The 114413-nt window shown below is 59.5% G+C and carries 101 protein-coding genes and 1 pseudogene (2 of these 102 running past the window's edge); 48 read left to right on the top strand and 54 right to left on the bottom strand.

The genetic code is table 11. The features are described 5' to 3' along the window. A protein-coding gene (locus BK665_RS10965; protein ID WP_123405352.1) for a hypothetical protein crosses the window boundary here: on the bottom strand, window positions 1-583 show its 5' portion. It extends 23 nt beyond the left edge of the window; the window shows 583 of its 606 coding nt (coding positions 1-583); it begins with the start codon at window positions 581-583; the stop codon falls past the left edge of the window. Between the two features lie 54 nt (window positions 584-637). After that, a complete protein-coding gene (locus BK665_RS10970) occupies window positions 638-1114 on the bottom strand; it encodes a PAS domain-containing protein (RefSeq protein WP_123405354.1) in 477 nt (158 codons plus the stop codon). 150 nt (window positions 1115-1264) lie between these two features. Between BK665_RS10970 and BK665_RS10975 the strand changes: the two genes are divergently transcribed. Then, window positions 1265-1720 (top strand): flavodoxin, encoded by a 456-nt coding sequence (locus BK665_RS10975; RefSeq protein ID WP_123405356.1) that lies wholly within the window; start codon window positions 1265-1267, stop codon window positions 1718-1720. On the opposite strand, the gene BK665_RS10980 is transcribed toward BK665_RS10975, so the two are convergent. Further along, on the bottom strand, window positions 1701-2597 hold the full coding sequence (locus BK665_RS10980) for a LysR family transcriptional regulator (RefSeq protein ID WP_123405358.1): 897 nt from the start codon (window positions 2595-2597) through the stop codon (window positions 1701-1703). The two genes, BK665_RS10975 and BK665_RS10980, sit on opposite strands and share 20 nt — an antisense overlap. 96 nt (window positions 2598-2693) lie before the next feature. On the opposite strand from BK665_RS10980, the gene BK665_RS10985 reads away from it, so the two are divergent. From BK665_RS10985 to BK665_RS11005, 5 genes are all read left to right on the top strand, one after another. Next, window positions 2694-3080, top strand: a complete 387-nt coding sequence (locus tag BK665_RS10985) for a CidA/LrgA family protein (RefSeq protein ID WP_123405360.1) — start codon at window positions 2694-2696, stop codon at window positions 3078-3080. Beyond that, the gene (locus BK665_RS10990; protein WP_123405362.1) at window positions 3070-3756 is read left to right on the top strand and encodes an LrgB family protein; all 687 of its coding nucleotides are present in this window, start codon (window positions 3070-3072) and stop codon (window positions 3754-3756) included. The genes BK665_RS10985 and BK665_RS10990 overlap by 11 nt, the downstream gene beginning before the upstream one ends. Before the next feature lie 98 nt (window positions 3757-3854). Then, window positions 3855-4673, top strand: a complete 819-nt coding sequence (locus BK665_RS10995) for a class II aldolase/adducin family protein (protein WP_185076494.1) — start codon at window positions 3855-3857, stop codon at window positions 4671-4673. Next, complete coding sequence (locus BK665_RS11000) at window positions 4673-5575, top strand: alpha/beta fold hydrolase (protein ID WP_123405366.1); 903 nt, start codon at window positions 4673-4675, stop codon at window positions 5573-5575. The genes BK665_RS10995 and BK665_RS11000 overlap by 1 nt, the downstream gene beginning before the upstream one ends. Window positions 5576-5809: 234 nt before the next feature. Then, the gene (locus tag BK665_RS11005; RefSeq protein WP_123405368.1) at window positions 5810-6721 is read left to right on the top strand and encodes an SDR family oxidoreductase; all 912 of its coding nucleotides are present in this window, start codon (window positions 5810-5812) and stop codon (window positions 6719-6721) included. Between the two features lie 49 nt (window positions 6722-6770). Here BK665_RS11005 and BK665_RS11010 read toward each other — a convergent pair whose 3' ends face one another. Further along, window positions 6771-7028 (bottom strand): immunity protein, encoded by a 258-nt coding sequence (locus tag BK665_RS11010; protein ID WP_123405370.1) that lies wholly within the window; start codon window positions 7026-7028, stop codon window positions 6771-6773. Further along, complete coding sequence (locus BK665_RS11015) at window positions 7025-9238, bottom strand: S-type pyocin domain-containing protein (RefSeq protein ID WP_259699595.1); 2214 nt, start codon at window positions 9236-9238, stop codon at window positions 7025-7027. The genes BK665_RS11010 and BK665_RS11015 overlap by 4 nt, the downstream gene beginning before the upstream one ends. Before the next feature lie 855 nt (window positions 9239-10093). Here BK665_RS11015 and BK665_RS11025 point away from each other — a divergent pair. From BK665_RS11025 to BK665_RS11045, 4 genes are all read left to right on the top strand, one after another. Next, a complete protein-coding gene (locus BK665_RS11025) occupies window positions 10094-11887 on the top strand; it encodes a DUF1302 domain-containing protein (protein WP_123405376.1) in 1794 nt (597 codons plus the stop codon). Window positions 11888-11910: 23 nt separating this feature from the next. After that, entirely contained in the window at window positions 11911-13278 is a 1368-nt protein-coding gene (locus BK665_RS11030; protein ID WP_123405378.1) for a DUF1329 domain-containing protein, read from the top strand. Window positions 13279-13614: 336 nt separating this feature from the next. Next, on the top strand, window positions 13615-16167 hold the full coding sequence (locus BK665_RS11040) for a helix-turn-helix transcriptional regulator (protein WP_123405380.1): 2553 nt from the start codon (window positions 13615-13617) through the stop codon (window positions 16165-16167). Window positions 16168-16331: 164 nt separating this feature from the next. Then, window positions 16332-19787, top strand: coding sequence for a dermonecrotic toxin domain-containing protein (locus BK665_RS11045; RefSeq protein ID WP_123405382.1), 3456 nt, complete (start codon window positions 16332-16334; stop codon window positions 19785-19787). 64 nt (window positions 19788-19851) lie between these two features. Here the strand turns inward: BK665_RS11045 and BK665_RS11050 are convergent, their stop codons facing one another. Next, a complete protein-coding gene (locus tag BK665_RS11050) occupies window positions 19852-20640 on the bottom strand; it encodes an IclR family transcriptional regulator (RefSeq protein WP_123405384.1) in 789 nt (262 codons plus the stop codon). Between the two features lie 166 nt (window positions 20641-20806). On the opposite strand from BK665_RS11050, the gene hmgA reads away from it, so the two are divergent. From hmgA to BK665_RS11070, 4 genes are all read left to right on the top strand, one after another. Further along, entirely contained in the window at window positions 20807-22111 is a 1305-nt protein-coding gene (hmgA, locus tag BK665_RS11055) for a homogentisate 1,2-dioxygenase (protein WP_123405387.1), read from the top strand. Between the two features lie 3 nt (window positions 22112-22114). Continuing rightward, the gene (gene fahA / locus BK665_RS11060) at window positions 22115-23419 is read left to right on the top strand and encodes a fumarylacetoacetase (RefSeq protein ID WP_123405389.1); all 1305 of its coding nucleotides are present in this window, start codon (window positions 22115-22117) and stop codon (window positions 23417-23419) included. A gap of 12 nt (window positions 23420-23431) precedes the next feature. Beyond that, window positions 23432-24067, top strand: coding sequence for a maleylacetoacetate isomerase (gene maiA / locus BK665_RS11065; RefSeq protein ID WP_123405391.1), 636 nt, complete (start codon window positions 23432-23434; stop codon window positions 24065-24067). A 157-nt stretch (window positions 24068-24224) separates the two neighbouring features. After that, the gene (locus tag BK665_RS11070; RefSeq protein ID WP_259699596.1) at window positions 24225-25610 is read left to right on the top strand and encodes an MFS transporter; all 1386 of its coding nucleotides are present in this window, start codon (window positions 24225-24227) and stop codon (window positions 25608-25610) included. A 40-nt stretch (window positions 25611-25650) separates the two neighbouring features. Here BK665_RS11070 and BK665_RS11080 read toward each other — a convergent pair whose 3' ends face one another. Further along, on the bottom strand, window positions 25651-26454 hold the full coding sequence (locus BK665_RS11080) for a SirB1 family protein (protein WP_123405393.1): 804 nt from the start codon (window positions 26452-26454) through the stop codon (window positions 25651-25653). Between the two features lie 183 nt (window positions 26455-26637). Here BK665_RS11080 and BK665_RS11085 point away from each other — a divergent pair, with 183 nt between their 5' ends. Next, window positions 26638-27657, top strand: coding sequence for a Glu/Leu/Phe/Val dehydrogenase family protein (locus BK665_RS11085; RefSeq protein ID WP_123405395.1), 1020 nt, complete (start codon window positions 26638-26640; stop codon window positions 27655-27657). A 176-nt stretch (window positions 27658-27833) separates the two neighbouring features. On the opposite strand, the pseudogene BK665_RS11090 reads toward BK665_RS11085, so the two are convergent. Next, window positions 27834-28088 (bottom strand): annotated as a pseudogene (locus BK665_RS11090) (YebG family protein); the annotation flags it as partial. A 358-nt stretch (window positions 28089-28446) separates the two neighbouring features. Here BK665_RS11090 and BK665_RS11095 point away from each other — a divergent pair. After that, window positions 28447-28947: a phosphate-starvation-inducible protein PsiE gene (locus BK665_RS11095; protein WP_123405399.1), complete on the top strand. Its 501-nt coding sequence runs from the start codon at window positions 28447-28449 to the stop codon at window positions 28945-28947. On the opposite strand, the gene BK665_RS11100 is transcribed toward BK665_RS11095, so the two are convergent. The 3 genes from BK665_RS11100 to BK665_RS11110 form a co-directional block, all read right to left on the bottom strand. Then, window positions 28944-29261 (bottom strand): DUF3509 domain-containing protein, encoded by a 318-nt coding sequence (locus BK665_RS11100; RefSeq protein WP_123405400.1) that lies wholly within the window; start codon window positions 29259-29261, stop codon window positions 28944-28946. The two genes, BK665_RS11095 and BK665_RS11100, sit on opposite strands and share 4 nt — an antisense overlap. A gap of 275 nt (window positions 29262-29536) precedes the next feature. Then, entirely contained in the window at window positions 29537-30157 is a 621-nt protein-coding gene (locus BK665_RS34255; protein ID WP_148053213.1) for a hypothetical protein, read from the bottom strand. A gap of 121 nt (window positions 30158-30278) precedes the next feature. After that, window positions 30279-31655: an L-serine ammonia-lyase gene (locus BK665_RS11110; protein ID WP_123405404.1), complete on the bottom strand. Its 1377-nt coding sequence runs from the start codon at window positions 31653-31655 to the stop codon at window positions 30279-30281. A gap of 135 nt (window positions 31656-31790) precedes the next feature. Here BK665_RS11110 and BK665_RS11115 point away from each other — a divergent pair, with 135 nt between their 5' ends. From BK665_RS11115 to BK665_RS11125, 3 genes are all read left to right on the top strand, one after another. Further along, the gene (locus BK665_RS11115; protein ID WP_123405406.1) at window positions 31791-32738 is read left to right on the top strand and encodes a LysR substrate-binding domain-containing protein; all 948 of its coding nucleotides are present in this window, start codon (window positions 31791-31793) and stop codon (window positions 32736-32738) included. 213 nt (window positions 32739-32951) lie between these two features. Then, window positions 32952-33359: an HPF/RaiA family ribosome-associated protein gene (locus BK665_RS11120; RefSeq protein WP_054049780.1), complete on the top strand. Its 408-nt coding sequence runs from the start codon at window positions 32952-32954 to the stop codon at window positions 33357-33359. A gap of 178 nt (window positions 33360-33537) precedes the next feature. Next, window positions 33538-35184, top strand: coding sequence for an amidase (locus BK665_RS11125; RefSeq protein WP_123405408.1), 1647 nt, complete (start codon window positions 33538-33540; stop codon window positions 35182-35184). Between the two features lie 152 nt (window positions 35185-35336). On the opposite strand, the gene fecA is transcribed toward BK665_RS11125, so the two are convergent. The 3 genes from fecA to BK665_RS11140 all read right to left on the bottom strand — a co-directional run bounded on the left by fecA (window position 35337) and on the right by BK665_RS11140 (window position 39255). Continuing rightward, window positions 35337-37664 carry a TonB-dependent Fe(3+) dicitrate receptor FecA gene (gene fecA / locus BK665_RS11130; RefSeq protein ID WP_123405410.1) on the bottom strand — a complete coding sequence of 776 codons (2328 nt, stop codon included), beginning with the start codon at window positions 37662-37664 and terminating at the stop codon, window positions 35337-35339. A 176-nt stretch (window positions 37665-37840) separates the two neighbouring features. After that, window positions 37841-38770: a FecR domain-containing protein gene (locus BK665_RS11135; protein WP_123405412.1), complete on the bottom strand. Its 930-nt coding sequence runs from the start codon at window positions 38768-38770 to the stop codon at window positions 37841-37843. Continuing rightward, window positions 38767-39255 carry a sigma-70 family RNA polymerase sigma factor gene (locus BK665_RS11140; protein WP_123405414.1) on the bottom strand — a complete coding sequence of 163 codons (489 nt, stop codon included), beginning with the start codon at window positions 39253-39255 and terminating at the stop codon, window positions 38767-38769. The genes BK665_RS11135 and BK665_RS11140 overlap by 4 nt, the downstream gene beginning before the upstream one ends. 178 nt (window positions 39256-39433) lie before the next feature. On the opposite strand from BK665_RS11140, the gene BK665_RS11145 reads away from it, so the two are divergent. The 6 genes from BK665_RS11145 (at window position 39434) to BK665_RS11170 (ending at window position 45855) form a co-directional block, all read left to right on the top strand. Next, a complete protein-coding gene (locus BK665_RS11145; RefSeq protein ID WP_123405416.1) occupies window positions 39434-39739 on the top strand; it encodes a DUF3649 domain-containing protein in 306 nt (101 codons plus the stop codon). Beyond that, the gene (locus BK665_RS11150; RefSeq protein WP_123405418.1) at window positions 39736-41307 is read left to right on the top strand and encodes a PepSY-associated TM helix domain-containing protein; all 1572 of its coding nucleotides are present in this window, start codon (window positions 39736-39738) and stop codon (window positions 41305-41307) included. The genes BK665_RS11145 and BK665_RS11150 overlap by 4 nt, the downstream gene beginning before the upstream one ends. Then, window positions 41308-41631, top strand: a complete 324-nt coding sequence (locus tag BK665_RS11155) for a DUF3325 domain-containing protein (RefSeq protein WP_123405420.1) — start codon at window positions 41308-41310, stop codon at window positions 41629-41631. Then, complete coding sequence (locus BK665_RS11160; protein ID WP_375538932.1) at window positions 41628-42194, top strand: RNA polymerase sigma factor; 567 nt, start codon at window positions 41628-41630, stop codon at window positions 42192-42194. Before BK665_RS11155 ends, BK665_RS11160 begins: the two co-directional genes overlap by 4 nt. Beyond that, entirely contained in the window at window positions 42191-43180 is a 990-nt protein-coding gene (locus BK665_RS11165) for a FecR family protein (RefSeq protein ID WP_123405424.1), read from the top strand. The genes BK665_RS11160 and BK665_RS11165 overlap by 4 nt, the downstream gene beginning before the upstream one ends. Window positions 43181-43425: 245 nt before the next feature. Continuing rightward, window positions 43426-45855, top strand: coding sequence for a TonB-dependent siderophore receptor (locus BK665_RS11170; protein WP_123405426.1), 2430 nt, complete (start codon window positions 43426-43428; stop codon window positions 45853-45855). Window positions 45856-45990: 135 nt separating this feature from the next. Here BK665_RS11170 and BK665_RS11180 read toward each other — a convergent pair whose 3' ends face one another. After that, a complete protein-coding gene (locus BK665_RS11180; RefSeq protein ID WP_123406320.1) occupies window positions 45991-46866 on the bottom strand; it encodes a helix-turn-helix transcriptional regulator in 876 nt (291 codons plus the stop codon). 139 nt (window positions 46867-47005) lie between these two features. On the opposite strand from BK665_RS11180, the gene BK665_RS11185 reads away from it, so the two are divergent. Next, window positions 47006-47923 (top strand): DMT family transporter, encoded by a 918-nt coding sequence (locus tag BK665_RS11185; protein ID WP_123405430.1) that lies wholly within the window; start codon window positions 47006-47008, stop codon window positions 47921-47923. Here the strand turns inward: BK665_RS11185 and BK665_RS11190 are convergent. The 5 genes from BK665_RS11190 to BK665_RS11215 all read right to left on the bottom strand — a co-directional run bounded on the left by BK665_RS11190 (window position 47877) and on the right by BK665_RS11215 (window position 51940). Continuing rightward, a complete protein-coding gene (locus tag BK665_RS11190) occupies window positions 47877-48386 on the bottom strand; it encodes a DUF2165 domain-containing protein (RefSeq protein ID WP_123405432.1) in 510 nt (169 codons plus the stop codon). The genes BK665_RS11185 and BK665_RS11190 overlap by 47 nt on opposite strands. A 153-nt stretch (window positions 48387-48539) precedes the next feature. After that, a complete protein-coding gene (locus tag BK665_RS11195; protein ID WP_123405434.1) occupies window positions 48540-49514 on the bottom strand; it encodes a 2-hydroxyacid dehydrogenase in 975 nt (324 codons plus the stop codon). Between the two features lie 187 nt (window positions 49515-49701). Beyond that, window positions 49702-50133: a hypothetical protein gene (locus BK665_RS11205; protein WP_123405438.1), complete on the bottom strand. Its 432-nt coding sequence runs from the start codon at window positions 50131-50133 to the stop codon at window positions 49702-49704. A 240-nt stretch (window positions 50134-50373) separates the two neighbouring features. Beyond that, window positions 50374-50637 (bottom strand): DUF6124 family protein, encoded by a 264-nt coding sequence (locus BK665_RS11210; protein WP_123405440.1) that lies wholly within the window; start codon window positions 50635-50637, stop codon window positions 50374-50376. A gap of 334 nt (window positions 50638-50971) precedes the next feature. Then, window positions 50972-51940, bottom strand: a complete 969-nt coding sequence (locus BK665_RS11215) for a LysR family transcriptional regulator (RefSeq protein WP_123405442.1) — start codon at window positions 51938-51940, stop codon at window positions 50972-50974. A gap of 327 nt (window positions 51941-52267) precedes the next feature. Between BK665_RS11215 and BK665_RS11220 the strand changes: the two genes are divergently transcribed. From BK665_RS11220 to BK665_RS11235, 4 genes are all read left to right on the top strand, one after another. Next, window positions 52268-53767: an efflux transporter outer membrane subunit gene (locus tag BK665_RS11220; protein WP_123405444.1), complete on the top strand. Its 1500-nt coding sequence runs from the start codon at window positions 52268-52270 to the stop codon at window positions 53765-53767. 121 nt (window positions 53768-53888) lie between these two features. Further along, a complete protein-coding gene (locus tag BK665_RS11225) occupies window positions 53889-56081 on the top strand; it encodes an FUSC family protein (protein WP_123405446.1) in 2193 nt (730 codons plus the stop codon). Next, window positions 56071-56271, top strand: coding sequence for a DUF1656 domain-containing protein (locus BK665_RS11230; RefSeq protein WP_007896379.1), 201 nt, complete (start codon window positions 56071-56073; stop codon window positions 56269-56271). The genes BK665_RS11225 and BK665_RS11230 overlap by 11 nt, the downstream gene beginning before the upstream one ends. Window positions 56272-56281: 10 nt before the next feature. Further along, complete coding sequence (locus BK665_RS11235; protein WP_123405448.1) at window positions 56282-57139, top strand: efflux RND transporter periplasmic adaptor subunit; 858 nt, start codon at window positions 56282-56284, stop codon at window positions 57137-57139. 74 nt (window positions 57140-57213) lie between these two features. Here the strand turns inward: BK665_RS11235 and BK665_RS11240 are convergent, their stop codons facing one another. The 4 genes from BK665_RS11240 to BK665_RS11250 form a co-directional block, all read right to left on the bottom strand. Next, complete coding sequence (locus tag BK665_RS11240; RefSeq protein ID WP_259699597.1) at window positions 57214-58176, bottom strand: NHL repeat-containing protein; 963 nt, start codon at window positions 58174-58176, stop codon at window positions 57214-57216. A gap of 36 nt (window positions 58177-58212) precedes the next feature. Beyond that, the gene (locus BK665_RS34780; protein WP_259699598.1) at window positions 58213-58530 is read right to left on the bottom strand and encodes a hypothetical protein; all 318 of its coding nucleotides are present in this window, start codon (window positions 58528-58530) and stop codon (window positions 58213-58215) included. Window positions 58531-58682: 152 nt separating this feature from the next. Further along, window positions 58683-59084 carry a DUF4440 domain-containing protein gene (locus BK665_RS11245; protein WP_123405450.1) on the bottom strand — a complete coding sequence of 134 codons (402 nt, stop codon included), beginning with the start codon at window positions 59082-59084 and terminating at the stop codon, window positions 58683-58685. Then, on the bottom strand, window positions 59081-60451 hold the full coding sequence (locus tag BK665_RS11250; protein ID WP_123405452.1) for an MFS transporter: 1371 nt from the start codon (window positions 60449-60451) through the stop codon (window positions 59081-59083). The genes BK665_RS11245 and BK665_RS11250 overlap by 4 nt, the downstream gene beginning before the upstream one ends. Window positions 60452-60560: 109 nt before the next feature. Between BK665_RS11250 and BK665_RS11255 the strand changes: the two genes are divergently transcribed. Then, a complete protein-coding gene (locus BK665_RS11255; RefSeq protein WP_123405454.1) occupies window positions 60561-61442 on the top strand; it encodes a LysR family transcriptional regulator in 882 nt (293 codons plus the stop codon). 111 nt (window positions 61443-61553) lie between these two features. On the opposite strand, the gene BK665_RS11260 is transcribed toward BK665_RS11255, so the two are convergent. The 3 genes from BK665_RS11260 to BK665_RS11270 all read right to left on the bottom strand — a co-directional run bounded on the left by BK665_RS11260 (window position 61554) and on the right by BK665_RS11270 (window position 64154). Next, window positions 61554-62552 (bottom strand): SEL1-like repeat protein, encoded by a 999-nt coding sequence (locus tag BK665_RS11260; protein ID WP_185076496.1) that lies wholly within the window; start codon window positions 62550-62552, stop codon window positions 61554-61556. A 280-nt stretch (window positions 62553-62832) separates the two neighbouring features. Beyond that, window positions 62833-63657 carry an SDR family oxidoreductase gene (locus tag BK665_RS11265; protein ID WP_123405458.1) on the bottom strand — a complete coding sequence of 275 codons (825 nt, stop codon included), beginning with the start codon at window positions 63655-63657 and terminating at the stop codon, window positions 62833-62835. Between the two features lie 32 nt (window positions 63658-63689). Further along, complete coding sequence (locus BK665_RS11270; RefSeq protein WP_123405460.1) at window positions 63690-64154, bottom strand: multidrug transporter; 465 nt, start codon at window positions 64152-64154, stop codon at window positions 63690-63692. 167 nt (window positions 64155-64321) lie between these two features. Between BK665_RS11270 and BK665_RS11275 the strand changes: the two genes are divergently transcribed. Continuing rightward, window positions 64322-67096 carry an RHS repeat-associated core domain-containing protein gene (locus BK665_RS11275; RefSeq protein WP_123405462.1) on the top strand — a complete coding sequence of 925 codons (2775 nt, stop codon included), beginning with the start codon at window positions 64322-64324 and terminating at the stop codon, window positions 67094-67096. A gap of 84 nt (window positions 67097-67180) precedes the next feature. Here BK665_RS11275 and BK665_RS11280 read toward each other — a convergent pair whose 3' ends face one another. From BK665_RS11280 to yaaA, 13 genes are all read right to left on the bottom strand, one after another. Next, window positions 67181-68632: a mannose-1-phosphate guanylyltransferase/mannose-6-phosphate isomerase gene (locus BK665_RS11280; RefSeq protein ID WP_123405464.1), complete on the bottom strand. Its 1452-nt coding sequence runs from the start codon at window positions 68630-68632 to the stop codon at window positions 67181-67183. Window positions 68633-68845: 213 nt separating this feature from the next. Then, window positions 68846-69499 (bottom strand): alginate O-acetyltransferase AlgF, encoded by a 654-nt coding sequence (locus BK665_RS11285; protein WP_123405466.1) that lies wholly within the window; start codon window positions 69497-69499, stop codon window positions 68846-68848. Between the two features lie 17 nt (window positions 69500-69516). Beyond that, window positions 69517-70692 carry an alginate O-acetyltransferase gene (locus tag BK665_RS11290; RefSeq protein WP_123405468.1) on the bottom strand — a complete coding sequence of 392 codons (1176 nt, stop codon included), beginning with the start codon at window positions 70690-70692 and terminating at the stop codon, window positions 69517-69519. Window positions 70693-70703: 11 nt separating this feature from the next. After that, entirely contained in the window at window positions 70704-72269 is a 1566-nt protein-coding gene (locus BK665_RS11295) for an MBOAT family O-acyltransferase (RefSeq protein ID WP_123405470.1), read from the bottom strand. A 212-nt stretch (window positions 72270-72481) separates the two neighbouring features. Further along, entirely contained in the window at window positions 72482-73606 is a 1125-nt protein-coding gene (locus tag BK665_RS11305; RefSeq protein WP_123405472.1) for a mannuronate-specific alginate lyase, read from the bottom strand. 7 nt (window positions 73607-73613) lie between these two features. Continuing rightward, window positions 73614-75071 carry an alginate O-acetyltransferase gene (locus BK665_RS11310; RefSeq protein WP_123405474.1) on the bottom strand — a complete coding sequence of 486 codons (1458 nt, stop codon included), beginning with the start codon at window positions 75069-75071 and terminating at the stop codon, window positions 73614-73616. 10 nt (window positions 75072-75081) lie between these two features. Next, on the bottom strand, window positions 75082-76668 hold the full coding sequence (gene algG / locus BK665_RS11315) for a mannuronan 5-epimerase AlgG (protein WP_123405476.1): 1587 nt from the start codon (window positions 76666-76668) through the stop codon (window positions 75082-75084). A 26-nt stretch (window positions 76669-76694) separates the two neighbouring features. Continuing rightward, window positions 76695-78179, bottom strand: coding sequence for an alginate export family protein (locus BK665_RS11320; RefSeq protein ID WP_123405478.1), 1485 nt, complete (start codon window positions 78177-78179; stop codon window positions 76695-76697). Then, complete coding sequence (gene algK / locus BK665_RS11325) at window positions 78176-79555, bottom strand: alginate biosynthesis TPR repeat lipoprotein AlgK (protein ID WP_123406322.1); 1380 nt, start codon at window positions 79553-79555, stop codon at window positions 78176-78178. The genes BK665_RS11320 and algK overlap by 4 nt, the downstream gene beginning before the upstream one ends. 141 nt (window positions 79556-79696) lie before the next feature. Further along, window positions 79697-80866, bottom strand: a complete 1170-nt coding sequence (locus tag BK665_RS11335; protein WP_123405480.1) for an alginate biosynthesis protein Alg44 — start codon at window positions 80864-80866, stop codon at window positions 79697-79699. A 36-nt stretch (window positions 80867-80902) separates the two neighbouring features. Further along, a complete protein-coding gene (gene alg8 / locus BK665_RS11345; RefSeq protein ID WP_375538928.1) occupies window positions 80903-82384 on the bottom strand; it encodes a mannuronan synthase in 1482 nt (493 codons plus the stop codon). A 196-nt stretch (window positions 82385-82580) separates the two neighbouring features. Next, entirely contained in the window at window positions 82581-83897 is a 1317-nt protein-coding gene (locus BK665_RS11350) for a nucleotide sugar dehydrogenase (RefSeq protein ID WP_123405484.1), read from the bottom strand. 805 nt (window positions 83898-84702) lie between these two features. Beyond that, complete coding sequence (gene yaaA / locus BK665_RS11355) at window positions 84703-85482, bottom strand: peroxide stress protein YaaA (protein ID WP_123405486.1); 780 nt, start codon at window positions 85480-85482, stop codon at window positions 84703-84705. A 255-nt stretch (window positions 85483-85737) separates the two neighbouring features. Between yaaA and BK665_RS11365 the strand changes: the two genes are divergently transcribed. The 6 genes from BK665_RS11365 (at window position 85738) to aotJ (ending at window position 91079) form a co-directional block, all read left to right on the top strand. Further along, entirely contained in the window at window positions 85738-86862 is a 1125-nt protein-coding gene (locus BK665_RS11365; RefSeq protein ID WP_123405488.1) for a polysaccharide deacetylase family protein, read from the top strand. A 348-nt stretch (window positions 86863-87210) separates the two neighbouring features. Next, on the top strand, window positions 87211-88605 hold the full coding sequence (locus BK665_RS11370; RefSeq protein ID WP_123405490.1) for a PhoH family protein: 1395 nt from the start codon (window positions 87211-87213) through the stop codon (window positions 88603-88605). Between the two features lie 240 nt (window positions 88606-88845). Next, on the top strand, window positions 88846-89319 hold the full coding sequence (gene moaC, locus BK665_RS11375; protein WP_123405492.1) for a cyclic pyranopterin monophosphate synthase MoaC: 474 nt from the start codon (window positions 88846-88848) through the stop codon (window positions 89317-89319). Further along, complete coding sequence (locus BK665_RS11380; protein ID WP_123405494.1) at window positions 89316-89558, top strand: MoaD/ThiS family protein; 243 nt, start codon at window positions 89316-89318, stop codon at window positions 89556-89558. Before moaC ends, BK665_RS11380 begins: the two co-directional genes overlap by 4 nt. A gap of 2 nt (window positions 89559-89560) precedes the next feature. Continuing rightward, window positions 89561-90013, top strand: a complete 453-nt coding sequence (moaE, locus tag BK665_RS11385) for a molybdopterin synthase catalytic subunit MoaE (RefSeq protein ID WP_123405496.1) — start codon at window positions 89561-89563, stop codon at window positions 90011-90013. A 289-nt stretch (window positions 90014-90302) separates the two neighbouring features. Then, window positions 90303-91079 carry an L-arginine-binding protein AotJ gene (gene aotJ / locus BK665_RS11390; RefSeq protein ID WP_123405498.1) on the top strand — a complete coding sequence of 259 codons (777 nt, stop codon included), beginning with the start codon at window positions 90303-90305 and terminating at the stop codon, window positions 91077-91079. Between the two features lie 106 nt (window positions 91080-91185). Here aotJ and BK665_RS11395 read toward each other — a convergent pair whose 3' ends face one another. The 5 genes from BK665_RS11395 to BK665_RS11415 form a co-directional block, all read right to left on the bottom strand. After that, on the bottom strand, window positions 91186-91812 hold the full coding sequence (locus BK665_RS11395; protein WP_123405500.1) for a helix-turn-helix transcriptional regulator: 627 nt from the start codon (window positions 91810-91812) through the stop codon (window positions 91186-91188). An 89-nt stretch (window positions 91813-91901) separates the two neighbouring features. Continuing rightward, window positions 91902-93029 (bottom strand): NAD(P)/FAD-dependent oxidoreductase, encoded by a 1128-nt coding sequence (locus tag BK665_RS11400; protein ID WP_123405502.1) that lies wholly within the window; start codon window positions 93027-93029, stop codon window positions 91902-91904. Window positions 93030-93177: 148 nt separating this feature from the next. Then, the gene (locus tag BK665_RS11405; RefSeq protein WP_185076500.1) at window positions 93178-94125 is read right to left on the bottom strand and encodes an ornithine cyclodeaminase family protein; all 948 of its coding nucleotides are present in this window, start codon (window positions 94123-94125) and stop codon (window positions 93178-93180) included. 137 nt (window positions 94126-94262) lie between these two features. After that, window positions 94263-95750 (bottom strand): ATP-dependent RNA helicase RhlB, encoded by a 1488-nt coding sequence (gene rhlB, locus BK665_RS11410; protein ID WP_123405506.1) that lies wholly within the window; start codon window positions 95748-95750, stop codon window positions 94263-94265. An 84-nt stretch (window positions 95751-95834) separates the two neighbouring features. Beyond that, window positions 95835-96491: an alpha/beta hydrolase gene (locus BK665_RS11415; protein WP_123405507.1), complete on the bottom strand. Its 657-nt coding sequence runs from the start codon at window positions 96489-96491 to the stop codon at window positions 95835-95837. 468 nt (window positions 96492-96959) lie between these two features. Between BK665_RS11415 and BK665_RS11420 the strand changes: the two genes are divergently transcribed. The 4 genes from BK665_RS11420 (at window position 96960) to BK665_RS11435 (ending at window position 101121) form a co-directional block, all read left to right on the top strand. After that, window positions 96960-97991, top strand: coding sequence for an amino acid ABC transporter substrate-binding protein (locus BK665_RS11420; RefSeq protein WP_123405509.1), 1032 nt, complete (start codon window positions 96960-96962; stop codon window positions 97989-97991). Window positions 97992-98056: 65 nt separating this feature from the next. Continuing rightward, window positions 98057-99238: an amino acid ABC transporter permease gene (locus BK665_RS11425; protein WP_123405511.1), complete on the top strand. Its 1182-nt coding sequence runs from the start codon at window positions 98057-98059 to the stop codon at window positions 99236-99238. 10 nt (window positions 99239-99248) lie between these two features. Further along, window positions 99249-100346, top strand: a complete 1098-nt coding sequence (locus tag BK665_RS11430; RefSeq protein WP_123405513.1) for an amino acid ABC transporter permease — start codon at window positions 99249-99251, stop codon at window positions 100344-100346. A 10-nt stretch (window positions 100347-100356) separates the two neighbouring features. Further along, the gene (locus BK665_RS11435) at window positions 100357-101121 is read left to right on the top strand and encodes an amino acid ABC transporter ATP-binding protein (RefSeq protein ID WP_003171943.1); all 765 of its coding nucleotides are present in this window, start codon (window positions 100357-100359) and stop codon (window positions 101119-101121) included. A 60-nt stretch (window positions 101122-101181) separates the two neighbouring features. On the opposite strand, the gene BK665_RS11440 is transcribed toward BK665_RS11435, so the two are convergent. Together BK665_RS11440 and BK665_RS11445 are read right to left on the bottom strand one after the other, a co-directional pair. Next, entirely contained in the window at window positions 101182-101664 is a 483-nt protein-coding gene (locus tag BK665_RS11440) for a type II toxin-antitoxin system MqsA family antitoxin (RefSeq protein WP_123405515.1), read from the bottom strand. After that, complete coding sequence (locus BK665_RS11445; protein ID WP_123405517.1) at window positions 101661-101972, bottom strand: type II toxin-antitoxin system MqsR family toxin; 312 nt, start codon at window positions 101970-101972, stop codon at window positions 101661-101663. The genes BK665_RS11440 and BK665_RS11445 overlap by 4 nt, the downstream gene beginning before the upstream one ends. 167 nt (window positions 101973-102139) lie before the next feature. On the opposite strand from BK665_RS11445, the gene BK665_RS11450 reads away from it, so the two are divergent. The 5 genes from BK665_RS11450 to BK665_RS11470 all read left to right on the top strand — a co-directional run bounded on the left by BK665_RS11450 (window position 102140) and on the right by BK665_RS11470 (window position 106035). Continuing rightward, window positions 102140-102799: a FadR/GntR family transcriptional regulator gene (locus BK665_RS11450; protein ID WP_123405519.1), complete on the top strand. Its 660-nt coding sequence runs from the start codon at window positions 102140-102142 to the stop codon at window positions 102797-102799. Next, window positions 102789-104096, top strand: a complete 1308-nt coding sequence (locus tag BK665_RS11455) for a CynX/NimT family MFS transporter (protein ID WP_123405521.1) — start codon at window positions 102789-102791, stop codon at window positions 104094-104096. Before BK665_RS11450 ends, BK665_RS11455 begins: the two co-directional genes overlap by 11 nt. A 99-nt stretch (window positions 104097-104195) precedes the next feature. Beyond that, window positions 104196-104666 carry a nuclear transport factor 2 family protein gene (locus BK665_RS11460; RefSeq protein ID WP_123405522.1) on the top strand — a complete coding sequence of 157 codons (471 nt, stop codon included), beginning with the start codon at window positions 104196-104198 and terminating at the stop codon, window positions 104664-104666. Between the two features lie 40 nt (window positions 104667-104706). Beyond that, window positions 104707-105015, top strand: a complete 309-nt coding sequence (locus BK665_RS11465) for a GIY-YIG nuclease family protein (protein WP_123405524.1) — start codon at window positions 104707-104709, stop codon at window positions 105013-105015. 84 nt (window positions 105016-105099) lie between these two features. Beyond that, the gene (locus tag BK665_RS11470; protein WP_123405526.1) at window positions 105100-106035 is read left to right on the top strand and encodes a glutathione S-transferase family protein; all 936 of its coding nucleotides are present in this window, start codon (window positions 105100-105102) and stop codon (window positions 106033-106035) included. 129 nt (window positions 106036-106164) lie between these two features. Here BK665_RS11470 and BK665_RS11480 read toward each other — a convergent pair whose 3' ends face one another. Together BK665_RS11480 and yejK are read right to left on the bottom strand one after the other, a co-directional pair. After that, window positions 106165-106515, bottom strand: coding sequence for a glutaredoxin family protein (locus BK665_RS11480; RefSeq protein WP_123405528.1), 351 nt, complete (start codon window positions 106513-106515; stop codon window positions 106165-106167). Next, window positions 106515-107519 (bottom strand): nucleoid-associated protein YejK, encoded by a 1005-nt coding sequence (yejK, locus tag BK665_RS11485; RefSeq protein ID WP_054049670.1) that lies wholly within the window; start codon window positions 107517-107519, stop codon window positions 106515-106517. Before yejK ends, BK665_RS11480 begins: the two co-directional genes overlap by 1 nt. 488 nt (window positions 107520-108007) lie before the next feature. Here yejK and BK665_RS11490 point away from each other — a divergent pair, with 488 nt between their 5' ends. Continuing rightward, on the top strand, window positions 108008-108289 hold the full coding sequence (locus BK665_RS11490) for an HU family DNA-binding protein (RefSeq protein WP_007905514.1): 282 nt from the start codon (window positions 108008-108010) through the stop codon (window positions 108287-108289). Window positions 108290-108490: 201 nt separating this feature from the next. On the opposite strand, the gene rlmF is transcribed toward BK665_RS11490, so the two are convergent. The 5 genes from rlmF to BK665_RS11520 all read right to left on the bottom strand — a co-directional run. After that, a complete protein-coding gene (gene rlmF, locus BK665_RS11495; protein ID WP_123405530.1) occupies window positions 108491-109516 on the bottom strand; it encodes a 23S rRNA (adenine(1618)-N(6))-methyltransferase RlmF in 1026 nt (341 codons plus the stop codon). Window positions 109517-109763: 247 nt separating this feature from the next. Further along, complete coding sequence (locus BK665_RS11500; protein WP_123405532.1) at window positions 109764-112610, bottom strand: valine--tRNA ligase; 2847 nt, start codon at window positions 112608-112610, stop codon at window positions 109764-109766. A 203-nt stretch (window positions 112611-112813) separates the two neighbouring features. After that, window positions 112814-113191, bottom strand: coding sequence for a DNA polymerase III subunit chi (locus BK665_RS11510; RefSeq protein WP_123405536.1), 378 nt, complete (start codon window positions 113189-113191; stop codon window positions 112814-112816). An 8-nt stretch (window positions 113192-113199) separates the two neighbouring features. Continuing rightward, on the bottom strand, window positions 113200-113628 hold the full coding sequence (locus BK665_RS11515) for a DNA polymerase III subunit chi (protein WP_123405538.1): 429 nt from the start codon (window positions 113626-113628) through the stop codon (window positions 113200-113202). Between the two features lie 59 nt (window positions 113629-113687). Then, window positions 113688-114413, bottom strand: partial view of a leucyl aminopeptidase gene (locus tag BK665_RS11520; RefSeq protein WP_123405540.1) — the final stretch only. The gene runs 765 nt beyond the window's last position; the window shows 726 of its 1491 coding nt (coding positions 766-1491); the start codon falls outside the window, past its right edge — the gene reads right to left on this strand; it ends in the stop codon at window positions 113688-113690.

Below are 114413 nucleotides of genomic sequence, written 5' to 3' on the forward strand. Positions count from 1 at the left end.
TCAGGCGATGTTGCTGCAGGATGAACTGACGCAGGCGTTCGGTTTCGTCCTTGTCGCTTTGGCTCAGTTGGTAGGCGAAGAAACCATGCTCGGTTTCCCGCTCGAACGTGCCGCGCAACGCGATACGTTCATAACCTGACGGGCTGAACCACAACGCGAAATGTTTCGGTGGCTTGGTCTTGTTGCGAACTTCCAGCAACACGCCTTTAAACGACACTTCGTGGACCCACATCGTGCCGGGCTGGCCCTTGGCATTCTCCAGCGCGACTGGCTCTTCGAGTGTCAGACGCCAGGGCCGGACCATTGGCCCATCTTCAAAAATGCTCGGCACGCCCAGGCGCAGATGCAGCGCGTGGAACTCGTCTTCCACCAAATGCAGGGGGAAGGTCATTTGCTGGTTTTCGAAGTTGGCCTGAATGGTGACCTGCTCATGGGCGGCGAGGCGCGTGAGAAGGTCCCTGATCTGCGAACCACCATTGACGAGCAGGCTCGACGTCGCATCCCGCACATTAAGCTGCGGGTTGTGCTGCATGGTCTGGATAAAATCCAGCTCATCCTGGGTCAGGAGTGCGTCGCGTTGCATGGCTTGCTCGAAAAAAATAGTTACAAAGTCATTGGTGATTGTAGTTAATGACAATTAGTTCGCTGATTTGTTTGCGCCGTTCGTCGCTTTGAGCGTGGCCAGTTCTGCCTGCAATTGCGCCACCTGCGCTTCTAACTGCTCGACCCGCTGCATTGCCTTGACCTGGACGGTCACATCTTTTTGTACACCGACTATGTAGGTTTGTCCGTCGCTTTCGTTTTTAACCGTCGAAAGGGACAGCTCGTTCCAGAACGGAGTGCCGTCCTTGCGATAGTTACGCAGCACTTCCCGACATGAGTCACCGCTGTCCAGTGCCTGGCGAATCAGCCCCAGCGCCTCTTGATCGCGATCGCCGGATTGCAGGAAGCGGCAGTCCTGGTAGAGGATTTCTTCGCTGGTGTAACCGGTCATGCGTTCGAAGGCCGGGTTGACGTAAATCAGGATGTTGTCTTGCTCGCCTTCCTTCTCGGCAATCACGATGCCGTCATTGGAAGCGTTGATCACCATCTGCAGCAGTTGAGCGTTGATCATCAGAGAATCCTTTCCAAGTTGATTGAGGGCTGCATTTTAGAAGAACAATAAACGCTGTCTACTGGCCGTCAGCCCTTATTGAGAGTCAATCGCAGGTTTTTTGCCGGTGCTGTTAATATCGCCGTCTTTTATAGCTTCAGGATCAGATTGATGAAAGTCGCCATCCTTTCCGGCTCGGTGTACGGCACGGCTGAAGAAGTCGCCCGGCACGCCGCGAATATTTTGAAAGCCGCCGGTTTCGAGACCTGGCATAACCCCCGCGCCAGCCTGGCTGACGTGCAATCGTTCGGCCCCGAAGCCTTCCTGGCCGTGACCTCGACCACGGGCATGGGCGAATTGCCGGACAACCTGCAACCGTTGTACTCGATGATCCGTGACCAATTGCCTGCCGCCTGGCGTGGCTTGCCCGGCGCGGTGATCGGCCTGGGCGACGCGAGTTATGGCGATACCTTCTGCGGCGGTGGCGAGCAGATGCGCGAATTGTTCGCCGAGCTGGGGCTGCGTGAAGTGCTGCCGATGCTGCGCCTGGATGCCAGTGAAAGCGTCACGCCGGAAACCGACGCCGAGCCTTGGCTGGCGGAGCTGGTCACGAAGCTGCAGGGCTGACCGGACGCTCGCGCAGCAGGGCAAGCCAGGCCTGGGCGGCTTTCGACAGGTACGCGCCCTGACGCCAGATAAAGGCAATGTCCCAGCGCAAATAGGCCGGCGCGTTCAAGGTCAGGCGCACCACGCCTGGGCGCACCAGCCCCCGCGCTACAACGCTGGGCAACAGCACGACGCCTTGCCCGGCGGCCACCAGCGCTGCGAGAAAATCCGCCTGGCCGCTGCGCCCACCTTCCCTGGGCGTAAATCCCATCTGCTGGCAGGCTTGAAGCAAACGGTCATTGAGCACAAAGCTGCGCTGGTACAGCAGGAACGGCGTATCGGCCAACTCCTCCAGGCCAATCACCGTTTTTTTCGCCAACGGATGATCAGCCGGCAACAGCGCATCCAGCGGTTCGTCGCAGAACGGCTGAAAGGCGAATTGCGGATCCTTCGGCAGCAGGCTGCCACCCAGTTCCAGTTCCCCGCTCAACACCGCTTGCTCGATATTCAGGCTGCCGCCTTCGAGCAATTGAATGCTGATGTTCGGGTAGCGCCGCCGGTATTCGGCGAACAGGCTGGCGAACAACGCGTCACTGCCCAGTAAGGGCAAACCGAGGCGCAACTCCCCTCGGGCCAATTGGCTCAAGTCGTCCAATTCAACGAGCAGTTCATTGCGCAGACGCAGCATGGTTTCGGCCCGTTGCAGCACCACGCTGCCGGCGGCGGTCAGGCGCAACTGCGAGCCCAGGCGTTCGAGCAGCGGGGTGCCGAGGCTTTGCTCAAGCTGTGCGACTTGCTTGCTGACCGCCGATTGACTGATGTGCAAGGTCTTGGCCGCTTGGGTAAAACCGCCCTGGCGCATCACTTCGATGAAGCTGCGTAGCTGTTTGAATTCCATGTGCAGGATTCCAATCTGGAATGGCGTTGAGTCTAACAATTCGCTTCGGGGATAACAGTGCGCTCCGTAAAATGAGCGCCTGTGAGGACCGAAACCATGAAATCAACCACCTTTAGATACCTGTCGCGACTGATCGCCGAGCTGGCCGTGTTGCTGGCCATCTACCTGCTCGGCTGCCAAGTGGCCGTGTGGCTTTCCTGGCCGATTCCGGGAGGGGTGATTGGCATGGCGTTGTTGTTGCTGGCGTTCGCCTTCGGTTGGGTTAAACCCGCTGCGTTGCAGATGGGCGCCGGGTTGTTGATGGCCGAGATGCTGTTGTTCTTTATCCCGGCATTGATGAGCCTGCTCGATTACGGCGGTCTGCTGCGCGACGACGGCTGGCGGATTCTGCTGGTGATCGGCGTCAGCACGTTGATGGTGATGCTGGTCACGGCGTTTACCGTGGAGCTGGTGGTGCGGTTGCGCAGACCCCATGAAGCTTGAACTGATGCCCATGTTCTGGCTGGCTTTCACGCTGCTGGCCTATCTGTTCAGCCGCTGGATCTACCGGCGCACGGGCCGCTATTTATTGTCGCCGCTGATTCTGGTCCCGGCCTTGCTGCTGGCCCTTGCCGTGCCGCTGCACACCGCGTACGCCGAATATTCGAGCAACACCCATTGGCTGATGCTGGTGCTGGGGCCGGTGACTGTCGCCTTCGCGGTGCCGATCTGGCAGCAGCGGCAGATGTTGGCGCGGCACTGGTCGGCGTTGCTGCTCGGGATGCTGGCGGGCAGTGCGGCGTCCATCGGCAGTTCGTTCGGGCTGGCCAAGGCGCTGGCGCTGGACAGCTCGGTGACGATGTCATTGGTGCCGCGTTCGATTACCACACCATTCGCCATGCCACTGGCCCACGACCTCGGCGGCGTGCCGGAATTGACCGCAGTGTTTGTGATGTTCACCGGGGTGTTCGGTGCGATGCTCGGCGGCATCCTGCTCAAGTGGTTGCCCTTGCGCAGCGCGCTGGCACGGGGGGCGTTGTTTGGCGTTGGAGCCCATGGCGCCGGGGTCAGCCGAGCCCATGAAGTAGGCGGTGAAGAAGGTTCGGTGGCGGGGTTGGTCATGGTGCTGACGGGGTTGCTGAACCTGTTTGCAGCACCCTTGTTGGCGTCGATCCTTTGACATGGATCCAAGCTTCGTGCCGCGCTGACTCGCTCGGCCATCAAGCTGGCTGCCAATGCAACTACACGATCTTCGAGGGGTGACTAGACTGCTGACACATGAGCAAAAATAATAAAAACCAGGAGGTTCCTGCCGTGAGTGTCACCCCCGTCCAATCCCCCGCCAGTGTCAAAGACCAGGTCAGTGCCGCCGAATGGCAGACCCGCGTCGATCTCGCCGCCTGTTATCGCCTGGTCGCACTGCATGGTTGGGATGACCTGATCTTTACCCATATCTCGGCCAAGGTGCCGGGCACCGAAGACTTCCTGATCAACCCGTTCGGGCTGATGTTCCACGAGATTACGGCGTCGAGCCTGGTCAAGGTCGATCAGGCCGGTAACAAGCTGATGGACAGCCCCTACGAGATCAATCCGGCGGGCTACACCATCCACAGCGCCGTGCACGAAGTGCGTCACGACGTGGTCTGCGTGCTGCATACCCACACCGCTGCCGGTGTTGCAGTGTCGGCACAGAAACAGGGCATCCTGCCGATCAGCCAGCAGTCCTTGTTCGTGCTGTCGAGCCTGGCTTATCACGCCTACGAAGGCGTGGCGCTCAACCACGAAGAGAAGGCGCGACTGCAAGCCGACCTCGGCGAAAACAATTTCCTGATGCTGCACAACCACGGCCTGCTGACCTGCGGCGGCACCATCGCCGACACCTTCTTGATGATGTTCACCTTCCAGCGTGCCTGCGATATCCAGGTGCTCGCACAAAACGGTGGCGCCGAGCTGATCGCCATCGAACCGCAGATTCTGGCGGGCGCCAAGGCGATGATCGCCGGCGTCACCAAAAGTGCTCAAGGGATGGGCGGCATGCTGGCTTGGCCGGCGTTGCTGCGCAAACTCGATAAACAAGACCCGGGTTATAAACTCTAATGCCACTCGCCGAGATCCCCCTGTGTGTCTGGCGCAAACGCGGCCAGACCTTCGTATTCCGTGGCCAGGCCATCCGTTACTGGACGGCCGGGCAGGGTGAGCCGCTGTTGCTGATCCACGGCTTTCCGACCGCCAGTTGGGACTGGCATTACCTGTGGCAGCCGCTCGCGCAGCGCTATCGGGTGATTGCCTGCGACATGCTCGGCTTCGGCGATTCGGCCAAACCGGTGAACCACGAATACAGCCTGCTGGAACAAGCCGATTTGCAGCAGGCGTTGCTGGCGCATCTGAACGTCGAGCAGCCGGTGCATCTGCTGGCCCACGATTACGGCGACAGCGTCGCCCAGGAATTGCTGGCCCGGCATCACGAAGCGCAGGTGAATATCGCCAGTTGCGTGTTCCTCAACGGTGGCCTGTTCCCTGAAACCCATCGGCCGCTGCTGACGCAAAAACTCCTGCTCAGCCCCTTGGGCTGGATGATTGGCCGTGCCTTTACCCGAGACGCGCTGGTGAAAAACTTCCGGCAGATTTTTGGTCCGCAGTCCCGGCCTACCGAAAGTGAAATGGATGATTTCTGGAGCCTGATCGATAGCAACCACGGGCCCCGGGTCATGCATAAATTGATCGGCTATATTCCGGAGCGACGTGTGCAGCGTGATCGTTGGATCAGCGCGATGCAGAGCACTGAGGTGCCGTTGCGGGTGATCGATGGCGAGGTCGATCCGATTTCCGGCGCGCACATGGTCGAGCGTTATCGGGAGCTGATTCCTAATCCCGACACGGTGTTGCTGCCCGGCATTGGTCACTACCCGCAAACCGAAGCGCCGGTGCAGGTGCTCAAGCACTACCTTGAGTTTCGTGATCGGCTGGTGTCGGCGCCGCTCAAGCGGGCGTGTTCCTGACCCCAATCCCTGTAGGAGCGAAGCTTGCTCGCGAAGACGGCGGCACATCCAACGATGATGTTGGCTGACACGACGCTTTCGCGAGCAAGCTTTGCTCCTACAGGTTCCACAGCATTCACCTCATCATCCCCCAACCTTATCGCACACCATTCAGCCCCCTCGTCTTGATTGTGACCCGCCGCCCCGTGCCTGACACTCGAGGTCATCGTCCCTTAGGCCTGCTGGAGTCCCCCCATGAATGAGTCTGTGCGCTTCGAAGATAAAGTCGTGATCATCACCGGCGCTGGCGGTGGCCTCGGGCGGGCCCATGCGTTGCTGTTCGCCAAACAGGGCGCAAAAGTGCTGGTCAACGACCTTGGCGGCACAGCTCAGGGTGAAGGTGCCAATGCGTCGGCGGCAGATCGTGTGGTCGCCGAGATCCGAGAGGCCGGCGGCACCGCCGAGGCCAACCACGACTCCGTTACCGACGGCGACAAACTCGTACAAAACGCCCTCGACGTGTTTGGCCGTGTCGATGTGGTGGTCAACAATGCGGGCATCCTGCGGGATAAGACCTTCCACAAAATGGACGACGCCGACTGGGACCTGGTTTACCGCGTCCACGTCGAAGGCGCCTACAAAGTCACCCGCGCGGCATGGCCGCATATGCGTGAACAAAACTACGGCCGCGTGATCTTCACCGCCTCGACCTCGGGCATCTACGGCAACTTCGGCCAGTCCAACTACGGCATGGCCAAACTCGGCCTCTACGGCCTGACCCGCACCCTGGCCATCGAAGGTCGCAAGAACAACATCCTGGTCAACGCCATCGCCCCCACCGGCGGCACCCGCATGACCGAAGGCCTGATCCCGCCGCAAGTGTTCGAACAACTCAAGCCGGAACTGGTCAGCCCGTTGGTGGTGTACCTGGCCAGCGAGAACTGCCAGGAAACTTCAGGGCTGTTTGAAGTCGGTGGCGGCTGGATGGGCAAGGTGCGTTGGGAGCGTAGTCTGGGCGCCGGGTTTGATCCGCGTGTGGGGTTCTCGCCGGAAGATGTGGCAGCGCATTGGCAGCAAATTTGTGATTTCGAAGGGGCGGCGCATCCGAAGGACAATATTGAAGCGTTGAAGGAAATGATGGGGAATTTGCAGAAGTATTCCCTATAAGGAATTGTCCGCATCAAGCCGCTGGGGCGCAGCGGCCTGGCGCCTGAACTCAGGTGTATCTTTTTTCAGTTACAAATTTTGGTTCTTTCCAGTTTGGACCTTTGATGGCTACAGGGCCTTCACCGTTAGCCAAAATGCCTTCGTCGAAAAGCTGTGCATAGGTTTTCAACAGCTCTCCATTTGCGATGACCTCAAAGCGATAACGACCGATCATCCTATCGAGCGAAGGATAGGCGAGGCCGATGCCGAACGCGGTCAGAATGTCTGTAATGGCTTCGTTTTTTACGATTTGCTCAATGGTCGTCATTGGAATTCTCCTTTGAGAAGATCTTTGTATATGCGGTCGATCTGATTGTTCGCAGCATCGAGCGCCTCTTCGGAGTACAGCAGTGCATCGCTACTACCTAGTCTATAGTCTTCCAGTGTTGCCGTATGAGCGTTGTTCCATTGCGGCGAACCTCCTTCGGGCTTGAAGTCATCAGCAAGTTCCATTGCCCGGAACCTCTCCAATTCCCTTAATTCATGGGTGTAGTAACGCTGGTCCGTCTCTGTAATCTCCAAGTAGCCTCCAAGGATTTTTTCAAGACGGTCAATCATGATGTCGTTGGCGTCAGATTGGTCGAGTCGAGCAATGTGCAATTTGACTGCATCAATACCTCCCCGAGTGATCACTGCTGTTCTCCAATTCAAATCAATTATCGGTCCGCCTGCCCGATCTGGATTAAAAGCGCGTCCGCTGTATTTCCCCGTAGTAGTGGCGCCTTCATAAGGACTGCTAAACACCACATACAGCGGCGGAATACCCGACTCCACTGGAAAAACAGTGACAAAACCACCAAAGCTATATCGATCGAACTCCGGGAATGCATCTGTCCTTCCTTCAAGAGCCGTTAAGGTCGTACCGTCGTAAACAGCAATGTTTGGCTCCATTACCGGTAAGGTTGTGGACGCGTTGTCAGGCCTGACTATGGGCGTCCAGGTCATGCCGATAGAGGGGGCGTCCGGGTTGTAGGACCTATAGACATTCTGGATTGGATCGAACGTGGCGAGTCGGACGGGTACTCCGTCGGGCACAGTGGTGCTGTTCGTAGCTGCGACAAAGAGCTCGGTTGTATTCCCCGCCGTTCTGGAACCGATAGCAACCGGCAGCCTGACGCGCCCATTGGCCGCGGCAACGGAACGCAGGTCATCAAGATGCTCGGGTGTGAAATACGAGAGCGGGATGCTAAGGGCCTGGAGACTGCTGGGCTCGTAGTCCGAGAGTGACAGGCTCCAGGCATGGAGATTGTCGGGCACTAGATCCGAGAGTGGGACATTCAATTCACGACTTTCGCCGTTACCCAGCGGCGAGGGAAATAACAGCGCCGCAAATCCGACAATGATCGCGGAGCTCGCCGTAGTCACGGCGGCTACCCCGGTTTGCAGAGCTGTCCTGACTGCTTGGGTCGTAGCAGCACTCGTTGCGAGACGACCTGTTGCCAAGGTAAACACCGGACCCGCTGCCGCCGACGAACCGGATACGGGAAATGGCCGACTGGTTTCCCATGCCTTGAACATCGCAACCATCGCCATGATTCTTGCGAGCTCTTGCGCTTCCTTCGCTTCGCGGGCCTTTTCAGCTTCCCGTTCAATCTCGGCTTGCGCTTCAAGACGCACCTGTTCGTCGGCGACTTGCTGCGCGGCCGCTTCGGCTGCAATTCGTGCCTGTTCCGCCGCCACTCGTTGCGCTTCGGCCAATGCGACCAAGCGTGCCTGTTCGGCAGCGACTTGCTGCGCGGCAGCTTCAGCTGCAATTCGTGCCTGTTCCGCCGCCACTCGTTGCGCTTCGGCCAGTGCGACCAAGCGTGCCTGTTCGGCAGCGACTTGCTGTGCGGCAGCTTCAGCTGCAACCCGTGCTTGTTCGACCGCCACTCGTTGCGCCTCGGCCAGCGCAGCCAGGCGTGTCTGCTCTCGGGCACGGGCTGCGGCTTGCTCGTTGATGCGCGCCAATTCGGCAGCAGCCCGCTGGGCTTCCTGTTCCGCCGCCAATCGCGCCTGATCATCGGCCTGCACAGCGGCCAGCCACTTGTTAATTTCGACTTGTTGCTGGTTGAGTATTTGGATTGATTGCGACAGCAACTTTGCATCATGGGCGGCTCTGTACGCGCTTTCCCATTTCTGGCTGGCTATTCCATCCGGCGTCGTGACTCTGCCAAAAGATTTCGACTTGCCCAGGAAGTCACGGGTACTTTTATTGATTGGGTCCGAGCCATAGAACGCATGGGCCAAGGCGACTTGAACGTTAAGTGCAGCCGTTTTACGCAAGAGCAAAGTGTTGCGTACCTGCAACTCCCTTTGGATAGCTGCCGCAGGAGGAAGTGTATGATTTGTTCCTTCCACTCGCACCGCAGCCAATTCATTTTCGATGGTGTGAGGCAAGTTCTGTAGTTTTACGGTGTATTCGTTTTGTACGGCCTGGGTCGTAATGTTCAATTTTTCGACCGTCAGGTTCCAGAGATGGTCGTAAATTGGCTGCATGGTGGCGGGGCCTGCCGGTGAAAAACCCCTACCGGATCTGTCGCTGAAGCCTCCACCGATAGAGTCTATTCCTGGTTTGGGTCGGCCCCCAACATAAGTAGCCGGGAGATTTATACGTCCGTGTTGGTCATCCATGAGTAACGTTCTCTGTATTAACTCGCTTTAATATGTTTGGAGTGATCACGATTCCAATTGATACAGTCAGTGTCAACTTTGGTTGATCTGTTTGGATTCTACTGCTGTGTTTGAAAACTTGGGTCCGAGAGTGTCGTAGGCTGTTTCTTTGTTGGCATTAGGAAGAGTGACGCGAGTGAGATATTGATCAAAAACTTGTCAGAAAAACTACTTCAATGTGTATGTCATTTCTGATTTGCTTTCAGCGCACTTAAATCCCAGGCATAAAAAAGGCCGCTGCAAACGCAGCGGCCGAAGTAAGACGTGGATCAAGGAGCAATAAATCAACGTCAGTGTACTCAGGGCGATGACTCGAAATACGTTTCGACTCATCTGAAATCTTGCGTGAAAGACCTGGGGTTCAACACAGGCCATCGCGTCGTGCTTTGCGGCGGTTTCCCGTGAAAGCCCGGCAAGAATAAGGGTTTGAGCCCAAAGGAAAAATAGCGAATCCAGACATGCACTGTTACAGGGCGTGTAACAGTGCGCCTGCACCTCGCCAATGCGTCTATCCATTCCCCTGATAACCCTTCATCCAGCCCGTCCATGCCTGGCGCAAAACCCCGCCCCATGCGGGCATTCATCCTTTGGAGGTACAACGCGAATACCTCCTTGGTGCGCTTATCGCTCCCGGTGCGCGGCAGTAGGGTGGGGCCTTCTGTCACTCACCGGGGAAGACGCATGACAAAAACAACAATGCGCGCCATCTTCACGCCGCAGGCGCTTGCCGCTGCGGTGGCTTTGGGTTGCTGCGCACAGGCCCAGGCCGTTGCATTCAATATCGGGGAAATCGAGGGCACGTTCGATTCTTCGCTGTCCGTCGGCGCGAGCTGGGGCATGCGCGATGCGGACAAATCCTTGGTGGGCACCGTGAATGGCGGCACCGGCCAGTCGTCCACCGGTGACGACGGGCGACTGAACTTCAAGAAGGGCGAAACCTTCTCCAAAATCGTCAAAGGCATCCACGACCTCGAGCTGAAATACGGCGACACCGGTGTGTTCGTGCGCGGCAAGTATTGGTACGACTTCGAACTCAAGGACGAGGACCGCGAGTTCAAACAGATCAGCGACAGCGGTCGCAAGGAGGGCGCGAAGTCCTCCGGTGCACAGATTCTCGACGCCTTCATCTACCACAACTACTCGATCGCCGATTTGCCGGGCACCGTGCGTGCCGGCAAGCAGGTGGTCAGTTGGGGTGAAAGTACCTTCATCGGCAACTCGATCAACAGCATCAACCCGATCGACGTGTCCGCGTTTCGTCGTCCCGGCGCGGAGATCAAGGAAGGCTTGATCCCGGTGAACATGTTGTTTGGCTCCCAGGGCCTGACCGACCAACTCACCGTGGAAGGCTTCTATCAACTGGAATGGGACCAGACCGTTCTCGACAACTGCGGCACCTACTTCGGTGTCGACGTGGCGGCGGACGGTTGCAACAACAATTACAGCGTCGGCAGCCCGGCGATTGCCCCATTGGCACCGCTGGCGGCAGCGTTCGGCCAGCCGATCCAGGTCACCCGTGAAGGCGTGATCGTGCCCCGTGGCGGCGACCGCGATGCGCGGGATTCGGGGCAATGGGGCACGGCGTTGCGCTGGCTCGGCGACGATACCGAGTACGGTCTGTACTTCATGAACTACCACAGCCGTACCCCGACGGTAGGCACCGTCACGGCCGGCGCGTCGACCCTGGCCAGTCTGCCGGGCATGGTCGGCATCGCCAACCAACTGGCACCTGGCAGCGGTTCGGGCCTGGCGCAAAGCGTGATGCTCGGTCGCGGCCAGTATTACCTCGAATACCCGGAAGACATCCGCCTGTACGGTGCGAGTTTTTCCACCACCTTGCCCACCGGCACCGCGTGGACCGGCGAGATCAGCTACCGGCCCAACGCCCCGGTGCAGGTCAACACCAATGACCTGACCCTGGCCTTGCTCAACCCGATCGCCGGCGGCACCGCATCGCCGATCGCCAGCGCGCCGGGCGCCGACAACAAAGGCTATCGCCGTAAGGAAGTGACCCAGATCCAGAGCACCCTGACCCACTTCTTCGATCAGGTGCTGGGCGCCGAGCGCTTGACCCTGGTCGGTGAAGCGGCGGTGGTGCGGGTCGGTGGCCTGGAGTCGCGGACCAAGCTGCGTTATGGCCGCGACTCGGTCTACGGCCAATACGGTTTCGGCGGCGACACCGACGGCTTCGTCACCTCGACCTCATGGGGCTATCGCGCCCGGGCGATCCTCGATTACGCCAACGTGATCGGCGGCATCAACCTCAAGCCCAACTTGTCCTGGTCCCATGACGTCAGCGGTTACGGCCCCAACGGGCTATTCAACGAAGGCGCCAAGGCGATCAGCGTCGGGGTCGATGCCGACTACCGCAACACCTACACCGCGAGCCTGAGTTACACCGACTTTTTCGGCGGGGACTACAACACCCTGACTGACCGCGACTTCCTGGCGCTGAGCTTCGGCGTGAACTTCTGATCTGGCTGAGAAGGATGATTTAGATGCGCAAAATGATTCTGCAATGTGGCGTCCTGGCCCTGAGCCTGTTGGCCGCCAACGTGATGGCAGCGGTGTCGCCGCAAGAAGCCGAAAAACTCGGCACCACCCTCACGCCACTGGGCGCGGAGAAGGCCGGCAACGCCGACGGCTCGATCCCGGCCTGGACCGGCGGCATCCCGAAAAACGCCGGGGCGGTGGACAGCAAAGGCTTCCTGGCTGACCCGTTCGCCAACGAAAAACCGCTGTTTGTGATCACCCCGGCCACCGTCGACAAGTACAAGGACAAACTCTCCGAAGGCCAGGTGGCGATGTTCAAGCGCTACCCGGAAACCTACAAAATTCCGGTCTACCCGACTCACCGCACTGTCGCGGTGCCGCCGGAAATCTACGAGTCGGCCAAGCGCAGCGCGTTGAACGTGACCAGCATCAACGACGGTAACGGCCTTTCCAACTTCACCGGCAATCGTTACTACGCGTTCCCGATTCCAAAGAATGGCGTGGAGGTGCTGTGGAATCACATCACCCGTTATCACGGCGGCAACCTCAAGCGCATCATCACCCAGGTGACCCCGCAAACGAATGGCAGCTACACGCCGATCCGCTTTGAAGAAGAGATCGCCGTGCCGCAACTGATGAAGGACCTGGACCCGGAAAAAGCCGCCAACGTGCTGACCTTCTTTAAGCAATCGGTAACAGCTCCTGCACGCCTGGCGGGTAACGTGCTGCTGGTTCACGAAACGCTGGATCAGGTGAAGGAGCCGCGCCTGGCGTGGATCTACAACGCCGGCCAGCGTCGCGTACGGCGTGCGCCGCAAGTGGCCTATGACGGCCCGGGCACCGCCGCTGACGGCCTGCGCACCTCCGACAACTTCGACATGTTCTCCGGTGCACCGGATCGCTACGACTGGAAACTGATCGGCAAGAAGGAAATGTACATTCCGTACAACAGCTACAAACTCGACTCGCCGAGCCTCAAGTACGACGACATCATCAAGGCCGGGCACATCAACCAGGACCTGACTCGCTATGAACTGCACCGGGTCTGGGAAGTGGTCGGCACGGTCAAGCCGAGCGAGCGGCACATCTACGCCAAGCGCCACATGTACATCGACGAAGACAGTTGGCAAGTGGCGCTGGTGGACCACTACGACGGTCGCGGTCAACTGTGGCGCGTGGCCGAAGGTCACGCCCAGTACTACTACGATCACCAGGCCCAGGCCTACACCCTTGAAGCGCTCTACGACATCATCGCCGGCCGCTACATCGCCCTGGGGATGAAGAACGAAGAGAAGCACAGCTTTGAATTCGGCTTCGAAGCCAAGGCTGCGGACTACACACCATCAGCGTTGCGCGCCGAGGGCGTTCGCTAACGAATCACCACCATCCCCCTGTGGGAGCGGGCTTGCTCGCGAAGGCGGCGTATCAGTCGACTTTATTGTTGCCTGACACACCGCTTTCGCGAGCAAGCTTCGCTCCTACGGGGGACGGCGGCATGTGGGAGCGGGCTTGCTCGCGAAAGCGGCCGTCCATTCAACAAAGATGTTGGCTGGCACGACGCCTTCGCGAGCAAGCCCGCTCCCACAGGGGATTGTGCATGACTGGTGAGTCGCGTTTTTTATGAAGGGCAATCAGCGTTCTGAATGTTTCTCAACAAGCACGTGGGAGAAGGCTAGGGTTGCGGCACAACTATAAAAAGGCATGCCGCAATGACCGCCATGACCCCGTGTCTGGATCGTCCTGGATTCCTTCCTCGCCTGTCATCCCATCACCTGCCCCGGGCGCGGTTGAGCGAGCCGTTACTGGCGTCGCCGGCGCGGGTGAAGTTGCTGTGTGCGCCGGCCGGCAGTGGCAAGAGCGCATTGCTGGCCGAATGTCTGCTGCAGGCTCCGGCCCAATGTCGGGTGGTGTGGCTGGCGTTGACCGGCGTGGTCATGAGCCGAAGTGATTTCTGTCAGCGATTGGCTGAAGTCCTTGAATTGCCCTCGGCCCACGAGTCCGCCGTGCTGGCGTACTTCACTCGGGTACAGACGCCCATCTGGTTGTTTCTCGACGATTATTGCCGTGTGCCCGCGCCGGAACTCGATGGCCTGCTCGATCAACTGCTGGCTGTCAGCAACCCGCTGATCACCTGGTGGCTGAGCGGTCGGCGGCGACCCCACTGCAACTGGCCGCGCCTGTTGCTGGATGACGAGTTGCATGAGTCAGAAGGGCGGACGCTGGCATTCACCCTGGCCGAGATCGAGCACTTGTTGCGTCATGTCGAGGCGACCTTGGCGGCCAAAGCCGCACGGCGAATTTTCCAGCGCAGCGGTGGCTGGTGTGCCGCCGTGCGTATTGCCTTGCTCGACAGTTGCCAATGGGCGCGGGAACATCACTCTTCCGGTCGTTCGACCTTGCTTGATTATTTGCAACACGAACTGTTCGCCAGCCTGCCCGCCGAACTGGCTGAAGCCTGGCAAGTGTTGGCTCATCTGCCCCGGTTCAATGCCAGCCTGTGCGAACACCTGTTCGGTGTCGGGGAGGGCGCGTGCTGGATGCACGAGTTGCAAATGCGCGGGTGTTTTATCGAAGACTGGCAAGCATCGCCGGACTGGTTGCAGGTGTTCGCGCCGCTGCGCCAGTTGATGCGCGATGAGCCGTGGCCGGCCGGTCGCTCCTGGCACCGTCGCGCCTGTCAGTGGTTTTGCGCCGAAGAGGATTGGCAAGCGGCGTTCGAACAGGCGTTATTGGCCGAAGAGTTCGAAGTCGCGATCAGCCTGTTGCAGCATTTCAGTCTCGAACATGTGTTCCTCGGTCAAAACGTAGTGTTGCTGCTGCGCCTGCATGAGCAGCAGGGCGATGAGTTGATGCTCGGCTCGCCGCACTTGGTCGGGCTGGTCACGGCGGCGTTGCTGTTCGCCGGACGCTTCGATCAGGCGGCGAGCTGCATCGCCCAATTGGAGCGATTTGCGCCGCAACCGACCGCGACGCAGCAGCGTCAATTGTTGGCGCGCTGGCAGGCCCAGATGGGTTGGTTGTTGCATCTGCAAGGGCGGATGACGCCTGCGCGGGAGCATTTTCTCCAGGCTCTGGAAGCGCTCGCTGCCGATGCCTGGCCCGCGCGCCTGTTGTGCCTGTCCGGGTTGACCCAACAAGCCCTGCTCAACGCTGAACTTGAAACCGCCCAGGCCCTTAATCGCGAAGCGTTGTGCCTGGCGCGGGCGCAGAACTCCCTGCTGTTTGAAGGCTTGCTCGAACTCGATCACGCGCAGTTGCTGGAACAGCGCGGCGCCGCCGGACGCGCTGAAAGTCTGTTGGCCAATATTCACGAACTGCTCAGTCAACAGCCCGATCCGGCGACGCCGCTGTTGGGTCGAATCGCCCTGCGCCGGGGGCGCCTGGCCTTGAATCAGGGCCAGGATGAACGGGCCGCCGGGTTCTTTGATTCGGGCCTGTACGAATGCTTGCGCAGCCAGGACAAGCGCGTGTTGTACGGCTTCCTCGGCCAGGCGCAACTGGCGGCCAATCAGGGTGACTACGCCCAGGCCTTTATCCGCCTGCGCGATGCCGAACGCCTGATGCAGCAACGGCAAATCCCCGACACGGTGTATCGCGGGGTGTTGTTGCAGGTCAGCAGTCAATTCTGGTTGCAACAGGGCCGACCGGAGTTGGCCCATGAAGCGCTCAGCCGCGTGTTGCGCCATTACCGTGGGCCGAATGCGCGACAGGCGCCGCCCGCGACGTTGGAGTTGATTCCGCGAATTGAATATTTGCTGGTGTTGGCGGAGGTTTATTTGCGGTTGGCGAGCGATCCACTGTCGACTCTTGAAACCATGCGATTGTCGGCCAACAACAATGGAATGTTTGCTCTCGAAGTGGAGTTGCAATTAGTTGCAATGGAAATAGGCTGGATAGAGGGCCGTCGTGAATTCACTCAGAATGCCTTGCAGGAAAGTCTGCAAAAAATTGAAATTTTTCACTGCCGGCAAGCATGGCGCGAGGTGCAACTCCGGCAACCTGGATTGTTGGCGGGGCTGGGTGTTACGCAAGAAAAAAATAAACAGGATATTGCCTGCCTGGATGATGCTCCGATCAGTCAGCGTGAACTGGAAGTATTAAGGTTGATTGCCAGCGGCAAATCCAATCAGCAAATAGCCGAAATACTCTTCATTTCATTGCATACTGTAAAAACCCATGCAAGGCGTATTAATGGAAAGTTGGGGGTTGAGCGCCGCACTCACGCAGTTGCCAGAGCCAAGGAGCTGGGTATGTTGCTGTGAATGGAGGGAGGTTTATCGGTGTATTGTCGGGGTGAGCCGAGTTAAGCGGAGTCCGTGAAAAATATAAAGTAAAGGTTTGTCAGTTATATTTTTTCTGAAGTTTCTATAGTTTTTCTCCAGGGTTCAGAAGATGACATGAGGTCATCACTTCCAGGAGACAGACAATGAGCAAAGAAGTAATTTCGCCGCTGCAAAAAAAATTACAAGAGTTGAAACAGTCTATTGTAGAGCTTGAAAGCGTTGTAGAGGGAATTCCGTCCTTTATTTCCGTGGTTAAACGCTTGCTGTGGAAGAACATTTCCGATGTTGTTCCAGGCTTGACTGTAGATGAGATCTATATTAATCGCCAAGGTCTCGAACCTGGTGGTAGTGAACAGTTCTTCGGGTCTGTTGTTGATGTGTTTCTACACGGTATGTCTCAGGGGTATAAACCAAACTACGAGGAACGTACCGACGGGGTTTATGATCGCCCCGGTGTCTATGCTGATGAGTTTAAAGTAAAGGGGCTTAGTCTTTCTGCTCTCCAGCGTATTTTGTCTGAAAGTATAATTAACGCGAACATCGAAATTCGACAGTATCTGGAAAACTATTGGAAACAATCTGCGGGCCTGGACGCCCAAGGCAGATCGCGCCCGTCGCGATTCTCGGTGCTGCGCTCATGCATGGAAGTCAATTTTTGGAATGAAGTGTCGTTAGCGCGACTGACTAATGAGATTAGCCAGGAAAATGAAGCCAGGTTATATGGGGTTATCAATAATTCTGGTGTTCCTGTGCCCGTTTATGGTGTGTTTCTGGATACTGTTCAAAACGGCACTCAACAACTGATGCAGGCGTTTGTTGTTAATTTGAGTGGCGTCACTGAGGCGGAAATAAAACTGGGGAAAGACTATTACCACTACGCGTTGTATACGGCGGGGTATGGCCTGGAGCGATTTGTTTCTTCCGAGGATATGCATCGGGAGTTGATGCGTAGAGTTGGAAGTATTGAGGATAATGCAAAGCTGGTGAAAGGCTTGCCGATCAGTTTGGCAACTGAGTTGCGCGACCCACCGCAAATTCGATTTCATCGTATTGATGGAAACGTGATCCATAACGGTCTCACGGTTCTTCTGGAAAAACAAAAAAATGAATTGACGTCGTTGTTAAAGCTGCCAAATGACTCAGGACTTCTGGCGTCGCTGGAGTGGACGCAGCAATTGGGCGAATTGCTGGCTACAACCCGCAACCGTTACCTTTTGCTGCAAGAGCGGGTGAGGAAACTTGAGCGACCGGAATGGTTTGTTCGAGCTTCTACTCAGCAACAGCAACAGTATTCGGATCTGGAGCGAGTTATCGAGAAGGATGAAATTGCCTTGCGGGGAATGCTGGGTGAAGTCTCCTCTCTACGGGATTTTTCCAATGGGAAAATTAAAAGCTGGGCTAAGAGCGCCTTCGGTGCTCTCATCGATCCGTCACAAATCGCTGCCAATACCCACCATGAATTCAAACTTGGGCGGCGTACGGTTATCCAAAAAGACAGTTATGTGCTGACTGACTTTGTGCTTTATGGGCTGCATGATCAGGGGCATCGTTCCAAGATCGTATTAAAGGGCAGTCAATTACCCTCGGGATTAAATCAGGCCAGCCTTGAAAGATGGCTGGGTAATCAAGATGTACGTTCGGCCTATCATCAGGAACTGCGCACGCGATACAGTGACCCGCAAGTAAGGTCTGTATTGGTCGACATAGCTGGACGTCGTACAGCGCTGACCTTGTTAGGTGCGGTGCTTCAACATCACATTTCGGATCATGCAAAAGAGTTCGTCGAGCGCGCCCATCAAGGGGATCAAAATATAGCGCTGTCGCGGTGGGGTATGACAGGTGCAAGACACCCGCTGAAAGACATCGTTATGTATAGTCAGCGCGGGGATCTACAAGGTAATTGTGTCATTTATGCTCCTAACTCTCCTGGGGGGCGAACTTGGTATGAATGCTCGAACCGGAAAGTGTTTGAGGATGAACTGGCGAGCTGGACCAGTTCAGAAAAAGGTCGCGATTATATTATGCGAAAGAGCCGCCCGGAAGATCGTGCGTTCATGACGGAATACCTTGGGCGTATCGTAAAGAAGCCAACTGAATGGCGTGGCATCAGTGTGCTCGAGTTGAAGGGTGGCATCGGGTTGGCTCTTGAAAATATTGTGGCCAGTAATATTGAGTTCGTTTATGCAGAAGAGGAAGTGACCACGACTGCAGGATATCGGAACAGTGAGGCTTCTCAAAAACAATATTTTTCCAGATTGACGACTGAACTCAAGGCTCTTCATGCCATCGGCTGCAACGAGGCAAAACTGATTTCGTATGAGAAATTTGCCTACGACCTCATCAAGTCACGCGTTGAAGGTGTTCTGGCGCAGACCGGTAATTACGCCAGTGTAGATCCTGATAGGATCATGATTGAATTGGAGAGCGGGGGGGATATTACCCTGAGTCAACTGATTATTCAGGAAAAGGCTATTGACTTTGGAGGAAGGAATTTTGTTTATCCGCGGTTCAGTTTAAAGTCTGCCCCGGCTGTGCAAGGGTTGGATATTCGCCAGGTTATTTCGTGGTCGAAGACATTGCGACCAGGCGAAAAGTATATTGATATGTTGAAAGAGACTTACTTGAATGAGTCAAACAGCAGCTATGCATTGAGGGTTGAGCATCATCGCGGAATTCAATTGCATGAAATGCATAAGGCCGCACTTTCTGAGCTGTTTCAGGGCCGACTGTCCAAGGCCAGCTATTTAAAGATGGTGAGTGCCATTGAAAAGTTGAAAGTTGATGAGAACAGCACTAACCGTCCGGCCTTTGACTACCCTGATTCGCCGCCAAGGGAGGGGGTATACCACTTCCATCTCGAAGACTGCCTGGTGGAAGGAGTCTATGTTTTTCGTTCGCTGGAGAGTGGTCGGGTCACTGATTTGCTCTATACCCCCAACTCGCCGGATGGGAAGTGGCTGAGGCCGTTGGAGGAGTTTGTCGCATCGGTGAAGCATCAAGGGTTAGGCCAGTATTTCTACGATCGAGTCATGTACAAGGATCAGCGAGTAATCGGCACGTATATCAATAATCTTGAAGTGTCGAACTCAACGCAGGCAACGCCCAAGCTGCGTCTCAATAGTCGAGTAACTGATTTCTCTAAAAGCTATGCGGCGAAGATCAAGCGCGTCATCAGTGATGTCGATGAAAAAACCAAAAGCTTAGGTGAAATTATTTCTGGCCTGGTTTATGAGTCCGTAATCCTCGCGGCATCAGTCATCAGCATCGTTCTTCCACCAGTAGGGATGGCGGTGACGGCGGTACAAGTGGCAAAAGGTGTTCTAGACGGTACGGACGCTTACAACGATGGTGACCGAGCGGCGGCATTCACATTTTTCAGAGATGCATTGATTGAGTTGGCAACTGCCGGAGTGGGGGCGTTACCCGGCTCTGCGGGAACGAAAGCGACGATGTTCTCTTTAATTGGTGACGTAAACACATTGTCCGGTCTATTCACCTCTGCGACAGGACAAAAGCTGGGACCGGCACGAATGCTTGAATTAATGAGCGAGATGCGTCAGCTGGCGCCGGTAGGAGGTAGCTCGACGGTTCTTAAATAACCTCCAAGCAATATGCAAATTTGATTGCTCAAGAACATGTCGAAATTCGTGATTCGGCAATAGTTTAAGCATCTAAGGGCTCATACCCCATCCGCCAACTCACGGCCCGGGTCGCCGCCAGCAAGCGCTGCGCCGCCGGGCCGTCTTCATCGGCGTGGAACAACGACGTCGGGCCGACAATGGTCAGCACCGCAGCGACATTACCCACCGCATTGAATACCGGCGCGGACAAGGCATCCACGCCCGGCATCAGCAAGCCGTGAACATGGTGCAAGCCGCGTTCGCGGATCTGTTCGCGCAAGGTCCCGTAGACCTGATCATCGGCCAGGGCATGGGCTTCGCTGGCCTGGATCTCCAGCTCACGCAACTCCACGGTTTCCCGATCAGGCAGAAAGGCACTGAACACCAGTCCCGTCGAAGAACTGAGCAACGGCAACACCGAACCCAATTGCGTCACCACCGTCACCGCGCGCACCGCCGGTTCGATGTGCACCACGGTTGCGCCCTGATTGCCCCACACCGCCAGAAAGCAGGTTTCGTTCAAGTCATCGCGCAGCTCGGCCAGGGGCAGGGCGGCGACTTTCAGCACGTCCATACTGTTGAGGGCGGCGAGGCCCACGCGCAGGGCTTCACGGCCCAGGCCATAGTGGTTGGTGGCGGTGTTCTGCTCGGCGAAACCGCTGGCGATCAGCGCCTGTAAATAGCGATGAACCTTGCTCGCCGGCATCTGCACGTGTTCGGCCAGGCGCGATAACGAGGTCGAGGGCGACAGTTCGGCCAGGGCCTTGAGGATGTCGGTGCCGACCTCGGCCGAACGGACTTTCTGTTTATCGTTGTTGCGCGGCTTTTCCATGGAGGCGGTCTGAATCCCGGGACGAATGGGCGTCTTTATAGCTTGACGGTCAATACCAATCAAATTACGTTGTGCGTAATTCGATTACGATAAAAACAACCCAGGCGTGCCGAGACCTCTAAAACAGAGCGACAGGCCATTGCCAACTCCCTGTTCAGGAGGCTCCATGAACCCCGATTCAACCGCGCCAGCACTGGCTTATCAGTCAGGCTTCGGCAACGAATTCAGCAGCGAAGCGTTGCCCGGCGCCTTGCCCGTCGGCCAGAACTCCCCGCAAAAAGTCCCGTACGGCCTCTACACCGAACTGTTCTCCGGCACCGCGTTCACCATGGCCCGCAGCGAAGCGCGGCGCACCTGGATGTACCGCATCCAGCCATCGGCCAATCACCCGGCCTTCGTCAAACTTGAACGGCAGTTGGCCGGCGGTCCTTTGGGTGAAGTGACCCCGAATCGCCTGCGCTGGAACCCGCTGGACATCCCGAGCGAGCCCACCGATTTCATCGACGGCCTGGTGAGCATGGCCGCCAACTCCGGCGCGGAAAAACCGGCCGGTATCAGCATCTACAGCTACCGCGCCAACCGTTCCATGGAGCGCGTGTTCTTCAATGCCGACGGCGAACTGCTGCTGGTGCCGGAACAGGGTCGCCTACACATCGCCACTGAACTCGGCGTGCTGGAACTCGAACCCCTGGAAATCGCCGTGTTGCCTCGCGGTCTGAAATTCCGCGTCGAATTGCTCGACCCACAAGCCCGGGGCTACATCGCCGAAAACCACGGCGCGCCACTGCGCCTGCCGGACCTGGGGCCAATCGGCAGCAACGGCCTGGCCAATCCACGGGACTTCCTGACCCCGGTGGCGCATTACGAAGACCTCAAACAACCGACCACCCTGGTGCAGAAATTCCTTGGTCAGTTGTGGGGTTGCGAGCTCAATCATTCGCCGCTGAACGTGGTGGCCTGGCACGGTAACAACGTGCCGTACAAATATGACCTGCGCCGTTTCAACACCATCGGCACCGTGAGTTTCGATCACCCGGACCCATCGATCTTCACCGTCCTGACTTCGCCGACCAGCGTGCATGGCTTGGCGAATCTGGACTTCGTGATCTTCCCGCCGCGCTGGATGGTGGCCGAGAACACCTTCCGTCCACCGTGGTTCCACCGCAACCTGATGAACGAATTCATGGGCCTGATCAAGGGCGAATACGACGCCAAGGCCGAGGGTTTTGTACCGGGCGGCGCGTCCTTGCACAGTTGCATGAGCGCCCATGGCCCGGACGGCGAGAGCTGCACCAAGGCGATCAACGCCGAACTGGCGCCGGCCAAAATCGACAACACCATGGCCTTCATGTTCGAGACCAGCCAGGCGCTGCGCCCGAGCCAGTTCGCCCTCGAATGCCCGCAACTGCAAACCAACTACGACGCCTGCTGGGCCACGCTGCCCGTCACTTTCGACCCGACCCGGAGATAACCCATGACTCAGACTTCCATCACTCGTAGCTGGGTTGCCTCCGCCAACGGCCACGCGGATTTCCCGCTGCAAAACCTGCCGTTGGGTGTGTTCAGCGTAAACGGTTCGGCACCGCGCAGCGGCGTGGCCATCGGCGAACATATTTTCGATCTGGAAGAGGCGCTGGACGCCGGTTTGTTTGACGGCGTTGCGCGTGTTGCAGTTGAAGCAACTCGTGGCGGTCAACTGAATGCGTTTTTTGAACTGGGTCGCGAAGCCCGGGTGGCCCTGCGCGAACGCCTGCTGGAACTGTTCGCCGAAGGCAGCACCCTGCACGGCAAGATCGAAGCCCAAGGCAAAAAACTTTTGCCACTGGCCTCCGATTGCGTGATGCACCTGCCAGCGAAAATCAACGACTACACCGACTTCTACGTCGGCATCGAGCACGCGCAAAACGTCGGCAAGCTGTTCCGCCCGGACAACCCGTTGCTGCCGAACTACAAGTACGTGCCGATCGGCTACCACGGCCGCGCCTCGACCATTCGCCCGTCCGGCACTGACGTGCGTCGTCCGAAGGGCCAGACCCTGCCGGCCGGCCAGACCGAACCGACCTTCGGCCCCTGCGCACGCCTGGACTACGAGCTGGAACTGGGCATCTGGATCGGCCAGGGCAACGACATGGGCGACTCGATAGCGATTGGCGATGCGGCGAATCACATCGCCGGTTTCTGCCTGCTAAACGATTGGTCGGCGCGGGATATCCAGGCCTGGGAATACCAGCCGTTGGGGCCGTTCCTGTCCAAGAGCTTCATCACCAGCATCTCGCCGTGGGTCGTCACCGCTGAAGCTCTGGAGCCGTTCCGCCGAGCGCAACCGGCCCGCCCGGAAGGTGATCCGCTGCCACTGCCGTACCTCACCGACAAGCGCGATCAGGATAGCGGCGCCTTCGACATCGAGCTCGAAGTGCTGCTGCTCACCGAAACCATGCGCGAGCAAAACCTGCCGGCCCATCGCCTGACCCTGAGCAACACCAAGCACATGTACTGGACCGTGGCGCAAATGGTCGCGCACCACAGCGTCAACGGCTGCCAGTTGCAGGCCGGTGATCTGTTCGGCTCGGGCACCTTGTCGGGGCCGGAGGCCGGTCAGTTCGGCAGCCTGCTGGAAATCACCGAGGGCGGTAAAAAACCAATCGAACTGGCGTCGGGCGAAGTGCGCAAGTTCCTGGAGGACGGCGACGAAATCATCCTGCGCGCCCGTTGCAACCGCGACGGTTTCGCCTCCATCGGCTTCGGCGAATGCCGTGGCAAAGTAGTGCCAGCGCGCTAAGGGGATCGGGTCATGGAACTCTATACCTACTACCGCTCGACCTCGTCGTACCGCGTGCGCATTGCGCTGGCGCTGAAGGGCCTGGACTACCAGGCCCTGCCGATCAACCTGATCGCCCCGCCCGGTGGCGAGCACCGGCAGCCGCCGTACCTGGCGATCAACCCGCAAGGTCGGGTGCCGGCCTTGCGTACGGATGCAGGCGATCTGCTGATCCAGTCACCGGCGATCATCGAGTACCTGGAGGAACGTTATCCACAGGTGCCGCTGCTGTCCAAGGACCTCACCGCCCGTGCCCGCGAGCGCGGCTTGGCGGCAGTGATCGGCTGCGATGTGCATCCGCTGCACAACGTCAGCGTGCTGAACAAGTTGCGCCAGTTGGGCCACGATGAACCGCAGGTGGTGGAGTGGATCGGGCACTGGATCAGCCAAGGGCTGGCGACGGTGGAGCAGTTGATCGGTGATGCCGGTTACTGCTTCGGTGAGCAACCGGGGGTGGCGGATGTTTACCTGATTCCGCAGTTGTATGCGGCGGAACGTTTCAATATTTCGCTGGAGGCGTATCCACGGATTCGTCGGGTGGCGGCGTTGGCCGCGACCCACCCGGCCTTCATCAAGGCCCACCCGGCGAACCAGCCCGACACACCCTGAAAACACACACCGCCCCTGTAGGAGCGAGGCTTGCCCGCGAAGGCGGAGTGTCAGCTACATAAATGCCTACTGACACACCGCTTTCGCGGGCAAGCCTCGCTCCTACAAGGGGCCGGGTGATGTCCGCACACCATAAAAACAAAACAGGTAACTTGCGATGCACAACCAAATTGCCAGCTTCCGGGCGGCACTCGACGCCCGTCCTGTGTCCCGCTATCAGTGGTTACTCCTTTTGCTGCTGGCCTTGTTGCTGGTCACCGACGGTTACGATGCGCAAGTCCTGGGTTATGTCGTGCCAGCCCTGGCCCAGGATTGGGGTCTGGAAAAAGCCGCGTTCGGCCCGGTGTTCAGCGCCAACCTGCTGGGCCTGACCCTTGGCTCCCTTGCCGTCACACCGTTGGCGGATCGATTCGGTGTGCGGCGGATTCTGCTCTGCTGCGTGCTGATCTACGCCACCCTCACGGTGCTGATGGTGTTCGCAAATTCCCTTAATACCTTGATGGCTGCCCGATTCATCTGCGGGATCGGCATGGGTGGAGCAATGCCCAGCGCCATGGCATTGATGTCGGAATATTCGCCGCCACGCCTGCGCACTTTGATGGTGACCCTGGCCGCCTGCGGGTTTTCCTTCGGCGGTGCGGCGGGCGGGTTTGTCGCGGCGGGTTTTATCGACAGCTTCGGTTGGCAAGCGGTGTTTCTTGCCGGTGGTGTCACGCCGCTGTTGTTGTTCCCGTTCCTGGCCTGGTTCCTGCCGGAATCCCTGCCGCGCCTGCTGCGCGATGCTCCCCCTTATGCACGCCTGCGCAAAGTCACCGCGCGGATGTTGCCGGACTGGCAACCGCCCGCAGCGTCCATCGCGCAAAACGAGCAGGAGCAGGGCAGCAAACTGACGGTGCTGGAATTGTTTCGCAACGGTTATGCGCGACCGACCTTGCTGATCTGGGCGACCTTTTTCGTCAGCCTGATCCTGCTGTATTTCATGATCAGTTGGTTGCCGACGCTGTTGCTGGAAAGTGGCTTGAAACTCAATCAAGCCAATCTGGTGACCTCGATGTTCCTGTTTGCCGGCACCATTGGCGCGATCTGCATGGCCTGGTTCGCCGACCGTCTAAAACGCAAAGTGCGTCTGCTCTCGGGCGTGCTGGCAGCGGCAGCGCTGTGCACGATTTTGCTGGGGCTGAATCACGACAACCCGCGTTACCTGGTGGCCAGCGTGATCGCCGCCGGGTTCTGCATTATCGGCGGGCAACTGACCCTCAACGCCTTCGCCAGTAACTTCTACCCGGCGCACGTGCGCGCCACCGGCACCGGTTGGGCGCTGGGCGTGGGGCGGTTCGGTTCGATCCTCGGGCCACTGTTTGGCAGCATGCTGCTGGCGATGCACATTCCGGTGCAGCAGATTTTCTTCTTCTGCGCGATACCGGCGGTGATTGCGGCGTTGTTCATCATTCAGGTGCGTTCGCCATCAGAAGCACCGCCAAACCAATGTGGGAGCGGGCTTGCTCGCGAAGGCGTCGTGTCAGCCAATAGTGATGTCGACTGAACGGGCGCTTTCGCGAGCAAGCCCGCTCCCACAGGGAGGATCAGTGGACGACGGAATTTGGGGGCAGGTGCCCCAGGCGTTCCGTCAGGCGAATCCGCTGGATCGGGTCATCACTGAGCAGCAGCGCATGTTCCAGATCAAAACGCTCGGCGTTCGGGCAGTCGAGGCGCTGATACAGGCTGGCCCGGGCCAGGTAGTCGGAGGCGCTGCCGTTGCCCAGCTCCAGCACGCGTTCGGCGTCCACCAGGGCGCCGATGTAGTCATCGTTGGTGAGGTGCAACTGGCGCAGGTTGCGTGACAGCCGCTGGAGCATGTGCACCGGGTCCGCCGTCAGCAAATGCTCGGCGCTGAGTTTGATGTTCGGGCCGTACTGGCGTTGCAGTAAGTCGCGGCAATCGTTGGGGTATAACCGGCGCCCGCCGCACGGGTCGAGCAAATGATCGGCACCCTGCACCCGCAGCAGGAAATGCCCGGGGAAGTTGACCCCGACCATGGGGATTTCCAACCTTCTGGCCAGTTCCAGCGCTATCAACCCCAGGGCCAGCGGCTGCCCACGACGACGCTCCAGCACCTTGTGGATCAATGCCACTTGCGGGCGCAGCGGGGTGAAATCGTCCTGGGCGAACCCCAGGTCATTCATGCGCCGCAACAACGGTTGGGCCAGTTCACTCACCGGCAACATCGGCAGGCCTGAACTGACCCGCTGTTGCAGCTCCGTGAAGTTTGCGAGCACGGCCTCGGGTTTCATCTCGGCATCGTGCTCGGCCGCAATCCACAGCGCCGCCTCGAACAGGGCGGGCGGTGAGCGTTGCAGGCAGTCGAAGAAACGTTGGCGCGGGGTCATCAAAATCTCCGGGGAATGCCTCGTTTTAGCCCCGCCACAGGCTTTCGTCCAGTGTCGTACACATGAGGTTGCAGGTTATGTCCGAAAGCCCTCAAAGGCGCGTTGCTTATTCCGGTGCGCTTCAGCAATTTTCGGGCGCAAGCCTATACTGGCGACTACAAGAAGTGATTCGGGAGCCTTACGATGTTCGCTCTCATGCAAAGCACTCGCCTTGAATCGCTACACCTTAGCGTAGACCCGGTCACCGGGTTGAAGGCGGTGATTGCCATTCATAACAGCCGCCTGGGGCCTGCCCTGGGCGGTTGTCGTTACCTTGCCTACCCCAGCGACGAATCCGCCGTCGAGGACGCGGTGCGCCTGGCCCAGGGCATGAGCTACAAGGCAGCCCTGGCCGGCCTGGCCCAGGGCGGCGGCGTTGCGGTGATTGTGCGACCGGTGCATGTGGAAAACCGTGGAGCGTTGTTCGAAGCGTTTGGCCGCTGCATCAATCAGCTCGACGGCCGTTACATCACCGCCATCGACAGCGGCACCTCGGTGGCGGACATGGATTGCATCGCCCAACAAACCCAACACGTCACCAGCACCACCTCGGCGGGGGACCCGGCGCCCCATGCGGCGATGGGCGTTTTCACCGGCATTCGTGCCACCGCCATGGCGCGGCTCGGCAGCGATAACCTTGAAGGCTTGCGCGTGGCCATCCAGGGCTTGGGTAACGTCGGTTATGCCCTGGCCGAGCAACTGCATGCGGCTGGCGCGGAACTGCTGGTCAGCGATATCGATCACGGCAAGGTGCAACTGGCCATGGAACAACTCGGCGCTCATCCGATCGCCAACGATGCGTTACTCAGCACGCCGTGCGACATCCTTGCGCCGTGTGGCCTGGGCGGTGTGCTCAACAGCCACAGCGTCACGCAATTGCGCTGCTCGGCGGTGGCCGGCTCGGCGAACAATCAACTGACCCACCTGGATGTTGCTGATCAGTTGGAACGGCGCGGGATTTTGTATGCCCCCGACTATGTGATCAATTCCGGTGGGCTGATTTACGTCTCGCTCAAACACCGGGGTGAAGAACTGGCAACCATCACCGCGCACCTGTCGAAAATCAGCTCACGCCTGACCGAAGTCTTCGCTCACGCTCAAGCGGAGAAGCGTTCACCGGCGAGAGTGGCGGACGAATTGGCGGAGAAGGTTTTATATCGGTAACCCTCCGTAGGAGCTGCCGAAGGCTGCGATCTTTTGATTTTCGGGCATGAAAAAGGCCCTGAGCCAATGACTCAGGGCCTATTCAATTCGGGCATTGCTTACTTGACGGCTTTGACTGCTTTCGCGGGTTTCACCGGTTCGGCGTCTTCAACCACCTCGACAGGTTCAACCACTTCAGCAGGCGCGCTCAGCAATTCGGACAGTGCGTCCGGCTGGCTCTTGAACGCCTTGGCGAACACATCGCGGTTCTTCGCCATGTAGATCCCGGCTTCTTCCACTTGCTGTTCGCTCAGGGACGGCACGGCTTTTTGCAACACTTCAGCCAGCAATTCGGCCAGTTCGAGCATTTTGTCATGACGGTCAGCTTCGGCTTTATCCATGAACAAGCGCTCCAGATCTCGGCTGCTGCGGTATACCACTTCGACGGCCATTCACCACCTCACATGCCTTCACATTAAGTTGTCTTCGCGACTACTGTATCTATATACAGCGAAAAGGATAAGCGAATCCCTGCGCTTTGGGTAGTGGCTTTTCAATGTAGACCTAAATTGGCGTTTGTCAGGTAAACCGTGTTGCCCCATTCGCGAGCAAGCCCGCTCCCACAGGTTCAACGCTGACCCTTGTGGGAGCGGGCTTGCTCGCGAAGGCGTCGGTCCGATCACCGCCGAAGTGTCTCATATCACGCGGCCATCATCTCAATCCACAGTCTCTGGCCTTTTTTCTGCATGCAGAACAATCGTCACGTCCAACCGGCATCATCCGCTCGAACCGAGCTAAGGAAGAATCATCGTGAAAATCAACTGGGCCGAGAACCTGCGGCAGAACGTGCATCAACTGGCCGAGTCCCTGGGCAACCTGTTCGTCGAGACCTTCCACTACCTGGCGCTGTTCGCCATCGGTGCGGTGACCGCGTGGGCAGCGGTGATGGAGTTCTTGCAGATGATCGAGGCGGGGCACATCAAGATCGATGACATCCTGCTGCTGTTCATCTACCTGGAATTGGGTGCGATGGTCGGGATTTACTTCAAGACCAACCACATGCCGGTGCGCTTCCTGATCTACGTGGCAATCACCGCGTTGACGCGGCTGCTGATCTCTAACGTCTCGCACCACAACCCGCCGGACATCGGCATCATCTACCTGTGCGGCGGGATTCTGCTGCTGGCGTTTTCGATTCTGGTGGTGCGTTACGCCTCGTCGCAATTTCCTTCGGTGAAGATCGAGAACCCGCAGCGCAAGATCGGCGCGGGTTCCGGTGAACATCCCGAAGTGGAGAAGGGCGAGCTTTAAAGGCGCATGGCTGGCCGTGCGTGACCTTTGACTTGAGGCGGCGGCAGGTTGCGATTGTCGCCGTCGGTCATGGCTTCGAGGATGGCCACGGCGCTGTGGCCCTGTTCGATGGCAATGCCGAACTGAATGCTTTGCACCAGACGCTTGAGGCGTTTGGGGTCATTGCGTTGTTCGGCGCTGATCATGCGCTTGGCCACTATGTGGCCGCTGTTGGACAGGGTCAGCATGATGCTGCCGTCCAGACCCTGAATGCTCAGGTTGATCTGATAATCCGGTGCAAAGGCATCGGTAATGAGCTGAAAAGGGTTGTCCATAATGCGTCACCGCCTGATTGAACGTGCAGTTGTTGACCGGCCATGATCGGGTTGGTTCGCAATACCAGACCATCGGCATTCCATGTTCATGTGCTTTCATCCGTGTCGCACATGGACCGTAGCAAGGGCCATGCCGGGAAAACTGTCGGACAATAAAACGGGCATGAAAAAGGCGAACGGTCATGTTCGCCTTTTCTGATTTGCCCGATTCAGGGCAAAAGTACTGCGGGTGCAACGGAAGCGGTCAGCAAGTGAATAGTTGATATTCATCGCCCTTAGCCGGTAACCGTTACTGGAACAAAGGCTGCCCATAAAATGCCGTTCTTGCCATCCAGTTGTTGGCGGGCAGTAAAGCTGAACGCCCCCACTGGCAAAGCGACTGTAATGGGGACACTCCAAATCCCTTCGTTGTTCACGGTGCCTTGGCCGTAAATGACGTTGGGATTGCCGTGCTTCACCACTTGGATTATTGCGCGTGGATAGCCTCCATTACCGGTAATAGTAGGTGTTCTACCCACCGTCGCACCTGCGACGGGGGAGGTAATAACCGGCGCGGGCAAATGATACAGATGCCAATCATTGGATCGTCTATGACTGGCTTGCATCCTCTGCCATTGAAGAACTTCAAAGGTGTTGAGTCCAGGACGCAAATCTTGTTGAAACGTCAGCCGGAAATTGCCATTGCTGGGTTGTTGCTCAGGACTCAAGGCGTCCTCGCGGCCTATGGAAACCACCCTGACATTGCGGCCGGGATGGCAAGTGCCAGTAATGATTGGGCGAGCAACACTGACAGTTCTGTCACCGGGTCCGGTAATCACTGGACTTATATCACCTCCACCGTCGGGCATGTCTGCATGAATGGTCGAGTTATCGGATTTATCTTTTGCTTTTGACATGATGCAGTTCCTCATCAACATGGATGGAAACTCATTTCTACAACTCGAGCGGTGAAGCGACTACCTGTTAAAAGTACCAGTTCCGACAGGTGGTAACACCGAGCCCGAGTTGTCTAAGCCGTCAACACTCCACCCAACTCACCGCCAACCCGCCCCGTGAAGTCTCTTTGTATTTGTCCTGCATGTCGGCGCCGGTATCGCGCATGGTGCGGATGACCCGATCCAGGGAAATGAAGTGTTTGCCGTCGCCGCGCAGGGCCATTTGTGTGGCGTTGATCGCCTTCACCGCCGCGATGGCGTTGCGTTCGATGCACGGCACTTGCACCAAGCCACCGACCGGATCGCAGGTCAGGCCGAGGTTGTGTTCCAGGCCGATTTCGGCGGCGTTTTCCAGTTGCTCCGGTGTGGCGCCGAGCACATCTGCCAGACCGGCGGCGGCCATGGCGCAGGCGGATCCGACTTCGCCCTGGCAACCGACTTCGGCGCCGGAGATCGAGGCGTTTTTCTTGCAGAGAATGCCCACGGCCGCCGCGCCGAGGAAGAACGCGACCACGTCATCGTCCGACGCGTCCGGGTTGAATTTCATGTAGTAGTGCAGCACCGCCGGAATGATCCCCGCCGCGCCGTTGGTAGGTGCGGTGACCATGCGTCCACCGGCGGCGTTTTCTTCGTTGACGGCGAGGGCGAACAGGTTGACCCATTCCATCGCGGACAGCGTGGAAGTGATGACATTCGGCTTGCCGATTTCCAACAGGCTGCGGTGCAATTTCGCGGCGCGACGCGGAACATTCAGACCGCCAGGCAGGATGCCTTCATGCAGCAGGCCTTGCTCGACGCACTCGCGCATCACCGACCAGATATGCAGCAAGCCCTGACGGATTTCAGCCTCACTGCGCCAGGCCAGTTCGTTGGCCATCATCAACTCGGAAACCCGCAGGCCATGCTGGTTGCACAGCCTGAGCAATTCGGCGGCGCTGGAAAAATCGTACGGCAGCACCACGTCGCTGGTCGGCGCGATGCCGGACTCGGCTTCGGCTGCTTCGATGATGAAACCGCCGCCCACCGAGTAGTAGGTTTGTTCCCACAACTCGCCGGTTTCGCCGAAGGCTGTCAGGGACATCGCATTGGGGTGGTAGGGCAGGCTTTCTTCCAGCAGTAGGAGATCGCGCTGCCAGTTGAAGGCAATGGTGGTTTTGCCCGCAAGGGACAGTTCACCGGTTTCCCGCAGGCGCTGGATGCGTGGATCGATAGACGTCGGATCAATGCTGTCCGGCCATTCGCCCATCAGGCCCATGACGCAGGCGCGGTCGGTGGCGTGACCGACGCCGGTCGCCGACAGGGAGCCATAGAGACGGATTTCCACCCGCCGTACGTCGGCCAGCAAATGCTGGTCAATCAGGGCCTGGGCGAAGGTCGCGGCGGCGCGCATCGGGCCGACGGTGTGGGAGCTGGACGGACCGATGCCGACTTTGAAGAGATCGAAAACACTGATAGCCATGCTAAAGCCTATACAAGCAATGGAAGAGGAATCGCTGCCATTTTTGTAGGACAAGCGCAGTATCGGCGATACTGCCTACCTCGGTCCTACGTGACCAACGAAACTTCCTACTACAGCCTTTAGCAGGACTAAACGATGAGTCGTCAATTGCATGCCCAGACCTACGTCTGGCTGCACGTGTTTTCCTGTGCCGCGCGGCACTTGTCGTTCACCCGTTGCGCCGAAGAACTGCACATTACGCCGGGTGCGGTCAGTCAGCAGATCCGACAGCTGGAAGAGCGCTTGGGCTTTCGCCTGTTTCACCGTCGCGCTCGCGGCGTGGAATTGAGCGCTGAGGGCCAGCGACTGGCCATCACTGTGAACGAGGCTTACGGCAGCATCGACGCTGAATTGCGACGACTGGACGCCGGGATGATCAGCGGGACGTTGCGCCTGCGCTCAATTCCATCGTTCCTGAGCAAATGGCTAACCCCGCGCCTGCCGCGTTTGCAGCAACGTTTCCCGGACATTCAACTGCGACTGGTGGCCGAGGACAGCAGCGTGCCGTTGCACGAGGGCGATTTCGACCTGGCCATCGACCTGAATGACGGCAGTTACCCCGGATTGTTATCCACAGCCTTGCTCGACGAACAAATTTTCCCGGTCTGCGCTCCCAGCCTGTTGCGCGGGCGCCCACCGCTGCACGGCCCGGCGGACCTGATGCATTTTCCGTTGCTGCACGACATCACCGCCTGGCGCGGCAGCTACGAGTACGCGGAGTGGGAGTTTTACCTGAATGCCATCGGCTTCGAAGGCGCCGACGTACGGCGCGGACACACATTCAATCGCAATCACCTGACCATCGAGGCGGCGATCGCCGGCATGGGCGTGGCGATTGCGCGGCGAACCTTGCTCAACGATGAGCTGGAGCGGGGGACGTTGATTGTGCCGTTTGGCCTGGCGGTGCCGAATCACAAACGCTACATGTTGCTGTATGCGCCGGGAGCGCTGAGCCATCCGGGCGTGCGTGCGGTGCATGATTGGCTGGTGGAGGAAGCGGGGGTTTTTCGCAGTTTGCATCCGCTGGCAGAGCAGCAGATGTGAGTATTTGTGACAAAGAAGTGAATCGACCCAACTCCCGACCTTAACAGCGCCTTTGCTCCTTGTCCGGCTTTTTTTGCGTCTGAAAAATTATCTTTTTTTAGGGGTTGAAATGTTCTGCGCACAGACCGATTGTGTAAGTAAGAGGTCACGGTGATGACGCCCAAGGGCCAGCCGACCGGCCTCTCGCGAGCTAGCTGAAATAAGGGATGAACTATGCAAATCCAAGTCAACAGTGATAACCATATTCAAAGCAGCATCCGACTGGAGGAGTGGGTACGTACTACCATTGAGAGCACGCTCGAACGTTACGAAGAGGACCTGACCCGCGTCGAGGTTCACCTGCGGGACGAAAACGGCGACAAGCCCGGACCGCATGACATGCGCTGCCAACTGGAGGCGCGGCCTAAAGGTCACCAGCCTATTTCCGTGACCCATAAAGCCGATACCCTTGAACAAGCGATCGACGGGGCGGCCGAGAAACTTGAACACGCGCTTGAACATCTGTTCGGCAAACTGCGGGGCAAGCCACGTGCCGCGGTCGTGCCATTCGAGAGAGTTGCAGCCGATGCGCTGCTGGAAGACGAATTCCTCGAGAACGAACAGGCTGCGCAAAACGGCTGATAACTGATTCGGTTTTTACCTTTTCACCACTGACAAACGGGTCTGCTTATGCAGGCCCGTTTTTGTTTGTGGGTACTTTCGCCCCTCGAAAAACCTGATAGGCATTGCCTATAAATTTTGCTGAGCGCGTTACGTTTTTTGATGTAAGGGAAAAGCGGTATATGACAGGGAGAGTCACATGGAAAGCAATATCACTAACCGGAAGCGGATCCTATCGTCCGTAGCTACTGCGATATTTTTTGGCGTGGGCATTCCGTGCGTCACAAATGCCGAGATCGATATCCGGGAACTTTCGATCCCTGAGATCGAAAGAGCTTTTTACAATAGAACCTATACATCAGAGCAGTTGACCGGACTATTTCTCGCCCGCATCGAAAAATTCAACCCGTACTACAACGCCTTTACGGCGATGAACTCGAAGGCGCTTGATGAGGCCCGCGATATAGATCGTCGACGTAAAGCCGGGGAGCAACTTGGACCGCTGGCCGGCATTCCGGTTGTGGTGAAGGACACCATGGACATGGCTGGGCTTCCTTCTACAGCAGGTTATGCGCCACTTTCATCGAGGGCAGGAGGCTTCGATCTGATTCCCGAGAAGGATTCGGCAGTCGTGCAGCGCTTGAGGGCTGCCGGAGCGATCATTCTGGCGAAAACCAATGTGCCGGTGTTCTCTGGAAACCCGGCTAACGCCAATGACAGTTGGGCCGGCGTGACTTACAACGCGCTTAACCGGTCCTGGTCTCCGGGTGGTTCGTCTGCGGGGACGGGGACGGCTGTTGCGGCGAACTTTGCCGTGGTGGGGCTGGCGGAAGAGACCGGTGGGTCCATTCAGAACCCGGCCGGTGCGCAGAGTCTGGTGGGCATCAAACCGACCTTTGGTCTGGTTCCGAACTCTGGAGTGATTCCTCAAGCCGGCTCCACACGCGATGTCGTTGGCCCGATTGCCCGCACTGTGCGGGATGCGGCGATGACCCTCGACGTGTTGGCGGGTTACACCCTGGAGGACCCCAAGACCACCGCTGCATTCGGCAATATCCCGCAGGGTGGGTACACGTCGGGTTTGCAGGTCGGGGCTTTAAAAGGCAAGCGGATCGGGCTGTTGGGGCCTGGCTGGAGTGTAACCCTGGGAAAATTGCCGCCCCAGACCAAGGCTCAGTATCGCAAGGCCATCGCGCAAATCGAGGCTCTGGGGGCGATTGCCGTGGTAGACCCGTTCGCAGGCTCAGGTTTTGTCAGTCTGGCGCCGGCCGACGGCAGCTATGACCCGCGAGGGTCAGATGCGCACGCCTATGACCTGGATCTTTATCTCAAAAACCTGGGGGAAAGTGCAGTTGTTCATTCGCTGGATGAGTTGCAGGTAAAGATCGGCGTCAATCTCTTCGAGAAGGGTGGTCCCCTCGATTACTACGCCGAACAACTGCCTATACTGCAACAGTCCTACAAAAAACCAGGCATTGCACCTGATCTTTCCGACTTTACCCAGCTTCGGGAAAACTACCTGCGGGTGTTTAATCAGGTCATGGATGAAAACAACCTGGATGCACTGGTCTTCCCGCAAATGGTCGAGCCAGTGGGCGATGTGTATGAAAGTTTCATAGAGTCTACAAGCTCCTCACCCATCAATATCGCCGGCGTGCCGGGCGTCGTCGTACCCAGTGGTGCGTATCCGGGAGGCCAGCCGTTCTCGTTGATCTTTATCGGGCGCTTGTGGAGTGAAGGCCAGTTGCAGGCCTATGCGTTTGATTACGAGCATGCGGTAAAGGGGCGACTCGTTCCTGCCTCATTGGCAACCACCCCTGGACCGAAGTCTGAGCAATTCAACTGAACCACCCCCGAGATAATGGGGCTGGTTGTTTTGATCGTTCCCACGCTCTGCGTAGGAATGCAGCCCGGGACGCTCCGCGTCCCATCAAAAGCCGAACGCGGAGCGTCCGTTGAGGCATTCCCACACAGAGCGTGGGAACGATCGTGTCAGGGTCAGAACGCCACTGACGTCTGCACATAAACCGTCCGCGGTTCCCCCACGTACTTGCCCTTGTTGTTGTCATCAAACGAGCGGGTGAAGTATTGGTGGTTGAAGATGTTCTTTACTCCCACCGCCACGTTCAGGTCCGACAACTTTGGCCCGAAGTCATACGCTGCACGGCTGCTGAACAGCACGTAGCCCGGGATTCTGCCGGTGCTGCCGTCGGCGCTTTCTTTTGAGGTGTTGGCATTGTCGGCGAACTGGTCGCTCTGGTAGCTGCTGTCCAGATTCAGTTTCCATGCGCCTTCGGTATAACCCACCCCAATCGTGCCTTTGTGTTTCGAGGAAAACGGCACACGATTGCCCTTGTTCGGCCCGTCTTCGCGGATGGTCGCGTCCACATAGGCGTAAGTGGCGTAGACATCGAAACCCGCCAGCGCCGGGCTCAAGTCATCGAGGGCGTAGTTGATGCTCGACTCGATACCCTGATGGCGGGTCTCGCCGCGGGCGATCACCGAATCGTTGGTCTGGTTACTTTCGTATTGATTGTCGAAGTTGATCAGGAATGCGCCGATCTCTGCCCGCAGTGCACCGTTGTCGTAGCGAGTGCCGAGTTCCCAAGTCCGCGCCTTCTCCGGTTTGACTTCGCCGCTGGTCACCCGGTTTGGCATCTGGCTGTACTGCACGCTGCCGAACGAACCTTCGGTGTTGGCGTACAGGTTCCAGCTGTCGGTCAGGTGATAGAGCACGTTCAGCGCTGGCAGGGCGGTGTTGTAGTCGCCCTTGTACTTCACGTTGGTCAGGTTGTTGGTCTGCTGGGACTCGATCATCTCGTAGCGAATGCCTGGCGTGAGGGTCCACTTGCCGATGTCGATCCGGTCGTCGACGAAGAACGCATTGGCTTCGGTGCCGCCACGGGTGTCGCGGTCGTTGCGGCTGTTGGTGGTCGGGTAGGTGTTATTGCCGATGGGTTCGCGATAGCGCAGCTCGTGGCCGGCTTCGTTGATGTAGCGATAGCCGACGCCGACTTCATGGCTGGTCGGGCCGACATCGAAGCCTTGGGCGAAGCGGGTTTCCAGGCCGCGGACCCAATATTCGCGAGGCGACAGCGAGAGGAACGTGCCCTGATCCAGATAACCGCTGCGCAGGGTTTTGGTGAAGAAGGTGTTGGCGGTGAATTCGCGGCGGTCTTGCTGATAGCGATAGCCGACATTGAACATTGTGCGACGGCCCCAGAACTGGTCTTTCGGACGCGTGGATTGGTACGGGTCGGCGTCGTAATCGGCGACATTCAGACCGCCCGGCATGTCGGCCTTGCCTTCGTAATACTGGGCCATGGCGTTGAAGCTGTTGGCCTCGTCGAGCTGGTATTTGCCCTTGAGGATCAGGTCGTCGATTTCGGTATCGCTGTGTTCGCGCCAGTCGCCACCGCGGGTGCCGGAATACAACAACGCGCCGCCGAGACCGTTATCGGCGGTGCCACCGGCCAGCAGGTTGCCGGTGGTCTTGAAACCATCGTGGCTGGAGGACGGACTGGTTTCAGTCTGGAAACCGCCCTTGACCGTTGGTTGATCAGGAATGGCCCGGGTCACGAAGTTGACCACGCCGCCGACGTTTTGCGGCCCGTAGCGCACTGCGCCGCCGCCGCGCACAACATCCACCGCGTCCATGTTGCCCATGCTGACCGGGGCAAACGACAACTGCGGCTGACCGTAAGGCGCGAAGGGCACCGGGATGCCGTCCATCAACACCGTTGAGCGCGAGGCCAGGCGCGGGTTGAGGCCGCGAATGCCAAAGTTCAAGGCCATGTCATGGCTGCCGGTGCCGTTGTTGTCCGGGGCGTTGACGCCGGGGATTCGGTTGAGCACGTCCTTGGCCTGGGTCGCGCCCTGACGTTCGAACTCCTCGCGGCGGATCACGTCCCGGGCGCCGGGGTGTTCGAACACGTTGATCTGCGCCGCATCGCCCAGCCAGTCGCCGACCACCGTCGAAGTGCCCAATTCCAGCGCGGTATTGCCCGCCGGTTGCAGGCTGAATGCATTGTCGCTCTCGGCCCGGGCTTGCAGACCGGTGCCTTCGAGCAACGCGTTCAAACCCTGTTCGGTCGTGTAGTTGCCTTCCAGGCCACGACTGTTCACGCCGCTGGTCACCTGCGAGCCAAAAGAAATCAGCACCCCGGCTTCACGGCCGAACTGGTTGAGGGCGTTTTCCAGGGAGGTTGGGGCGATGTGGTACGACTTGGCGTCGGCGGCTTGGGCGACGGCGCCGAAGCTCAGGCTGGCGCCCAGCAGCAGTTGGCGCAAGGTGCGGGCCAGCGGGGTGAGGCGGGTGGGTTGCATGGACGACGATCCTGAGAAGGTGGAATCAAGGGGGCTTTCCTTCTCTGTCACGCCAGATCTGAAAAACGGCTCATTTATTTTTAAGATCAAGAGATCGCAGCCTTCGGCAGCTCCTACGGGATGTACACCGAACCCATGTAGGAGCTGCCGAAGGCTGCGATCTCTTGATCTTGCTGTTAGGCCTTCGCCTCCACGCTCACCCAATACCGCGTAAACCGTCTCACCTTCACTGGCAGACTGATCTCCAACAGATCGAGAATCCGCTCGCTGTCATCCAGCGGATAGGTCCCGGAGATCAGCAAATCCGCCACCTTCGCATCGCAATGAAGCTGCCCGCGACGGTATCGACCCAGTTCATCAAGGAAATCCCCAAGGCGCATATGCGCCGCCACCAGCATGCCGTCGACCCAGGCGCCGCTATTGGCATCCAATGACTGGGTGCTGCCGACACCCCGGGGGCCAAAACTCATCTGCTGCGCACTTTGCAGCAGCAGCGACGATCCGCCATCGGGCGTCAATTCGACCCGCCCTTCAAACACCGCCACCTGGGTCCGATCGGCAAACTGCCGCACGTTCATCTTGGCGCCCTGGGTTTTCAACAGGCCCTGAGCCGTGCGCACCTCAAAGGCCTGGGCGGCGGTCAGCAAGATCTCGCCTTCGAGTAATCGAATCAGCCCGCCAGCCTGCACATCCACCGCCGTCGCGGTATTGAGCTGCAACTGACTGCCTCCCCCCAACGCCAACTTGCGCCGCTGACCCACCGGGCTGCGGTAGTCCGCCAGCAATGGCGTCAGCGGATTGTGCTCGCGCATGCCCCAGGTCACCGCCGAACCGGCGCCCAGAAGCAGCAACAGCTTCAACGCCTGACGCCGACTGCCGGACTTCGGCGCATTCAACGCCGCGTGGGCCAATGGCGAGGACACACCGCGCAAACGCTGGTTGACCCGCTGGATATGCTCCCACGCCCGCTGATGCTCGCTGTGCCCGTCGTGCCATTGCTGCCAGGCGAGTTGCTGGCGCGGGTCCAGCGGCCCTTGCTGCATTTCCAGCAGCCAGTGCACCGCTTGCTCGGCGACCCGGGAGGAAAAATCCGGTGGCGTATTCATAGGGCGAAGTAGCAGCGCATCGCCGCTTTATTCAGGTGCCGTTTGACCGTGGCGATGGAAATACCCAGCTCGGCGGCAATCTGTGGATACGTCAGCCCATCGACCTGGGCCAGCAAAAAGGCGCGTTTGACCAGGCGTGGCAAACCGTCGAGCAACTGGTCCAGTTCCATCAGGGTTTGCAGGATGATCGCCCGTTCCTCCTCCGATGGCGCCACGCATTCCGGCATCTGTGCCAGGGCATCGAGGTAGGCGCGCTCCAGGTCCTGACGGCGGTAATGGTTGAACAACACGCGCTTGGCGATGGTGGTGAGGAACGCCCGGGGCTCAATAATCTGCGGTGTTTCTCTCGCGGTCAGTATCCGGATGAAGGTGTCCTGGGCCAGGTCGGCGGCGCTGTCCGGGCAGCCGAGCTTGCGCCGCAACCAACCGGTGAGCCAGTTGTGATGGTCGTGATACAGGACTTCGACGGGATGGGCGGGCTGCAACAGAAGCACTCCGACACAAACGGATACGTTGGAGAACAAGAATTGTTCGCATTGTAAGTGTGCAAACTCGCATCCGGCAATCGGATCTCTTTTGCGTATGAGAATATTTATCATTAATATTGCGCGCTTGTTGGTCCCGCGACGTTCACGGGGCCTCACCCGGTTTCAAGGTCGAACCATGAAAGGCAAAAGCAGCACGCTCCCCGTTTCCTACCGACTGGCGGTTACCTCGCGGGTTTTGGCTGCCGTGCTGGGCGGTTACGTTGTCGCGGCGCTGGCCAGTGTCAGCCTGAGCCTGTTGCTGCCCATGGCCCGGGCCGAAGCGGTGGTCACCGGGATGATGACCTCGTTTCTGGCTTATCTGGTGGCGGTGCTCTGGTGCTTTGCCTGCCGCAGTGCATGGCAGGCGTGGCTCGGCATGATCGTGCCGAGCCTGGTGCTGGGCGTGATGTCCGGTCTGGCTTTCTGGGCGGGCCAGCCATGAAAGAGGGCTTTCGTCAGGCCATGGCCTGGCTGCATACCTGGGTTGGCCTGATCTTCGGCTGGTTGCTGTTCGCGATTTTCCTGACCGGCACCCTCGCGTATTTCAAGGCCGAGACCAGCCACTGGATGCAGCCGGAAATTCCCGCGCGTTCGGTGTCTTCCGAAGCCAGCCTGACGCTTGCGCAAGACTATCTACAGCAGCACGCTCCCAATGCCTCGCGCTGGCTGATCGACCTGCCGACCGCCCGCGAGCCCGGCCTGACCGTGCGTTGGCAGCAAGCCCCGGCCGAACCGGGCAAGCGCGGCCAATTCAGCAAAAAGAGCCTCGACCCGCTCACCGGCGCCGAAGTGCAGGCCCGGGAAACCATGGGCGGCGACTTCTTCTACCGTTTCCACTTCCAGTTGCAAATGCCTTACCCCTGGGGCCGCTGGCTGTCCACCGGCGCCGCGATGCTGATGTTTATCGCGCTGATCACCGGGATCATCACCCACAAGAAAATCTTCAAGGACTTCTTCACCTTTCGCCCGCGCAAGGGCCAGCGTTCCTGGCTCGACGGCCATAACGCGGTGGGCGTGCTGGTGTTGCCGTTTCACCTGATGATCACCTACAGCAGTCTGGTGATTTTCATGTCGATGGTGATGCCCGCCGGCATTCTCGCTGCGTACAAAGGCAATGCCTCGGCGTTTTTCGAGGAGGTGTTCCCGGCCGCCAACACGCCCGCCGTCTCGGGCCAACCCGCACCATTGGCGCCGCTGGCCCCGTTGCTGGAGCAGGCTCGCGAACAGTGGTCGGGCGGGCACGTCGACAGCCTGACGGTGAACAACCCTGGCGACGCCAATGCCTCAGTGGTGCTGGATCGCGATAGCGCTGATAGCGTGGTCTACGATTTCGGCCGCGCCGTGACGTTCAACGGCGTCACCGGCCAACGTCTCAGCGCAACGCCGGAGCAACCTGTGCCGATGGCGATTGCCGGCGCTTTCTATGGTTTGCACATGGGCCACTTCGCCGGTCCGGTGCTGCGTTGGCTGTACTTCATTTGCGGCTTGGCCGGCACGGCGATGATCGGCACCGGATTGGTGATCTGGCTCGGCAAGCGTCAGCTCAAACATGCGAAAAGCGGCGTGATGCCGTTCGAATTGAGGCTGGTGGAAGTGCTGAATATCGTCAGCATGGCGGGGCTGATGATCGCCGTGGCGGCGTTCTTCTGGGCCAATCGGTTGTTGCCGGCGGGCATGGCGCAACGGGCGGAGTGGGAAGTGAACAGCTTCTTTATCGTCTGGGGCCTGAGCGTGCTGCACGCGATGGTTCGTCGTGGCCGTGTGGCGTGGGTCGAGCAATTGGCGCTGGCGGCGTTGCTGTTCTGCGCGGTGCCGCTGCTCAATGGGCTGACCACGCCGTACAACTTGGGCGTGTCGCTGCGCCAAGGCGATTGGGCCATGGCCGGTTTCGACCTGACGTGCCTGGGCAGTGGCCTGTTCCTGGCGTGGGCTGCCTGGAAAATGCGCGGCGTGGAGAACGTTGCAGTGGTCACCCGCCGCCCCATTTCCCTTGAGCGCGAGGCGACCTGAATGCTGCTGGCCCTGTTGCTCTGCTACGGCGGTTTCGCCGCGTTGTGCCTGTCGATGGACCGGCATCACGCCGACCTGCTGGGGCGTAAACCCTCGGCCAGGCGCCGACGTAATATGAATCTCGGCGGCTGGCTGCTACTGGCCCTGTCCCTGTGGGCAGCGGTGTCCGCGACCGGTTGGGGCCTGGGCCTGGTGGAGTGGTTCGCGGTGTTGATGTCCAGCGCATTGTTGCTGGTGTTGTTGCTGCCGTATCGCCCGCGCCTGGCGTTGTCATTAGCGGCGCTGGGCCTGCTGGCCAGCCCTGTTTGCGCGGTGCTGAGCTGATGATCGCCAGCCCTCCGGAATCCCACGATGACGAACATCGTGGCGCCCGCGCGCATTTTCTCCAGGTGTTTTTGTCCCAGCGTTCGCAGATGGAAGCGCTGGTGAATCGCCGCGTCGGTTGCCGGGCGACGGCGGCGGATCTGGTGCAGGATTTGTTTCTGCGCTTCTGGCGTCGACCGCTGGTTCAGGTGGAAGAATTGAGCACTTATCTGCTGCGTTGCGCCGGCAACATCGCCATCGACCATTTGCGCAGCGAAGGCACGCGGGTGCGGGTCAATGAAGGCTGGATGCCGGACGCGCCGGACAGCCAGGGCAGCGAACCGCAAGCAGCGCTGGAGGCCGGCAACGATTTGCGCCATGTCGAAGCGGCGTTACGCGCCTTGCCCGAGCGCACGCGGCAGATTTTCCTGCTCAACCGCATTCATGGCCGCAAGTACGCCGAGATCGCCAAGGCCATAGGTTTGTCCCAAAGCGCCGTGGAAAAACATATGATGCGCGCCCTCGACGCCTGCAAGGCCAGCCTGCGGGAACCCGAACCGCGCACGCCAAGGAAAGCACCGTGAACCACGCCCAACGCGTCACCCCGACGCCCGCCCAGGAACAGGCCGCTTTCGCCTGGCTGAGCCTGTTGCACGATCAGCCCAGCAGTGGCGATCAGCTCACCTTCAGTCACTGGCTGCAAGCGGACCCGGCGCATGCCGAGGCCTACGCCCAGGCGCAAGTGGTGTGGGAATTGAGTGAAGTGCCGGCGCGGACATTGGCCGATGAAGAGGCGTTTGCGCTGCAGGGTTACCTCAATGCCATGGATCGTTCGAAGCGCTCCGGCGTGCGGCGCTGGTCCGGCGCGTTGGCGATAGCCGCGTGCCTGTTGCTGATGGTCGGCCTCGGTGCGGGGTGGCAGCCGTTGCGCTGGGCCGATGATCTGGGCGCGGATTATGTGTCGGCGCCGGGGCAAATCCGTACGGTGACCCTGGCGGATCAATCACAAGTGACGTTGGATGCCGACAGCGCGATTGCCGTGGATTTCAGCCACGGCGAACGGCATGTGCAGCTACGTCGCGGCGCGGGGTTTTTCAGCGTGACCCACACCGGCGAACCGTTTGTGGTCGAGGCCGAAAAAGGCCAGGCGCGGGTGCTGGGCACGCAATTCGAAGTTCGCCTGCAACCCCATGGCGCGCAAGTGACGGTGCTGTCCGGGCGGGTCGGGGTGACGGCGGATCGCAATGCCGAACAACAAATCCTCACCGCCGGCCAGCAAGTCGCGTACGGCAAAGGCACGGCGGAAAAACTGCACGCCGTGGACAGCGAAGCGCAACTGGCCTGGCGCCAGGGTTGGCTCAATTACTACAAGGCGAGCCTGGCGGAAGTGGTGGAGGATTTGCGCCGCTATTTCCCGGGGCGGATCTTGCTGCTCAACGATGAACTGGCGGCGCGGCGGGTCAGCGGGAGTTTTCCGAGCAAGGATCCGCAGGCGGTGTTGAGTTCGTTGCAAGGGGTGATGGGGTTTGAGCAACAGAGCGTTATGGGGCATTTGATTATTTTGCGGTGAGGCGTCTGGCCTCTTCGCGAGCAAGCCCGCTCCCACATTGGGTCATTGTTGACGCACATTTTTGGGGTAAACACGCATCCCCTGTGGGAGCGGGCTTGCTCGCGAAGGCGCCAGACCCGACAGCCCATCACTCGAAATAAAAATAATTTCAAAATTTTAGTGAGGTAAACCCAACCCCCATCCGTGTAGTGACTGAAACTGCGAGTCATTCGCATCCCGCTGCGTTTCTACACAGGTCATGAGCAATGAAGTCCAGGGCAAAATCGGGTTCGGTCAAACAATGGTTCGGCGCCTCGGCGCTGAGTTTTTCGGCATTGGCGTTGCTGCCGCTGAGCGTGGCGATCGCCGCTGAAACCGCCAACACACAACAGCGCACGCCATTCAACTTTGCCCTGGCCGCCAAACCGCTGCCCCAAGCCCTGAGCGACTTCAGCCGCATCACCGGCACCAGCGTGGTCTACACCGACGAAGCGCCCTACGGCCTCAATGCTCCGGCGCTTAATGGACAGATGAGCGCGGAACAGGCGCTGCAGCGATTGCTCAGCGGTTCGGGCTTCACCTTCCGTCGCACTGACGCCCACACCCTGGCGCTGGAGCCCGTGCCCACCGAAGGCACCCTGAACCTGGGCGCGACCACCATCACCTCGGTGCTGGACCAAACCCAAAGCTACCAGCCACCGCCGACCAGCAATGTGATGCGCAGCTCGGCGCTGCTCCAGGAAACCCCGCAAACCATCAACGTGATCCCGGCCCAGGTCATTCGCGACCAGGCACCACGCAATCTCGATGATGCCCTGGCCAACGTCAGCGGCATCACCCAGGGCAACACCCTGGCCAGCACCCAGGATTCGGTGATGACCCGGGGTTTCGGCGACAACCGCAACGGCTCGATCATGCGCGACGGTATGCCGATCGTGCAGGGCCGGGGCATGAACGCCACCGTCGATCGCGTCGAAGTGCTCAAGGGCCCGGCCTCGTTGCTCTACGGCATCCAAGACCCGGGCGGCGTGGTCAACATGGTCAGCAAGAAGCCCGAACAGACCCAATACAACGCCCTGACCCTGCGCGGCTCGACCTACGGCGACGGCAAGAATGGCAGCGGCGGCGGCCTCGACAGCACCGGCGCGCTCGGCGATTCCGGGCTGGCCTATCGCATGGTCCTGGACCACGAAGACGAAGATTACTGGCGCAATTTCGGCACCCACCGCGAAACCCTGGTGGCGCCGTCCCTGGCCTGGTTCGGCGAGAGCACCAAGCTGCTGTTCTCCTACGAGCACCGGGAATTCCTGACGCCGTTCGACCGTGGCACGATCATTGATCCGCGCACCAACCACCCGTTGGATATCTCGCGCAACGAGCGCCTCGACGAGCCGTTCAACAACATGGAAGGGCGCTCGGACCTGTATCACTTCGAGGCCGATCACGACCTCAATGACAACTGGAAAGCCCGCTTCGGCTATAGCTGGAACCGCGAGACCTACGACGCCAGCCAGGTTCGCGTCACTGCGATCAACACCAAGAACGGCACCCTGACCCGCAGCATGGACGGCACGCAAAACGCGATCAGCACTGACCGCTTCACCACCGCCAGCCTCGAAGGCAAAGTGAACGTGTTGGGCATGCAGCACGACCTGGTGTTCGGCGTCGATGACGAGTACCGCAAGATCTACCGCGAAGACCTGATCCGCCAGAAAAGCCTGAGCACCTTCAGCTACGTCAATCCGGTGTATGGCCGCGAAGTCGCCGGCACCACCGTCAGCGCGCCCGACAGTGCCCAGACTGATGAACTGCGCAGCGATTCGATCTTCGCCCAGGACTCGATTCACCTCACCGACCAGTGGATCTTTGTCGCGGGCGGACGCTTCCAGGAGTACGACCAGTACGCCGGCAAAGGCGTGCCGTTCCGGGCCAACACCGACAACAACGGCCAGAAATTCGTGCCCCGCGCCGGCCTGGTGTATCGCTACACCGATGAACTGTCGTTCTACGGCAGCTACACCGAATCGTTCAAACCCAACTCGACCATCGCGCCGTTGAGCGGCAGCACCGTGGTGCTCGACGGCAGCATCGCGCCGGAAGAAGCCAAGTCCTGGGAAATCGGCGCCAGGCTCGACATGCCGGGGCGCATTACCGGTGATATCGCGCTGTTCGACATCAAGAAACGCAACGTGCTGATCGCCAACGCCGAAGGCCCGACCACGATCTACAGCGCTGCCGGTGAAGTGCGTTCCCGTGGTTTGGAAATCGACCTGACCGGCCAGCTCACCGACCGTTGGAGCATGATCGGCAGCTACGCCTACACCGACGCCGAAGTCACCGAAGACCCGGATTACAAAGGCAAGCGCTTGCAGAACGTGGCGAAAAATACGGGATCGCTGTCGGCGGTCTACGACTTCGGCACCATCGTCGGCGGCGATCAGTTGCGGGTCGGCGCCGGTGCGCGTTACGTGGGTGAGCGGGCGGGGGATGCACCGAATGATTTCGACCTGCCGGGCTACACCGTGGCTGACGCCTTCGCTACCTACGACACCAAGGTCGAAGGGCAGAAGGTCAAGTTTCAGCTCAACGTGAAAAACCTGTTCGACCGCACCTACTACACCTCGGCGGCGAGCCGGTTCTTTGTGTCGATGGGGGATTCGCGGCAGGTGTCGCTGTCCAGCACATTGGAGTTCTGATCAGGCACCGCGTCATCGTTCTTCGCGGGCAAGCCCGCTCCCACAGGGGATCGCGTTCCTTCATGAGAATGCGATCAAATGTGGGAGCGGGCTTGCTCGCGAAGAGGCCCCGACAGGCGCCGATAATCTGCGGATCTAACGCAAAAACGCCAACCGATATTCACCGGGCGTCCCGCCTAAAACCTGCCGAAACCGATTGGTGAAATGACTCGCACTGGCAAACCCACACGCTAACGCAATCTCCCCCAACGGCTGGGAAGTCGAGCGCAACAACTCCCGCGCCCGGCTCATACGCCGCGCCAGCACATACTGATGCGGCGGCAAGCCGAAACTCTCGCGGAACATCCGCGCAAAGTGATATTCCGACAGCGCACACAACCCGGCCAGTTGCCCCAGGCTGATGGCGTCGGCGAGTTGATTGTCGATGAACTCCACCAACTGCCGGCGCTGATGCGCCGCCAGTCCACCCTTGAGCCGTAACCCCTCGCGCATGCCGACCTGGCTGAGCAGCGCGTGGCTGAGCATTTCGTGGGCCAGGCTGCTGGTCAGCACGCGTTCACCGGGTTCTTCCCAATTGAGCGTGAGCATCTGCCGAAAGCGCCGCGCCTGTTGCGGGTCGTCGAGGAAGGTGCCCTCACGCAATTGCAATTCGCGCGGTTCACGGTCCAGCAACGTGACGCAGCCGAGGGCGAATTGTTCGGGGCTGAAATACAGGTGGGCCAGGCGAATGTCGCCGTTGATCACCCAGCCGGATTGATGCTCGGCGGGCAGGATGCACAGTTTGTCCGGGCCGCCCTTGGTGCCGGGCTGGTCGCGGCGAAAGGTCCCGGTGCCGCCAGCGATGTAACAGGACAGGGTGTGATGGCTCGGCGCTTCGTAGTCCTGGGCGTCGTGATGGTTGCTCCACAAGGCTGCAGCCATGCCGTCACCGAGCTCGGCGCTGTGCTCGAGGCGAGCATTGGGCGAGCGGTTGAGGGCTTGAAAGACTTGCAACGTTTCCAGTGCGGGCATGATCGTTTTCTCTCCAACGCTTTGCATCCTACTCCGTAGACCCCGGCCTGCCAGCCCGTGGGCCGACAAAAGCGCAAGTTTATGCAAGTGCGCCCGTCACCGGCGCAGGACACTGGGCACCTATTGAGGAGTCTTTGCCATGAACCTGTCTTTGTACCTGTTGACCGTGCTGATCTGGGGCACCACCTGGATCGCCCTGAAATGGCAACTGGGGGTGGTGGCCATCCCGGTGTCGATCGTCTATCGCTTCGGCCTCGCCGCCCTGGTGCTGTTCGTGTTGCTGCTGCTCAGCCGACGCCTGCAAGTGATGAACCGTCGCGGGCATCTGATCTGTCTGGCCCAGGGCTTATGCCTGTTCTGCGTCAACTTCATGTGCTTCCTGACCGCCAGCCAATGGATCCCCAGCGGCCTGGTGGCGGTGGTGTTTTCCACGGCCACGCTGTGGAACGCCCTCAATGCGCGGGTGTTCTTCGGTCAGAAAATTGCCCGTAACGTGTTGATGGGGGGCGCGTTGGGTCTGTCGGGGCTTGGCTTGCTGTTCTGGCCGGAACTGGCCGGGCACACCGCCAGCCCGGAAACTCTGCTCGGTCTGGGTTTGGCTCTGCTCGGAACGCTGTGCTTCTCGGCCGGCAACATGCTGTCGAGCCTGCAACAGAAGGCCGGGCTCAAGCCGTTGACCACCAACGCCTGGGGCATGGCCTACGGCGCGGCAATGCTGTCGGTGTGGTGCCTGGTCAAGGGCATTCCGTTCGATATCGAATGGAGTACCCGCTACATCGGCTCGCTGCTGTACCTGGTCATCCCCGGTTCGGTGATCGGCTTCACCGCTTACCTGACCCTGGTCGGGCGCATGGGCCCGGAGCGTGCGGCGTATTGCACGGTGTTGTTCCCGGTGGTGGCGCTGAATGTCTCGGCATTCGCTGAAGGCTACCAATGGACCGCGCCGGCGCTGGTGGGCCTGGTGTTGGTGATGCTCGGTAACGTGTTGGTATTTCGTAAACCGAAGGTACTCAGCGTTCAATCTTCAGTGTCAGGAAAATCAATAACGGCACGATAAAATCGACCGCATGCCGCGCCCAATCCTTGGCATTCCACAGTTTCGATTCGTCCATGTCGAACCATTCAACACCGATAACCTGGATGCAAACGTAATAAACAAAGATCGCGATCAACAGGCCGACAATGGATAATTTTTTGGACTCGTGAAATTCATCAACGCCGGCATGTCGGTATTTGAAGAGTTGATAGGTTCCCATCAGGCAACAGGCGGTATAAATAACTTCCATGGTAATGATGAACCAGTAGATGCGGTGATGCAGTATCGGCGAAGTAATGGCCCGATAGTTGATGTTGAGGTTCTCGCGGGTGGTGTCCATGCTCAGGATATGGCTGACGTATTCATGGTTGGAACTGTAGTCGATGAGGTTGCTGTACATCACCAGCAATCCGAAAAAACTGAAGTACGCCATGAGTATGATTTTGCTGTATCGGATAAGTTGGTTAGTGCTCAGGTTATTCAATGGATGGGCTCTCCGTCGCCATGACTCGGTAGTCGAGTGAATGACGCGGAGTCTATAGCGTGGGTAACTTTTGTGGCGTTGGACTGAATTGCAAGGTGTGTAGCGAAGTTAATAAATAACGGGCAAGTGTTTAATGCACTTGCCCGCTTTTTTTCAAACTTTCCAAACTTGTGGGTTCACCAGGTCTTGTGGGCGCTCACCGAGCAACGCACTGCGCAAGTTAGCCAGGGCGCGGTTGGCCATGGCTTCGCGGGTTTCATCGGTGGCAGAGCCGATGTGCGGGAGTGTCACGGCGTTTTTCAACTGAAACAGCGGCGACTCGGCCAGCGGTTCCTTCTCGTAGACATCCAGGCCGGCGCCGCGAATACGGTTGCTTTGCAGCGCCTCGATCAGCGCCGGCTCATCCACCACCGGGCCGCGTGCGATGTTCACCAGGATCGCGCTCGGCTTCATCAGCGCCAGTTCGCGATGGCTGATCAGGTGACGAGTCTTGTCACTGAGCGGCACCACCAGGCAGACGAAATCGGCTTCGGCCAGCAACTGGTCGAGGCTGCGAAACTGCGCGCCGAGTTCCTGTTCCAGCTCGGTCTTGCGGCTGTTGCCGCTGTAGATAACCGGCATGTTGAAACCCAACCGGCCACGGCGGGCGATGGCGGCGCCGATGTTGCCCATGCCGACGATGCCCAGGGTCTTGCCATGCACATCGCAGCCGAACAACGGCGCGCCGACGGTCGCTTGCCACTGGCCGGCCTTGGTCCACGCGTCGAGTTCCGCCACGCGGCGGGCGCTGCTCATCAGCAGGGCGAAGGCCAGGTCGGCGGTACTTTCGGTGAGCACGTCCGGGGTGTTGGTGAGCATGATCCCGCGTTCGTTGAAATAGGCGACGTCGTAGTTGTCGTAACCCACCGAAACGCTGGACACCACTTCCAGTTTGGCGGCGCTTTCCAACTGCGCACGGCCGAGTTTGCGCCCGACACCGATCAAGCCGTGGGCGTGGGGCAGGGCTTCGTTGAACTGGGCGTTGATGTCGCCGTTTTTCGGGTTTGGCACGATCACGTCGAAGTCTTGCTTCAGACGCTCGATCATTTGCGGGGTGACACGGCTGAAGGCGAGGACGGTTTTTTTCATGGGAAGCGGCTCGGCGGGCGATGGTGAATGCTAAGCACGCTAACATTCTTCTCAGGTGTAGTGCGAGGTCCCGGGTGTGCACCACTCCATTGTGGGAGCGGGCTTGCTCGCGAAAGCGGTGTGTCAGTCACCATTACTGCTGGCTGTGAAATAGCCTTCGCGAGCAAGCCCGCTCCCACAGGGTTTGTTAGCGCTTTAGAAACTCCATGCCTTCAGCCTTTATCTCACCGGTAAACATGAGTTCTTTGCTGCTGATGCTGTCGATGAAGGTGAAGTTGAACGTTGCGCCCAGCGTACCTTCCGCCTGATTAAAATCGAATGTGATGTGCCCGGTATTGCTTTTCGGCGTGTGGATGACTTCGGCGCCATTCTTCAGTTGGCGAAAAACAGGCGGATTGACTGGGCCGCCGTCAACAAACGCATATCGCTTGTTTTGAATATTGATCGGGAAGTTCAAATAGAAAAAATTCATGGTGCTGGTGTCGGCGTCAAAGTGTGAGGCGTTAACGCCGACCAGCAGATTGTTCGTGGTGAAGGCTGTGACGCTGCCTTTGAAGAAACCATGTCCTTGAATAATGGCGATCACTGTACCCAGTGCGGTGCTGGTTTCTTCATTCAAGTTTATAGCGTGCACAGTGACCACCTTGGCGTCTGAATTGCGCAGAACATAACCATGATGATGAGCGTCGTAAACTGTCAGAGTTGACAGTTGACGACCCCCAAAAGATGCGATCTACACCAGATCAAAACTGTGGGAGCGGGCTTGCTCGCGAAAGCGGAGTGTCAGTCGACACTAATGTTGAATGTGAAATTGCTTTCGCGAGCAAGCCCGCTCCCACAGGGGGAAGCTTCACAGGGGTTAGCTTTGTGGTGAAGATTCAGGCAGTTCGATGTTGTCCAGCGCTCGGTTCACCGACAGTTCGGCCAGCATGATGACTTGCTGGATGCCGAGCAGGGTGTTGCGGTGGGTGCCTTCCACAAATCCGGCGAAGTCACTGGCCATGACGCTGGCCGAGGCGAGGGATTCGCTGGCGTAGACCAATAAGGTTTCGGAGGTGGCGTTGGGGACAACCTGGAACAAGTGGCTGGGGGTGTGAGGGGGATTTGGTGTTGGCTTGAACATGAGGGCGATACTCCATAGCGAGGTTAATGGAGCTGCCACTTTCGTTTTCCAGACGAAGGGTGGCAGCCGTGCGCGGACTGGAAAAACCGGTCAACCTCACCAAAACCCGGCAGACCCGAAGGTCTCCCGCGCACAGCCGCCATAACATTGCAGGCAGAAAAAAGCGCCGCAGTATGCCATGTGCTGTGGTGAGGTATCGATCCGGGTTTTCCAGACCCGGTCACTGATGCGTCAGTGACCTTCAAAGCCTATCCATTTCCTTTCCCACACAACAACCGTCAAAACACGTCGGAAACGTCCTCGAAAATCTGCAGTTTGTAGGACCGTCCGTAGGTCAATTCGCCAACCGCGCCCCGGCCAGGCTCCCGCTCAATTCATAGGCCGTCAGTTCTGCCTGATGCGCCGCCAGAATCTCCGGCAACGACCCGCGCAGGTACTCGACCCAGGTCTTGATCTTCGCATCCAGGTACTGGCGCGAAGGGTAGATCGCGTACAGGTTCAGCTCTTGCGAGCGGTAGTTCGGCATCATCCGCACCAGGGTGCCATTGCGCAGCCCTTCAATCGCCGCGTACACCGGCAGCACACCCACGCCCATGCCGCTGGTGATCGCGGTTTTCATTGCATCGGCGGAGTTCACCAGAAACGGTGAGCTGTTGATGGTGACCATTTCCTGGCCTTCGGGGCCGTCGAAGGTCCACTTCTCCAGGGGGATCACCGGGCTCACCAGGCGCAGGCAGGCGTGGTTGAGCAAGTCGCTGGGTTTTTGCGCGCAGCCATTGGCTTTTACATAAGCCGGGGAGGCGCAAACGATGCTGTAGGTGATGCCCAACCGCTGGGAGACGAAGCCCGAGTCCGCCAGTTCGCTGGCGAGCACGATGGATACATCGTAGCCCTCGTCGAGCAAATCCGGCACGCGGTTGGCCATGGTCAGGTCGAAGGTCACGTCCGGGTGGGTCTTGCGGTAGCGGGCGATGGCATCGATCACAAAGTGCTGGCCGATGCCGGTCATGGTGTGCACTTTCAACTGCCCGGCGGGGCGGGCATGGGCGTCGCTGGCCTCGGCTTCGGCTTCTTCGACGTAGGCCAGGATTTGCTCGCAACGCAGCAAATAGCGCTTGCCGGCCTCGGTCAGGGCGATGCGGCGGGTGGTGCGGTTAAGCAGACGGGTTTGCAGATGGGCTTCCAGGTTGGAGACCGCGCGCGAGACGTTGGCCGTGGTGGTGTCCAGTTGCACCGCAGCGGCGGTGAAGCTGCCGGCCTCGGCCACGTAACTGAAGGCGCGCATGTTTTGCAAGGTGTCCATGGGGTGCTCTCGGGTTCGATGGCAAATTGTGACACGAAGTTACGGGGTCAGTGACCCCGACCAAGGGATTATCGCGTTAACGGTAACAAAGATTCACAGGAATCCCAGCTTATCGCGGTTCAGGCCGCCCCCTAGAATTGCGCCACCGCAGGAACTGGCGTACGGCACAAACCCTGTGGGAGCGAGCTTGCTCGCGATGGGGCCGTCACCTTCAGCATTGATGCTGCCTGACCCAGCGCCATCGCGAGCAAGCTCGCTCCCACAAGGATTACGGTGTGCGATCCCACAATTTTTTTGCCTTCCCCCCTATCTCAGGAATTTGCAGCAGTGCCGCGTCGCATCAACAGAGCGCTCAAGACGCTCAGTGTTTTGGCTTTAACCCTGGCAATCAGCGGCTGCATCGGAACCGGAGGTATTGCTCCGCAGGGCAAGGCGCTGGAGGCTGATTCGCTGGCCACCGACGAAGCCATCCAGAACGCTGCGCAGGACGCTCACTGGCCCACCGCGCAATGGTGGCAGGCCTATGGCGACCCGCAACTGAACCGCTGGATCGACCTCGCCGTGCAAGGCAGCCCGACCATGGCCATGGCCACCGCCCGGGTGCGCCAGGCCAAGTCCATGGCCGGCATCGCCGAGGCCGCCGAGTCGTTGCAGATCAACGGCGAATCGACCCTCAAGCGCCACAACTGGGCGACCGACCAGTTTTACGGTCCCGGTGAGTTGGCCAATACGACCACCTGGGACAACAACGCCGCTTTGGGCTTCAGCTACGCCCTCGACCTCTGGGGCCGCGAAAGCAATGCCACCGAGCGCGCCGTGGACATGGCGCACATGACGGCGGCCGAAGCGCGCCTGGCCCAGCTCGAATTGCAAAACAACATCGTGCGCGCCTACATCGAACTGTCGCTGCATTACGCACAACGGGACATCGTGGCCGCGACGTTGCAGCAGCAACAGCAGATTCTCGACCTGGCGCAAAAGCGTCTGAACGGCGGGATCGGCACCCATTTCGAAGTCAGCCAGGCCCAAACCCCACTGCCGGAAACCCATCGGCAGATCGACGCCCTGGACGAAGAAATCGCCCTGAGCCGTAACCAACTCGCGGCGCTCGCGGGCAAAGGTCCGGGGGAGGGCGCGCAGTTGCAGCGCCCGACCCTGGCATTGGGCGCGCCACTCAAACTGCCGTCACCGTTGCCTGCGCAACTGCTCGGCCAACGCCCGGACGTGGTTGCTGCCCGCTGGCAAGTGGCGGCCCAGGCCCGGGGCATCGATGTGGCCCACGCCGGTTTCTACCCCAACGTCGATCTGGTCGGCAGCCTCGGCTACATGGCCACTGGCGGCGGGGCGCTGGAATTCCTGACCGGCAAGAAACTCAACTACAGCGTCGGCCCGGCGATCTCGTTGCCGATTTTCGACGGCGGCCGTTTGCGCTCGGAACTGGGCGAAGCCTCGGCCGGATACGACATCGCCGTGGCCAAGTACAACCAGACCCTGGTCAATGCGCTGAAGAACATCTCCGATCAGTTGATCCGCCGCGAGTCCATGGACAAGCAGCAGGCCTTCGCCGCCGAGTCCGTGGCCACGGCGCAGAAAACCTACGACATCGCGATGATCGCTTATCAGCGTGGGCTCACGGACTACCTCAATGTGCTCAATGCCCAGACGTTGTTGTTCAAGCAGCAGCAGGTGCAGCAGCAGGTTCAAGCGGCGCGCCTCAGTGCTCACGCGGAATTGGTGACAGCCCTTGGCGGCGGGCTCGGTGCGGGCAGCGATGTGCCGAAAGACAGCCAGACCGCCGCTCCCAAAACCCCGGCACTTCTCCAGTGAACACAACCCCTGTAGGAGCAAAGCTTGCTCGCGATGGCGCCCATGAGATCGCCATCGCGGGCAAGCCATGCTCCTACAGGCAGGTTTCGAGCCTCGACTGAATATCAATGAGCAGGATCAGATGACTTCCTTGCCCACACCCCTGCGCTGGCTCTACTCCCTCGAATGGCGTCGGGGCTTCTACGACTGGGCGCGCAGCGATGGCGTGACCTGGGTCTACATTTTCAAGGTGCTGCTCGCCGCGTTCCTGACCCTGTGGCTGGCCATGCGCCTGGAACTGCCGCAGCCGCGCACGGCGATGATCACCGTGTTCATCGTGATGCAGCCACAAAGCGGTCATGTGCTGGCCAAGAGTTTCTATCGCTTCCTCGGCACGCTGGCCGGGTCGACGGTGATGGTATTGCTGATCGCTTTGTTCGCGCAGAACACCGAACTGTTCCTTGGCTCGCTGGCGATCTGGGTCGGCCTGTGCACCGCCGGTGCGGCGCGTTATCGCAACTTCCGCGCCTACGGTTTTGTGCTGGCCGGTTATACGGCGGCGATGGTCGGTTTGCCGGCATTGGCGCATCCGGACGGCGCGTTTATGGCGGCGGTCTGGCGGGTGTTGGAAATCTCCCTGGGGATCATTTGCTCGACCCTGATCAGCGCCGCAATCCTGCCGCAAAGTGCCAGCGCCGCGATGCGCAACGCCTTGTATCAGCGCTTCGGCGTGTTCGCCCTGTTCGTCACCGACGGCTTGCGCGGGCGCAGCCAACGGGAGGCCTTTGAAGCGAGCAATGTGCGCTTCATCGCCGAAGCCGTGGGCCTGGAAGGCTTGCGCAGCGTGACGGTGTTCGAAGACCCGCACATGCGTCGGCGCACTGGGCGACTCAGTCGCTTGAACAGCGAGTTCATGAGCATCACCACCCGCTTCAACGCGCTGCACCAATTGCTCGAACGCTTGCGCAGCAGCGAGGCGGATCACGTGGTGGCGGCGATCAAACCCGGTTTGCAGGACCTGGCCGAATTGCTCGACGGCTTCAGCGGCCGGGGGTTGACCGATGCCGATGCCGCGCGTCTGGTCACGGCGTTGACCGCGTACAAGGAAGGCTTGCCGGCGCGGGTGCGCAGCTTGCGTGCGATCTTCCAGGAGAGCGAGCCGAGCGACGCCGAGCAACTGGATTTCCACACCGCGTACGAGTTGCTCTATCGCTTCGTCGATGACCTGCACAGTTATGCCCAGACCCACGCCTCACTGGCCGATCACAGTCACGCTCGGGAACAGTGGGACGAACCCTTCACCCCGCAAACCAACTGGCTGGCCTCGGCGGCGGCGGGGATTCGTGCGTCATTTATCCTGGTGGTGCTCGGCAGTTATTGGGTGGCCACGGCGTGGCCGAGCGGGGCGACGATGACGTTGATTGCTGCCGCGACCGTGGGCTTGTCCGCCGCCACGCCGAACCCGAAACGCATGGCATTCCAGATGGCTTGCGGCACCTTGCTCGGGGCGCTGATCGGCTTCGTCGAAATGTTTTTCATCTTCCCGTGGATCGATGGTTTTCCGTTGCTGTGCGTAATGCTCGCGCCGGTGATCGTGCTTGGTTCGTTCCTGACTTCGCGCCCGCAATACGCCGGGATTGGCCTCGGGCTACTGATCTTCTTCAGCACCGGTTCGGTGCCGGACAACCTCACGGTCTACAACCCCTACACCTTTATCAACGACTACATCGCCATGGTCCTCGGCATGCTGGTGTGCGCCGCCGCTGGCGCGATCATCCTGCCGCCCAACAGCCGCTGGTTGTGGCGGCGGCTGGAGCAGGATTTGCGCGAGCAAGTGGTGTACGCGATCAGCGGCAAGCTCAAGGGCCTGGGCTCGAGTTTTGAAAGCCGCACCCGGGATTTACTGCACCAGGCCTATGGCTTGGCGGTCGGTTCGCCGCAGGTGCAACGGGACTTGTTGCGCTGGATGTTCGTGGTGCTGGAAGTCGGCCACGCGATCATCGAGTTGCGCAAAGAACAGGCGATTTTGCCGGTGCACCCGGCCTATGCCGAATCCCAGCCATGGCGCCAGGCGATCCGGGTGATGGGGCGTTCGCTGGTGCGACTGTTTCTGCAACCGAGCCAGAGCAATCTCGAGCGCGGGTTGATCGCGGTCGATCACGCGATCAGCCGCGTGCAAGCCACCGACGAACCCTTCGCCCCGCACTTCGATACCTCGGCGTTGCGCCGGGTGAAGAGTTACCTTCACTTCATCCGCACGTCATTACTGGACCCGCAATCACCGCTATCCGGCTACATAAAAGCTACGGCCAAAGGAGTTGAACATGCCGCGTGAAATCGCCTTCCACGGCGTGTACATGCCGACCATGACGCTGATGTTTTTCATCGCCGCGGCACTGGCCTGGGCGCTCGACCGCTTCCTGTCCGGGTTCGACTTGTACCGCTTCTTCTGGCACCCGGCGCTGCTGCGCCTGAGTCTGTTTACCTGTCTGTTCGGCGCCCTGGCGCTGACTGTCTACCGTTGAGAACGTTCCGATGAAAAAGCTCTTCAGCCTGCTCGCCACCCTGCTGGTGCTGGCCCTCGCCATATGGATCGGCCGGACGTTGTGGGTGCATTACATGGACACACCATGGACCCGCGACGGCCGGGTGCGCGCCGACATCATCAACGTCGCCGCCGACGTCACCGGCGAAGTGGTGGATGTGCCGGTGCGCGATAACCAACTGGTGAAGAAAGGCGATTTGCTGATGCAGATCGACCCCGAGCACTACCGCATCGCCGTCAAACAGGCGCAGTCGATGGTGGCCTCGCGCAAGGCCACGTGGGAGATGCGCAAGGTCAACGCCCATCGCCGCGCCGACATGGACGCCCTGGTGATCTCCAAGGAAAACCGCGACGACGCGAGCAACATCGCCGACTCGGCCCTGGCCGATTACCAACACGCCCAGGCGCAACTGGAAGCAGCGGAACTGAACCTCAAACGCACCGAAGTGCGGGCGGCGGTGGACGGCTACGTCACTAACCTCAACGTCCATCGCGGCGACTATGCGCGCATCGGCGAAGCAAAAATGGCCGTGGTCGATATGAACTCGTTCTGGGTCTACGGCTTCTTCGAAGAAACCAAACTGCCTCATGTGCGGGTCGGCGATAAGGCCGATATGCAACTCATGAGCGGCGAAGTGCTCAAGGGGCATGTGGAGAGTATTTCTCGCGGCATCTACGACCGGGATAACCCGGAGAGTCGTGAGCTGATAGCCGACGTGAACCCGACGTTCAACTGGGTGCGGCTGGCTCAGCGGGTGCCGGTGCGGATTCACATTGATGAAGTGCCGGAAGGGGTGCTGTTGGCGGCGGGGATTACGTGCACGGTGGTGGTGAAAGCCGGGTTGTAACGCCCGGCTCCCAACGCATAGGCCTAAACCTCACCAGCCCGCGGGGCATGAGGGCTGGTGCCAGATTTGTTATTTCAACTCCAGTACGCCCATAACACCCCTAAAGCGCCGCCGAGGCCGAGGGGGTTTCCTCCAAAGACAAATCGGTTGCCCAGGCGCCGTTGCATAAATGCAGGTTTGGCGACGGTGAGGGTGTCCTCGCCTACGTAGCCATTGTTGCCGAAGCTGGTATCGACAAGCCCGTTGTCGAGAAAACGCCCGAAGTGCACTGAACTGTGGGTGCTGACGACGGTTATCCGACGGTCAGCGTCGATGAAGCCTGCGTGCCAGTTGTCACCCAGGTGCTGGTCAAGCTGGGTCAGGACCGGTTCCCCTCGGTTGAAATGCAGGTTCGGCTGCCCGTCTGCATGCCTTCCTACCAACAGGCCTTTCACGGGTAGCTGATGGCCGTCCTCGCCTCTGTCGATACCTGACTTCCCGATGGCTACAAAACCGTCATCGGCTGTTTTCACCAGTGCATGCAGGGTGGTGTCCGCGATGTCCAGGACATAGACCCCCGGGTTGGCTGGCTCACCGAATGTCCTGTCCAAAGTACCGTCCTGGTTGTAACGGGCAAAGTAAGCCTTCGTTGCACCAGCGTGAGTAACGTCGCCGGCGATCAGAATTTTGTCGCCCATCAGTTGCAAGGCATTGACCCAGGTTGGATCGGCGCCGTCATTGAGAAAGACGTTCACGCGACCGGTCGTATTGAAACTTCGATCCAATTCGCCTTTCGGGGTGACTCGATATAGAACGCCGCTGACTCTGCTCTGATTCCCCGGAGCGTAATAAGTCGCGCTGATGACAATCTTGCCGTCAGGCTGGATCGCAAGTTCGGTTGAGTCGTCCTCGAGTTCTTCTATCGGCAGGTTTCTCAGGATCAGATGACCCTTTACTGCAAAATCAGGGTCCAGGACGCCCTCTGTGGTGAAACAAGAGAGGGTCAAATGGCTCGGAGGAGATTCAGTTTCCGAGGCCAATTTCGTAAAGCCAAGCATATAAATGCGTTCGCCATGAACGGCGACCTTGCCGCCTCATCCGTTAAACGACGGTTGGTATTGCCCGAACGTAAAGCCATCAATCGCGAAGGTTTCATCAAGGCGTCCATGCTCATCCATACGGGCCAGTCCGTAATAAAAATTTACGTACCCAGGTCCCTCGTCATCCTCGTCGTGGGATACGGCGAGACCCACGATGATTTTCCCTGAGTCTAATGTGCAAACACCTTTGACTTGACGGTCAGAGCCATTGATATGCGGTAGCAGTTGCAGCGAGAGCTTTCCCGGAGACAGTGGGTCGCCGCCAAAATCATCATCCGGGGATCCAGGTTTATGATCATTGCGAGTGTTCATCCTGTTGTCCTATGTAGATCATCACGCCAGGTGAGTTGCGAAGGGGATAAACATCCCTTCCGGTGCCAGTAGAAGCCTGTGCTGCGCGCCACAGCGCGTCTACTGTCAGAACTTACAGGTAGCGACACCTTTCGGACGGACGGATCATGTCTTCAGTCAGTGGGACAAAACGTCTCCTGCAAATGCCGCCAGACCACCCGCCCGGATTCGAGTTTTTCGAATACCACGGTAGACCGCCGATCCGAATGCAACCCCGTCGCATCGGTCTGCTTTTCGCGATAACTCACCGTGGCACCGCGCTCATGCAATGCAATCCCACGCAGCTCGCCAAGCTCGATCCTGAACCCGGTCTTCTGCCCGCCCGCCATCCGAAACAACACGCTTAATGCCTCCAGGTCCAGAACCCGGCCCAGCGGCGAGACCATGGAAAACTGCGGCGAGAAACGGGTCAGCAGTTGTTCTAGCGCGGCTTCGTCTTCTTCATGGGCGAACCACTGCTCGATGGCCACATGGGCCTGGATCACTTCGTCAAAGTAGTCGGTGTAGTCAGTCATACGGATTTTTCCTGAAGGGGGGCAGAGGTTAGCAGGGCGAGGATTTTCGTCGAGTCGAAGCGCAGGACGGCGGTCATCGGCACCAGTGTCAGCAGGGCGGCGGCGAGGAAGCAATAGTGGAAGCCTCCAGCCCCCAACGCGCCAAGCAACGAACTCAACAGCGCCGCGCCGAGGCAGAAGCCGAGCTGGCGATTGATGTTCCACAGGGCGCTGGCGTGGCCCATTTTTTCCGGCATCACGCCGACAAATGCCAAGGTCTGCGCGGTGACGCTGCACAGACTGCCGCCCAGGCCCATCACGGCGTAGGCGAGGATCAGCCGCGCAGCGGCGGGTTGTTCGATGCGCATCAGCAACAGGATGCCCAGGCATTGCAGGATCATGCCGGCGATCAGCAACGGCTTGGGGCCAATGCGGTTGAAGGTACGTTTGCCCAGCGCGATTGCCACGCCCGAACCTGCTGCCCACGGCAACATCAACGCACCGGTTTGCGCCGCGCCGACACCGAGGTCGTGCAGGTACAACACGGCAATCAGGTTGGTCCCGGTAAAAATGCCGGGCACGAACAGGTAGATCAGCATCGCCAGGCGCAGGGACGGGTTCTTGATCAATGGCAGGTCGAGAATGGCTTCGGGTTTGCGCCAGCCATCGCGCAGGTACAAGCACAGGATGATGATGCTGAGTATCAGGACGCCGACGCCAAGGTGGCGGCTGTCGACATCGCTTAACAGGCTCGCGGCGATCAACAACCCACTCAGGGCCGAGATCGCCAGCAGCAAGCCACGGGCATCCAGCGTCGGGCGTTCGGTGGCGGCTGGATCGGCTTTCAACCAGAGCAGGCCGAGCCCGAAGGTCAGCAGCGCCACCGGCACGTTCAAGTAGAAAATCCAGCGCCATGACAACATTTGCACAATCAACCCGCCGGCCATCGGCGACAAGGCCGGGACCATCAGCGCCACCAGCAACACCACGCCGGTGAAATGCGCACGCCGGGCCGGTGGAAACTGGCGATAGGCCAAGGCCTGGCCGACCGGGAGTAACAGCCCGCCACCGAGCCCTTGCAACAGCCGCCAGCCGATCAGGCTTTCAATCGATCCTGCCTGGGCCACCAGTGCCGAGGCGACCCCGAACACCAGCAGCGAGGCGAGGATCAGCCGCCGCTCGCCGAGCCGCGCCGCCAGCCACACGCTCATCGGAATGATCAGCGTCAGCCCGAGCATGTAGGCGTTGCTGATCCATGCCAGTTCGGTGACCGAGGCGTGCAGTTCGCGAGCGATGTCAGGGTAGGCAATGCTCGCCACAAACATGTTCAGCAGGTCGAGGGCAAAGCCCAACAAATACACCAGCGCGACTTTCGAGCGATAGGCCATGGCGAACTCCCTGTGATAAGACGTGCAGGGTAGGGCGTCGACAGGGTTAGGAAAACGCTGGTTTGGCTGCTAGTTTGTCAAAATCATTTTGACAAGGAGCGCCGCCCACATGGTGAGTCTGGACCGATTCGATACCTTCAAAGCTGTGGTCGAGGCCGGATCGTTGACCGCTGCGGCCGAGACATTGGGGCAGACCCGTGCCGTGGTGAGCTTCAATCTCAAGCGGTTGGAAGAAGAGCTGGGCGTCACCTTGCTCACGCGCAACACCCGGCAACTGGCCCTGACCGATGCCGGCGAACGCTTCTATCAACGTTGCCTGCGCACCCTCGACGAAGCCCGCCTGGCGATCGAAGAGGCCCGGTCCGAGCATTCACAGCTCAAGGGCACTTTGCGCATCACCACCACCGTGGAGTTCGCCCTGGCCCAAGTGGTGCCGGCGCTGGAAGTATTTCGTGAGCAACATCCGCAGTTAAACATTCACCTGTCCACGTCCTCGACCCACGCCGACCTGATCTCCGAGCGTTTCGATGTGGCGATTCGGCTGGGCCGCATGCACGACTCCAACCTGCGGGCAGTGCAGTTGTCGACGTTCGAGATTTTTGCCGTGGCGGCGCCGGGGTTGATCGAACGTTTCGAAGCCGTCGATACGCTGGCCGCGCTGGAATCGTTACCGACCCTGGGGCATGGGCGAGTGCCGGAAATGACGGTGACCGACCCGGCCGGGACGGAGCATGTGTACCAGCCAAAACCGGGGAAAACCGCGATTGTCGCCGACAACTCGGCAACGTTGCGGGCCTTTGCGTTGACCGGGCAGGGTGTGGCGATTTTGCCGCAGTGGCTGGTTCAGGAGGATTTGGAGGCGGGACGGCTGGTGCATCTGCTGGCTGATCACCGGTTCGCTCAACAAGGGGTTTATGCGTTGTACCCGGATACCCGGCACCTGCCGCTGAAGGTGCGGGCGTTTATTGATTTCATGAAGGGGTGGTGTTGAGGTTTCTAGTGACTGTGCTGACGCCATCGCGGGCAAGCCTTGCTCCTACAGGTCAGCGTCGTACGCCAATCATGCGAACGACACCCCGGGCCTCTTCGTTGGTAAGGCGTCTTACAGTGGCGCCTGGCTTAGGATGACTTCGGCCTTCTTCACGGCATCCGTTACGTCCAGTTCTTTGTCACTGAGCAGCGCCATGACCTGCGGATTCTGCAGGACATTGGCATTGGGACTGTGCAGCTGAGCCTGTCGTGAAATGATCACATACGCGTAAAACTGATCACGGGTACTGAACTCGGGACGAGCACTCACCGTGGCCAGTGTGTTCTCCATAAAGGCATGGCGATCTGTCGGCGAGAGTCCCTTGAAGGTGTCGGGGAATTGCAAATGGATGTTCGCCGAGTACACCGCGATGTTTTCCTCTCGCGCTTGCTTGCTCACCTCGTCCTTGCTGGTCACGTTCTTGCTCAGTTGCTCGTAACCTTTTTCGCCTTCGCTGAGTTGCTGCGGGTTCATTCGTTGTTTCAGCGAGTCGACCTGTGCCGTGTCGTCGAGGACTCTGGCCCAACTGTAAGCCAGGGGCAGATTGGCTTTTTTTGTATGCATACGAATCAGGGTTTGCTGGGAATCCGGATCGCCATGGCGTGCCGAGCGTTCCAGCCAACGTATACCGAGGTCGAGGTCCGGCGTCTGTCCGTACATGCCATAGGCAAAGCTCTGGAACATGCCGAACTCGGCGCACGAGTCATTTCTGACCGCGGAATACGCCATATAGCCGAAGGCTTCCCGGTCGCGTTGGGCGCTGTCCTTGCTCGTGTCCTTTTCCGCGATGCTGGCCAGATAACACAAGGCCCGCTCATGGGTGGGCGCGGCCATGATCAGGCAGCTGCGGGCTTGCTCAGGCTTTTCGTCGTTGTACAACTGGTAACCGATGCCGTAGAGCAGATCGCTGTCCATGTCGAGGTTGCAATACTCGTTGGCAACGGCTTGCGGTAACAGCTCCTTGAGGCTGAGCTTGGGCAAGGTGGCGTTCAGCGTCTCGTCTGGCGATGGCGCGCCGCAGCCGACAAGCGCGGTGGCCAATGCCAGCGGCAGCAGGTTTTTACATTTCAATGGATATTCCCTGATCGGCGATTGAATAGAGATCGCATGGCACGGGCAGGGGAAGAGCGGGAAGGCAAAGCAATCCGTGCTTCGGTTTTAATGCCAGCGATTCCATGCTGCTTGAGTCGGCGTAAACGCGTCGAATTTCTCAAGTGCGCGCATTCTACTGAAAGCACCCGGGCATACAAACCTGTATGGATGCGGCACCGGCGGTGTGATCGAGCAGCGCGCGCTGCTGAGTCTGATGATGATTGTGACGATCTGGCGCGATTAGACCGGTTTGCCACGCTCAGAGTTGGCGATTCAAACCAAACCGCTTCATCAAGGTCGACTCCAGCAACCCCTTGGGCAGCAGCGTCGCCAGCAGTGGCAGAGCCCGGCTGCCATTGCCGATGCGGATCAGCCGTGGCGGTTTTTCCTGCTGCACTGCCTTCAGCAACACTGCGGCAAACTCTCCGGCTGGGGTTGGTTTGTCCTGGGACGCCTTGGCCCGTGCGCGAATGCCCTCACGCAGCGGCCACCACGGCGATTGTTCGCTGATCAGTTGCTCGGCTTCGTGGCCGGCATTCTTGGCGAAACTGGTGTCGATGGCACCGGGTTGGACTTCCATCACGCGGATGCCGAATGGCGCCAGTTCCATGCGCAAGGCATCGCTCAGGGCATGCACGGCGGCTTTCGAAGCGCAGTAGGCGCCGGCGAATGGCGTGACCAGAACGCCGGATACGCTGCCGATATTCACGACCAGACCCTTGGCCCGACGCAGCACTGGAAACAGCGCACGGGTGACACCCACCACCGCAAACACGTTGGTTTCGAACTGGCGCTGCATCGCCGGCACGCCACCATCGAGCAGCGGCCCCATGGCGCCATAACCGGCGTTGTTGATCAGCACATCGAGGCCGCCATGTTGCTGATTAATGCGCCCGCTCAGTTGATCGAGTGCCGCGCCATCGTTGACGTCCAGTTGCACTGCGGTGAAACCGGCCGCCGCCAGTACGGCCACGTCTTCAGCCTTGCGGGCACTGGCCCAGACTTCGTAGCCGGCGGTTTTGAACACATCGGCCAGGGCGCGGCCGATGCCGCTGGAACAACCGGTAATCAACGCAACGGGCATGGCGCGGTCCTTGTGCAAAAGTAGAAAGGGGATCAGTCGGAGAAACTACCCTGTAAACGCTCGGCGCGAAACTCCAGGGTTTGCGGGCGGTAACCGGGGCGCAGCGGTGGCAATGGCAAGCAATCTTCCCAATTGGCGCCGGCCTGCAATTCGCCGGGGCCGCGATAACGCGGGGCGGCGTATTGATTGTCGGCCAGGTTCACCGTGTCGCCGGGCGCGTAGGCGGCGATGCGCCAACGCAGTTCGGTCAGCGGCACGTCGTTGCCGTTGTTCATTTTCAGCAGCAGCGGGCGGTCTGCCGGGCAGTGTTCGGGAGCGTAGCTGATGCGCAGCTCAAGGCGCGCCAGTTGCTTGACCTCGCGGTTGTCCAGCCAGATCACCCAGGTGGCGACCAGACCCAGGCCCACAGCGGCGGCCACCGACACGGGAAACGCCTTGGCGGGGTAGCGCAGCAACAGGATCAGCCAGGTGATGACCAGCAGGACGCCGATGAACATGTGTGAACGCTCCTTGAACTCATGGCGACCATCCTACCGAAGGGCTGAGGGAATGGACATTCGTCGATCAAGGTCTGTAGCCGTTGGTCGGCACTGTAATTTCTGACAGTAGCCTGGAATATTCACCAGCGGTTAGATGACCGCTGGTAAACAGGGACGACACGGGCATGCCGGCCTCAACGATGCTGCACCACAAAACACCAGGATTGTCCGTTGTCGATTCGCGTGGCCTGACGGTCCGTTCGGTTGAGTATTGGCGCGAGGTCGAAGGCGTCACCGCCCAGGCACGCATCAACCGCACGTTCCACGATGCCGCAGCACGTAGGGTTGAACAGTGGGACCCACGGCTTTGGGCGTTGCAAAAAGAAGATCCGCTGACGCCCGTCAACCTCACAACGTTGTTCTCGATGACCGGTAACGCGCTGTTCACTGACAGTGTCGACGCCGGTTGGCAGCTCAGCTTGCCGGGTCTTGGCAACGAGGTGTTACTGGGCTGGGACAGCCGAGGTGTGCGCCGTGAGATTGAGTACGACGACTTGCTTCGCCCTGTGGCCGTTTTCGAACAAACCGCCACGCAGCCACGGCACTGTGTCGAACGCATGGAATATGGCACTCCCGAACAGGGCAGCCAGACGCAGAATCAATACGGGCAGTTGATTCGTCACGATGACCCCGCCGGTCGCTTGAACTTCGCAGCGTTCAACCTCATTGGCCGGTGTGTTGAGCAAACTCGACTGTTCGAGGGTGATGCATCAAACGCTCACTTCACCACACGCTGGCGTTACAGCACGCAGGGCGAGGTATTGGAGCAAGTCGATGCCAGGGAAAACCGCCTTGCCTTCGAGTTCACACTCGACGGTCGGTTGCGCGAAACCCGGTTGCAGTTAAAGGACCAGAACGGCTGGAAATCGCTGGTGCGCGATATCCGCTACAACGCCGAGGCGAAAATCGAGCAAGAAACCGCGGGCAACGATGTGCAAACGATCCTCACGTATTGCCCTGAAGACGGTCGCTTGACAGAGCGTCGGGCCTACAGCGATCAGGTCGGATTACTGCAACATCTGCTCTACGCCTATGACCGAATGGGAAACATCCTGAGCATCGAGGACAAGGCGTTGTTGCCCCGCTACTTCAATAATCAGCGTGTCGATCCCATCAGCGTCTTTAGCTACGACAGCCTTGATCAATTGATCAAGGCGTCTGGCTGGGAGGCGGGCAGCGCCAATCAGGGGCCGGCATCGGTGGGGCGGAGCGATCCGGCGGCGGTCAGTAACTATCAGCAGGTCTACCGCTATGACGAGGGTGGCAATCTACTGAAACTGACGCACGTCGGCGCGCAGAGCTCGGGGCGTGAACTAAAAGCCGCCCGGTACAGCAATCGCTGTCTGCCGTATCGCAATGGCGTGCCGCCCAGCGAAGACGAAATCGCCGCCGCGTTCGATGCCGGCGGTAATTTGCTTGAGCTGGATCAGGGCCGGTTGTTGACGTGGAATTCGCGTAGCCAGTTGCAATCGGTCAGCCCGGTGGAGCGCGAATCCGGACGCAATGACAGTGAGTCGTATGTTTACGACGGTGGCGGTCAACGGGTGCGCAAAATTCGCACGTTGCAGACCCATGCCCGGACGGTGGTGGCTGATGCGCGTTACTTGCCTGGACTTGAACTGCGCACCGATGACGGGACTGCGCAGAGGTTGCAGGTGGTCACCGCTCGGGCGGGTCTCAACAGCGTGCGAGTGCTGCACTGGGAGACCGATCCACCCCACGGCATACGCAACGATCAGTACCGTTACAGCCTCGTCGATCACTTGGGTTCTTGCACGCTGGAGCTTGCGAGTGACGCGCGAATTATCAGCCGGGAAGTCTATTACCCGTTTGGCGCAACCGCCTGGTTTGCCGCCGATGATGTGAATGAAGTCAGTTACAAAATCATTCGTTATTCGGGCAAAGAACAGGATGCCACAGCGCTTTATTACTACGGCCTGCGTTATTACGTGCCGTGGTTGCAGCGCTGGCTCAACCCGGATCCGGCCGGCGGCATCGACGGCCATAACCGCTACCGGGCGATGCGCAACAATCCACTGGTCTATGCAGACCCCGATGGCCGAGTGCCGAACCAGACGTCCACCACCGAGTCTCGCGATCAGATGTATCACCACCTGGCGCAGCAAGGGCTGGTGACCCAGGTGCAAGCGGCGGGCATGCAACCGATACGCAATTTTTTTGAGGACAGCCCGGATCCGAATGTTCAAGCCTATCGCCGGGAAATACCCCGGGCCTTGCAGGAGTTGGGGGCCAAGGACAGCTCTAATCTGATGAACACCCACCAGGCCCATGTGATCGCCGCCGCTCGTACCAATACCGCGTCACCCTCGGGCGCGGTGCTCTATCACTCGGGTGAGGTCATGTCCTCGGTGATGAGCACGGTGATCGGCGAAGACATGACCAGTCGGATCATGGGACCGTTGTCGGTGGCCTTCAACAGCCCGGTCGAATCGCCGGAGGTCCTGGCGGCCCGGCGCGATACCGTGGCCTCGGGGTTCGTGGTGGGCGGCAAACTGGCCATGCATGCCAGCCATCCGGCCCTGCAATTGGTCGGTGCCGTGAGCGTGGCGATGGGCAACGCGATGAAGCAGTCGGAAGCCCAGACGGTCATTCAGCACCGGATACTGAGCAACATCGCTGTATCCGGAGCGTCCCAGGCACCGGCACCGGCGGTGGAGCCAGGCGTGGTGTTTGAACGGTTGCATGATCAGGTCGTGCCGGGCTCGCGGCCGTCGCTGTTCGCCGAGGTGTCTGACCCGACTACGCCAGCCCCCAGCGCTTTCGCGCAGGAGCTGTTCGCGGCAGCATTTGCCCCGTCGCAAAACGTGCCGTCGCCCGAACCCATGCGACGGTTCAAGGGCGGGTCGGCTGCAATGGCGCGAAAGATGTCGCGGACGTAGAGGCAAAAAAAAGCCCCCGACGAACCCACTGCGGATAGGGAAAACGCAGTGGGCTCGACGAGGGCTTTTTATTTCGCTAAACGCTTACTGCGCGATGGTTTTCACCGACACGCCGCGTTCAACCGGGGTGGAACGACCGTAGATATCTTCGAAGCGCTCGATATCGTCTTCACCCAGGTAGCTGCCCGATTGCACTTCGATGATCTCGAGTGGAATCTTGCCTGGGTTGCGCAGACGGTGGACCGAGGCGATCGGGATGTAGGTCGACTGGTTTTCGCAGAGCAGGAACACGTTCTCGTCGCAGGTCACTTCAGCGGTGCCGCTGACCACGATCCAGTGTTCGGCGCGGTGGTGGTGCATTTGCAGCGACAGGCACGCGCCCGGCTTGACCGAGATGTGCTTGACCTGGAAACGACCGCCCATGTCCACCGAGTCATAGGAGCCCCACGGACGATAGACTTCGCAGTGGTTCTGGGTTTCGCTGCGGCCCTGTTCGTTGAGGGTGTTGACCATCTGTTTCACGCCTTGGACCGAGTCCTTGTGGGCGATCATCATGGCGTCCTTGGTTTCGACGACCACGATGTTTTCCAGGCCGATCACCGACACCAGTTTGCCGTTGCCGTGGATCATGCAGTTCTTGCTGTCCTGAATGACCACATCGCCTTTGGACACGTTGCCATTGGCGTCTTTTTCGTTCACTTCCCACAGCGACGCCCAGCAACCGACATCGCTCCAGCCGGCGGTCAGCGGTACGACGCAGGCGCGCTGGGTTTTTTCCATCACGGCGTAGTCGATGGAGTTGTCCGGGCAGCAGGCGAAGGTGGCTTCGTCGAAGGTGATGGTGTCGTTGTCTTGCTCGCTGCGCTCAAGGGTCAGCAGGCAGGTGTCGTAGATGTCCGGGTCATGCTTTTTCAGCTCTTCGAGGAAGCGGCTGGCGCGGAACAGGAACATGCCGCTGTTCCAGAAATAACCGCCGGATTCGACGTATTCGGTGGCGCGCTTGACGTCCGGTTTCTCGACAAAATGCGAGACGCGGCTGACGCCTTCGGGCAATAGCGAATCGTTGGTGGATTTGATGTAGCCATAACCGGTTTCCGGTTTGGTCGCCGGTACGCCGAACAGCACCATTTCGCCGTTTTCCGCCGCGACGGTGGCCAGGGCCAACGCGCGTTGCAGGGCTTTCTGGTCTTCCAGCACGTGGTCGGCCGGCAGCACCAGCATCAACTCGTCGCGACCTTCATTGACCAGCATCATCGCGGTCAGGGCCACGGCCGGCGCGGTGTTGCGACCGAACGGTTCCATCAGGATGCGCTGCACTTCGAGATTACGGGTGCTCAGCTGCTCGTTGACGATGAAGCGGTGGTCCTTGTTGCAGACCACGATCGGGGAGTCCATGCCTTCGAACACCAGGCGTTCCAGGGTTTGCTGGAACAGGGTGTGCTCGCCGGTCAAGGCCAGGAACTGTTTAGGAAACTGTTTACGCGAAAGCGGCCAAAGACGTGAGCCGCTACCACCTGACAAGATTACCGGAATCATGTTGTTACTCCTTAAAATCGATTTGGTTAGAGCTACTGCGTTCTGTCGTTTCACTCTTGTTCTTATTCCGTAGCCTGACTGGCGCTGCGGTCCAGTGTGGGAGCGAGCCTGCTCGCGAAGGCGGCGTATCAGTCGACATCGATGTTGAATGTCAGACCGCTTTCGCGAGCAGGCTCGCTCCCACAGGGGAACCGAGCCGGTCAGGCAAAATGATTAGCGCGTCGAAACCGGGCGCTTCACCCACACTGGCGACAGGCTGCTGCCGCTGCCGGTGACGTACAGCACCGCTGCTTCACCGCGTTCCAGGGCAACCGGTTTCACTTCGCCGACTTTGGTGGCGCCGTCGTACAGGGCCAGGCTGACTTTCACCGGGTTGATTTCACGTTCGCCACGGCCCTTGGCCGCTACCGACGGAACCACTTCGGTCTTGCCGTCGGCGGTTTTCAGGGTCAGGGCCTTGTCGCTCAGGTTTTGCACGCGGACCAGGGATTTCTGCTTGTTCTTGAACGGCGGCTCTTCGATCAGTTGCGGCGCGCCGCTGGCGTTGTTGACCAGGGTGTAATAGTGGTCGCCGGCGAGTTTCACCGGCAGGCTCTGGCTGCCGACCTTGGCGCTGTAGTCGCCGCCCGGCATGAAGCTGAAGTCGCTGCTGGCCAGGGGCGCAACATCGTTCACAGCGGTGGTGCCGACGGTGGCGCTGACTTCAGCATTACTGGCGTTGTAGACCCGCACGAAGGACGAGCCTTTCGGTGCGGTCGGGCCGTAGAGTGCGGCGTCGCCAGCGAAGGCGGACATCGACAGAACGCTCATGCCTGCAACGAGTGCGAAGGTCTTGGCGAGACGGCGAGGAGTAGTAGTGAAAGTCATGGGTGTACCTCTCTCTTTCAGTTTTGCGCCCGGTCGGGCGTCTCGGATTTAGTGTTTGCGGCTACGTTTTGTTGGCGCACGCCAGCTTCTTTGAGCTCTGCGACCCACTGCGGGTCGGCGTCACCGATTTCGTTGTTCACAGGCAGATAACGTTCAGGAAACTCCCAGATCAGCACCTGTGGCGGGCTGTTCTTGAAAGCATCACTTTTCAGGTAGCTGAGCATCGGCAGAATCGGGCCGTGGCCGTCCTCGGCGTAATTCACCACGTCGCTTTTCAGCGCTTGCTTCAGCGCACCGACGAAATTCCAGTTCGGGTTGGCGCTGTAGCTGGTGCCGATCAGGGCCACCGGCACTTCGCTGTTGGCGAACAGGGCATCGTCAGCGGCAGGCTGATCGTCAGCCGCCACGGTGTTGCGCTTCTGCAGCGGCTCGGTGGCCGGCATCAGGTTTTCGAACAGCGGATCCAGCGGCAGGAACAGTCGCAGATCGCCCTTGTGGGTGACTTTTTCCGCCGGTGTCGTGACGAAGTTTTGCGGTTCGCCGCTGAGCGGGGTTTTCGCGGCAATGGTCTTGGCCAGGGTTTCGGCGGCGATTTGCGCGCCTTCTGGAGTCCAGTGGGTGTCGGTGCGCAGGAACACTTGCTCACCTTTCAACTTGGCCTGATTGAACGGGCCGAGCAGGTCGGGGGCGAGGATCTTGTCCGCCGCCACACGAGCGTGGAAGTCCTGATACAGATTGGCGTGGATGCTCGCCGGTTTCACTTCACCCAGGTGTTCCGGGTACAGGCGAACCTTGGCCGGCACGATCGCCATCACCAGTTTCACGCCTTTGGCTTTCAACTGTTGGCGCACGCCTTCGACCAGCGCGTAGTTGCCTTGCAGGTTCAGTTCTTCGTTGACGATCGGGTTGAATTCTTCATCGCTGTACAACCATTGATCGCGACCGAGCACCACGCCCGGACGACCTTCGTTGAACAGTTTGAAATCCAGCGCGGCCCAGAGGTTGGTGCCCAGGCGCTTGATCGGGAACTCGGCGTCGTAGTGCGTCTCCACGGCTTTGGTCCAGCGGCCGTTGAGCACCGTGGTTTCGGCACTGGTGCTGAACCCGAAGAAGCTGCGCGTGGACCACAGGCCCAGGACCAACAGCGTCACCAGGAACAGGGCGATGTAGAGGATGCGTAATGAGCGGGTCATGGTCAGATCCCTCAGAACTGGAAGTAAAGGAACGGCGAGAAGCTTTGCGCCGAGAGTTTGAAAATCGAGGCGATGAACAACACCAGCACCAGCGTGCGCATCACGTAACGCGACCAGTCAGCGGTCCAGTAGGCCGGTTGCACGGTGGCTTCAACGCCAACGGTGTAGCCCGGTTCGTGGATGCTGGCCGGGTTGTCGCCCGGTACGGCTTTGATCATTCCAGAAGTCGCGGTGGCCGGGCCATCGGCCTCGACGTTCACCACTGGCTTGGTCTTTTCTGGCGGCAGGTTGGTGTAGAAATCCCGAATGCCGAAGAACGCCAGGGTCATGTAAGCCACCACCAGGGTCGCCACTTGCAGGCCGGTGAGGCTGGCCTGGTTGAGTTCCGACAACGACCATTCACCGAAGCTGAACATCGCGCCGTACATGCGACCGGCGACGTGCAGGTTTTCCGAGCGGAAGATCACCCAGCCCATTACCACCAGCAGGAACGTCAGGGCCCAGCGGATCGGGTTGATGCTGCGTGGCGAAGTGTTCAGGCCCAGGGCCTTTTCGATCGCCAGCCACATGCCGTGCCACGCACCCCAGACGATGTAGGTGATGTTCGCGCCGTGCCACAGACCACCGAGCAGCATGGTCAGGAACAGGTTGCGATAGGTCATCAACGTGCCTTTGCGGTTACCGCCCAGCGTGATGTACAGGTAGTCACGCAGCCAGGTGGACAGGCTGATGTGCCAGCGCCGCCAGAACTCGGTGATCGACTGGCTGATGTACGGCTGCTTGAAGTTTTCCATAAAGCGGAAACCCATCATCAAGCCCAGGCCGATGGCCATGTCGCTGTAGCCGGAGAAGTCGAAATACAGTTGCGCGGTGTAGGCCAGGGCGCCGAGCCAGGCGTCGCCCGTGGTCGGGTTCTGCAAGGCGAAGCAATGGTCGGCCACCACCGCGAGGGTGTCGGCGATGAACACTTTCTTGATGAAACCCTGCATGAACCGCGTGGCACCTTCGGAGAACTTGTCGAGGGTGTGGGTGCGGTTGTTGAACTGGTCGGCGAGGTCGCGGAAACGCAACACCGGGCCGGCAATCAAGTGCGGGAAGATCGCGACGAATGCAGCGAAGTCGATCAGGTTGCGGGTCGCCGGGGTATCACCGCGATAGACGTCGATGATGTAGCTGATGGACTCGAAGATGTAGAACGAGATCCCGATCGGCAATAGCACGTGGGTCAGGATGAACGGCGACAGACCGACCGAGGTCATCATCGCGTTGATGCTGTCGACGCCGAAGTTGGCGTACTTGAAGTAGCCGAGGATGCACAGGTCGACAGCCACGCCCAGAAGCAACCAGCGCTGGGCCGGTTTGGTCCGAACGCCCGCCGCACCGACTTTGAGGCCGATCCAGTAGTTCCACAGCGTGACAGCGGCGAACAGCGCAAGGAAGTCCACGCGCCACCAGGCATAGAACACATAACTGGCGATCAGCAGCAGCAGGTTGCGATAGCGAATCCCGCTCAAGTAATACATGCCGAGAAAGATCGGCAAGAACAAAAACAGGAACACATTGGACGAAAATACCATCCCGATCTCTCCATGTTTAACCAACAGTCAAGGGCCAACGGCCCCCCCAAACCCCCCACCGGAAAACGGGGGACACATCACACACAAAAACCTGGGCCTTGCACTTACCCTGTGGGAGCGGGCTTGCTCGCGAATGCGGTATGCCAGCCGACATCATTGGTGAATGTCAGACCGCATTCGCGAGCAAGCCCGCTCCCACAAGGGGGACAGTGCTAGCTCCCTTTGTTGCCTTTTTCGTTAGCCGGGTCGTAGACCTTGGTCAGGTCACCCCCGAGGCGGAAGGTCTTGAACGGTTGCATCTTGTGCTTCTGCGCCAGCACTTCCGGCGAGCAGGTGTAGAGCGAGCAGAACGGTTCGAGCCAGGCAAATTTCGAATCGACCTTGAGGTCTTTCATGTCCTGTTCCTTGCCGTTCTTCTTCTCGAACTCTTCCGGATCTTTCACACCGGACAGCACGCGATCACCCAGGCGTTTCAGCGCACCGTTGTTTTCCTGACGCAAATCCACACCATTGACCAAGGCGAAACTGGCGATCATCGACAGCGGCGGCAGGGCGTAGTTGTGATAGGACAGGGCGCGTTGCTGGCGCTTGAGTTCGTTGGGCAGGAAGCCTTCGGCGTCAATCTGATTGGCGCCGACTTTGTATTCCTTCACCGACCAGTCGAACAGGTCGCGGCGGTTGGTGGCGATGGACGTTGCCATTACCGACCAGGCGGACCAGTACGAGTGGTTATTGGTTTTGTCGAGCGGCAGGTTGTCCCAATCGCTGACCACCTGATCGGCCATTTTGCTGAACCAGGCTTCGATCAACTGCGACTCTTGCTGGTGATTGGCCAACGGATGGGAGTCGGAGAACTTCAGGCGAATGTACGACGAGGCCATGCTGCCCAGCGCCCATTTGCGCATCGATTTGCCGGTGTGGTTGAAGTCTTTGGACATCAACGCATCGGCCTTGGCCCAGGCGGTCAGCCAGTTGAGCGTGCATTCGAGTTGTTCCGGGCGACCGTCACGCATGAACTGCATCACGCGCTTGCTGGTGCCGCGTTCCAGTGTGGTGATGTCGGCGGTGGTGTCGCGGAAGGCTTTTTCCGACTGCACGTTCAGGGTCGAACGGGCCTTGTCGCTGCCTTCGTATTTGCTGCGAAATTGCAGCGGGCCGGTGTAGGGCGTTGGCATCGCGTCACAGCCTTCGCTCTTGTCGCCGGTCTTCACTTTTTCAATCGGCGCGAAGTAGCCCTGGGGCGGACGCAATGGCGCGGCGGCCTGGGTGGCGCCGGCGAACATCGCCAGGGTCAGCAGGGAGGGCGCGAGTAATCTTTTCAAAGTTCGGGTTTGCATATGGGCCTCATTGTCCGGCTTGAGCGGTGCGCTGCTCGTTGCCAGGGAACACGTTGCGTTTGCAGATTTTCGCTTCGACTTTTTGTGGCGCGGCACCTGCTTCAGGGCCCTGGACTTCGACGGCCAGCAGATTCTGCGTGGCCCAGTCTTCGTCCGTGCGCAACTCAAAGGCGAAACGCCCGTCAGTGTCGGAGGTTTCCGGTTTTTCGATTTTGATGTCCTCGTGGCGACCGTTCATGTACCAGAGGGTGGCTTGCAGGACTTTCACCGACGCATCGGCGAACTGGATGTCGACCTGGTGACTGCCGTTTTGCAGGTTCAGGTTCTTGCTGTTGACCATTAATTCGTTTTTGCCCGGTTTCAATGTGGTGCTACCGGTCATTTGGGTTTCCTTGCCTTCGCAACCGTTGTCCAGCAGCGCCATCATCTGGCGGTAGATGGTTTCCTGATCGAGGCGATAGAGCGGAGAGAATTCCCAGATGAGGATCTTCGGCGGTTTCTTCTGGAACTCTTCGCTGCCCAGGTACTGCAGCATCGAACCTTCCAGGCCACCGCCAGGGAACGCTACGTTGAGGATGTCGGCGCCGATGGCCTCTTCGAGGAAACCGGCGAAGTTGTAGTTCTTGCCACTGTGGCTGGTGCCGACCAGGGTGATCTCCGGATTGCCGGAGTCACTGAACAGGTCGCCATCGGCCGCTTCGCCTTTTGGCTCCGTGGTGAACTGATCCATGTACTGGATCGCGTAGCTCGTGCCACAGAGTTGACCGGCCATGTTGTGTAATGTTCCGGTCTTGCCCATGCGACCCGACTTATGGCTCTCGAATTCGCGTTTCGGCACGTCGGCGAAGGCCGGCATTTGCTTGATTTGCTCACCGACGATTTTCGCCGTGCGCTGGGCGCCGTACGGCGTCCAGTGTTGGTCACCGCGGAAGTAGAAATCGTGGGCCGGCAGGGTGTCGGGCAGCGACTCGTTGGTCAGCGGCGACAGGTCCGGCACGGTGTAGCCCATGGCGGCGAAACGCCCGAGCATGGTTTTGTAATTGCGCAGGGCCTTGTCGAAATCGTACTTGGCCTTGTCTTCCGGGTTGAGCTTGTTGCGGTTCACCAGGCCTCGGGTTGGCTGGTAGACGACCACCAGTTCCACGCCTTTGCTCTTGAACGCATCGTGCAGTTCTTTCATGCGTTTGTAGCCGGCAGGGGAGGTGTCGAACTCGGTACGCAAGTCTTCTTGGGTACGGAACAGCCAGTCGCCCTGGGCCTGTACCAGCGTGGTGAAGTTCTGCTGGTAACGGGTGGTGTAGTTCTTCGCGTCGTGGGCTTCCGGGCACAGGTTGCAGCACGGGTCGGCGGTGAAGCTCGGTGCTTTGACCGCAGCGGCATCGTCGGCACGGGCGCCAGCGCTGGCCGCGAGAATGCCCGCGGTCAGGGCCGACAGGCTGAGTAATTTGATCAAGTGTGGGTGCATAAAATTATCCTCAGTCCCGCATTTCGGTCTGGCGTTCGACAGGGTCGATCAGCACGGCTTTCTGCTGGCGCACCAGCAGGTCGAGAATTTCATCCTGGCGCTCGCCAAGAATCCCGTTGAAGCTGATGCCACTGGATTTGGTCGGCGCGAGCATGGACACGCGGTACAACTCGACGCTCAGCGGCGAGTCGATGGCCAGCGGTCCGCTGCCATTGCCGGCCAGTTCGCCGCCGACCACGATCAGCGACACCTGGGCGTCGAACGGGTCAAGCTTGATGTCCCGGTCGGTGTCGCTCAGGTCCTTGATGTGTCCGTAGACGCCGGTCAGGCCGTTGGCCATGGCGAGGTTTTCGTAGAGGCGAATGTTCACGCTGTTACGAATCCGGATGCCGTGACGCTTGTTGCCGATCACTTTGTTGGCCCACAGCAGGTTGTCGGCACTCTCGTAGAGGGTGATGCCGTCGGTGTGGTTCTTGTAGATCTCGTTGTAGGCGATCAGGTTGTTCACGCTGTTACGGTCGATCACCAGCCCCGAGAGGTGGTTGTCGTAGCTGCGGTTGTTGAAGATGAAGCTGTCGTTGACCTCACGGGAAATGATGATCCCGTGCTTCTTCTTGGTCCCGTAGACGGTGTTGTCCGCGATGATCAGCCCGTGGGACCGGTCATGGGGGTCAATGCCGTAGACGATGTTGTCTTTGTAGGTGTTGCCCTTGACCACGAAGTCGCGGGTTTCGTAGCAGTAGAAGCCGTACCACATGTCCGAGAACTCGGAGCCGACGATCCAGCCGGTCGGCTCGGCGCGCTTGAGCACCTTGGCCATGTTCGGCGTGTACTGGGAAATACTCACGCCGTAGGACTTACTGTTGGCGTAACCGAAACTGGCGATCTTGCTGTTGGCGATGTAGGTCTCGGTGCCGCCCCAGGACAGCAGGAACGGCCGGAACTCCTTCGGCGTCTTGAACAGCGCCGGGCCGTTGTTCTTCTCGCTCCACCCAGTAATTTTGGTGTCGCGCACAAACAACTGGCCGTCGTTGACCAGGAACGAGCCGGCCTCTTGGGACAGGCGCAATTCCTGGGTCTGCTGGTCGATTTCGAGGATGCCCTTGCGGCCAACCACGATCGGCAACTTCGCCAGGTACACGCCCGGCGAGGTTTCGCTGATGTACTTCGGTTCTTTCTTGGCCAGGTCCTTTAGGTTCATGTAGCCGTCGTCAACGAAGATCGCCTGCGGGATGCCGTGCTGACGCACCACCCACTCGGCCATCTTGTTGTCGCCGCCAATGAAGTCCTTCAAGGCGTCTTCCTGCATCATCCGGCGCACGCTGACCTTGCCCGGTTTGGTCTGCACCACTTTCGCGGCGATAGCTTCGGCGGTGTAGCCGGAAGTGTCCGGCAGCTTGGGCTTGGCCAGGTTCAGCGGCTCGGTCGGTGCGCTGCTGACGGTGTAGGTCTTGGCTTGCTGCAGTCCTTTGGCCAGGGTGCTCGGTTGGCCTTTTTGTGCAGGCGCAACCGGCTCCGCATTGGCGAAGGCGACCGAGCTGGCCAGCAGCATCGCGCCGGCCAGCAGCGTGATCGAACCTCTCTTCGGATAGGTCATGTCGGGCACTCCTTTCGCGGCTCGCATCAGAAGCGCCAGATCACGTCGATGAACGCGCGGTGCATGTACGAATCGACTTCTTTGCCGTAGGCATCGCCGGGCTTGAACACACCGCCACGGAAGCGCACCAGGGCCGAAGGCTCATCGATCGACTGACTCAAAGCGGCAGGCAGCAGCCCTTGCTTGAAGTACTTGGTGACCACCAGGTCCATTTCCTGACCGAGGTCTTTGTTGCCATCTTCCAGGGGCAGGGAGGTGCTGGAGAGAATCGCGCCGGTCACGTCGTCGGTGTTGTTCTCGACGGCGTTGATGCCGTTACTGCCGACAGGTTTGTTGCCGTCCACGCGCCAGAACTTGTGGTAGATCAGGCTGGCGTCGTATTCGTCGTTGAGCATCCACGAACCGAACAGGGTCGCGGTTTGCATGTTGTTCATTTCGCCACGGAAGGCTTCGCCGAAACGGTGAACCCGCGAGCGAGTACCGGTGTAGTTCGAGCGGTTGCTTTCCAAGCCGTTCTGTTCGTAATCGGCGCTGGCGCGGGCATAGGCTGCACCGACTTGCCATTGCGGATCGAGGCGCAGACGCACGCCGACATCGGTGGCCCAGCCGTTGAGGTCTTCACCGGTCTTGGCTTCGGTCGGGCGGGTGCCGTCGGCGTTGAGCGCGTTGACCGTATCGGTGTCGCCGCTCATGCCGGTGATGCTGCCCCAGTAATTGAGGGTGTTGGTGTTGCGCCAGTTGTAGGCGTCGCTGTCGGCGGTGAGGCCGAGCCAGGTGAGGTCACCGTTCTGCTTCTTGTCCAGCGAATCGCCGGCCACACCCGGTTCCGGGTAGTCGAGCTTGCCGTCATCGTGGGTGTGATGACCGCGAATGCCGACCCAGTTGCCCGGAGTCCACTGATACGCCGCATCGGCGTAGGCGTGCAGGCGATCCTTGTCCTTTGGCGCCAGCTCTTTCAAGTCGGTGCGGTATTCGCTGAAGCGTTCGGCAACACCGGCGTTGGCACGCAACAGGGTGGTGTCGAAGGTCCAGTTCAGGGCTTCGATGTTGGTGTCGCGCCATTGGCCGTCGTCATTGCGCAGGCGTTGGCGACCGAGCTTGAGCATCTCGCCCGGATACGGCGTGAGACCGCTGTAGCCGACCCAGAACTCGCGCATGGCCAGGTAGTTTTTCTTCGACTTGCGATCACCGTTGTCGGTGGCCTGGTTGGTGTCGTCAGCCTGTTGCAGGGTGTCGGTTTCGATGATGTCGGTGGACGTCACCGCCTGACCCATCGCATAGGCGCTCCACGCGCCGCTTTCACCGTAGACCCATGGCCGCAGGTCGAGGCCCAGGCCATTGACGTCGCCACCCTTGGCGGTGCCGAGGTCGGCGTCGTCTTCGGACTGGCCGGTGATTTTCACTTCCAGACCGTAGTTCTTCGCATCGGTCATCGCGGCCAGGGTCGGGCACGACCACAGCAGGGCGAAGGTCAGGCCAATACCGGCCTGCACAAAGGGATTCAACTTCATAATTTTTCCTCGCCGTCTTCTTCTTGCAGGGCTTGCAAATCCAGCTTGTTCTGGCTCGAGGCACCACGAACGGCCTGTTCTTGTTTCAACAGGCGTTGGGCCTCGGCGAGCTGGGCAGGCGGCAGTTGGGCTTCGAGTGTTGTCGCGAGCTCATTGGCTTGCGGGGTGTCCTGAGCCTTGGCCAACTGGCTGAAGACGTAAGCGTTGACTGGGTTGGGCTTGGTGCCCTTGCCTTGGGAAAACAGTTGAGCGATAGCGAAATCGGCGCTGTTCTGGCCGTTGCGTGCAGCGGTCAGCAGGTGATCCAGGGCTTTCTGCGAGTAAACCTTGCCCAGGTAACCACGGCGGTAAATCTGGCCGAGGTAGTAATCGGCGGCGACTTCACGGCCGACGGCTTTCTGGAAGTGTTCTTCGGCGACCTTGGCGTCGGCCGGCACCCATTTGCCTTCGTAGTAGAGCTTGCCCAGCAACAGTTCGGCGCGGGGTTGATCAGCAGCGCGACCGTTTTCCAGGTACTTCATCATCGTGTCGACGTCACCGAGTTCCGGGAAGTCGTAGAGCAATTGCGCCAGGCTGACCCAGGACGCGGGGTAGCCAGGGGCGATGCCTTCGAGCAGCGACTGCGCAGTTTTCTCGTCGGTCTTGCCCAGGGTTGCATCACCCAGGACGCGAGCAACGCTGTCGACCCGCTGCGCGGACACGGTGCCGCGAGTGTGCGCGGCTTGCATCTGTTTGATCAGCTCGGCCTGTTGCTCAGGCTTGGCTTGTTTCTGGTAAACCGTGGCCAGCTCGACGTAGCAGATGTCGGTGGTGTTCAACGCGGCTTTGCAGATGCTTTCCACTTCGTCCAGGTGCTGGTCGTAAGTGCCTTGGGTGCGATAGAGCAGCACCTGGGCCAGACCCGCTTCCGGCTTGCCTTCGGCGCGCCACTTACTGATCTGCTGCTGGGCGTTGACGTTGGGGAAACTGTGCGGGTATTGCAGGTACAGCATCGCCAGCGGGATCAGCGTATTGCCTTCGCCATTGGCCCCGGCCTTTTTCAGCAGGCCTTCGGCTTCGTGTTGCTCGGCTTCGGTGGAACCGGGCTTGGCCACCAGCAGGCGACCGAGGCGAGCCTGGGCACGCGGCGAAACATCGGCGGCGGCGCGGTAAGTCGCCTCGGCCAGTTTCATCTGCGCCGGGTCGCGGCTGTCGACCTGGATATCGGCCAGGCCGACTTGCGCCTCGCTATAACCCAGGTCGGCCAGTTGCTTGTAGTTCTGCTGCGCCAGCGCGGTGTCGCCGCGCTTCAGGGCTTCGTTGGCCAGGCGTTGGTCGGGCAGGCCGGCGCAGCCGGCGAGGCTCACCGCCAGTGCAACTGCGCACAGTGACCCCATGTGGGAGCGGGCTTGCTCGCGAAAGCGGTGTGTCAGCGAGCATTGATGCTGAATGTTAAACCGCATTCGCGAGCAAGCCCGCTCCCACAGGAGTTGCGGTGTAACAGGGATATGTGGAGTCGTCACAGGCATGTCCTCGACTTAAATACCGGCGGCCATGGCTTTGTCGATCAGCCAGTTCAGGTTCGGGCCACGATCGCTGTTCACTTCCACCGGGCGACCGGCGAAGGTGGTGTCCAGCGGCTCGTCAGGCTTGATCTGCACGCGGATGTCGGAGGACAGGTCGGCGCTTTTCAGGCTGGTGCTGCTGACGATCTTGCCGGTACGGGTCTTGTCTTCGCCGGCGATTTCGAAGGTCACTGGAGCACCTGGGCGCACATCGGCGAACTGGCGATAGGTGAAGCGTGCGTCGATGTTGGCTTCGCTGTTGCGCGGCACCAGGGTGAAGATCACGTCGCCCTTGCTGGCGTACTGACCGTTGGCGACCATTTGCTGGGCCACGGTGCAATCGCACGGCGAGGTCAGGGTGCCGGTCATTTGCTTGCCGAACAGTTCTTCAACCTTGGCCGGTTGCAACTGGTCTTCGTCCAGATGGCCCTTGAGCACGTCGAGCATGCTGGTGCTGAAGGTCGCCAGCGGCGCGCCTTTAGCGGCAATGCCATCGGTTTTCACCAGGCTCTGCACGGTGCCGTCGCGGGGCATGGTGATGTTCATGCCCGGCACGCTGACGATGCCGGCCTGAGCGTGGCTGACGAAGTACATGCCGTACACCGACTTGAAGATGAAACCGAACGCCGCGAGGCCAACCAGGAAGATCGCGAAGCTGAAGGTCACCGCACGCAGACGACCGAACGGGGTCATGCCGTGGCCGCCATCCTTGACCTTGCGCGCCTTGGTGAAGTTGTCGCGCTGCAGGGTCGCCAGCACTTCACCCATGCTGACGATGTCGCCGGCCAGGTGAGAGGTGATCAGGTGGCGCAGGGTCGAGATGTCTTGGGATTCCAGGTTCTGGAACTGGCAACCGGCGCGACCGGTTTGGCGATCGAAGGAGCGGATCTGCAACTCCACGTCCATGGCCAGGCCCAGGTTATCGATGACGAATTGCAGGCGAGCCTTGTGCACGTCACCGATTTTCAGCGGCAACTGGCCGGCGTTGAACGCCAGGCCGCCGGCGGAGAGGTCGAGGACCCGGGCGTCTACCGGAGTCCGGTCAGGGCCGAAGAACCGCAGCTTGGCCGGGATTTTCACTCGGGCGTGTTGGCGCTGGGCTTCGGATTCGTGCACTACGTTGGCGTTGACGGCGGTATTCATAGGGGCAATTTCCTGGTTAATTCAATAAGGGGGCGGTCAGACCATCATCAACAGCACGGCGACGAAAATGCTGCCGGCGGAGAAGGTCATGGTCCGAGACGACCAGGTGTTGAACCAACGTTGAAAGCTGGCGAGATCACGGGTCAATTTGGTGTCCTGGCGAGTCCAGGATTGTTGGTCGAGGCGGAAGAACACGTAGATCTTCACCAGCGCGCCGACGATCTGGTTGTAATAGAGAATCATCGGGTAGGCCGGGCCGATCCGGTGACCGGAGCACGACAGCAGCAAGGTCAGGATCAGGCGGGTGAGGCCGATCCACAGCAGGTACGCGAGGATGAACGCGGCGCCGTACTTGAAGCTGGCGATGATCGCCACGGTCAGGCCGAGCAGGGACGTCCACATCGACACACGCTGGTCGAACAGCACCACCGAGGTGAACAGGCCGAGGCGTTTCATCCCCAGGCCCAGGGCACGGGAGTTCTGGCGCAGGTTGTTGCCGTACCAGCGGAACATCAGTTTGCGGCTGGCCTTGATGAAGCTTTTTTCCGGCGGGTGTTCCACGGTGTGGATCGCCGCGTCGGGAACGTAGAAGGTGTCGTAGCCCAGGCGCATCAGGCTGAACCAGCTCGACTTGTCGTCCCCGGTGAGGAACTTGAAGCGGCCCAGGCGCCAGTGTTGCAGCGAGTCGCTTTCGACGTCGGCGATGAAGTCCGGGTCGGTCACGACCGTGGCGCGGAACACTGACATCCGCCCGGTCATGGTCAGCACGCGCTTGGACAGGGCCATGGAGCACATGTTGATGTGGCGTTGGGCGAAGCGCAGTTTGTGCCACTCGGCCATGACGTAGCCGCCGCGTACTTCGCAGAACTCGTTGGTGGTCAGGCCGCCGACATTGCCGAACAGCTGGAACCACGGCACGGTCTTGAGCACGACGCCTGGCGCCAGCACGGTGTCGCCATCGATCACTGCAACCACGGCGCGGTCGTCCGGCAAGTGGCGGGAGATGGCGCGGAAACCGTAGGCCAGGCCGTCGCGTTTGCCGGTGCCGGGAATGCGCACGAAGTCGAGCTTGACCCGGTCCGGCGGATTCATCCGGGACCAGAGGCTCTTGACCAGCTTCTCATCGGACATTTCCACGATGGAGCAGACCATGGTGGTCGGCAGGCCGCAGTCGATCGCTTCGCGAATCACCGAGGCGTACACCTGTGCGGTGGTCAGCGCGTCGATACGGAAGCTGGTGACCATCAGGTACACGTGTGACGGGTCTGCCGCTTTGCCCAGCTTGCGCACTTTGCGCCGCAGGTGCGGGTAGACCACGTACAGGAACAGCATGCCGCGCAGAAAGTGCGTGGCACCCATCGAGTAACGCCAGATCCCGATGAAACCGATCAGGAAAATGAAGTCCTTCGACTCGGAGTCGAACGTGGACGAAGGCAACGCCATGGCGATGCCCATCAATAAACTTAGGTAAAACAGCCAACCGGCGGCCTGAAGTAGGCCGTGCTTTAGCCTGTGCATAATCTGCATCCGTCTCTATCTCGGGCGAGCCTGTTGGGTGGCCCGATGGGGTTAAGGCAGGCTTACAAAAACTGTAATGTCGCCGGTGAACCCGTAGGAGCTGCCGAAGGCTGCGATCTTTTGAGCGTTCGCTCGGGACTCAAATGGCCCTGGAAAGATCGCAGCCTCGTTTCTCTCGGCAGCTCCTACAGACGTGTTACCAGCAGATGCCTTCGGTGCGGCCGCTTACGCTGGTGGCTTGAGACATGAAGCCGACCAGGTCGATCACTTGCTTGCCGTGTGGAGCCTGTTCCGCCAGGGCGCGGAATTTCTCGTCACGGTTGCCGAGGATGATCACGTCGGAGTTGTTGATCACGTCGTCGAAGTCGGAGTTGAGCAAGGACGAGAGGTGGGGGATCTTCGACTCGATGTACTCCTTGTTCGCGCCGTGGACACGGGCGTACTCGACGTTGCTGTCGTAGATGCTCAGGTCGTAGCCCTTGCCGATCAGCATTTCCGCCAGATCTACCAACGGGCTTTCGCGCAGGTCATCGGTGCCAGCCTTGAAACTCAGGCCGAGCAGGGCGACTTTGCGTTTGTCGTGGCTGGAAACGATGTCGAAAGCGTTCTGCACTTGCGACACGTTGCTGCGCATCAGCGAGTTGAGCAGCGGCGCATCGACGTCCAGGGAACCGGCACGGAAGGTCAGGGCGCGTACGTCTTTGGGCAGGCAGGAGCCGCCGAACGCGAAGCCTGGACGCATGTAGTACTGCGACAGGTTCAGGGTTTTGTCCTGGCAGACCACTTCCATCACTTCACGACCATCGACGCCGACCGCTTTGGCGATGTTGCCGATCTCGTTGGCGAAGGTCACCTTGGTGGCGTGCCACACGTTGCAGGTGTACTTGATCATCTCGGCGACAGCGATGTCCTTGCGGATGATCGGTGCGTCGAGTTCTTCGTACAGGGCTTGCAGAACGTCGCCGCTCGCGGTGTCGAACTCGCCGATAACGGTCATCGGTGGCAAGTCGTAGTCGGCGATCGCGGTGCTTTCACGCAGGAACTCAGGGTTGACCGCAACGCCGAAGTCGACGCCGGCTTTCTTGCCCGAGCAATCTTCGAGAATCGGGATGACAACGTTTGCGACCGTGCCCGGCAGTACGGTGCTGCGAACCACGATGGTGTGGCGGGTGGTCTTGTCACGCAGAACAAAACCGATCTCGCGGCACACCGCTTCGATGTAGTTCAGTTCCAGGTCGCCGTTCTTCTTGCTCGGCGTACCGACGCAGATCATCGACAGGTCGGTGTCACGAATCGCTTCGGCGAAGTTGGTCGTGCCGCGCAATTTGCCCGTCTCGATGCCCTTCTGCAGAAGCTCGCCCAAACCCGGTTCAACGATCGGCGATTTGCCGGCGTTGATCATATCGATCTTGTCTTTGGCAACATCGACGCCAACGACGTCATGGCCACGTGCAGACAGGCAACCGGCACATACTGCACCGACGTAACCCAAACCAAATATGCTGATGCGCATCGCATTTACCTCTGTAATTATCAAGCCATTAGATGGCCGGAGTTAATGGTGTTCAGCGGTCATAGTGCACTCGCAAGTGCAGCCGTACAGGCGCCACAATGCAGCGTGCAGGCATACTAAGTTCCGAGTGACTAAATAAGTGCACTCAAGATGTGCGCAACTAGGCCTTATTATTATGATGTGCCCTGTTATGCATCCTGTGCCCTGTTGACAGGGCAGTGGTGCAAAGATCTTGCGCGCTCAATGCCAGGCGTGAGGCCCGTAAATCAAGCGGTTGGGTGCTCGGATGAGCACGTTTATAGGGGCGCTGCCTTGGCCTTGTAGGGGATAGTAATGGTGCGTATCTCCTGTCCTATAGGTGCCGCTCAAATAAGAGATTCATTAAGCAGAAGTTAGTGTGACAACTTCGCTACATGGTTCTCGTCTCTGCGTAAGTTATCTCCTACACGTTCAAGGAGAATCGTTACCGGTGGTATGAGCGACGCATTTGGACATAGTTCCTGTCCGCCCATCGCGAATTCTGAAATTTCTTGAAATATCGAGAAAGATGGCACTGCTCTCAAATTGATAGCACTTACCGTTTGGCCCTTTATATGTAGGGTAGTTGTCGAATTAGATGGGTAAGTGCCACTATTGTTAAAAAATGTCAGTGCCACTACTGAAAAAAATCACGATTGTCGAGTGAAACAAAAGTTAGAAATTGCAGTGATGGTTTTTTGGCGTCAGTGAAATGGCGAAACAGGCGGGGAATTGTTCGACGATCAGACGGCGGCGCACGACGAATTTCGTGCGCCGAATGAGGGCATTATTCCGGGGCGTGATCGCGCAGGAACACCAGATTGTCTGGTTTGGACTGTTCGGCACTGTAGCGATAACCCTGGACATCGAATTGCTTGAGGGCTTGCGGGTCGTTGATCCGCTCTTCGATGACGAAACGGCTCATCATCCCCCGGGCTTTTTTCGCGTAGAAGCTGATGATCTTGTATTGACCGTTCTTCAGGTCCTTGAAATCGGTATTGATGATGCGCGCGTTCAAAGCATTGCGTTTGACCGCCGAGAAGTACTCGTTGGAGGCCAGGTTTAGCAGTACGTCGTCACCCTGGTCGGCCAGGGCTTCGTTCAGCCATTCGCTGATCCGCGTGCCCCAGAAGGCGTACAAGTCCTTGCCACGGGCATTCGCCAGTTTGGTGCCCATCTCCAGCCGGTAAGGCTGCATCAGGTCCAGGGGGCGCAGCAGTCCGTAGAGGCCCGAGAGCATGCGCAAATGCTGCTGGGCGTAGTCAAAATCGGCTTCGCTGAAGGTTTGCGCGTTCAGGCCGGTGTACACGTCGCCCTTGAAGGCCAGCAATGCCTGCTTGGCGTTTTCCGGGGTGAACGCCGGGGTCCAGCTGCCGAAACGCGCGGCGTTGAGCCCGCCGATCTTGTCGGAGACGTGCATCAATTCGCTGATCTGCGCCGGGGTCAGGTCGCGCAGTTGCATGATCAGCTCCTGGGAATGGTCCAGGTATTGCGGCTGGGTAAAGCGTTGGGTCGCCGGCGGTGTTTCGTAATCGAGGGTCTTGGCGGGGGAAATCACCATCAGCATGAAGTCGTCTCCTTTAATCGTGGGGGCGATTCTAGGGGGTTGCGCTTGATGACTCCAGCTATCAAGCCCATAGGTGATCGGTGGCCATGCACAAAACCCTGTGGGAGCGGGCTTGCTCGCGAAGACGGCGACACATCCACCATTAAAGTCGCCTGACACACCGCTTTCGCGAGCAAGCCCGCTCCCACAGGAGATCGTGGCGCTGGTGCGGGATCAGCTATAGTGCCGCGCGGGTTTTGTTATGGAGACATCCCATTGCGTATCGTTCTTTTATTCTCGGCCTGGCTCTTGAGCTTCGGCGCCCTGGCGGCGCCCGGCGATGTGGCGACTCTGGATCGCAGCACCTGGCCGGAACAGTTCACCAGCCCGACGCTGTTCGACGTCGCGTCCCGGGCCGAAATCCTCATGTTTGCCCGGGTGCTGCTGGCCAGCGAATCCCTGGATGAAACGAGCCTCGCCCAGCGCCTGGGGCTGCGCAAGATCAATCTGGAGTCGGTCAACGCTCTACGCGAGCGCCTGTGGCAGCGGCTGCTGACCAATTACAACTTCGCCCAGCAGAGCTGCGACCAGGATGCGTCGTTCTGTTTCCTGGTCGAGGACCTGCCGACCCTGCGCGAGCAAGCGGGCAAGTTCCAGGTCAGCGACGACAGCTTCTATACCAAGTGGGCCGAACCGAGCCGCCTGTTCCACGCTCAGTACCTGGACGAGCAGTTGCGCAAGGCCGCGCTGTCGCCACAGACCAGCAGTGAAATCGATCATTTTGGCGACTATGAGCGCAACGGCGACGAGATGCATGACCGGCTGTTTTTGCTGACCTTCGACAGCGCCGCCAATGCGATTCCGGACAACACCGGGTGGGTCACCGAATACCTGCGCAAGTCGAACATGAATGGCACCTTCTTCGTCCTCGGCAAGGACATCCAGGCCCGTCTGGCCGAGCGTTCGGTGGCGAGCCTGCAAGCGACGTATTCACAGCAATGCATTGGCGTGCAGGGCTGGGAATTCCGTTCCCACAGCCATTGGCAGGACTGGCAGGACTCGGTGCGGCGCAGCGCCGATCTGGTCAAGACCAAGCTGCCGGAGAACTACGTGCCGCTGTTCCGCCCGCCGGACGGCCAACGCCGCTCTGATGCCCAGGGCTTCTTCGAGGCGCAGGGCTTGCAGGTGGCGCTTTGGGACATCGATGCCCAGGACGGCGCCGGCAAACTCAAGGGCAGTCAGAGCGCCCAGCGGGTGTTGACCCTGATGCTGCTGTGGCGTCATGGCGTGATCAATTTCAATGTGAAGCAGGACGGGGTGAAAACTTCGATGCCCTGGTTGATCGGGCAAACGGCGCAAAGCGGGATCGGTTGGCAGGACTGTCAGGTAGCGTTTCGCTGAAAGCGTGAAAAGCCCGTATTCATTGGGGTAGAGGGGCGGGCGGGGTCATTTTGGAAGGAATTTCGATGCAGGCGGACTTCCGACTTTAACGGCACAATGCCTGCACGCCAAGGGCTATTCGTCACTCTGAAAAATAAACTTCAAAAAAACGTCAAAGTGCTTTTTTCTGTCATGGGTTTTGGAGTATTACGAAGACAGACCGCCGAAACCTGCAACACAGGTGGCGTCTCCCAAGACCCCAGTTTGTGTGCAGTTCACTTGATCCCTCGCAGGTGAATTCGGCAGTCACTTCGAGGCGCAGCACCGTCGAGGTATTGCGTCGAATGGCTCCCACAAAGGTGACCGAGTATGGATGATCACGGACGTAGTTCTTCTTCCAACCAGCCAATCCTTTATGTACTCGATACCAACGTATTGATTCACGATCCAAACGCCCTGCTTAACTTCGAAGAACACCACGTTGCGATCCCGATGACCGTGCTTGAGGAGCTGGATAAGCTCAAGAGCGGGCATCACAGCGTTGCGGCCGAATGCCGTCAGGCGATTCGCCTGATCGACAAGACCCTGGGCGATGCCAGCCCCGAAGATGTCGAACTCGGCGTGCCGATCCAGCGCGGCAAGAGTGGGCCCAAGGGTTTGCTGTCAATTCTGATGAGCAAACGCGCCGAGCCAAACATCATCTTGCCCGAGCACCTGAACGACAACATCATCATCAACCAGTTGATCGACCTGCACGCGCGCGAGCCAAAGTTGCCCGTGGTGCTGGTCACCAAAGACATCAACATGCGCCTCAAGGCCCGAGCGTGCGGGATCGCGGCCGAGGACTACAGCACCGACCAACTGGTGGACGACGTTTCGCTGCTGCCTAACGGCTACCACAACATGACCGGCTCCTTCTGGGACCTCGTGAGCAAGGTCGAAACCCGTCAGGACCACGGCCGCACCTGGCATCAGGTGAAGCTGATCGACAACCTGCCGGCAGTGCACATCAACGAATTCATCATCGACGAACAAGGGTTTGTCGGCTGGATCAAGGAAATCGAAGAAGACCGCCTGCTGATTCTCGACCTGCATCAGGAACCCCTGTTGCACCAGGAAGCCTGGGGCCTGAAACCGCGTGACATCTATCAGAGCCTGGCGCTGTACGCCTTACTCGATCCAGACATTCATTTGGTCAACCTGTCCGGCGCCGCCGGTTCCGGTAAAACCATCCTGGCCCTGGCCGCTGCCATCGAGCAGACCATGGTCAGCAAACGCTATCGCCGGATCATCGCGACGCGTAGCGTGCAGGGCCTGGACCAGGAGATCGGCTTCCTGCCGGGCACCGAAGCGGAAAAAATGGAGCCTTGGCTGGGCGCCATCACCGACAACCTCGAAGCCTTGCACATGGATGACGAAAACACCCATGGCAGCGTCGACTACATCCTCAGCAAAGTGCCGTTGCAGTTCAAATCCCTCAACTACATCCGGGGTCGCAGCTTCCAGCAGAGTTTGATTTTGATCGATGAATGCCAGAACCTCACGCCGCACCAGATGAAAACCATCATCACCCGTGCCGGTGCCGGTTCCAAAGTGGTGTGCCTGGGCAACCTGGCGCAAATCGACACCCCTTACCTGTCCGCGACCAGCTCCGGGCTGACCTACCTGACTGAACGCTTCAAAGACTTCCCTAATGGTGTGCACATCACCCTGCAAGGGGTGCCTCGTTCGATTCTGGCCGAATACGCCGAATCGCATCTGTAACCGCATCACCCGAACCGGGCGGCCCCAAAAGCCGCCCGGTTTTTCATGCCCATCGCAAAACTCCTGTGGGAGCGGGCTTGCTCGCGAAAGCGGTGTGTCAGTCAATACATGTGCCGACTGACACACCGCTTTCGCGAGCAAGCCCGCTCCCACATTTGGATTGGCGGTGGACGCATAATCAAACGTGCGGAAAATTGACCCGCAGGTTTACAATCGACGCTCCTGATCAGGAGTAACCCTGTGCTGACTCATCTCGATTCCCAAGGTCGCGCCAACATGGTCGACGTCACCGAAAAAGCCGTGACGTTCCGTGAAGCGACCGCCCAGGCGCTGGTGCGCATGCAGCCCGAAACCCTGCAAATGATCGTCAGCGGCGGTCACCCCAAGGGTGATGTGTTCGCCGTGGCGCGCATTGCCGGCATTCAAGCGGCGAAGAAAACCAGCGACCTGATTCCCCTGTGCCATCCGCTGATGCTCACCGGCGTCAAGGTCGAGCTCAGTGCCGAAGGCGACGACATCGTGCGCATCGTCGCCCGTTGCAAGTTGTCCGGGCAGACCGGCGTCGAGATGGAAGCCCTGACCGCTGCCAGCGTCGCCGCGCTGACGATCTATGACATGTGCAAGGCCGTGGACCGTGGCATGACCATCGAAAGCGTGCGGCTGCTGGAAAAACTCGGCGGCAAGAGCGGGCACTTCCAGGCGGATCCGTCATGAAGGTCACAGTGAAGTATTTCGCCCGTTACCGTGAAGCGTTGGGTGTGGACTCGGTCAAGGTTGAGGGCGATTTCGCCACGGTGGATGACGTGCGGGCGTTTCTGGTCCAGCGTGATAGTGCCGACGTGTTGAGCGAGCAAAACCTGATGTGCGCCCGCAACGAAGACCTTTGCCAGCTCGACGAGCCGGTGAGCGACGGCGATGAAGTGGCATTCTTTCCGACCGTGACCGGGGGCTGATCATGGCGATTCGCGTGCAGTCCACGGCGTTCGATCCAGGCGCTGAAGTCAACGCCATGCACGCCGCCAATGTCGGCGTTGGGGCGGTGGTGAGTTTTGTCGGCTACGTGCGCGACTTCAATGACGGGCTCGACGTGGCGGGGATGTTTCTCGAACACTATCCGGGCATGACCGAAAAGGCCCTGGGCAAGATTGCCACCGAGGCCGAACAGCGCTGGCCGCTGCTCAAGCTGGAAGTGCTGCACCGCATCGGCGCCCTGGAGCCGGGTGAGCCGATCGTCTTCGTCGGCGCCGCCAGCGCCCACCGTCAGGCTGCGTTCGATGCCTGTGCGTTTGTCATGGACTACCTGAAAACCCGCGCGCCATTCTGGAAGAAAGAAAACACCAGTGATGGACCGCGTTGGGTGGAAGGGCGGGACAGTGATCATGCGGCGGTGGATCGCTGGAGGAAGTAAGCAGTCAGTTGTTTCTTTGCTAGGTGTCAGTCCGCCTTCGCGAGCAAGCCCGCTCCCACAATGGAACGCGATCAACTGTGGGAGCGGGCTTGCCCGCGAAGAGGCCATCCGCCACACCAAAAATCCCCCCTGATTCACCACCCGACCAGAGGCCCGGACGATCTTCTCGCGCGCGATTGACGATTTATACATAAAAGTCCAGTATGGAATTATAAGTACAAAAAACACTCAATGGTTCCAGCGCTTCTTCTATCTTGCCAAACCAACAACAACCCGCGAGAAATCGAACATGAAGAAATTCCCCCTCATTACCGGTCTGGCCCTGAGCCTGTTGGCGTGCAGCAGCGTGTTCGCCGCCGAGAAAACCCTGCGCATCGGCATCGAAGCGGCCTACCCGCCGTTCGCCTCCAAGACCGACAAGGGCGAGATCGTCGGTTTCGACTACGACATCGGCAATGCCCTGTGCGCGCAGATGAAGGTCAAGTGCACCTGGGTCGAAGGTGAGTTCGACGGTCTGATTCCTTCCCTGAAAGTGAAGAAAATCGACATGGCGCTGTCGTCCATGACCATCAACGAAGACCGTAAGAAGTCAGTGGATTTCACCCACAAGTACTACTTCACTTCATCGCGCCTGGTGATGAAGGACGGCGCAGCGGTGGATGACCAGTACGCCAGCCTCAAGGGCAAGACCATTGGCGTGCAACGGGCGACCACCACTGACCGATACGCCACTGAAGTCTTTGAACCGAAGGGCATCAACGTCAAGCGGTACGGCAACAACGAAGAAATCTACATGGACCTGGCCGCCGGCCGCCTCGATGCGATTTTTGCCGACACCATTCCGCTGAATGACTTCCTGTCGATGCCTCGCGGCAAAGGCTACGCATTTGTCGGGCCGGAGTTGAAGGACCCGAAATACGTGGGCGAGGGCGCCGGGATTGCAGTGCGCAAGGGCAATACCGAGTTGGTCAGCGAGCTGAACGCAGCGATTGATGGCATTCGGGCGAGTGGCGAGTATCAGAAGATTTCCGACAAGTATTTCAAATCTGATATTTACGGCGACTGACAGATCGCTTTCGCGAGCAAGCCCGCTCCCACAGAGGAAACGCATTCCAATGTGGGAGCGGGCTTGCTCGTGAAGAGGCCCGACCAAACAACACACCTCAAAATGCCTAACCCTTCAACTCCTTCAAATGCTTGTACACCGTCGCCCGCCCCATGTTCAGCACATTGGCCACGTAGTTCGAAGCACTTTTCCCCTTGAACGCGCCTTCGGCATGCAGCGCCAGCACCAGTTCGCGTTTGTGGTCGCGGGTCAGCACATTCAGGCTCAACTGACGTTCCCGCAGCCAGGCATGCAGGAAGGTGTTGATCCGCTCCTGCCAGTCATCGCGAAACAGGGCGTCCGGTTGCGGGATCAGCTTGGTCGGTGACAGGAACAAATCCAGCGCAGCCTTGGCGTTTTCGAACAACGAGATATTCAGGTTGATGCACAGCACCGCCAGCGGATGGCCATTGCTGTCGCGCAGTACGCTGCTGAGGCTGCGAATCTTCTGGCCGTCCCAATTGAGCTTTTCATACGGCCCGATATTTCGTTCGCTGACTTCCTCACTGAGCATGTCCTCCAGCGCCGATTCATCACCGATGACCCGTTTCGACAGGTTGTTGGCGATGTAGTCGACTTTTTGCGTTCGCAGGTCGTGCAGCACCACCTCGGCGTGGGGGAAGAACAGCGTGGCGATGGCGTCGGCGATCGCCCGGTAGTTGTCCAGGACCGGGTCTTTTTCGGGTGCATTCATAAGGGGAGCTCCAGGCAACGTCAGCGCCCCGTCGAACAGGGCGCTGGAAGTTTGCCGCAATCGTGGCGACACGTCACCCAAGTCGCCGCTCAACCCAGGCGCGCCGGGGACAGCATCGCCGCATCCAGGCCGAAACGGCCCAGTTGATCCGGCAGCGGCTCACCACGCACCAGCGCCGCGCTGGCCTGGCCCATGGCCGGCGACGTCTGGATGCCGTAGCCACCCTGCGCCGCCACCCAGAACAGCCCCGGCACCTTCGTATCGAAACCGGCCAGCAAATCACCGTCGGCCACGAAACTGCGCAGGCCGGCCCAGGTGCGAGTCGGGCGGCGGATGGTCAGGGTGGTGGCTTCTTCGATCTGGTAAATGCCCATGGCGATGTCCAGTTCTTCGGCCTGCACGTCGTGGGGTTCCACCGGGTCGGCGTTGGCGGGGGAACCGAGGAACATGCCGGCGTCGGGCTTCATATAGAAGCACTCGTCGAGGGCCACCAGCATCGGCCAGTGGTGGATGTCCACGCCTTCAGGGCCCGCGAAGATAAACGCCGCCCGGCGTTTGGGTTGCAGGCCCACGGGCGCGGCGCCGGCCAGTTCGCCGATCTTGTCAGCCCAGGCGCCAGCGGCGTTGATGATGATCGGCGCGCTGAAGGTTTGGCCGTTGGTTTTTACGTGCCACAAACCGTCGGCGTCGCGGGCCAGGCCCAGCACTTCACTGTCGGTATGGACTTCACCTTTATTGCGCTTGATGCCGCGCAGGTAACCTTGATGCAAGGCATCGGTGTCGATATCGCAAGCAGTCGGGTCGTAGATCGCGCCATGGACCTTTTCCCGACGCAGGATCGGCAGGCGGGCGCAGGCTTCTTCGGCGCTGAGCAGTTGCATCTGCGGCACCGTGGCCTTGGCGCTCAGGTATTGATTGTTCAGCTCGGCCGGATCACCGGTGAAGTCCACGGTCATCTCGCCACGCGGGGTCAGCAGCGGGTGATCGCAGAAACCGGCGGGTGGGGCGTCGAAAAAGTCGCGGCTGGCCTGGGTCAACGCGCGTACTTGCGGTGTGCCATAAGCGGCGGTGTACAGCGCCGCGGAGCGCCCGGTGGAGTGATAGGCCGGATGGGTTTCGCGCTCCAGCACAATGACCCGTGCGTGCGGCGACAGCCAGTAACCGGTGGAAGCGCCGGCAATCCCGCCGCCGATGATGATGAAATCTGCCTGGCTCATGAACGTCTCCTGTGGGGCGTAACTGCCAATCTTGTCGAGATCCCTTGTGGGAGCGGGCTTGCTCGCGAAAGCGATGGGTCAGCCAATATTGATGTGGCTGACACACCGCTTTCGCGAGCAAGCCCGGTCCCACATGGGCATTGAGGTGTCAGGGTTGCAGGCGATAGAGAGCATTCGCCAGCGCAATGTCTTCCAGGCCCAGGCCAATGGAGCGGAAGAACACGTGGCGGTCGTAGCCAGGACGCTGGACCTTGCCGCTCAGCAGGTCGGGCAGGTCACCGATGATCGCGCTCTTATCCCAGCCATGTTGTTCGCCGGCAATCAGCATTTCACCCGCCGAACCCGGAGTGGTCTGACGATAGTCGCAGAACACCTGCATGTCGTTGAGGCGCTGGGGCGGCACTTCGTGGGCGCGAGGGGCATTGGTGCTGATCGAGGTGATCAGCGCAGGTCGGCTCAAGGTGGCCGGATCGATCACCGGGCCGGCGGAGGAGGTGCAGAGCATGATCACGTCAGCGTCGTGAATCGCTGCTTCGCGACTGTCGACGAGGCTCAGTCGTGAGTCGAGGCTTTGCAGTTGTGCCCGGGCATCGGCGTTCAGTTCGCTCAAGCCCGGCGAGTACAGGGTGATGCTCTGCCAGTCCCGCAGGTCCTTGACGTAATGCAAGTGCGCCTGAGCGACCTTGCCGCTGCCGATAATCGCCAAACGCCGGGCCTTCTGCGGGGCGAGGGCGTCGACCGCTACAGCGGTGGTCGCGGCGGTGCGGGCGGTGGTCAGTTCACCGGCATCGCAGAGCAGCAGCGGTTGGCCGGTTTGCATCGACATCAACAACGTCCATGCGGTCACCAGCGGACCTTGCTCGCGCACGATGTAGGGCGAGGTCTTGACCCCGTAGACGCCATCTTCGGCCAACACACCCAGGTAATTGATGAAGTCGCCGGCACCCTGGGGAAATTCCACCAGTTGCTGCGCCGGTTGCACGGCTTGCCCGGCAGCCAGGTCACGGAACAGCTTGCGCAGGATCTGCGGCACGTCGATCCGGGCCAGCAGCTCGCGGGCCTGAAGTTGATTGATCACATAGGGCGTACTGGACATGCTCGGCTCCGGAAGCTGTTTGTAAACTAATTTGTCCATTATGGACTTTTAGTTGTGTCGAGCAAGCTCCTGTTAAAAACCGGGCGAAAAAAAAGCGCAGTCCGTTGCCGGCTGCGCCTTCTTCCAGTGCGCCTGTGTTACGGGCGCTTGCGCTCAACCGCCCGCAGCAGATGCGTCGGTGGCGTTTCACAGCTGATTTTTTTGCCCAGCAGCGCCTCGATGGACGGTAGCTGATAGGAGTCGTCTTCACCGGCGAAGCTGATGGACACGCCATCGGCGCCCGCACGGCCAGTCCGGCCGATGCGGTGCACGTAATCGTCCGGTACTTCCGGCAGGGTGAAGTTGATCACGTGGCTGATGCCATCGATGTGGATGCCGCGACCGGCGACATCGGTGGCCACCAGCACGCGAATCTTGCCTTCGCGGAAACCTTCCAGGGTTTTGATGCGCTTGTGCTGCGGCACGTCGCCGGACAGTTGCGCGGCGTTGACGCCATCGCGCACCAGGCGTTCTTCGATGCGTCGCACTTCATCCTTGCGGTTGGCGAACACCATCACCCGCTCCCAGCCGTTGTCGTTGACCAGGTTGTAGAGCAGTTTGTATTTGTCGGCACCGGCCACGGCGTAGATGTGTTGCTCAACGTTTTCGCTGGCCACGTTCTGCGCTTCGATCTCGACGATCGACGGCTCGGTGGTCCATTGCTTGGCCAGGTTCATCACGTCTTCGGTGAAGGTCGCGGAGAACAGCAGCGTCTGGCGCTCGTTCTTCGGCGGCGTCTGGCGAATGATCTGACGTACTTGCGGGATGAAACCCATGTCGAGCATGCGGTCGGCTTCGTCCAGGACCATGACTTCGACCATGTCCAGGTGCACGTCGCCGCGCTGGTTGAAGTCGAGCAAGCGGCCCGGAGTGGCGACGAGGATGTCGCAATGACGGGCTTCGAGGTGCTTGAGTTGCTTGTCGAAGTCCATGCCGCCGACAAACGTCATGACGTTGAGGCCGGTGTACTTGGTCAGGTCGGCGGCGTCCTTGGCGATCTGCACCACCAGTTCCCGGGTCGGCGCGATGATCAGCGCCCGCGGTTCGCCCATGTAGCGTTCCTTGGGCGGCGGGGTTTCCAGCAACTGGGTGATGATCGAAATCAGGAACGCGGCGGTTTTACCGGTGCCGGTCTGGGCGCGACCGATGGCATCTTTGCCGGCCAGGGTGAACCCGAGGACTTGCGCCTGGATCGGCGTGCAGTACGGGAAGCCGAGGTCCTGGATGGCGTGCATCAGTTCAGGGGCGAGCTTGAAATCGTGGAAACGGGTTTTGCCTTCCATGGGCTCGACGGCGAAGTCTTCGAGTTTCCAGGGAATGACCGGGGCTTTTGGCTTCGGTTCGCGACGGGGTTTTGCAGGTTTCGGGGCGTCGTCAACCGGCTGCTGCTCGGCGATCACCTCGACAGGTGGGGTGGCCGGTGTGGTCACTGGCTCGTGTTTCGGTGCCGCTGCCGCTGCGGTCCGGCCAGGCTGACGACCGTCGGTGCGGTGGCTGGGGGTGTGAGACGGAGCGCTGGCGACTGGGGCGAGCTGCTCAACCTCGCTTTTACCGAACATCTTCTTGAGTGCTTTGAGCACGGTCATCTCATCAATTGGTTAAGGAATGTACGCCGGCCAGTGTAATGCAAGAAACGGGCGCGGCGTAGCGGGATGATCAAAGGAAGGCTTTTAACCCAGGTGCTTGGCGAGCCAGACACCAATGTCGCGAATTTCTTCGGGTAACACTTCGTGGCCCATTGGGTATTCCTGCCATGTCACGGTGACACCACGCAGCTTTAAATGCTCATAAGCGCTACGGCCCATGGCGTTTTGCACAACGTCATCGTACTGGCCGTGCAGGCATAGCACAGGAATGCGCTGCTGGCTGGCGGAAAGCTCCAGTTCGTCACTGAAGGTTGGTGCATAAGTGGACAGGGCAAGTACGCCACCGAGCGGCCCCTGCCATTTCAGGAAAGCACTGTGCAACACCACCGCGCCACCCTGGGAAAAACCGGCCAGGAAAATCCGCGAAGCGTCTATTCCGAGGGCCTTCTGCTCTTTGATCAGCCCGATGAGCATGTCGGCCGACTCATCCAACTGTTCGCGGTTGATCGCGCGCGCCGGGTTCATGGCCAATATGTCGTACCAGCTCGGCATCTCGTAGCCACCATTAATGGTGACAGCGCGAGTCGGTGCCTGGGGCAGAACGAAACGGGTGGTCAGCAAGCTTTCCTGCAGCGCTTCGGCCACCGGGAGAAAGTCGTAGCGATCGGCGCCCAGGCCGTGCAGCCAGATTACGCAGGCGTCTACGGGTTTGACGGGCTGAAGAATCAAGGGCTGGGTCATGTCTGCTCCAATGTTGTGCGTGCGCTCTCATTGAGTGCGTGATCCGAGTGCGCGTCTGGTTGATCAGTTACGAAGATGTCGCAAGGCTACAAGTTTTGCCATTGACCTGTCGCTGAATCGCTTGAGCGAGCGGTGTGGTACGGGCTTTGCTATGGGAAAGCCTGTGCAACCAATCTCGCCTCTGGCGGTAACACTATCAGTGTACTGCTGGTGACGGGATAGCAAAGAATCCGGTGATGGATGTTCGCCAGAGGCCGTTACGGGCTTAGCGAACGTGAAAGGGCTACCGCCCGTTCGGCCGAATGGTGAGAAGTGAGTGATCCATGATGTGGATTTTCTCCTATTAGACTCATAGCTAAGGTCCTGCGTCGGTTGACCCCAAAATAAGCCAACACGGGTCAACAACGCCTCAAAAGGGTGCGACGGGACTCTCGCTCCGACACAACAAGAGCAAAACTGGAGGTTTGAATGAAAATGTTGAAATCCACCCTGGCTATCGTGACTGCAGCCGCAGTGCTCGGTGTCAGTGGGTTCGCTCAGGCGGGTGCAACCCTGGATGCAGTGCAGAAAAAAGGTTTCGTACAGTGCGGTGTGAGTGACGGCCTGCCGGGTTTCTCGGTTCCGGATGCCACCGGCAAGATCCTCGGGATCGACGCTGACGTTTGCCGTGCTGTGGCCGCTGCCGTATTCGGCGACGCCAACAAGGTCAAGTTCAGCCAGTTGAACGCCAAGGAGCGCTTCACCGCGTTGCAGTCCGGCGAAATCGACATTCTTTCCCGTAACACCACCATGACCAGTTCCCGTGACGCGGGCATGGGCCTGAAATTCCCTGGCTTCATCACTTACTACGACGGCGTTGGCTTCCTGGCCAACAGCAAGCTGGGCGTGAAAAGTGCCAAGGAACTGGATGGCGCAACCATCTGCATTCAGGCCGGTACTACCACCGAGCTGAACGTGTCCGACTACTTCCGGGCCAACAACCTGAAGTACACCCCGATCACTTTCGATACCTCCGATGAAAGCGCCAAGTCGCTGGAATCCGGTCGTTGCGACGTGCTGACCTCCGACAAGTCGCAACTGTACGCACAGCGCAGCAAACTGGCTTCGCCAAAAGACTACGTAGTTCTGCCGGAAACCATTTCCAAAGAACCACTGGGTCCAGTCGTGCGTAACGGCGATGACGAGTGGCTGGCGATCGTGCGCTGGGTTGGCTACGCGCTGCTGAACACCGAAGAAGCCGGTGTCACTTCGAAAAACGTTCTGGAACAAGCCAAGTCGACCAAGAACCCTGACGTTGCCCGTATGTTGGGTGCCGACGGTGAATACGGTAAAGACCTGAAGCTGCCGAAGGACTGGGTCGTCAAGATCGTTTCCCAGGTCGGCAACTACGGCGAAATCTTCGAGAAAAACCTCGGCAAGACCACCCCGCTGGAAATCGACCGTGGCCTGAACGCCCTGTGGACCAACGGCGGCATTCAATACGCACCACCAGTGCGCTGATGGTTCTGTCACCCGGTGGGCCAACCACCGGGTGATGTTCTGTTCCATTATTTCCGGGGCACTCCATGCAAAAATCAATCGGCGCACCAAAGCAGAGGCTCAGCCTCAGCGATCCAAAAGTGCGTGCGTGGCTATTTCAGATCATCACCATCGTCGCGGTCGTCGCGATGGGCTGGTATCTGTTCGACAATACGCAAACCAACCTGCAACACCGGGGCATTACCTCCGGCTTCAGTTTTCTGGATCGCAGTGCCGGGTTCGGCATCGCTCAACACCTGATCGACTACACCGAATCGGACACGTATGCCCGGGTGTTTGTCATCGGTCTGCTCAATACCTTGCTGGTGACGGTCATCGGCGTGGTCCTGGCGACCCTGCTCGGCTTCATCGTCGGCGTGGCGCGGCTGTCGCCGAACTGGATCATCAGCAAGCTGGCGACGGTTTACGTGGAAGTCTTCCGTAACATTCCGCCGCTGCTGCAAATCCTGTTCTGGTACTTCGCGGTGTTCCTGACCATGCCGGGCCCGCGGGCCAGCCATAACTTCGGCGACACCTTTTTCGTCAGCAGCCGTGGCCTGAACATGCCGGCCGCGCAAATGGCGGACGGGTTCTGGGCGTTCTTCGTCAGCGTCGTTATCGCCATCGTCGCCATCGTGCTGATGTGCCGCTGGGCCAACAAGCGCTTTGAAGCCACCGGCGTTCCGTTCCACAAGTTCTGGGTCGGCCTGGCGCTGTTCCTGGTGATCCCGGCCCTGTGCGCGCTGGTCTTCGGTGCTCCGCTGCACTGGGAAATGCCGAAGCTGCAAGGCTTCAACTTCGTCGGCGGCTGGGTATTGATCCCGGAACTGCTGGCGCTGACCCTGGCCCTGACCGTATACACCGCGGCGTTCATCGCCGAAATCGTGCGTTCGGGCATCAAGTCGGTCAGCCACGGCCAGACCGAGGCGGCGCGTTCCCTGGGGCTGCGTAACGGTCCGACCCTGCGCAAGGTGATCATCCCGCAAGCCCTGCGCGTGATCATCCCGCCACTGACCAGCCAATACCTGAACCTGGCGAAGAACTCCTCGCTGGCGGCCGGTATCGGTTATCCGGAGATGGTGTCGTTGTTTGCCGGTACGGTGCTGAACCAGACCGGGCAGGCGATCGAGGTAATTGCCATCACCATGAGCGTGTACCTGGCGATCAGTATCAGCATTTCCTTGCTGATGAACTGGTACAACAAGCGCATTGCGCTGATCGAGCGGTAAGGAAAAGCGCATGAGTACTCATACTTTCAAGCCTGACATGCCACCACCGAGCAGCAGCATCGGCGTGGTGGCGTGGATGCGCGCCAACATGTTCTCCAGCTGGATCAACACCCTGCTGACCCTGTTCGCGTTCTATCTGATCTACCTGATCGTCCCGCCGATCCTGCACTGGGCCATCCTCGACGCCAACTGGGTCGGCACCACCCGCGCCGACTGCACCAAGGAAGGCGCCTGCTGGGTGTTCATCCAGCAGCGTTTCGGCCAGTTCATGTACGGTTACTACCCGGTGGACCTGCGCTGGCGCGTGGACCTGACCGTGTGGCTGGCGGTCATCGGCGTGGCACCGCTGTTCATCTCGCGTTTTCACCGTAAAGCGGTGTACGGGCTGAGCTTCCTGGTGGCGTACCCGATCATTGCCTACTTCCTGTTGCATGGCGGCATCTTCGGCATGACCAACGTCGCGACCAGCCAATGGGGCGGCCTGATGCTGACCCTGGTGATTGCTACCGTCGGTATCGCCGGTGCGTTGCCGCTGGGGATCATTCTGGCGCTGGGTCGACGTTCGAACATGCCGGCAATTCGAGTGGTCTGCGTGACCTTCATCGAATTCTGGCGCGGCGTACCGTTGATCACGGTGCTGTTCATGTCCTCGGTGATGCTGCCGCTGTTCCTGCCTGAAGGCATGAACTTCGACAAATTGCTGCGGGCCCTGATCGGCGTGATCCTGTTCCAGTCGGCCTACGTGGCCGAAGTGGTGCGCGGCGGTCTGCAAGCGATCCCTAAAGGTCAGTACGAAGCGGCCGCCGCGATGGGCCTCGGTTACTGGCGCAGCATGGGCCTGGTGATTCTGCCGCAAGCCCTGAAGCTGGTAATTCCTGGCATCGTCAACACCTTCATTGCGCTGTTCAAGGACACAAGCCTGGTGATCATCATCGGCCTGTTCGACCTGCTCAACAGCGTCAAGCAAGCCGCCGCCGACCCGAAATGGTTGGGCATGGCCACTGAAGGCTACGTGTTCGCGGCCCTGGTGTTCTGGATTTTCTGTTTTGGTATGTCCCGCTACTCCATGCATTTGGAACGTAAGCTGGACACTGGCCACAAGCGTTAGGAGTTAAGTGATGAGCGAAGCGATCAAACAGCCTGTGAGCCCTGAAGGCATTATTCAGATGCAGGGCGTGAACAAGTGGTATGGCCAGTTCCACGTGTTGAAAGACATCAACCTCAACGTCAAGCAGGGCGAGCGTATCGTCCTGTGCGGCCCGTCGGGTTCCGGCAAATCCACCACCATTCGTTGCCTTAATCGCCTGGAAGAACACCAGCAGGGCCGCATCGTGGTCGATGGCGTGGAACTGACCAACGACCTCAAGCAGATCGAAGCGATCCGCCGTGAAGTCGGCATGGTGTTCCAGCACTTCAACCTGTTCCCGCACCTGACCATCCTGCAGAACTGCACCCTGGCCCCGATGTGGGTGCGCAAGATGCCGAAGCGCAAGGCCGAAGAAATCGCCATGCATTACCTGGAGCGCGTACGCATTCCAGAGCAGGCGCACAAATTCCCGGGTCAACTGTCCGGCGGCCAGCAACAGCGTGTGGCGATTGCCCGTGCCCTGTGCATGAAACCGAAAATCATGCTGTTCGATGAACCGACTTCAGCACTCGACCCAGAGATGGTGAAAGAGGTGCTCGACACCATGATCGGCCTGGCCGAAGACGGCATGACCATGCTCTGCGTGACCCACGAAATGGGCTTCGCCCGCACCGTGGCCAATCGCGTGATCTTCATGGACAAGGGCGAGATCGTAGAACAGGCGGCGCCGAATGACTTCTTCGATAACCCGCAGAATGATCGGACCAAGTTGTTCTTGAGTCAGATTTTGCATTGATGCCGGGCTGACTGGTAAAACAAAAACCCGGCCTCGCGCCGGGTTTTTTATGTGCGCTGCTCAGGACGCAGTTAGCCTTTCATGTTCTTTGTGAACGGTGTCCTTGAATCCTCTCAAGTCTGCGCCTTCGCCCAAGGTTCGTGCATCGGTAAGCAAATACGGGTACCGATCGAGCAAGCGCATCAACACCATCAATGCTTTGGGTGGAAGCAGTTCACCGCGCTCGTAACGAGAAAAAGCATTGTGCCCACCTCCTGACAGCAGCAGAACCGCATCTTTTTGCGACAGGTGCAGTTTGCGCCGGATGCGCTTCATCTCGTTGCCGATCATTAGTCTGCCAGCGAGGACCAACTCGTCGCACACATCCGAATAGCGCTCCGCGCAGCCGGGGTCGAGTATGACTTCTGCGCATGCCTGGCACTCCCATCCAGATAAATCGTCAATCCGGCGCTCCATTCCTTTCACGCTCATGGTTTCGCCACGACCTTCGAAGTGCCGCATGCCTTCGGGGGCTCCGCAACTGAAGCATTGTTTGGTGTTCATGGGTTTTTCTCCTTGAAGGAGATCACCGGAGGTTCACCGCCTGAGCAATAAGTGACCTTGATGTAAATCTCCAGATCGTGCGAAGTGATGTGGTACACGTCTTGCCAAACTCGATGATCGCTATAGGTCGTCATCGATTTGTACAACATCTTGCTATGTAATTCGAAAATGACTTCCTGCATTTCCTGGATGCTGAAACCCAGGTCCCTGCCATTTTTCCGCGCGGAGGTGGTGAATGCGTTTTTCCCTAGCCGCCTGACATCCTGTTTGATCACTGCCAGGTTGTAATGGGGTGTGTTCTTCTCCATAAGAAACCGTAAACCCTATCCCTGAAATTACCCTCTAAGGGTAATTTTGACTAATCGAAAATCCCGCTCCATTTCCCTCCCTCTGACCGTAGGCGGTTGCCGTCCTACACGAGGCTGACTAACATGTCGGAAAATTCATCCTATGATTGGATGAAAGGGCGAATCCTATGTCAGACATTTCTCCACTTGTTAAACGATCCCTGGTTGATCAGGCCCTGGACCAGTTGCGCCTGCGCATCACCCAAGGCGTCTGGGTCGTCGGCCAGCGTTTACCCACCGAACCCGAGCTGTCCGCCGAATTGGGCATCAGCCGCAACACCGTGCGCGAAGCCATGCGCGTGTTGGCGTTTTCCGGGTTGATCGAGATTCGTCAGGGCGACGGTAGTTATCTGCGGGCGGTGATCGATCCACTGGATACCATGAAAGCGTTGTCGCAATGCACCCAGGAACAGGCGCGGGAAACCCGGCACATCCTGGAAGTCGAGGCCATCGGCCTGGCCGCGTTGCGTCGCACTGACGAAGACCTCATTGCCCTGCGCGAAGCCCTGGGCGCCAGCGGCAGCCATTACCACGGCGATCTCGACAGCTACATCGCCTGTGACCTGGTGTTCCACCGCCGTCTGGTGGACGCCGCGCACAACCCGACCCTCAGCGAGTTGTATCGCTACTTCTCCAGCATCGTCGGTGCGCAATTGCGCCAGACCCTGAACATTTCCCCGCGACGCCAAGAGGTGTTCGACCTGCATATCGAACTGCTGGATGCCGTCGAGCAACGCGACCCGGAACGGGCCAAAGCCCTGTCGAGGCAGTTGATCAATGAACCTTGAAACCGAGAAATCCATGTCTGCCAATCACAGCAACATCCCGCAACCCAAACGCACGGCGGAGCTCGAAGAGCTGCTGATCGATGCCGAGGCCGATGACGAACAGGTCCAGCAAAGCCACCCGATCCTGCGACGGCCGTGGTTGTTGCTGCTGGGGCTGATCCTGGTGGCGCTGAACCTGCGCCCGGCGTTGTCGAGCATGGCGCCGATGCTTAGTGAGGTGTCGAAGACTCTTGGTTTGTCCGCGGCCGAGGCCGGTTTGCTGACCACGTTGCCGGTGCTGTGCCTGGGCCTGTTCGCACCGCTGGCGCCGCTCCTGGCTCGACGTTTCGGCGCTGAACGGGTGGTGTTGGGGATTTTGCTGATGCTGGCCGGCGGGATCATCCTGCGCAGTTCCTTCGGTGAAATCGGCCTGTTCGCCGGCAGTGTGTTGGCCGGGGCCAGCATCGGCGTGATTGGTGTGTTGCTGCCAGGGATCGTCAAACGCGACTTCCCGAAACAGGCCGGCACCATGACCGGCGTCTACACCATGGCCTTGTGCCTGGGCGCGGCGATGGCGGCGGGGGCGACCGTGCCGTTGAGCGAGCATTTCGACAAGAGCTGGGCACTGGGCCTGGGCTTCTGGGTGGTGCCGGCGCTGGTCGCGGCGATTTTCTGGCTGCCGCAAGTGGGGCAGAAACACGGTTCGCATAACGTCGCCTATCGGGTTCGCGGTCTATTGCGTGACCCGTTGGCCTGGCAGGTGACGCTTTACATGGGCCTGCAATCGTCCCTGGCCTACATCGTGTTCGGCTGGTTGCCATCGATCTTGATTGGCCGTGGGCTGACACCGACCCAGGCCGGACTGGTGCTGTCGGGTTCGGTGATTGTCCAGTTGGCCAGTTCCCTGGCCGCACCGTGGTTGGCAACGCGGGGCAAGGACCAGCGCCTGGCCATCGTCATCGTCATGCTGCTGACCCTCGGCGGTTTGTTCGGTTGCCTGTACGCGCCAATCGAAGGCCTGTGGGGCTGGGCGATCCTGCTGGGCCTGGGGCAGGGCGGTACGTTCAGCCTGGCGCTGACCCTGATCGTGCTGCGCTCGCGGGACTCCCACGTGGCGGCCAACCTGTCGAGCATGGCCCAAGGTTTCGGTTACACCCTGGCGTCGATGGGACCGTTCGCGGTCGGCATCGTCCATGACTGGACCGGTGGCTGGAACGCGTTGGGCTGGATCTTCGGCATCATTGGCCTCGGCGCGATCATCGCCGGCCTTGGCGCCGGACGTTCGCTGTACGTTCAGGTGACCAGCGAAAAAGTGTGAATCCCGTACTGCTGGCATTCGGCCCACGAATGCCAGTGGTCTTGTGGGCATTTGCAGACTATCGTGCTGGCAATCTTTTCGACTGCACGGAGCCTGCCCATGAGTGACGCCCACAACGCCTTGATCACCCGCTTCTACCAGGCCTTCCAGCGACTGGATGCCGAAGCCATGGCGGCCTGCTACACCGACGACGTGGTGTTCAGCGATCCAGCGTTCGGCGAGTTGCGCGGCCGTGATGCCGGCGACATGTGGCGCATGCTCACCACCCGGGCCAAGGACTTCTCCCTGACCTTCGACAACGTGCGCAGCGACGAGCGCACCGGCGGCGCCCATTGGGTCGCGACCTACCTGTTCAGCCAGACCGGCAACATTGTGGTCAACGACATCCAGGCGCGCTTCGTGTTTCGCGACGGCAAGATCTGCGAGCACCACGACAGCTTCGATCTGTGGCGCTGGTCCCGCCAGGCGCTCGGCACCAAAGGCCTGTTGCTGGGCTGGACGCCACTGGTGCGCAACGCCGTTCGCGCCCAGGCATTGAAGGGGCTGAAGGCATTCCAGGCCAGTCGCTGATAAGATCGCGGCTTGTTTCCTTTCAAGCCCTGATCGTCACGTGAACACCCTCAGCGAATCCTCCGTCATTGCCGTCGAACCGGTGCCTGCCAGCAAACCCTGGTTCGTCTACCTCGTTCGCGCGGCCAACGGTTCGCTGTATTGCGGGATCAGCGACGATCCGGTGCGCCGCTTTGCCAAGCACCAAAGCGGCAAAGGCGCCCGGTTTTTCCTTTCCAGCCCGGCCATGGCGCTGGTCTACACCGAAATCTGCCGGGACAAAAGCGAAGCCCTGCGTCAGGAACGGCTGATCAAAAAACTCAAAAAGAGCGCCAAGGAATGCCTGGTGCTGACTTATCAATCTGACTGATAAGTTCCCATCAGGCGGATCTGTAGGCCGCTTCCCGATTGCGCGCTAAGCTGCGGGCTCCCTATCCGTGCCGCGGAGCCGAGCATGTCAGAGCTGATCCTTCACAATTATCCGACGTCCCCTTTTGCCGAAAAGGCCCGTCTGCTGCTGGGTTTCAAAGGACTGTCCTGGCGCTCGGTGAAGATTTCGCCGGTGATGCCCAAACCTGATTTGACCGCGTTGACTGGCGGCTACCGCAAGACCCCGGTGTTGCAGATTGGCGCCGATATCTATTGCGACACCGCGTTGATCGCCCGGCGTCTGGAGCAGGAAAAAGCCTTGCCGGCGTTCTTCCCGGAAGGCCAGGAAATGATCGCGGCGACCTTCGCCACCTGGGTGGACTCGGTGGTGTTTCAGCACGCGGTCAGCCTGGTGTTCCAGCCTGAGTCGGTGGCGGTGCGTTTTGGCAAGTTGCCGCCGGAAGCCATCAAGGCGTTCCTGGCCGATCGCGCCGGGTTATTCAGTGGTGGCAGTGCGACGAAGTTGTCGGCGGAACAAGCGCGGCATCAGTGGCCGACGATTATGGGGCGTCTCGAATTGCAGCTTCAGCGCGAGGAGGGCGACTTCCTGTTCGGTGAGCCTTCGATCGCCGATTTTTCCCTGGCCCATTGCCTGTGGTTTCTCAAGGCGACGCCCGTGACTTCGCCGTTGGTCGATGCTTATCCGGCGGTGTTGGCGTGGTTCGGTCGGGTGATGGGCTTTGGTCATGGCGCCTTCAGCGAGATGACGGCCGAGGAGGCGCTGGAGGTGGCGCGCAATGCCACGCCGGCTGCGTTGCCGGATGAAGCGTTCGATGAGCCTAACGGCTTTGAGGCGGGTCAGCAGGTGGTGATTGCAGCCACGGACTACGGTTGTGATCCGGTGACGGGTGAGCTGGTGTTTGCGGGGCGTGAGGAATTGATTGTGCGTCGTGAAGACGAGCGGGCGGGTGTGGTGCATGTGCACTTTCCGCGGTTCGGATTCCGCATCGAAGCGAAGTAACGGTTAACCGACAATTTGCAACTTATGCACAACCCTGTGGGAGCGGGCTTGCTCGCGAAGGCGGCGTATCAGTCGACATAAATGGTGTCTGACACATCGCCTTCGCGAGCAAGTCCGCTCCCACATTGGTTATTTCAACGCGGCAAGAATCTCATCCGGGTCATACCCGCGAATCAACGTCCCGTTCACATCAATCAACGGAATCCCGCGCCCGCCCAGCGCTTCATAGGCCTTGCGCGCCTCGGCGTCCTTCTCGATATCGAATTCCTTGTACGGAATACCTTTCTGATCGAGAAAGCGCCGGGTCAGTTTGCAATAGCCACACCAGTCAGTGGCGTAGAGCACAACGTTGGCCTTGGCCTGGGTCTGCTCGGACACCACTTGCGCCGGGTGGATGAAGCGCTCGATCTTGCCCCAATTCTGGTAAACCACGACCACCAGCAGGATCAGCAGGAATTTCTTCAGGATGCCGTTGAGCATCAGTTGCGTCGCTTCAGTTGATCAGTCAGCTGGGTCGGCAAGCCCTTGATGATCAGCGTGCCGGCTTCTTCGTCGTATTCGATCTTCGAGCCCAGCAGGTGCGCTTCGAAGCTGATGGACAGGCCTTCGGCGCGACCGGTGAAGCGGCGGAACTGGTTCAGGGTGCGTTTATCCGCCGGAATCTCCGGGGACAAACCGTAATCCTTGTTGCGGATGTGATCGTAGAAGGCTTTGGGGCGTTCTTCGTCGATCAGCTCTGAGAGTTCTTCCAGGCCCATCGGCTCGCCGAGCTTGGCCTGGCTGCTGGCGTAATCGACCAAGGTCTTGGTTTTCTCGCGGGCGGACTCTTCCGGCAAATCTTCGCTTTCAACGAAGTCGCTGAAGGCTTTGAGCAAGGTGCGGGTTTCGCCAGGTCCGTCGACGCCTTCCTGGCAACCGATGAAGTCGCGGAAATACTCCGAAACCTTTTTCCCGTTCTTGCCTTTGATAAACGAAATGTACTGCTTGGACTGCTTGTTGTTCTGCCACTCCGACACGTTGATCCGCGCCGCCAGGTGCAATTGGCCCAGGTCCAGGTGCCGGGAGGCCGTCACGTCCAGCTCTTCGGTCACTGCAACGCCTTCACTGTGGTGCAGCAGGGCGATGGCCAGGTAATCGGTCATGCCCTGTTGGTAGTGCGCGAACAGCACGTGGCCGCCCACAGAGAGGTTCGACTCTTCCATCAGCTTTTGCAGATGTTCCACCGCCACTCGGCTGAAGGCCGTGAAATCCTTGCCGCCGTCGAGGTACTCCTTCAGCCAGCCGCTGAACGGATGCGCCCCGGATTCGGCATGGAAGAAACCCCAGGCCTTGCCCTGTTTGGCGTTGTAGCTCTCGTTGAGGTCGGCGAGCATGTTCTCGATGGCCGTAGACTCCGCCAATTCAGAGTCGCGGGCGTGAAGAACTGCGGGGGTGCCGTCGGGTTTTTTGTCGATCAGGTGGACGATGCAATGACGGATCGGCATGGGCTTCTCGGCTGATTGAAGAGAGGAGGGCGTGCTCCCCCAAAAAAGTGCCAAGTGTACCGCAACTAGGCCTGTATGCCCCTTTGTAGGAGCTGCCGAAGGCTGCGATCTTTTGACTTTGCTTTTTTTAAAAAAAAGATCAAAAGATCGCAGCCTTCGGCAGCTCCTACGGGGGCGGAGAGGGCAATTCGACGGTGCGCGGCGGCCCTTATGCGTTTTTTTCCCGGTTTAGAGCAATAAAGCTGACCAAATGGGTAGCAAGAGGCGGATATTTCCCCGTCTCTGTGCTAGTTTTGCCCCGTCTTACGCGAAGTCACTGCGTTAAGCGTGCATTCAGCATTTGTCAGGTCGAACCAAACCCTGATTTCGGCATCTATAACCCCGACTCGTCGCGGTTATGGCCGAGGGTGCCAGATCCAGAAGATCGGGCTCGATGGCTGACACTGCACTCTGCAATCCATATGAATTTGATAGGGAAGGAACACTACATGGCTCTTACTAAAGACCAACTGATCGCCGACATCGCTGAAGCTATCGACGCGCCAAAAACCACCGCGCGTAACGCTCTGGACCAACTGGGCCAAATCGTTGCCGATCAGCTGGAAAACGGCGGCGAAATCACTCTGCCAGGTATCGGCAAACTGAAAGTGACTGAGCGTCCTGCCCGTACCGGCCGTAACCCTTCGACTGGCGCTGCCATCGAAATCGCTGCCAAGAAAGTTATCAAGCTGGTTGTGGCCAAAGGCCTGACCGACGCTGTTAACAAGTAAGACGCAGTAAAAAAAGCCGTGCTCCGGAGCGATCCGGGCACGGCTTTTTTGTGTCTGGGATTTAGCAATTGACCCGCAGACACCACTAAACCAATTGTGGGAGCGGGCTTGCTCGCGAAGGCGGTGTGTCAGTCACCATTAAAGTCGACTGTTACACCGCATTCGCGAGCAAGCCCGCTCCCACATTTTGCTCTGCGTTGATCAGTTACCCTTGCGCACCCAACGCTCGCGCCAAACCTGCTGCTCGGACTTGGTCTGGAACGTCCACGCCACGAAGCGGCTTTGCTTCTGGCCCTGGGACATTTCCACCACCTGGCTTTCCAGCACGCCAGCCTTTTTCAGCGCGGTCTGGATCGCCGGCAGGTTCGAGGCTTTCGACACCAGGGTGCTGAACCACAGCACTTTGTGCTGGAAGCTCGCGCTCTCGGCGATCAGTTGCGTCACAAAGCGCGCTTCGCCACCTTCACACCACAATTCCGCCGATTGACCGCCGAAGTTCAACACCGGCAGTTTGCGTTTCGGGTCGGCACGGCCCAGGGCGCGCCATTTGCGCTCGCTGCCCTTGGTCGCTTCGTCCATCGAGGCGTGGAACGGCGGGTTGCACATGGTCAGGTCAAAACGCTCTCCCGGCTCCAGCAGGCCCAGCAGGATGTGCTTGGGATTGGTTTGCTGACGCAGCTGGATAGCCTTGTTCAGCCCGTTGGACTGCACGATGGCCTTGGCGGCGGCCACGGCCGTCGGGTCGATTTCCGAACCGAGGAAGTGCCAGCGGTAGTCGCTGTAGCCGATCAGCGGATAGACGCAGTTGGCGCCCATGCCGATATCGAGCACCTTGACCGGCGCACCACGGGGGATCTCGCCGTCGTTGACGCTGGCCAGCAGGTCGGCCAGGAAGTGCACGTAATCGGCACGCCCCGGCACCGGTGGGCACAGGTAATCAGCCGGGATGTCCCAGTGGGCCACGCCGTAGAACGACTTGAGCAACGCCCGGTTGAACACTCGCACCGCGTCCGGGCTGGCGAAGTCGATGCTTTCCTTGCCGTACGGGTTGAGGATCACGAACTTCGCCAGTTCTGGCGTGCTCTTGATCAGCTCCGGGAAGTCGTAGCGACCCTGGTGGCGATTGCGCGGGTGCAGGCTGGCCTTCGGACGGGGTTCCACGGCGTTGGCCGGGGTGGCGGAGTCAGGCTTCTTGCGCGCAGGGCGGGGTGTGCGGGGGGCGTTCATGGGTGTGGTCGATTCGGGTATGGCTGAAAGTGGGGGCATTGTCCCACATTAGCTCCCCGATGACGCATATCCCCTGTAGGAGCTGTCGAGTGAAACGAGGCTGCGATCTTTTGACTTTGCTTTTTAAAAACAAAATCAAAAGATCGCAGCCTCGTTTCACTCGACAGCTCCTACAGGACGGGATACGGGACAAGTGGCACAAAAAAAGGGAGGCCATCTGGCCTCCCTTTTTCATTGCGATGTGCCCTTACAGACTGGCAATCCGCGCGTGCTGCTCCGCCAACTTGCCCAAAGCCTGTTCAGCTTCGGCCAGTTTGGCGCGTTCCTTGTCGATGACTTCGGCCGGAGCCTTGTCAACGAAACCGGCGTTGGACAGTTTGCCGCCGACGCGCTGGACTTCGCCCTGCAAGCGCAGGATTTCTTTGTCCAGGCGTGCCAGTTCGGCGTCCTTGTCGATCAGACCGGCCATCGGCACCAGCACTTCCATCTCGCCAACCAGTGCGGTGGCGGACAGCGGTGCTTCTTCGCCGGCAGCCAACACGGTGATCGACTCCAGACGCGCCAGCTTCTTCAGCAGCGCTTCGTTCTCGGTGAGACGACGCTGGTCTTCGGCGCTGACGTTTTTCAGGAACAGGTTCAGCGGCTTGCCCGGCCCGATGTTCATCTCGGAGCGAATGTTGCGCGTGCCGAGCATCAGCGTCTTCAGCCACTCGATGTCATCTTCGGCGCCCTGATCGATGCGTGTTTCATTGGCCACTGGCCAAGGTTGCAGCATGATCGTCTTGCCTTCGATACCGGCCAGCGGCGCGATGCGCTGCCAGATTTCTTCGGTGATGAACGGCATGAACGGGTGCGCCAGACGCAATGCGACTTCCAGCACCCGAACCAGGGTGCGACGGGTGCCGCGCTGGCGCTCAACCGGAGCGTTTTCGTCCCACAGCACAGGCTTGGACAGTTCCAGATACCAGTCGCAATACTGGTTCCAGATGAATTCGTACAAGGCTTGTGCCGCCAGGTCGAAGCGGAACTGGTCGAGTTGGCGGGTCACTTCGGCTTCGGTGCGTTGCAACTGCGAGATGATCCAGCGATCCGCCAGGGACAGCTCGTAGGCTTCGCCGTTCTGGCCGCAATCTTCGCCCTTGTCCAGAACATAACGCGCGGCGTTCCAGATCTTGTTGCAGAAGTTGCGATAGCCTTCGACGCGACCCATGTCGAACTTGATGTCGCGACCGGTGGACGCCAGCGAGCAGAAGGTGAAGCGCAGGGCGTCGGTGCCGTAGCTGGCGATGCCGTCGGCGAATTCGTCGCGGGTCTGCTTCTCGATCTTCTTCGCCAGTTTCGGCTGCATCAGGCCCGAGGTGCGTTTCTGCACCAGGGTTTCCAGGTCGATGCCGTCGATGATGTCCAGCGGGTCCAGGACATTGCCCTTGGACTTGGACATCTTCTGGCCCTGGCCATCACGCACCAGACCGTGAACATAAACAGTCTTGAACGGCACCTGCGGCGTGCCGTCTTCGTTTTTCACCAAGTGCATGGTCATCATGATCATCCGGGCAACCCAGAAGAAAATGATGTCGAAACCGGTCACCAGCACGTCGGTGGAGTGGAATTTCTTCAGGAATTCGGTCTGCTCAGGCCAGCCCAGGGTGGAGAAGGTCCACAGCCCGGAACTGAACCAGGTGTCCAGAACGTCGTTGTCCTGTTGCAGCGTAACGTCCGGGCCGAGGTTGTGCTTGGCACGCACTTCGGCTTCGTCGCGACCGACGTAGACCTTGCCCGACTCGTCGTACCAGGCCGGAATCCGGTGGCCCCACCACAGCTGACGGCTGATGCACCAATCCTGGATGTCGCGCATCCAAGAGAAGTACATGTTTTCGTACTGCTTGGGCACGAACTGGATACGGCCGTCTTCCACGGCAGCAATCGCAGGCTCGGCCAATGGCTTGGTCGACACATACCACTGGTCGGTCAGCCACGGCTCGATGATGGTGCCGGAACGGTCGCCCTTCGGCACTTTCAGGCCGTGATCGTCAACGCTGACCAGCAGGCCGGCAGCGTCAAATGCCGCAACGATTTGCTTGCGCGCTTCGAAACGGTCGAGACCGGCGTATTCGGCCGGGATCTTGCCGTCGATGCTTTCGTTCAGCGTGCCGTCGAGGTTGAACACCTGACAGGCCGGCAGGACGGCGGCGTTCTTGTCGAAAATGTTCAGCAGCGGCAGGTTGTGGCGCTTGCCGACTTCGTAGTCGTTGAAATCGTGGGCCGGAGTGATTTTCACGCAGCCGGTGCCGAATTCAGGATCGCAGTAATCGTCGGCGATGATCGGGATACGGCGGCCGACCAGCGGCAGCTCGACAAATTTGCCGATCAGGGCTTTGTAGCGTTCGTCGTTCGGGTTCACCGCGACGGCGGCGTCGCCGAGCATGGTTTCCGGGCGAGTGGTCGCGACGATCAGGTAATCATTGCCTTCAGCAGTCTTGGCGCCATCGGCCAGCGGGTATTTCAGGTTCCACAGGAAACCTTTCTCGTCGTGGTTTTCCACTTCAAGGTCGGAAATCGCCGTGTGCAACTTGGTGTCCCAGTTGACCAGACGCTTGCCGCGATAGATCAGGCCGTCTTCATGCAGGCGCACGAAGGCTTCTTTAACGGACTCCGACAGGCCGTCGTCCATGGTGAAGCGCTCGCGGCTCCAGTCCACGGACGAGCCGAGGCGGCGGATTTGACGGCTGATGTTACCGCCGGACTGATCCTTCCATTCCCAGACTTTCTCGAGGAATTTCTCGCGACCCAGATCGTGACGATTCTGGCCCTGGGCTTCGAGTTGGCGTTCCACCAGCATTTGCGTGGCGATACCGGCGTGGTCGGTGCCCGGCTGCCACAGGGTGTTGCGACCCTGCATGCGGCGGAAACGGATCAGGGCGTCCATGATCGCGTTGTTGAAGCCGTGACCCATGTGCAGGCTGCCGGTGACGTTCGGCGGCGGGATCATGATCGTGTAGGACTCGCCCGCGCCTTGCGGGGCGAAGTAATTCTCGGACTCCCAGGTGTTGTACCAGGAAGTTTCAATGGCGTGCGGCTGGTAGGTCTTATCCATGCGCGGCGGGACCCTATTGGCATCAATTCAGGAAAAGCCGACGAGTATAGCGGGGCATGGGGCCGAGGGCGAGCAGGGGCGGACCGGGCGCAGACCAAATGTGGGAGCGGGCTTGCTCGCGAAGAGGGTGTGTCAGTCACCTTTAAGTCGACTGATACACCCTCTTCGCGAGCAAGCCCGCTCCCACAGGGGATTGGCGTTGTTTATTCGTACTGGCTGAGAAGCCGCTCCATCCGCGCATCCAGCCGACGCTTGATCTCGGTTTCAATGTGCGGCGCGAAGTCGTCGATCACGTCTTGCATGATCAATTGCGCGGCGGCGCGCAGTTCGCTGTCCAGGTGCAGCAGGGCGTCGGGGCCTTTGCTGGTGGTCGGTTGTGCGGCAGGGGCGGGTGCAGGCTCGACGGCGGGCGATGCGTCGCCGGCGTTGTCGAACAGCATCGGAATCTGTTCCTGCTCGTCTTCATTGACCGTATCGGTCAGCAAGGGCGGTTGCAGGTTGTCATCGCCGAGCAGTTGGCGGATCGACTCAAGGTCATCCAGCAGGTGCGCGGACTTTTGTGGCGGTTTTGGAGTGTCCATCGGAATGCTCAGAGTCGCTGTAAACGGTGATCTTGCAGAGGATAGCCCTGTTCGCGGTAGAAACGGAAACTCTCCCGCGCAGCCGCGCGAATCGTCGGATCTTCCACCACCACTTCCGCCACCCGGGCGAATTTGTTGGCGAAGGCCGGGACTTTCAGGTCGAGATTGACCAGCAAATCCTGATGCGCACCGCAGTCAGCGCCAAACCCCAGGACAATCAAACTGTCCGGTTCGCTTTCGGCGGGGCCGTGGGGCACGAAGGCTTCACCTTTGAACGCCCACAGGCGCGCATCGAGGTCATCACGCTGGGCGGCATCGCTGCAATGCAGGTAGATGCGGTGGCCCATGCGCCAGGCTTTTTCGGTGAGCTTGCAGGCAAAGTCCAGCCGCGCCGACGGATCGGCGCTGGGCAGGATATAGAAGTCGACTTTGGTCATTGCGGTTCCTGAGCCGAGGCGGCCTCACGCGAAAGTGAAGCCGCCCAGGGTCATCGGTTTCAGGCTTTGGCGCGGTCCAGCAGGTATTGGGTCAGCAATGGAACCGGACGGCCAGTGGCGCCCTTGTCCTTGCCGCCGCTGGTCCATGCGGTGCCGGCGATGTCCAGGTGCGCCCAGTTCAGGTTCTTGGTGAAGCGCGACAGGAAGCAGGCAGCGGTAATGGTGCCGGCTTTCGGGCCGCCGATGTTGGCGATGTCGGCGAACGGGCTGTCCAGTTGCTCCTGGTACTCATCGAACAGCGGCAGTTGCCAGGCGCGATCGTCAGCCGAACGGCCGGCGCTTAGCAGTTGGCCGATCAGTTCGTCGTTGTTGCCCAGCAGGCCCGAAGTGTGAGCACCCAGTGCCACCACGCAAGCGCCTGTCAGGGTCGCGATGTCGATCACGGCCTGAGGCTTGAAGCGTTCGGAGTAGGTCAGGGCGTCGCACAGCACCAGACGGCCTTCGGCGTCGGTGTTGAGGATTTCCACGGTCTGGCCGCTCATGGTGGTGACGATGTCGCCAGGGCGCGAAGCATTGCCGCTCGGCATGTTCTCGGCGCAGGCCAGGATGCATACCAGGTTGATCGGCAGTTTCAGTTCGAGCACGGCACGCAGGGTGCCGAACACGCTGGCCGCGCCGCCCATGTCGTACTTCATTTCATCCATGCCGGCGCCGGGCTTGAGGCTGATGCCGCCGGTGTCGAAAGTGATGCCTTTGCCGACCAGTGCGTACGGCTTCTCGGATTT

This window comes from Pseudomonas frederiksbergensis (assembly GCF_003732665.1).
Taxonomy (GTDB): domain Bacteria; phylum Pseudomonadota; class Gammaproteobacteria; order Pseudomonadales; family Pseudomonadaceae; genus Aquipseudomonas; species Aquipseudomonas frederiksbergensis_G.

What these genes read in the sequence shown, in the direction of transcription:
- BK665_RS11150 (WP_123405418.1), top strand. Translation starts at nt 39,736, where the DNA reads ATGAAAGAGGGCTTTCGTCAGGCCATGGCCTGGCTGCATACCTGGGTT.
- BK665_RS11195 (WP_123405434.1), bottom strand. Translation starts at nt 49,514, where the DNA reads ATGAAAAAAACCGTCCTCGCCTTCAGCCGTGTCACCCCGCAAATGATC.
- algK (WP_123406322.1), bottom strand. Translation starts at nt 79,555, where the DNA reads ATGGGGTCACTGTGCGCAGTTGCACTGGCGGTGAGCCTCGCCGGCTGC.
- BK665_RS10990 (WP_123405362.1), top strand. Translation starts at nt 3,070, where the DNA reads ATGAAGCTTGAACTGATGCCCATGTTCTGGCTGGCTTTCACGCTGCTG.
- BK665_RS11245 (WP_123405450.1), bottom strand. Translation starts at nt 59,084, where the DNA reads ATGACTGACTACACCGACTACTTTGACGAAGTGATCCAGGCCCATGTG.
- BK665_RS11440 (WP_123405515.1), bottom strand. Translation starts at nt 101,664, where the DNA reads ATGAACACCAAACAATGCTTCAGTTGCGGAGCCCCCGAAGGCATGCGG.
- BK665_RS11000 (WP_123405366.1), top strand. Translation starts at nt 4,673, where the DNA reads ATGCCACTCGCCGAGATCCCCCTGTGTGTCTGGCGCAAACGCGGCCAG.
- BK665_RS11225 (WP_123405446.1), top strand. Translation starts at nt 53,889, where the DNA reads ATGACTTCCTTGCCCACACCCCTGCGCTGGCTCTACTCCCTCGAATGG.
- BK665_RS11085 (WP_123405395.1), top strand. Translation starts at nt 26,638, where the DNA reads ATGTTCGCTCTCATGCAAAGCACTCGCCTTGAATCGCTACACCTTAGC.
- BK665_RS11025 (WP_123405376.1), top strand. Translation starts at nt 10,094, where the DNA reads ATGACAAAAACAACAATGCGCGCCATCTTCACGCCGCAGGCGCTTGCC.
- hmgA (WP_123405387.1), top strand. Translation starts at nt 20,807, where the DNA reads ATGAACCCCGATTCAACCGCGCCAGCACTGGCTTATCAGTCAGGCTTC.
- BK665_RS11145 (WP_123405416.1), top strand. Translation starts at nt 39,434, where the DNA reads ATGAAAGGCAAAAGCAGCACGCTCCCCGTTTCCTACCGACTGGCGGTT.
- fecA (WP_123405410.1), bottom strand. Translation starts at nt 37,664, where the DNA reads ATGCAACCCACCCGCCTCACCCCGCTGGCCCGCACCTTGCGCCAACTG.
- alg8 (WP_375538928.1), bottom strand. Translation starts at nt 82,384, where the DNA reads ATGCACAGGCTAAAGCACGGCCTACTTCAGGCCGCCGGTTGGCTGTTT.
- BK665_RS11070 (WP_259699596.1), top strand. Translation starts at nt 24,225, where the DNA reads ATGCACAACCAAATTGCCAGCTTCCGGGCGGCACTCGACGCCCGTCCT.
- BK665_RS11400 (WP_123405502.1), bottom strand. Translation starts at nt 93,029, where the DNA reads ATGAGCCAGGCAGATTTCATCATCATCGGCGGCGGGATTGCCGGCGCT.
- BK665_RS34255 (WP_148053213.1), bottom strand. Translation starts at nt 30,157, where the DNA reads ATGTCAAAAGCAAAAGATAAATCCGATAACTCGACCATTCATGCAGAC.
- BK665_RS11310 (WP_123405474.1), bottom strand. Translation starts at nt 75,071, where the DNA reads ATGCACCCACACTTGATCAAATTACTCAGCCTGTCGGCCCTGACCGCG.
- rhlB (WP_123405506.1), bottom strand. Translation starts at nt 95,750, where the DNA reads ATGACCGTGCTCAAAGCACTCAAGAAGATGTTCGGTAAAAGCGAGGTT.
- BK665_RS11320 (WP_123405478.1), bottom strand. Translation starts at nt 78,179, where the DNA reads ATGAAGTTGAATCCCTTTGTGCAGGCCGGTATTGGCCTGACCTTCGCC.
- BK665_RS11500 (WP_123405532.1), bottom strand. Translation starts at nt 112,610, where the DNA reads ATGGATAAGACCTACCAGCCGCACGCCATTGAAACTTCCTGGTACAAC.
- BK665_RS10985 (WP_123405360.1), top strand. Translation starts at nt 2,694, where the DNA reads ATGAAATCAACCACCTTTAGATACCTGTCGCGACTGATCGCCGAGCTG.
- BK665_RS11240 (WP_259699597.1), bottom strand. Translation starts at nt 58,176, where the DNA reads ATGCTTGGCTTTACGAAATTGGCCTCGGAAACTGAATCTCCTCCGAGC.
- BK665_RS11285 (WP_123405466.1), bottom strand. Translation starts at nt 69,499, where the DNA reads ATGACTTTCACTACTACTCCTCGCCGTCTCGCCAAGACCTTCGCACTC.
- BK665_RS11425 (WP_123405511.1), top strand. Translation starts at nt 98,057, where the DNA reads ATGCAAAAATCAATCGGCGCACCAAAGCAGAGGCTCAGCCTCAGCGAT.
- BK665_RS11180 (WP_123406320.1), bottom strand. Translation starts at nt 46,866, where the DNA reads ATGCCCGCACTGGAAACGTTGCAAGTCTTTCAAGCCCTCAACCGCTCG.
- BK665_RS11395 (WP_123405500.1), bottom strand. Translation starts at nt 91,812, where the DNA reads ATGAATGCACCCGAAAAAGACCCGGTCCTGGACAACTACCGGGCGATC.
- BK665_RS11290 (WP_123405468.1), bottom strand. Translation starts at nt 70,692, where the DNA reads ATGACCCGCTCATTACGCATCCTCTACATCGCCCTGTTCCTGGTGACG.
- BK665_RS11040 (WP_123405380.1), top strand. Translation starts at nt 13,615, where the DNA reads ATGACCGCCATGACCCCGTGTCTGGATCGTCCTGGATTCCTTCCTCGC.
- BK665_RS11120 (WP_054049780.1), top strand. Translation starts at nt 32,952, where the DNA reads ATGCAAATCCAAGTCAACAGTGATAACCATATTCAAAGCAGCATCCGA.
- BK665_RS11100 (WP_123405400.1), bottom strand. Translation starts at nt 29,261, where the DNA reads ATGGACAACCCTTTTCAGCTCATTACCGATGCCTTTGCACCGGATTAT.
- BK665_RS11235 (WP_123405448.1), top strand. Translation starts at nt 56,282, where the DNA reads ATGAAAAAGCTCTTCAGCCTGCTCGCCACCCTGCTGGTGCTGGCCCTC.
- BK665_RS11015 (WP_259699595.1), bottom strand. Translation starts at nt 9,238, where the DNA reads ATGCAGCCAATTTACGACCATCTCTGGAACCTGACGGTCGAAAAATTG.
- BK665_RS11280 (WP_123405464.1), bottom strand. Translation starts at nt 68,632, where the DNA reads ATGATTCCGGTAATCTTGTCAGGTGGTAGCGGCTCACGTCTTTGGCCG.
- BK665_RS11210 (WP_123405440.1), bottom strand. Translation starts at nt 50,637, where the DNA reads ATGTTCAAGCCAACACCAAATCCCCCTCACACCCCCAGCCACTTGTTC.
- BK665_RS11215 (WP_123405442.1), bottom strand. Translation starts at nt 51,940, where the DNA reads ATGGACACCTTGCAAAACATGCGCGCCTTCAGTTACGTGGCCGAGGCC.
- yaaA (WP_123405486.1), bottom strand. Translation starts at nt 85,482, where the DNA reads ATGCTGATGGTGATTTCCCCCGCCAAGACCCTCGATTACGAAACACCG.
- BK665_RS11170 (WP_123405426.1), top strand. Translation starts at nt 43,426, where the DNA reads ATGAAGTCCAGGGCAAAATCGGGTTCGGTCAAACAATGGTTCGGCGCC.
- BK665_RS11430 (WP_123405513.1), top strand. Translation starts at nt 99,249, where the DNA reads ATGAGTACTCATACTTTCAAGCCTGACATGCCACCACCGAGCAGCAGC.
- BK665_RS11445 (WP_123405517.1), bottom strand. Translation starts at nt 101,972, where the DNA reads ATGGAGAAGAACACACCCCATTACAACCTGGCAGTGATCAAACAGGAT.
- BK665_RS11435 (WP_003171943.1), top strand. Translation starts at nt 100,357, where the DNA reads ATGAGCGAAGCGATCAAACAGCCTGTGAGCCCTGAAGGCATTATTCAG.
- BK665_RS11380 (WP_123405494.1), top strand. Translation starts at nt 89,316, where the DNA reads ATGAAGGTCACAGTGAAGTATTTCGCCCGTTACCGTGAAGCGTTGGGT.
- rlmF (WP_123405530.1), bottom strand. Translation starts at nt 109,516, where the DNA reads ATGAACGCCCCCCGCACACCCCGCCCTGCGCGCAAGAAGCCTGACTCC.
- BK665_RS11415 (WP_123405507.1), bottom strand. Translation starts at nt 96,491, where the DNA reads ATGACCCAGCCCTTGATTCTTCAGCCCGTCAAACCCGTAGACGCCTGC.
- BK665_RS11010 (WP_123405370.1), bottom strand. Translation starts at nt 7,028, where the DNA reads ATGACGACCATTGAGCAAATCGTAAAAAACGAAGCCATTACAGACATT.
- BK665_RS10980 (WP_123405358.1), bottom strand. Translation starts at nt 2,597, where the DNA reads ATGGAATTCAAACAGCTACGCAGCTTCATCGAAGTGATGCGCCAGGGC.
- BK665_RS11470 (WP_123405526.1), top strand. Translation starts at nt 105,100, where the DNA reads ATGTCAGAGCTGATCCTTCACAATTATCCGACGTCCCCTTTTGCCGAA.
- BK665_RS11270 (WP_123405460.1), bottom strand. Translation starts at nt 64,154, where the DNA reads ATGTTCATCGGCGTCCTGCTGGTCATCACCTGGCTGATCCTGTTGCTG.
- maiA (WP_123405391.1), top strand. Translation starts at nt 23,432, where the DNA reads ATGGAACTCTATACCTACTACCGCTCGACCTCGTCGTACCGCGTGCGC.
- BK665_RS11080 (WP_123405393.1), bottom strand. Translation starts at nt 26,454, where the DNA reads ATGACCCCGCGCCAACGTTTCTTCGACTGCCTGCAACGCTCACCGCCC.
- yejK (WP_054049670.1), bottom strand. Translation starts at nt 107,519, where the DNA reads ATGCCGATCCGTCATTGCATCGTCCACCTGATCGACAAAAAACCCGAC.
- BK665_RS11510 (WP_123405536.1), bottom strand. Translation starts at nt 113,191, where the DNA reads ATGGACACTCCAAAACCGCCACAAAAGTCCGCGCACCTGCTGGATGAC.
- BK665_RS11515 (WP_123405538.1), bottom strand. Translation starts at nt 113,628, where the DNA reads ATGACCAAAGTCGACTTCTATATCCTGCCCAGCGCCGATCCGTCGGCG.
- BK665_RS11460 (WP_123405522.1), top strand. Translation starts at nt 104,196, where the DNA reads ATGAGTGACGCCCACAACGCCTTGATCACCCGCTTCTACCAGGCCTTC.
- BK665_RS10970 (WP_123405354.1), bottom strand. Translation starts at nt 1,114, where the DNA reads ATGATCAACGCTCAACTGCTGCAGATGGTGATCAACGCTTCCAATGAC.
- BK665_RS11420 (WP_123405509.1), top strand. Translation starts at nt 96,960, where the DNA reads ATGAAAATGTTGAAATCCACCCTGGCTATCGTGACTGCAGCCGCAGTG.
- BK665_RS11135 (WP_123405412.1), bottom strand. Translation starts at nt 38,770, where the DNA reads ATGAATACGCCACCGGATTTTTCCTCCCGGGTCGCCGAGCAAGCGGTG.
- BK665_RS11050 (WP_123405384.1), bottom strand. Translation starts at nt 20,640, where the DNA reads ATGGAAAAGCCGCGCAACAACGATAAACAGAAAGTCCGTTCGGCCGAG.
- BK665_RS11275 (WP_123405462.1), top strand. Translation starts at nt 64,322, where the DNA reads ATGCCGGCCTCAACGATGCTGCACCACAAAACACCAGGATTGTCCGTT.
- BK665_RS10975 (WP_123405356.1), top strand. Translation starts at nt 1,265, where the DNA reads ATGAAAGTCGCCATCCTTTCCGGCTCGGTGTACGGCACGGCTGAAGAA.
- algG (WP_123405476.1), bottom strand. Translation starts at nt 76,668, where the DNA reads ATGACCTATCCGAAGAGAGGTTCGATCACGCTGCTGGCCGGCGCGATG.
- BK665_RS11405 (WP_185076500.1), bottom strand. Translation starts at nt 94,125, where the DNA reads ATGTCCAGTACGCCCTATGTGATCAATCAACTTCAGGCCCGCGAGCTG.
- BK665_RS11005 (WP_123405368.1), top strand. Translation starts at nt 5,810, where the DNA reads ATGAATGAGTCTGTGCGCTTCGAAGATAAAGTCGTGATCATCACCGGC.
- BK665_RS11370 (WP_123405490.1), top strand. Translation starts at nt 87,211, where the DNA reads ATGGATGATCACGGACGTAGTTCTTCTTCCAACCAGCCAATCCTTTAT.
- BK665_RS11185 (WP_123405430.1), top strand. Translation starts at nt 47,006, where the DNA reads ATGAACCTGTCTTTGTACCTGTTGACCGTGCTGATCTGGGGCACCACC.
- BK665_RS11265 (WP_123405458.1), bottom strand. Translation starts at nt 63,657, where the DNA reads ATGCCCGTTGCGTTGATTACCGGTTGTTCCAGCGGCATCGGCCGCGCC.
- BK665_RS11110 (WP_123405404.1), bottom strand. Translation starts at nt 31,655, where the DNA reads ATGGCTATCAGTGTTTTCGATCTCTTCAAAGTCGGCATCGGTCCGTCC.
- BK665_RS11115 (WP_123405406.1), top strand. Translation starts at nt 31,791, where the DNA reads ATGAGTCGTCAATTGCATGCCCAGACCTACGTCTGGCTGCACGTGTTT.
- BK665_RS10995 (WP_185076494.1), top strand. Translation starts at nt 3,855, where the DNA reads ATGAGCAAAAATAATAAAAACCAGGAGGTTCCTGCCGTGAGTGTCACC.
- BK665_RS11045 (WP_123405382.1), top strand. Translation starts at nt 16,332, where the DNA reads ATGAGCAAAGAAGTAATTTCGCCGCTGCAAAAAAAATTACAAGAGTTG.
- BK665_RS11230 (WP_007896379.1), top strand. Translation starts at nt 56,071, where the DNA reads ATGCCGCGTGAAATCGCCTTCCACGGCGTGTACATGCCGACCATGACG.
- BK665_RS11455 (WP_123405521.1), top strand. Translation starts at nt 102,789, where the DNA reads ATGAACCTTGAAACCGAGAAATCCATGTCTGCCAATCACAGCAACATC.
- BK665_RS11255 (WP_123405454.1), top strand. Translation starts at nt 60,561, where the DNA reads ATGGTGAGTCTGGACCGATTCGATACCTTCAAAGCTGTGGTCGAGGCC.
- aotJ (WP_123405498.1), top strand. Translation starts at nt 90,303, where the DNA reads ATGAAGAAATTCCCCCTCATTACCGGTCTGGCCCTGAGCCTGTTGGCG.
- BK665_RS11155 (WP_123405420.1), top strand. Translation starts at nt 41,308, where the DNA reads ATGCTGCTGGCCCTGTTGCTCTGCTACGGCGGTTTCGCCGCGTTGTGC.
- BK665_RS34780 (WP_259699598.1), bottom strand. Translation starts at nt 58,530, where the DNA reads ATGAACACTCGCAATGATCATAAACCTGGATCCCCGGATGATGATTTT.
- BK665_RS11350 (WP_123405484.1), bottom strand. Translation starts at nt 83,897, where the DNA reads ATGCGCATCAGCATATTTGGTTTGGGTTACGTCGGTGCAGTATGTGCC.
- BK665_RS11480 (WP_123405528.1), bottom strand. Translation starts at nt 106,515, where the DNA reads ATGCTCAACGGCATCCTGAAGAAATTCCTGCTGATCCTGCTGGTGGTC.
- BK665_RS11295 (WP_123405470.1), bottom strand. Translation starts at nt 72,269, where the DNA reads ATGGTATTTTCGTCCAATGTGTTCCTGTTTTTGTTCTTGCCGATCTTT.
- fahA (WP_123405389.1), top strand. Translation starts at nt 22,115, where the DNA reads ATGACTCAGACTTCCATCACTCGTAGCTGGGTTGCCTCCGCCAACGGC.
- BK665_RS11305 (WP_123405472.1), bottom strand. Translation starts at nt 73,606, where the DNA reads ATGCAAACCCGAACTTTGAAAAGATTACTCGCGCCCTCCCTGCTGACC.
- BK665_RS11490 (WP_007905514.1), top strand. Translation starts at nt 108,008, where the DNA reads ATGGCTCTTACTAAAGACCAACTGATCGCCGACATCGCTGAAGCTATC.
- moaE (WP_123405496.1), top strand. Translation starts at nt 89,561, where the DNA reads ATGGCGATTCGCGTGCAGTCCACGGCGTTCGATCCAGGCGCTGAAGTC.
- BK665_RS11335 (WP_123405480.1), bottom strand. Translation starts at nt 80,866, where the DNA reads ATGAATACCGCCGTCAACGCCAACGTAGTGCACGAATCCGAAGCCCAG.
- BK665_RS11450 (WP_123405519.1), top strand. Translation starts at nt 102,140, where the DNA reads ATGTCAGACATTTCTCCACTTGTTAAACGATCCCTGGTTGATCAGGCC.
- BK665_RS11030 (WP_123405378.1), top strand. Translation starts at nt 11,911, where the DNA reads ATGCGCAAAATGATTCTGCAATGTGGCGTCCTGGCCCTGAGCCTGTTG.
- BK665_RS11250 (WP_123405452.1), bottom strand. Translation starts at nt 60,451, where the DNA reads ATGGCCTATCGCTCGAAAGTCGCGCTGGTGTATTTGTTGGGCTTTGCC.
- BK665_RS11125 (WP_123405408.1), top strand. Translation starts at nt 33,538, where the DNA reads ATGGAAAGCAATATCACTAACCGGAAGCGGATCCTATCGTCCGTAGCT.